Raw genomic sequence first — 115,343 nt, 5'->3', positions numbered from 1 at the left:
GGTCTGCCTGGCGCCGAGGATCCCGCCGGCCCGCCCACCCTGTGGCGCGCCTACTCGATGGTGTCGGCCCCGCATCAGCCCTGGCTGGAGTTCTATTCCATCGTGGTGCCCGAGGGCCTGTTCAGCCCGCGCATGGCGCGGCTGCAGCCGGGCGATGCGCTCTATGTCGAAAAAGCGCCCTACGGTTTCCTGACGCTGGAGCGCTTCGCGCCCGGCGGCGACCTCTGGCTGCTGGCCTCCGGCACCGGCCTGTCGGCCTACCTGTCGATCCTGCGCGACCCGGCCGTCTGGCGCGCCTATCGCCGCATCGTCCTGGTGCACGGCGTGCGCACCGCGGCGGAGCTGGCCTACCGCGAGGAAATCGAAGGCTGGCGCAATGATCCGTCCCTGAGCGACCTGTTCGAGGCCGAACCGGACAAGCTGATCTATTTGCCCATCGCCACTCGCGAGGCCCTGCCCGGCATGCCGCAGGCGCGCCTGACCACCCTGATCGCCGATGGCGGACTGGAACGCCTGGCCGGCCTGCCGCTGGCCCCGGAGCAAGCCAAGATCATGCTTTGCGGCAACCCGGAGATGCTGGCCGACGCCCGCAAGTTGCTGGGCGAACGCGGTTTCAAGCCGGGCCGCCGCGGCGTTCCCGGCAACCTCGCGGTGGAAAACTACTGGTGATTCCCCGCCCCTGTCGGATCGGCCCCTGGCCCGTCCGGCCTAGGGCGAAAATCCCCCTTTTTATCCCGCCGGCGCCCCTTGATTTCGCCCTAAACTGGTGCGCAAGGGATGACGGGTCGCATTTTCGCAACACAAAATCCGGTTTTCAGGCGCTTTCGTCAGACAAATTGGAAATACCGTTACTCCCCGGCGCAATAATCGGGGCACACGCACGACCCAGAAGGACTTCCCCCAAATGCTGTACCAATTGCACGAAATGCAGCGCGCCTTCCTGACTCCGTTCGCTGCATTCACGGATGCCGGTTCCCAGCTGTTCTCCAGCCCTTACAGCCCCCTCGCCTACACCCCGATCTCGCGCCAGATGGCCGCGGGATACGAGCTGATGACGCGCATCGGCAAGGAATACCAGAAGCCCGCCTGGAACCTGCCCGCCACGGAAATCAACGGCAAGTCGGTCCGGGTCACTGAATCGGTCGTGCTGGACAAGCCCTTCTGCCGCCTGGTGCACTTCCACCGCGACGTGCGGCAGGCGCCGCAGGGCGATCCCAAGGTGCTGCTGGTCGCGCCGCTGTCCGGCCACCACGCCACGCTGCTGCGCGACACCGTGCGCGCCCTGCTGCCTGGCCACGATGTCTACGTCACCGACTGGATCGACGCCCGCATGGTGCCGCTGTCGGCCGGCCCGTTCCACCTGAACGACTACGTGCGCTACGTGCAGGACTTCATCCGCCACCTGGGACCGGACGTGCACGTCATTTCGGTATGCCAGCCCACCGTGCCGGTGCTGGCCGCCGTGTCGCTGATGGCCTCGGCCAACGATCCCTGCCAGCCGCGCAGCATGGTCATGATGGGCGGCCCGATCGATCCGCGCCAGTCGCCCACGCAAGTGAACCGCCTGGCCACCACCAAGCCCTACTCGTGGTTCGAGAACCAGGTCATCCACCCTGTGCCGCCGCGCTATCCGGGTTCGGGCCGCAAGGTCTACCCGGGCTTCCTGCAGCATGCCGGCTTCATGGCGATGAATCCCGACCGGCACATGAAGTCGCACTACGACTTCTACCTGGACCTGCTGCGCGGCGACGACAGCGACGCCGAGGCGCATCGCCGCTTCTACGACGAATACAACGCCGTGCTCGACATGCCGGCCGAGTTCTACCTGGACACCATCCGCATGGTGTTCCAGGAATTCGCGCTGCCGAACGGCACCTGGGAAGTCGACGGCCAGTTGGTGCGCCCGGCCGACATCAAGAAAGTGGCGCTGTTCACCATCGAGGGCGAGCTGGACGACATCTCCGGCCAGGGGCAGACGCGCGCGGCCATCAAGCTGTGCAAGAACATTCCGGCCGACCGCAAGATGCACTACACCGCGCCCAACTGCGGCCACTACGGGATTTTCTCGGGCCGCCGCTGGCGCGAAATGATCTGTCCTAAAATCGCGGAATTCATCCGGCAATCGGCCTGAGGCCTTTCACCGTCCGTCCACGGGGGCCCTCGCGGGCCCTTTTGCTTTTTCCGTTGCCCGCCATGTCCTGTCGTTCACTCGCCGATCGCATCGACGCCCTGCTGCCTCAGACGCAATGCACCAAGTGCGGCTATGACGGCTGTCAGCCGTATGCCGAGGCCATCGCCGCGGGCGCCGCCCCGATCAACCGCTGCCCGCCGGGCGGCGACGAAGGCATCGCCGCGCTGGCGGCGCTGCTCGAAACCCCCGCCCTGCCGCTGGACCTGAGCCGCGGCGAACCCGGTCCGCTGCTGGTGGCGCGCATCGACGAGGCGCATTGCATCGGCTGTACGCTGTGCATCCAGGCCTGTCCGGTCGATGCCATCGTCGGCGCCAACAAGCACATGCATACCGTGCTGCCCGACTGGTGCACGGGTTGCGACCTGTGCGTGGCGCCGTGTCCGGTGGATTGCATCGAGATGGTGCCGGCCGGTCGCGCCTGGAGCGCCGCTGACGCGGCCGCCGGTCGCCAGCGCCACCGCCACCATCAGGCGCGCATGGCACGACTGGCCGCCGACAACGCCCGCCTGATGGCGCCCGAATCCACGGCGGCCGCCGCGCCCGCCGCCCCCGCCGCCGACGCGCAAACCGAAGACCGCAAGCGCGCCGCCATCGAATCCGCGCTGGCCCGTGCCCGTGCCCGCCGCAACGCCCCGCGCCCATGAACGCCGCCAAACGCCGAGAAATCTTTGCCCGCCTGCAAGCGGCCAACCCGGAGCCCACCACCGAACTCGAGTACGACACCCCCTTCCAACTGTTGATCGCGGTGCTGCTGTCGGCGCAGGCCACCGACAAGTCGGTGAACATCGCCACCCGCAAGTTCTTTCCGCAATACGGCACCCCCCAGGCCCTGGTGGCGCTGGGCGAGGAAGGCCTGTCCGATTACATCAAGACCATCGGCCTGTACCGCACCAAGGCCAAGAACGCCATCGCCACCTGCCGCATCCTGATCGAACAGCACGGCGGCGAAGTGCCGCAGACGCGCGAGGCGCTGGAGGCGCTGCCCGGCGTCGGCCGCAAGACCGCCAACGTGGTGCTGAACACGGCCTTCGGCCAGCCGACCATGGCGGTCGATACGCACATCTTCCGGGTCTCGAACCGCACCGGCCTGGCGCCAGGCAAGAACGTGCTGGAAGTCGAACTGAAGCTGGAGAAATTCGTGCCGCGCGAGTATCTGCAGGACGCGCATCACTGGCTGATCCTGCACGGCCGCTATGTATGCGTGGCACGCAAACCGAAATGCCCGCAATGCGGCATTTCCGATCTCTGCGAATACAAAGATAAAACCCCCGCTTGAGAGGCTCGCCGCCCCTTTCGCGAACCCGCCGGATATTCGTTCGCGCAGTTGCAAAACCGGGTTTTCCCCGAGGCGGCGTTCAATGACGGATTGATGACCATCAATACGGTTTTGCTGCAACGCATCGGGTCCCGGCATAGGGTTTCGCCCAGTGGCCATGCGAATTGTCCGCCATTTGACAATTCACCTTTCCGCACCGCAAAACCTATGACAAACCCTCATGGAATTTTGATTCGGAGGTGCGCATACTCGCCGGCAACTCTTATAGAAAACCGTGGTGTTTCCATGATTTTCAATACCCCGCGGGGGCTCAGCGCATGACGCCGGGCAGGGTCCATATAAATACAACGCCGGTGCAGCGGACATGGACGACACGATCCTGGAGACAAAAGGCCTCACCAAGGAATTCCGCGGTTTCGTCGCGGTCAATGGGGTCGATTTGCGTATCAAGCGAGGCGAGATTCATGCCTTGATCGGGCCGAACGGCGCGGGCAAGACGACATGCTTCAACCTGCTGACCAAGTTTCTCTCTCCCACTTCGGGAACCATCAAGTTCAACGGCATCGACATCACTGGTGAGCGTCCGGCGCAGATCGCGCGGCGCGGCGTGATCCGCTCGTTCCAGATTTCGGCGGTGTTTCCGCACCTGACCGTGCTGGAGAACGTGCGCATCGGCCTGCAGCGCAAGACCGGGCTGTCGTTCCACTTCTGGCAGAGCACCAAACGCCTGGCCGCCCTGGACGAACCGGCGCGCGCCCTGCTCGAACAGGTCGACCTGGGCGCCTTCGCCAACGAGACCACCGTGAACCTGCCATATGGCCGCAAGCGCGCGCTGGAGATCGCCACCACGCTGGCGATGGAACCCGAGCTGATGCTGCTGGACGAGCCCACGCAAGGCATGGGCCACGAGGACGTGGACCGCGTCACGCAACTGATCAAGCGCGTCAGCGCCGGCCGCACCATCCTGATGGTGGAGCACAACATGAACGTCGTGTCCTCGATTGCCAACACCATCACCGTGCTCGCGCGCGGCGCCGTGCTGGCCGAGGGCACCTACGCCGAAGTGTCCCGCCATCCCGCCGTGATGCAGGCCTACATGGGCACCACCGACGGCGAACTCCAAGGAGCGCACGCATGAGCACCCCGGCACTGGAAATCTCGGGCCTGCAGGCCTGGTACGGGGAATCGCATATCCTGCATGGCGTGGATATGCGCGTGGGGCAAGGCGAGGTCGTCACGCTGCTGGGCCGCAACGGCGCCGGCCGCACCACCACGCTGCGCGCCATCCTCGGCCTGACCGGCTCGCGCAAGGGCTCGGTGCGCATCCATGGTACCGAAGCCATCGACCTGCCGACCTACAAGATCGCCCACCTGGGCGTGGGCTACTGCCCCGAGGAACGCGGCATCTTCGCCAGCCTGTCGTGCGAAGAGAACCTGCTGCTGCCCCCCGTGGTCGGCTCGCTCGGCGGCGGCATGTCGCTGGCCGAAATCTACGACATGTTCCCCAACCTGCAGGAACGCCGGCATTCGCCCGGCACGCGACTGTCGGGCGGTGAACAACAGATGCTGGCGGTGGCGCGCATCCTGCGCACCGGCGCCAACCTGCTGCTGCTGGACGAGATCTCCGAAGGCCTGGCGCCCGTCATCGTGCAGGCGCTGGCCCGCATGATCACCGCGCTCAAGCAGCGCGGTTACACCATCGTCATGGTGGAACAGAATTTCCGCTTCGCCGCGCCGCTGGCCGATCGCTTCTACGTCATGGAGCATGGCCAGATCGTCGAGCATTTCGAAGCGTCCGAACTTTCAGAAAAACAGGACACGCTCAACGAATTGTTGGGCGTCTGAATAACCTGTCATCCGCCGGGTTCCCGGCATCCCATATACCAAAGGGAAGAGGAGTCATCCCATGAAGCTGCACACCATCACTGCTGCACTGGCCATGGCGGGCCTGGGATTCGCCGGGGCGACCGCCCAGGCACAAGGCATCTCCGACGATGTCATCCGCATCGGCTTCATCACCGACATGTCCGGCGTGTATTCCGACATCGACGGCAAGGCGGGCCTGGAAGCGGTCCGCATGGCGATCGAGGACTTCGGCGGCAACGTCAACGGCAAGAAGATCGAAGTGCTGTCGGCCGATCACCAGAACAAGGCCGACGTGGCGTCGGCCCGCGCGCGCGAATGGTTCGACCAGCAGAAGGTCGATGTCATCATCGCCGGCACCAACTCGGCCACCAGCCTGGCCATGGCGGCCGTGGCGGCTGAAAAGAAGAAGCCCTTCATCGCCATTGGCGCGGGCGCTTCCGACCTGACCAACGCCCAGTGCTCGCCGTACACCGTGCACTACGCCTACGACACCGTGGCGCTGGCGCGCGGCACCGGTTCGGCGGTGGTGAAGGATGGCGGCAAGAGCTGGTTCTTCCTGACCGCCGACTACGCCTTCGGCCACGCCCTCGAACGCGACACCATGGCCGTGGTCAAGGCCGCCGGCGGCGAGATCAAGGGCCAGGTGCGCGCTCCGCTGGGCGCCTCCGACTTCTCGTCGTTCCTGCTGCAGGCGCAGTCTTCCAAGGCACAGATCCTGGGCATGGCCAACGCCGGTGGCGACACCATCAACACCATCAAGGCCGCCAATGAATTCGGCGTCACCAAGACCATGAAGATGGCCGGCCTGCTGGTGTTCATCAACGACGTCCACTCGCTCGGCCTGGAAGCCACCAAGGGCATGTACCTGACCGACGGCTGGTACTGGGATCAATCCGACGCCTCGCGCGCCTGGTCCAAGAAATTCGAAGCCAAGGTGGGCCGCAAGCCGTCGATGCTGCAGGCTGGCGACTATTCGTCGGTCACGTTCTACCTGAACGGCGTGAAGGCCACCGGCACCGACGATGCCGACACGCTCATGAAGTGGATGAAGTCGAACAAGATCAACGACTTCTTCACCCAGGGCGGCTACGTGCGCGAAGACGGCCGCATGATCCACGACATGTACCTGATGCAGGTGAAGACGCCGGCCGAATCCAAGGGCCCGTGGGACTACTACAAGGTCGTGGCCACGCTGCCCGGCGACGAGGTCTACACCAAGCTGTCCGAGTCGACCTGCAAGCTGGTCAAGAAGTAATTCCCGTCGATGCGATCCCTTGATGCGACCCGGCCCGCGCGGCCGGGTCGCATCCTGAATTTGCCCGCTTCCCTTCGTACGCGCAGGATTTTCACAAGATGACTGATATTTTCGGCATCCCCATACAGGCCTTGTTCGGCCAGTTGCTGCTGGGACTGGTCAACGGTTCGTTCTACGCCATGCTGTCGCTCGGCCTGGCGGTTATCTTCGGACTGCTGAACGTCATCAACTTCGCGCACGGCGCGCTTTACATGCTGGGCGCCTTCCTGGCCTGGATGGGGCTGTCGTACCTGGGGTTGAATTACTGGGTCATGCTGATCCTGGCGCCGCTGGTGGTCGGGTTGTTCGGCATCATCATCGAAAAGCTGTTGCTCAGGCACCTCTACAAGCTTGACCACCTGTACGGCCTGCTGCTGACCTTCGGCTTGACGCTGCTCATCGAGGGCCTGTTCCGCAGCTTCTACGGGGTGTCGGGCCAGCCCTATCCGACGCCCGACGCCCTGCGCGGCGCCACCAACCTGGGCTTCATGGTGCTGCCGAACTACCGCGGCTGGGTGGTGGCGGCATCGGTGGTGGTGTGCCTGGCGACCTGGTTCGTGATCGAGCGCACCCGCCTCGGCGCCCTGCTGCGCGCCGGCACCGAGAACCCGCGACTGGTGGAAGCCTTCGGCGTCAACGTGCCGCGCATGATCACGCTGACCTACGGCTTCGGCGTGGCGCTGGCGGGCTTTGCCGGCGTGCTGGCGGCGCCGGTGCTGCAGATCTCGCCTCTGATGGGGTCCAACCTCATCATCGTGGTGTTCGCGGTGGTCGTGATCGGCGGCATGGGGTCCATCATGGGCGCCATCGTCACCGGCCTGGGCCTGGGCGTGATCGAGGGCCTGACCAAGGTGTTCTGGCCCGAAGCGTCCAGCACGGTCGTCTTCATCATCATGGCCATTGTCCTGTTGCTCCGCCCGGCCGGGCTGTTCGGAAAAGAGAAATGAATCGTCAATTCCTGGGCTATGCGGTCCTGGCCGTCGTGGTGGCCATTCTTCCCTTCGTCGGGGTGTATCCGATCTTCGCCATGAAGATCATGTGCTACGCCCTGTTCGCCTGCGCCTTCAACCTGCTGCTGGGCTTCACCGGCCTGCTGTCGTTCGGCCACGCCGCCTTCCTGGGCAGCGCCGCCTACGCCACCGGCCACGCGCTCAAGGTGTGGGGCGTGCCGACCGAGATCGGACTGCTGTTCGGCGTCGCGGTGGCCGCGCTGCTGGGCCTGGCGATGGGCGCGCTGGCGATCCGCCGCAGCGGCATCTACTTCGCCATGATCACGCTGGCGCTGGCGCAGATGGTGTTCTTCTTCTTCCTGCAGGCCAAGTTCACCGGCGGCGAAGACGGCCTGCAGAGCGTGCCGCGCGGCACGCTGCTGGGCATCATCGACCTGTCGAAAGACCTGAACCTGTACTACCTGGTGATGGGCGTGTTCATCATCGGCTACTTCATCATCTGGCGCACGGTGCATTCGCCGTTCGGCCAGGTGCTGCAGGCGCTGCGCGAGAACGAGCCGCGCGCGGTCTCGCTGGGCTACGACGTCGATCGCTTCAAGCTGCTGGCCTTCGTGCTGTCGGCCGCCATCGCCGGCCTGGCGGGCGCCACCAAGACGCTGGTGTTCGTGTCGGCCACGCTGTCCGACGCGACCTGGCAGATGTCGGGCCTGGTGATCCTGATGACGCTGATCGGCGGGCTCGGCACGCTGACCGGACCGATTCTCGGCGCGTTCATCGTGGTGCTGCTGGAGAACAAAGTGGGCGACTTCGGCCAGATGATGGCCAGCCTGACCGGCGTCGACTGGTTCCTGCGCCTGGGCGAGTCGGTCACCATCGTGATCGGCCTGATCTTCGTGATCTGCGTGCTGGCCTTCCGTCGCGGCATCGTCGGCGAGATCGGCGCGCTGATCGAGAAGCGGCGCGCCGCGCGCGCCTGATCCGCGCGGCCGCCAGCCGCATCGCCTGCCTGACCCTCGGGGCCGCTGAACGCGGCCCCGATTGCATGGGACCTTTACAATGACCGGCACGTAATCAGAAAGGTGCTCCATCATGCGCATGAAGCCTTTGCTCGCCGGCGCCCTGGCGCTGTCCGCCGCCCTGCTGGCGCCCGCCGCGGTCCACGCCGCCAAGCCGGTCTGCGAGGTCGACCGCCCGGTCCGTTTCAGCGGCCTGAACTGGGAATCCAACCTGGTGCTGGCCGGCATCGAGCGCTACGTGATGGAACACGGCTACGGCTGCAAGACCAGCGTCGAGATCGGCGAGACGCTGCCCATGCTGGCCGCCCTGCAGCGCGGCGACGTCGACGTCACGCCGGAGGTGTGGCCAGGGCAGATCGAGGTGGCCTGGAAGAAGGCGCTGGCCAGCGGCCGCGTGCAGGGCCTGGGGCATGTCTACGACGCCGGCGAAGGCTGGTACGTGCCGCGTTACACCGTGCAGCGCCATCCCGACTTGAAGTCGGCGGCGGACCTGGCGCGCTTCAAGCAGGTCTTCGCCGATCCGGAAGACCCGGGCCGCGGCCGCATCTACGGCTGCCCCGCCGGCTGGGCCTGCGGCACGCTGAACGACAACCTGTTGCGCGCGCTCGGCCTGGACCGCGACTACAGCCTTTTCGCGCCCGGTTCCGGCGCCGCGCAGAAGGCCGCCATCCTGTCGGCCTACAAGCGCAAGCGCGACATCGTCTTCTATTACTGGACGCCCACCGCGCTGGTCGGCGCGCTAGACTTGGTCAAGCTGGAACTGCCGGCCTTCGACCAGACCGCCTATACCTGCCTGACCGATCCCAAGTGCGCCAAGCCGGTGGCCACCGAGTTCAAGCCGAACCCCGTGGTGACGGGCGTGAACAGCGCTTTTGCCAAGGACGCGCCGCAGCTTGCCGCGTTCCTGGCCAAGCTCACCATTCCCAGCGACGCCATCGACGCCACGCTCGGTTGGCTCGAGAACGAAGGCAAGGAACCCGAGGAGGCCGCGCGCTACTTCCTCAAGCAGTACGGACCGGTCTGGCGGCAATGGATGCCGGCCGATGCGGCCGAACGGGTGCAGGCGGCGCTGGACAAGGAGTAAGCGGTCCGCGCCTCATGTATCCTGACGTTTCGGCGCCATTGTCGCGCCACCCGATACCCGCGAAGGAAACCCATCATGGATGCCTTGTTCTGGCACAACGGTCACTGGACCCCTGAAAACCCCAAACTGCTCGGCCCCGCCGACCACGCCTTCTGGATGGCCAGCATGGTCTTCGATGGCGCGCGCGCGTTCCGCGGCCTGACGCCCGACCTGGACCTGCATTGCCAGCGCGTGGTGCGCTCGGCCGAAAAGATGCTGATGAAGCCGCAGATCACCTGGCAGGAAATCCAGGCGCTGTGCCTGCAGGCGGTGGCCAAGTTCCCCGAGGGCAGCGAGCTCTACATCAAGCCGATGTTCTTCTGCGCCGACGGCTTCCTGCTGCCCGACGCCGACAAGACCCAGTTCGTGCTGCACGTGTTCAAGGTGCCGATGCCGGGCGACCAGGGCTTTGCCGCCTGCTTCTCCAGCTTCGCGCGTTCCTGGCCCAACATGGCGCCGACCGACGCCAAGGCCTCGTGCCTGTACCCCAACGGCCAGCGCGCCATCCGCGAGGCGATGGACAAGGGCTTCGACAACGCCATCATGCTGGACGGCGCCGGCAATGTCGCCGAGTTCGCCTCCAGCAACCTGTGGATCGCCAAGGACGGCGTGGTCTCGACCCCGGTGGACAACGGCACCTTCCTGAACGGCATCACGCGCCGCCGCGTGCTGGCGTTGCTCAAGGCCGACGGCGTCGAGGTGCAGGAACGCAGCCTGACGCGCGCCGACATCGAGGTCGCCGATGAAGTTTTCTCGTCCGGCAACTACGGCAAGGTGGTGCACGTGAACCGCGTCGAAGACCGCAAGCTGGAATACGGTCCGCTGGCGCGCCGCGCCCACAAGCTGTACATGGACTACGCCGAAAGCACCCGCAAGCAGTAAGCGCCCCGCGGCGCCATGGAATGCGCCGTCCCGACCGGGGCGGCGCCGCGTGACAAGGATACCCTGCAAGGACACCCAGCATGCAATCCCGACGCGAGTTCCTGCGCGGCGGCGCCGCGATCGCCGGCGCCGGCAGCGCCCTGGCGCTGCTGCCCGCCTCCATCCGCCGCGCATTGGCGATTCCCGCCAACCGCCGCAAGGGCACGATTGAAGACGTCGAACACATCGTCATCTTCATGCAGGAGAACCGGTCGTTCGACCACTACTTCGGTGGCCTCGCCGGGGTGCGCGGCTTCGGCGACCGCTTTCCGATCCCGGTGCCCGCCAGCCCCGACTTCGAACGCCGCACGGTCTGGGCGCAGTACAACGGCCGCCCCGACGAGGGCGCGCCGCGCAGCGTACTGCCATTCCGGCTCGACACCGGCGCGGACTACGAGGCCATGCGCGTGGCCAGCACCCCGCACACCTGGTCCAACGCCCAGGACGCCTGGGACGCCGGCCGCATGGGCCAGTGGCCGGCCGCCAAAAAGAACCATTCGATGGCGTACTACACCGAGGCGGACATGCCGTTCCAGTACGCCATGGCGCGCGCCTTCACCGTGTGCGACGCCTATCACTGTTCGTTCACCGGCGGCACCAACACCAACCGCCTGTTCGTCTGGACCGGCACCAACGACGGCCTGGGCCGCGGCCACGGCCCGGCGCTGGGCAACACCTACAACAAGCTGGGCGGCGGCGACCCCGCCGGCGCCTACACCTGGACCACCTATCCCGAGCGGCTGGAACGCGCCGGCATCCGCTGGCGCATCTACCAGGACATGGCGGACAACTACTCGCTCAATCCGACCGCGGGCTTCAAGGCCTACCGCGACGCCTACCACGGCGTGCCGGGCTCGCTGGCCGCGCTCAAGGACAAGGCGTTGACCACGCGCAGCCTGGACCAACTGCGCCAGGACGTGCGGGATGGCACGCTGCCGCAGGTGTCGTGGATCTGCGCCACCAAAGCCGGCTCCGAGCATCCCAGCCCTTCCAGCCCTGCGCAGGGCGCGGACTACACGGCAAGGGTGCTGGACGCGCTGACCGCCAATCCCGAGGTCTGGAGCAAGACCGTCCTGTTGCTGATGTTCGACGAGAACGACGGCTTTTTCGACCACATGCCGCCGCCGGCGCCTCCCTCGCGCGGCCCTGACGGCCGGCTGGCGGGCGCGTCCACCGTGGACACCGCCGGCGAATACCACGAGATCGTCACCGGCGCCGAAAAGGACGATACGGCCGCCCACCTGCACGGCGTCTACGGCCTGGGGCCGCGCGTGCCGATGTACGTGCTGTCGCCCTGGACCAAGGGTGGCTGGGTCAACTCGGAAGTGTTCGACCACACCTCGGTGCTGCGCTTCGTCGAGCGCCGCTTCGGGGTCGCCGAACCCAACATCTCGCCGTGGCGCCGCGCCGTCTGCGGCGACCTGACGTCGATCTTCGATTTCGCCACGCCCGACGAGGCCGACCTGACCCGTGGCCTGCCGGCCACCGCCACGCGCGCGGCCCAGGCCGCCGCGCTGTCGGGCACCGTCACCCCGCCCGCGCCCGCACGGCCCGCCCTGGCGCGGCAGGCGGCCGGCACCCGGCCGTCGCGCGCGCTGCCCTATGCGCTGTCGGTGCAGGCCAGCGCGGGCAAGGACAGCATCGCGCTGCGCATGGACAACAGCGGCGCCGCCGGCGCCGTGCTGCATGTGTACGACCGCCTGCGCCTGGAGGACGGCCCGCGCCGCTACACCCTCGAGGCCGGCAAGCATCTGGAAGCCAACTGGCCGGTGACGGGCAACGACGGCCGCTACGATCTTTGGCTGCTTGGCCCCAATGGCTTCCATCGTCATGTCGCGGGCCGGCTGCACGCGGACGCCGAGCCGCTGTCGGTCGAGGCCATCTGCGATGCCTCCGGGCCGACGCTGCGCCTGAAACTGCACAACCCGGGCGCATTGCCGCGCGGCTTCCAGGTCGAAGCCAACGCCTACGGCTACGCCGGCCACCACGAGCCGGCGCTGGCGCCCGGCGTCGGCGCCACCCTGGCCTGGAACCTGGCCGCCAGCGGCGGCTGGTACGACTTCAGCGTGCGCGCCGACGACGCGCCCGGCTTCCTGCGCCGCCTGGCAGGACGCATCGAAACCGGCGCTCCCTCCACCTCCGACCCCGCGATGGGCCAGGAATTGATTCTGCATTGGACGCTGCCGGCATGAAACCGCCCGCCCCTTACGAGAACGCCGTGACCTTCCAGTTCGGCGATTCGCCCGAGCTGGCCGATGAATTGCTGGCATTGGTGTTGTCGGGCGCCAAGACCGCGACCTGCGGCGCGCTGCGCGACTTCGGCGAGAAGGAACCGGTGCCCGAGCCGGGCCGGCGCGACGTGGTGCTGGATGGCCGCCGCCGTCCAGCCTGCGCCATCGAGACGATCAGCATCGTGATCCAGCGCTTCGACGAAGTGGACGAAGCCTTCGCCGTGGCCGAGGGTGAAGGCCCCTACGACGTCTGGCGCACCGGACACATCGCCTATTTCGACCGCAATGGCGGCTACGCGCCAGACATGCTGCTGGTGTGCGAGCGCTTCCGGGTGGTCGAGGTGTTCAAGCGCGAGGCGGACTGACACGTCCGCCTCGCGGCGGAGATCAGGCCTCGGCCTGCTCCGCGCCCTTGCCCAGGCCGAGATAGCTCTCGATCACCTTGGGATCGCCGGCCAGCTCGCGCGCCGGACCATGCAGGATGACTTCGCCGGTCTCGAGCACGTAGCCGTAGTCGGCCACCTGCAGCGCCGCGCGCGCGTTCTGTTCCACCAGCAGGATCGCCACGCCGGTCTCGCGCAGGCGCGCGATGATGTGGAAGATCTCGCGCACGATGCGCGGCGCCAGGCCCAGGCTGGGCTCGTCCAGCATCAGCAGCGCCGGCTTGGCCATCAGCGCGCGGCCGACCGCCAGCATCTGGCGCTCGCCGCCCGAGAGCGTGCCGGCCTGCTGGGCGCGGCGTTCGCGCAGGCGCGGGAACAGGTCGAAGACTTCGTTGAGCGTGTCGCGCCAGCCGCTTTCGCGGGCGCGGTAGCGGCGGAAACCGCCCAGCAGCAGGTTGTCTTCGACCGACATGCTGCCGAACAGCTCGCGCCGCTCGGGCACCAGCGACATGCCGGCGGCGACGCGGCGCTCGACCGGCCAGCTCGACACATCGGTGCCCGCGTATTGCACGGAGCCGGCCGCGTGGCCGGTCTGCGGCAGCGAGCCCATCATGGCGTTCAGCATGGTCGACTTGCCGGCGCCGTTGGCGCCGATCACGGTGACGATGCTGCCGGCCGGAACCGTCAGCGTGGCGCCGGCCAGCGCGCCGACCTTGCCGTAGCGGGCCGACAGGTTGCTGACTTCAAGAACGGGTTTGGACGTCGTCATTGCACGCCTCCCGCGGACACCGGCTTGGCTTGGTCGGCTTCGGGCAGGTCGTCGTCGATGCCGCCCAGGTAGGCTTCCAGCACCGCCGGGTTCTGTTGCACCTCGGCCGGCACGCCTTCGGCCAGCTTGGTGCCGAAATCCATCACCACCAGGTGGTTGGTCAGGCGCATCACAAAATCCATGTCGTGTTCCACCAGCAGAATGCTCATGCCCTCGGCGCGCAACTGTTCCAGCACGCGCGCCAGGTCCTGCTTTTCCTTGTAGCGCAGGCCGGCGGCCGGCTCGTCCAGCAACAGCAGCACCGGATCGCTGGCCAGGGCCCGCGCGATTTCCAGGATGCGTTGCTGGCCCAGCGCCAGGTTGCCCGCTTGTTCGTACAGGTATTCGCCCAGGCCGACGCGCTTGATCTGCTCGGCGGCCTCGTGCAGCAGTTGCGCCTCGCGTGCGCGGTCGGTGTGCAGGGCGCCCGCCCACACGCCCACGTCGGAACGCAGGTGCGCGCCCAGCGCGACGTTTTCCAGCACCGTCATGCCCGGCAGCAACTGCACGTGCTGGAAGGTGCGGCCCACGCCCAGCTTGGCGATCTCGCGCGCCGAACGGCTGTCGATGCGCTCGCCCATGAAGGTGACCTTGCCGCGCGTCACCGGCAGCACGCCGCTGATCAGGTTGAAGGTGGTGCTCTTGCCGGCGCCATTGGGGCCGATCAGGCCCATGATCTCGCCGGAGCGGACCTTGAAGCTGATGTCGTTGACGGCGACCAGGCCGCCGAATTCCTTGCGGATGGCATCCACTTCCAGCACCACCTGCCCGGCCTGCGGCCGCGCGCGCAGCGGCAGCGCCGGCGCCGGCTTGGGCGGCGCCAGGTTGCGGCGCGAGCCATCGGCGCCGGTGAGGCTGCCCCACCAGCCCGCCAGGATCGGCCAGAGGCCGTTGCGGGCGTATTGCAGCATCAGGATCAGCAGCACGCCGAAGACAATCATCTCGAAGTTGGCGTTGGTGTCCAGCAGCTTGGGCAGCAGGTTCTGCAACTGGTCCTTCAGCACCAGGATGACGCTGGAGCCGAGCAGCGCGCCCCAGACGTAGCCGGCGCCGCCGACCACGGCCATGAACAGGTACTCGATGCCGTAGTTGATGCCGAACGGGCTGGGGCTGACGGCGCGCTGCATGTGCGCGTAGAGCCAGCCCGAGACGCAGGCCAGCAGCGCGGCCCAGACGAAGATCACGACCTTGTAGGCGGCCGTGTTAACGCCCATCGACTCGGCCATGCCGGCGCCGCTCTTGAGCGCGCGGATGGCGCGGCCCGGACGCGAGTTCAACAGGTTGCGGGTCGCCCACAGCGCCAGCAGCACGAACACCCAGATCAGGTAGTAGATGTGGCGGCCGCTGGCCAGCGACATGCCGAAGATGCTGATGGGCTCGATGCCGGCGATGCCGTCATGCTTGCCCAGCCAGTCCAGGTTGCCGAACAGGAAGTACAGCGACAGGCCCCAGGCGATGGTGCCCAGCGGCAGATAGTGCCCCGACAGACGCAGCGTGATCGCGCCCAGCAGGTACGCCACCACGGCGGTCAGGATCAGGCCGGCGGGCAGCGCCAGCCAGGGCGACACGTCGTATTGCGTGGTCAGATAGGCGGTGGTGTACGCGCCCAGGCCGACGAACGCGGCCTGGCCGAACGAGGTCAGGCCGCCGACGCCGGTCAGCAGCACCAGCCCCAGCACCACCAGGCTGGCCAGCCCGATGTAGTTCAGTTGCGTCACCCAGAACTCGGGCGTGACCGGCAAGAGCGGCAGCCCCGCCAGGACGACGATGAAGACGACAAGCAGAATGCGGTTCATGGCGTTTACTCCTCTTCGTCCACGTGATGGGTGCTGAACGAACGCCAGACCAGAACCGGGATAATCAAGGTGAAGACGATCACTTCCTTGTAGGCGCTGGCCCAGAAGGACGAGAACGATTCCAGCACGCCCACCAGCAGCGAGCCGGCGGCCGCCACGGGGTAGCTGGCCAAACCGCCGATGATGGCGCCGACAAAGCCCTTCAGGCCGATCAGGAAGCCCGTGTCGTAGTAGACCGTGGTGATGGGCGCGATCAGCATGCCGGACATGGCGCCGATGGCGGTGGCCAGCGTGAAGGTCAGGCTGCCCGACATGGTGGTGCTGATGCCCACCAGGCGCGCGCCGCGGCGGTTGACGGCGGTGGCGCGCAGCGCGCGGCCGTACAGCGTCTTGCCGAAGAACAGCCACAGCGCGATGATCAGCAGCGCGCAGGTCGCGACCACGAACAGGCTCTGCGCCGACCAGGTGGTGAAGCCCAGGTCGACCTGGCCGCTCACGAACGCGGGCGTGCGCCAGCCTTCGGCGCCGAAGAACACCAGGGCCAGGCCGGTCAGCGCGAAGTGCACCGCCACCGACACGATCAGCAGCACCAGCACGGTGGCCTCGGCCAGCGGCTGGTAGACGATGCGATAGACCATCGGGCCCATCGGGATCACCAGCAGCAGCGTCAGCAGCATGTTGAGCCACAGCGAATTGCCTGCGGCGGTATAAGTGGTCGTCAGCCACAGCAACGCGAGCGGCACGACGAGACAGGTCAACACGGCCTTGGGCAGGCCAGCCGCGCTGCGGGTCCGCAGCGCGCGCAGCAGCTCGAGCGCCAGGCACACCACGCCCAGCAGCGGCAGGAGATAGGCGGTGCCGGGCACCTTGCCGTCCACCAGCATCGCGAGCGTCAGGGCGCCGAACGCCACGAACTCGCCCTGGGGAATGAAAATGACGCGCGTAACGGCGAACACCAGCACCAGCGCCATGCCCAGCAGGGCATAGATGGCGCCGTTGACGATACCGTCTTGCAGCAGAATCAGCGCAATTGAGGAATCCATCTAACAACCTTATTGATTCTTGGTGTTCCGACCCCGCCCGGAACACTGATACGACACACCGGCCGGAGAGGCCGGTGCGAAGCATGGGGCGCCCGCAAGGGGCGCCCTTGGATCGGGCAATCCAGGGAGATTACAGGCCGGGCTGGTAGACCCACTTGCCGCCTTCGACCTTGACGATGACGCGCGAACGCTCGTCGAAGCCGGCGTGGTCCGTCGGCGACATGTTGAACACGCCTTGCGAGGCGGCCAGGTCCTTGACGTTTTCCAGGGCGTCGCGCATGGCGGCGCGGAATTCCGGCGTGCCCGGCTTGGCGCCGGTCTTCAGGGCCGCGGGCAAGGCCGCCACCACCAATTGGCCGGCATCCCACATGTGGCCGCCAAAGGTGTTGGTCGAGCCGGCGCCGTTTGCCTTCTCGTAGGTCTCGACGTAGGCCAGCGCCGACTTCTTGACCGGGTTGCTGTCGGGCAGCTGGGCCGCGACCAGCAGCGGGCCGGCGGGCAGGTACATGCCGTCGCAGTCCTTGCCGCAGACGCGCAGCACGTCGTTGTTGGCGGCGCCGTGGGTCTGGTAGATGGTGCCGCCGTAGTTGCGGGCCTTCAGTTCCTTTTGCGGCAGCGCGGACGGGGTGCCGGCGCCGGCGATCAGGATGGCGTCGGGCTTGGCGCCGATCAGCTTGAGCACCTGGCCCGTGACGCTGGTGTCGGTGCGGCTGTATTTTTCGATGGAGACGATCTCGATGCCCTTGGCCTTGGCGGCCTTCTGCATCACGTCCAGCCAGCCGTCGCCGTAAGCGTCGGCAAAGCCGATGAAGCCCAGCGTCTTGACCTTGGACTTGGACATGGCGTCGGCCAGCGCGCCGGCCATCAGGGCGTCGTTCTGCGGGGTCTTGAAGACCCAGCGGCGCTTGTCGTCCACGGGTTCGACGATCTTGGCGCTGGCGGCCACGCTGATCATCGGCACCTTGGCTTCGGCGGCCACGTCCACCATGGCCAGCGAGCCCGGCGTGACCGACGTGCCGATCAGCACGTCGACCTTGTCGTCGGACGCCAGCTTGCGCGAGTTCTTGACGGCTTGGGTCGTGTCGGTGGCGTCGTCCAGGACGATCCACTCGATCTTCTGGCCCGCCACTTCCTTGGGCAGCAGCGCGACCGTGTTGCGCTCGGGGATGCCCAGCGATGCGGCGGGGCCGGTGCTGGACACCGTCACACCCACCTTGACCTGGGCGCTGGCCAGCAGCGGCAGGGTCAGGGCAACGGCGGCGGCGGCCGCGGACAAGCCGAAGTGCTTGCGCATGTTTTGTCTCCTGTGGTGGCTCTTTTTTTGCCCCGGACGAGGCGGAAGCGAGCCTAGTTAAAGTTATACAGAAAAAAATATTATAGGGTTAAAACAGTATCAGATGACTTCGCGCAACTACGGTAAATCCCTGACGTGCTACAGAAACCACAATTCAGCAAACGCATTCGTTAATGGCGAACTTGTACTTGAAAGGCTCGCGGGCGTCAGTTGGGGGATTCCCTTGGACATGGCCCGCCGGCGCGACGTTCAGCGGCCGCGCATCGGCCACACCCGTTCGACCCGCGTCGCCACCCACGCCGCCAGCGCGGCCTTGATCAGGTCGCCCGGCACGAATACCGCCACCGCCACCGCGGCCTTGGCCAGCCCCATCTTGGTGACCGTCGCCAGCCATGGCACGCCGAACGCATAGACCACCACGATGCCGCCGAGGACGCAGGCGATGGCGCAGCCGGCCAGTTGGCCGCCGAATCCCGCCGCCCTGCCCGTCAGGCGACGCGCAAGCCAGCCGGTCACGAACGCGCCCGCCACCAGCCCCACCAGGAAGCCGCCGGTCGGCCCGAAGAACGCGCCCAGGCCGCCGCGCCCGCCCGGCAGCACCGGCAGGCCGATGGCCGCCAACGCCAGATACAGCAGGCAGGCGAGCGCGCCGCGCCCGGGCCCCAGCATGGCGCCGGCCAGCATCGCGCCCAGTGTCTGCAGCGTGATCGGCACCGGAATGCCCGGCAGCGGGATCGGCGGAATCAGGCTCAGCACCACGATCAGCGCGGCGAACAGTGCCACCAGCACGGTGTTATTGGATTTCATGGCAATGCCCTTTCTATCTAGTGGGACAGGGAATCAGGGATGAGGTTGGACAGTCACACGCTGCGGGCGTCGATGGCCTCGGCCACTTCCTGCGCGCGCTTCAACGTCAGCACCACCAGCGGCACGATCAGCGCCACCGGGTTGGCACCCAGTCCGCGCGCCGCCTGGGCCTCGCGGATCTCGTGGAAATTGCGCCAGATCTCCGGCACGAAGCGCAACGCCAGCGCCAACGCCAGCGACACCTTGCCGGCGTCCAGCAGGCCGACGCGCTGCAACGGCATCAGCACCCGTTCACACACGGCGATCAGGTCCGAACTGCGGGTCGACAGCGTCACCGCCAGTGCCAGGCCGACCATCGCCGCGATGCGCAAGAGCACCGTCAACGCCTCGCGCCAGCCCTGGAACCAGGCCGTGAAGGCGCCGACGGCCAGCAACACCCAGACCAGGCCGCGCACCTGGCGCCAGACGCCGCCGGGCGTGGCGCCGGCGCACCACAGCAGCAGGCCGGCGACCGCGCAGGCGCCCGCCAGGAGGGCGGGATCGCGCACCAGGAACAATCCGGCGCCGGCCGCGGCCAGCGCCAGCAGCTTCAGGCCGGCGGGCAGCCGGTGCAGTGGCGAGTCGCCGGGAATATATAGGGGTTCGATCACGCGCAGTGATTCCGGTACCAGCGCAGCGCGGCGGCCGGCTCGTCGTCGGCGGCGATGGTGCCATCCTGGATCACCAGCACCCGCTCGAAATCTTCCAGCAGCGCCAGGTCGTGGCTGACCACGATCGCGTCCTGCGGCATGGCGGCGATGGCGTCGCGCACCCGATTGCGGTTGCGCAGGTCGAGCTGGGTGGTGGGTTCGTCGAACACCACCAGCCCGGGCCGCATCACCAGCACCGCCGCCAGCGCCACCAACTGGCGCTCGCCGCCGGACAGCGTGTGGCTGGTGCGATCCGCCAGGTGCGCCACGCCCAGGGCGCCCAGCGCGGCCTCGATGCGGGCCTCGCGTTGCGCGCGGTCGGGCTCAAGGTGCTTCAGGCCGAACGCCAGGTCCTCGCGCACGATCGGAAAAACGATCTGGTTCTCGGGGTTCTGGAACACGAAACCCACCTGGCGGCGCACCGCCTTCAGTTCATGCCGGGTGTCCAGGCCGCCGACGCGCACGCTGCCGGAGGTCGGCAGCACCAGCCCGTTGACCAGCCGCGCCAGCGTGCTCTTGCCGGCGCCGTTGGGGCCGACGATGCCGACCCGGCGTCCGCCCAGCGCCACGCTCACCCCGCGCAACACTTCCGCCTGGGGCGTCGATACAATCGCCTGGTCAAACTCGATTAACATGGGGCGGGATTATGCCCGAACCATTTCGGGCATCGGGACTCCAAGAGCTGATATGGACAAAGTACGCAAAACCGACGCCGAATGGCGGGCCCAGTTGTCCCCGGAAGAATACGTCGTCACCCGCCAAAAGGGTACCGAACGCGCGTTCACCGGGCGCTACTGGAATACCTTCACCCCGGGCATCTACCGCTGCGTGGGCTGTGGCACGGCGCTGTTCGCGTCGGACACCAAGTTCGACGCCGGCTGTGGCTGGCCCAGCTATTTCCAGGCGCTCGACCCGGAACTGGTGCGCGAGGAGCGCGACACCTCGCATGGCATGGTGCGCACCGAGGTGCTGTGCAACGTCTGCGATTCGCACCTGGGCCACGTCTTCCCCGACGGCCCCGAGCCCACCGGCCTGCGCTACTGCATCAATTCCCTGTCGATGACGTTCGAACCCATAGAAGAATGAAGAAGTTCCTGTTCGACCTCTTTCCGCTGTTTCTTTTCTTCCTGGCCTACCGCTTCACGGATATCTTCGTGGCGACCGGCGTGGCCATGGCGGCGGCGGTGCTGCAGATCGTCTGGCTCAAGGTCACCGGCCGGCCGACCGAAGCCATGCACTGGATCAACCTGACCGTGATCCTGGTGTTCGGCGGCGCCACCATCTGGCTGCACAGCGACGTCTTCATCAAATGGAAGCCGACGGTGCTGTACTGGCTGTTCGGTGGCGCGCTGGTGTTCGCCCGCCTGCTGTTCGGCCGCAACCTGATCCGCCGCCTCATGGAAAAACAGATCCAGCTTCCAGACGCTGCCTGGGACAAGCTCAATCTGATCTGGGCTGGTTTTTTCCTGTTCGCCGGCGCCATCAATCTCTACGTGGCGTTTTCGGGGCATTTCACCGAATCCCAGTGGGTCAGCTTCAAGGCCTTCGGCCTGATGGGCCTGATGATCGTCTTCGTCATCGGCCAGTCCCTCTGGCTGGGCAAGCATATCCAGGCTGACGACACCACCCCGCCCAAGGCCTGACGCCGCGGCGCCGAGGCATCTTTCCCCACACGGCGCGCCCCCGGCGCGCCGGAACTTTACGATCGACCCCATGTCAGAGACCACCGACCGCATCACCCTGATCCGGGAGCGCCTGGCCATCCTGGAACCGGTTTCCCTCGAGATCCAGGACGAATCGCATTTGCATGCCGGTCACGAAGGCAGTAAAAACGGCGCCGGCCATTATCGCGTGCACATCGTGGCGCCCTGTTTTGCAGGACTGAACCCCGTGGCGCGACATCGGCTGGTGTATCATCATTTGCAAGATTTGATCCCCTATCCGATTCATGCGCTTGCGCTAGACGCCCAGGCTCCCAAATAGAAAGTAAAAGGATATTCATGAAACGCATCGTCATGCTGGCCGCCGCCTGCGTCATCGCCGTGCCCGCTTTTGCCCAGAACGTCGCCACCGTCAACGGCAAGGCCATTCCGCAGAAGAGCCTGGATCAATTCGTCAAGCTGCTGGTCAGCCAGGGCGCCACCGATTCGCCCCAGTTGCGTGAACAGGTCAAGCAGGAAATGATCAACCGCCAGGTCTTCGTGCAAGCGGCCGAAGCCGGCGGCATCGCCAAGCAGGCCGACGTCCAGACCGAAATCGAACTGGCCCGCCAGGGCATCCTGGTCCGCGCCCTGATGGCCGACTACCTGGCCAAGCACCCGGTGTCGGACGCCAAGGTCACGGCTGAATACGAGAAGATCAAGAAAGAACAGGCCGGCAAGATGGAATACAAGGTCCGTCACATCCTGGTCGAAGACGAAAAAACCGCCAACGACCTGCTGGCCCAGTTGAAGAGCAACAAGGGCAAGTTCGACGACCTGGCCAAGAAGAACTCCAAGGATCCCGGCAGCGCCGAAAAGGGTGGCGACCTGGGTTGGGCCCCTCCCACCAACTACGTCCAGCCGTTCGCCCAGGCCGTGACCCAGCTCAAGAAGGGCCAACTGGTCGACAAGCCGGTGCAGACCCAGTTCGGCTGGCACATCATCATGGTCGACGACACCCGCCCGGTCGAATTCCCGCCGCTGGACCAGGTCCGTCCGCAACTGGAAGAAATGCTGCGCCAGCAAACCCTGGCCGACTACCAGAAGGAACTGCGCGAAAAGGCCAAGATCCAGTAAATCTGGCGTCTTCCGTCTTCCCCCGAAAGAACTGCCCGCCCTGCGCGGGCAGTTTTTTTTCCGGCAGATGTCGACATGGCATCGTGGCGACCGGGCCGGAAATGAAAACAGGCCGTGCGCCAAGGGCGGGCGGCCTGTTTGACAGAGCGGGGGAACGGGCCGGCGCGCGGCCCCGGCGCGATCAGGACACGCCCAGCAACGCCTTCAGCGCATCCTCATCCAACACCGTAACGCCCAATTCCTGGGCCTTGGTGAGCTTGCTGCCGGCGTCTTCGCCCGCCACCAGATAGGCGGTCTTCTTGGACACGGAGCCGCTGACCTTGCCGCCCGCGGCCTGGATGCGCATGGACGCTTCCTCGCGGGTCCAATTGGGCAGCGTGCCGGTCAGCACGAAGGTCTTGCCTGCCAGCGTGGTGTCCTGCGGCACGGCTTCGGCCACCGGATGCACTCCCTGCGCCTTGAGCTGGTCGATGACGTCACGGTTGTGCTGCTCGGCAAAAAAGCGGCGGATCGAACCCGCCACCACCGGCCCCACGTCAGGCACCGAGGACAGCGCATCCTCATCGGCATCCATGATGGCTTCGATGCTGCCAAAATGCCGCGCGACGTCGCGCGCCGTGGTCTCGCCAACGTGGCGGATGCCCAGCGCGAACAGCAGGCGTCCCAGCGCCGGCGCGCGGGCCTTGTCGATGGCCTCGACCAGATTGTCGGCCGACTTCTGGCCCATGCGGTCCAGCCCCACCAGCTCGAGCGGACGCAGGCTGAACAGGTCGGCCAGCGACTTGACGCGGCCGCTGTCCACCAGTTGTTCCACCAGTTTCTCGCCCAGGCCCTCGATGTCGAGCGCCTTGCGGCTGGCGGCATGCCACAGGGTCTGCTTGCGCTGCGCGGCGCAGAACAGGCCGCCGGTGCAGCGGGCGATGGTCTCATCCTCCAGGCGCTCGATCGCCGAGCCACAGACCGGGCAGGCCTTGGGCATGACGAACTCGCGCGCGTCGGCGGGACGTTTTTCGAGCACGGCCCCCACCACCTCCGGGATGACGTCGCCCGCGCGCCGCACGATGACGGTGTCACCGATGCGCACGTCCTTGCGGCGGATCTCGTCTTCGTTGTGCAGCGTGGCGTTGGTGACGGTCACGCCGCCGACGAACACCGGCTTGAGCCGCGCCACCGGCGTGATCGCGCCGGTGCGGCCGACCTGCACCTCGATGTCCAACAGCGTGGTGGTGGCCTCTTCGGCCGGAAATTTATGCGCCAGGGCGAAGCGCGGCGCCCGCGCCACGAAACCCAGCAACTTCTGCGCCGGCAGCGAATCCACCTTGTAGACCACACCGTCGATGTCGTAGGGCAGCTCGGGGCGCAAGGCGCCGACCTTGGCGTAGAAGGCCATCAGGCCCTCGGCGCCGGTGGCGCGATGGTTGTGCTTGACGTTGACGGGCAGGCCGAGCGCGGCCAACCAATCGAGCATGGCGCCGTGCGATTTCTCGGGCAAGGTGGCGGCGGCCTCCGCCGCGCCGGCCGGCGCCTCGTCGAACAGGCCGCTCTGGCTGCCCGGCAGGCCCTGCACCTCGCCCCAGCCGTAGGCGAAAAAGCGCAGCGGCCGCTTGGCGGTGATGCGCGGGTCGAGCTGGCGCAGGCTGCCAGCCGCCGCGTTGCGCGGGTTGACGAAGACTTTTTCGTCGCGCTTGGCCTGCGCCGCGTTGAGCTTCTCGAAATCGGCGCGGTTCATCAGCACTTCGCCGCGGACTTCCAGCACCTTGGGCGCCGGACCGCTCAACTGCAGCGGGATCGCCTTGATCGTGCGGATGTTGGAAGTGACGTCCTCGCCCGTCTGGCCGTCGCCCCGCGTGGCTGCCTGGACCAGCCGGCCGTCCTCGTAGCGCAGGCTGATCGCCAGGCCGTCGAGCTTCAATTCACAGAAATATTCCGCCTGCTGCGCCGGGCCCAGCAGGCCGGCGCCGCGCAGCGTGTCGGTAACGCGGCGGTCGAACGCCACCACGTCCTCTTCGTCGAAGGCATTGCCCAGCGACAGCATCGGCACCGCATGGCGCACGCTGCCGAAGGCCGAGACCGGCGCCGCGCCGACCCGCTGCGTGGGCGATTCGGGCGTGACCAGTTCCGGATGCGCGGCTTCCAGGTCCTGCAGCTCTCGCATCAGCCGGTCGTACTCGGCATCCGAGATCGACGGGTCGTCGTAGACGTAATAGCGGACGTTGTGCTGCTCGATTTCCGCGCGCAGGCGCGCCGCGGTTTCCGCCGCGGGGGTCCCTCCGGCCTTGCTCATTATGCAAACACCCGCTGCGCGCGCTCGCTGCCTGCGGGCAGGCCGGCCTGCTCCAACTGGCCGAACAGCACCTGCAGCCGTTCGTCGATGACGCTTTCCGAGCCATCGGCCAGGGGCTTGCCCTGGTCATCGACCAGATCGGCGCGCAGGCGGGCGGCGAGCTCGCGGCCCACGTCGACCATGCGGCCAAAGGCGCGGCTGTCGGCCGGGCTGCAAGGCACATCGAGCAACAGGTACAGGCGCTCGATACCGCCCATGCCGGCGTCGAAGGCGGCGCCGTCGGCGCGCGCCAGGGTGAAGCGGGCCACGCCATTCTCCGCCGGCCAGGCCAGACGGTTGCCATCGGCGACGAAGCCGGCGTCGCGGGCGACGCTCAGCACCTCGGCAGCAGGCTGGGCGGCGCCCAGCAGCAACGTCAGGCCAACCTGGGTATCCAGCGCGGCGCAGGTATCGTCCAGGCGCGCGGCCTGTTCCAGCACGGCTTGCTGGTCGGGGCCTTCGATGGTGGCGTCGAAGCGCTCGGCCATGTCCTGGGCGCGGGCCCATGCCTGCGACCATTCGATCGCGGTCAGGGGACCGCTGCGGTTGGCCAGCAGCACGGCAAGCTGCATCGAGGCATAAGACTCCCCGCTGTGCACGCGCGCGCGGTGACGGCGCTGGTCGGTCTCGGCGAACACGCGCATGGGCTTGCGGCCCACCTGGCGCAGGCTCTGCATGTAGGGCAGCAGGTCGGCGCCGCGCACCGGCTCGGCGAAGTTGATCTCGATGACCACCTCGCAGGCGGGATCGGGTTCCTCGGTGTCATCGGCATCGCTGCCCGGGTCGACCGGCCGCGGCTGCTCGGGGTGCGCCTTGGGGGCGTCGCCCATGCCCGGCTCGCGGCGCACCGGCGCGCCGCCCGCGGCGTTGGCCGCCCCCGCCCCCAGCAGCGGATCCTGCTCGGAGGTGGGGAAATGGCTTTGCATCTTGCGGCGGACGCGGCGGTCCTGCCACCAGTTGAAGCCCAGCACCAGCAGTATCAGCAAGACGCCCAGGGCAATCAGCCCGATCTGCAAATCACTCATGTGTAAATCCCGCGCCATGAAGCCGGCGCCATTCTGAATATTGGGTTTATGCCGCTTCGGAGGCCATCATCTGGACGGCCGAATCTATGTCTACCGCAACGATACGCGAAACCCCCTGCTCTTGCATGGTGACGCCGATCAGTTGCTTGGCCATCTGCATCGCGATCTTGTTGTGCGAGATGAACAGGAACTGGGTCTGCTCGCTCATGTTGGCGACCAGGTTGGCGTAGCGCTCGGTGTTGGCGTCGTCCAGCGGCGCGTCCACCTCATCCAGCAGGCAGAACGGCGCGGGGTTCAGCTTGAACAGCGCGAACACCAGCGCGGTGGCGGTCAACGCCTTTTCGCCGCCCGACAGCAGGTGGATGGTGCTGTTGCGCTTGCCCGGCGGCTGCGCCATGACCTGCACGCCGGCGTCGAGGATTTCCTCGCCGGTCATGGTCAGCTTGGCTTCGCCGCCCCCGAACAGCTTGGGGAACAGCTCGCCGAAGTGGCCGTTGACGACGTTGAAGGTCTCTTGCAGCAGGTCGCGCGTTTCGCGGTCGATCTTGCGGATCGCGTCTTCCAGGGTCTCGATGGCGGTCATGAGGTCCTGGTGTTGATCGTCCAGGAAGCCCTTGCGCTCGCGCGAGGTGTTCAGTTCGTCCAGCGCGGCCAGGTTGACCGAGCCCAGCGCTTCGATCTGGCGCGAGATGCGAGTGACTTCCGATTGCAGCCAGCTCGCGCGGCGCCATTCGTCGGGCTGGTTGGCCAGGTCCTGGGCCAGGGCTTCGCGGTCGACCTCGCGGGCGTTGAGCTGTTCGGTGAATTGCTCCTCGGCCAGGCGCGCCGCCTGCTCCTGCAACTGCAGCTCGGTGATACGGGCGCGGCGCGGTTCGAGCGTGCGCTCCTGCTGCATGCGGTCTTCGTCGGCGCCGCGCAGCAGGGCCGCCAGGTTTTCCATCTCCTGGCGGGCGCGCGACAGCGCCTCTTCGCGCTCGGCGCGCAATTCCAGGGCATCCTGCAGGCCGGCCTGGGAGGCCGAGGCATCCAGGTCGACCAGGTCGGCCAGCAATTGCTCGAGCTCGACCTCGCCACGCTGGCTCTGGTCGGCCGCCAGTTGCCGGTTGCGCTGCAGGTCGGTGATGCGGACCTGGATGCCGCGTTCGGCAAATTCGGCTTCCTGCGCGGCCCGTTCGAGCTCGCGCAGGCGGGCGCGGGCGGCTTCGGCCTGGGCCGCCAGGGTCTCGCCATCCATTTCGGCGTCGGCAAAGCGCGACTGGTGCTCGGCCAGCTCTTCATCGAGCGCCTCGAAGCGGGCTTCGGCCTCTTCGCGGGTGGCCCGCAGGTCTTCCTCGTGCGCAGAGATCTCTTCGAGGTCCTGGCGCAGGCGCGCGGCGTGCTGGCCGGACTGCTCGGCCTGCTGCTGCAGGCGCGAGTGTTCCAGTTGGATGTCGTGCACCCGGCGGGTGACTTCGGCGACCCGCTGGCGGGCCGGCGCGATAGCCTGGCTGACCTGCTGCCAGGCCACCTCGGCGCGGGCGACGGCGGCGCGGGCCTGGTCAGTGATGAGTTGCTGGGCCTTGATCTCGCGTTGCAGGTTTTCGATTTCCTGCTGGCGCGCCAGCAGGCCCGCCTGCTCGGAATCCGGGGCATAGAAGCGTACGCTGTGCGCATCCACCAGATGGCCCGACTTGACGACGCAGGCGGCGCCGGCCGGCAGCGTGGCGCGAGTGGCCAGCGCCTGGGCCAGGTCGGGGGCGGTGTAGATGCCGCCCAGCCAGTCATTGAGCAGCGTGCGCAGGTCGGGGTCGGTGATGCGCAGCAGGCTGGCCAGCGGCGTCAGCCCGGCGGGGGCCGCCGGCGCCGGGGCAGCGACCGGCAATTGGTAGAAGGCCAGGCGGGCGGGCGGCGCGTCCTCGGAAAAGGCGCGGGCCCAGTCCAGGCTGCGCACCTCGAGGGACGCCATGCGCTCGCGCAGGGCGGCTTCCAGGGCGGTTTCCCAGCCCGGTTCGATATGCAGCTTCTGCCACAGGCGCGGCAGGCCGGCCAGCTCGTGCTTGGCCAGCCAAGGCTCCAGCGCGCCCTGCTTCTGCACGTCTTCCTGCAGTTTCACCAGCGCCGACAGACGGGCTTCCAGGCGCGCCAGGTTCTGCGCTTCGGTCTGGGCGGCGGCCTGGGCGCGGCTGCGCTCGGCATCAGCGTCCGGGACCTGGGCTTCGAGGGTCGCCAGCGCTTCCTGCGCCTCCTCGAGCTGGTCTTCGCCGGCGAGGCGGTCGCCGGCCAGTTGTTCCAGGCGCGCCGGATCGGGGCTGTGCAATTCGCGCAGTTCCTGCTGCAGGCGCTCGCGGCGCTGCTCCAGGGCCTGCATCTGGCGGTCGGCGTCGCGCTGGGTCTGTGCCACCAGGGCCAGGTTCTGCTCCACCCGGGCCAGCGCGGCTCGCATTTCGTCGCGACCGGACGCAGCCTCGCGCACGCGCTGCTCGACCGCCGGCAACGCCGCCTGGGCATCCTCGGCGGCGGCGCGCGCCTCTTCGGTGCGGGCGGCGCCGGCGGCCAGGTCTTCCTCGGCCTGCGCGATCTGCTCGGTGCAGTGTTCGCGTTGGCTGGTCCATTCGGCGATCTGCTGCTGCAACTGATCGCGGCGGGCCTGCAGGCGGTTGCGGGAATCCACCACGTGGCGGATTTCAGCCTCCAGCCGGCTGACCTGGGCGTTGGCCTCGTACAGGGCGCCCTGGGCGGTGTGGACGGCGTCGCTGGCGGCGTAATGGGCCTGGCGCCGGGATTCGAGCGCGGCCTCGCCGGCCCGCAGGCCGGCGATGGCGGCTTCCAGCTCGTTCTGGGCCTGGGCCATTTCCTGGGCTTTCCTGGCGCGCTCTTCGCGCGCGCCAGTTTCCTTCAGGAACCACAGCGCGTGCTGCTTCTTTTCGCCATCGGCCTGCAGCTCGCGGTAGCGGGTGGCGACCTCGGCCTGCGCCTCCAGCTTTTCCAGTTGGCTGTTCAGTTCGCGCAGGATGTCCTCGACGCGGGTCAGGTTCTCGCGGGTGTCGGACAGGCGGTTTTCGGTCTCGCGGCGGCGCTCTTTATAGCGCGACACGCCGGCAGCCTCTTCCAGGAACACCCGCAGTTCCTCGGGGCGCGCCTCGATCAGGCGGTTGATCATGCCCTGGCCGATGATGGCATAGCCACGCGCGCCCAGGCCGGTGCCCAGGAAGATGTCGTGGATGTCCCGGCGGCGGACCTGCTGGTTATTGACGAAGTAGCTGCTGGTGCCGTCGCGGGTCAGCACGCGGCGCACCGCGATCTCGGCGTAGGTGCTCCATTGCCCGGCCGCGCGGCCTTCACTGTTGTCGAACACCATTTCGACCGACGCGCGGGCCGCCGGCTTGCGGTTGCCCGAGCCGTTGAAAATGACGTCCTGCATGGACTCGCCGCGCAGCTCCGAGGCCTTGGCCTCGCCGAGCACCCAACGCACCGCGTCGATGATGTTCGATTTGCCGCAGCCATTGGGGCCCACCACGCCCACCAACTGGCTGGGCACGGGAATCACGGTGGGATCGACGAAGGACTTGAAGCCGGCGAGTTTGAGCTGAGTAAGACGCACAGTACGATGACGACGGGGTGGGTTGAACGAAAGGCGTTAACGGACCTGCCGCACAGATTGCAAACCGGCCCGTGTAGGGCCGGCTTGCGTATGGGTCGTATGATACCGCAGGCAGTCTGTCCCCAAACGTGAGCAAAGGTCAAGCCGGGGACTGCCCGCCCCTTCGGCGGGCGCGCGACTGATCCGCCGCAACCCGCGGGCAAACGCTGAATAGCCCTCCCCCTGGCACGGGCTATACTCGCTGACACTTTTTCGCAAGACGCATAATTTTCACGCAGACCGACCGGGCTCAGGTCAAAGTACGGGGACATTCTTGAAACGAGGTTTCTATCTGGTCATGGCCGCGCAGGCCTTCTCGTCATTGGCGGACAACGCGCTATTCATCGCCGCGATCGCCCTGATACAGGAACTGCACGGCCCCGACTGGCTGGCCCCGATCATGAAATGGTCCTTCGCGCTGGCCTACGTGGTGCTGGCGGCCTTCGTCGGCGCCATCGCCGACTCGTACCCCAAGGGCCGCGTGATGTTCTCGACCAACGCCCTGAAGGTGGCCGGCTGCCTGCTGATGTTCTCTTACGCCAGCATCGGCGTGGCGCCTGAATACCAGACCTATCTGGTCTGCGCGGCCTACGCCGTGGTCGGCATCGGCGCCGCCGCCTACTCCCCCGCCAAGTACGGGATCGTCACCGAAATGCTGCCCCCCAGCATGCTGGTCAAGGGCAATAGCTGGATCGAGGGCCTGACCGTCTTCTCCATCATCCTGGGCACCGTGCTCGGCGGCCTGCTGATCTCGAACACCGTCTCCACGGCACTGCTGCAACATTCCTTCATCGGCAAGCTGGTGCACACCCCGGCCGAGGCGGCCATCCTGGTGATCGCCTTCGTCTACCTGCTGGCAGCGCTGTGCAACCTGCTGATCCCGCACACCCACGTGCGCTATCCGCCGCAGCAGAAGAACCCCATCAAGCTGATGGGCACCTTCTGGGGCTACGTCCGCGTCCTCTGGAAGGACAAGCTGGGCCAGATCTCGCTGGCCGTCACCACCCTGTTCTGGGGCGCCGGCGCCACGCTGCAGTTGATCGTCATCGAATGGGGCCGCAGCCACCTGGGCTACCAGCTCGACAAGGCCTCCATGCTGATGGGCGTGGCCGCCCTGGGCACCGTGGTGGGTTCGATCCTGGCCGGCCGCATTCCGCTGCGCCGCGCGCTATCGGTGCTGCCGGTGGGCGCGGCCATGGGCCTGGTGGTGCTGCTGATGCCGCTGGTCTATTCGCCCTGGAGCGTCTACCTGCTGCTGTTGCTGACCGGCGGGCTGGCGGGCTTTTTCGTGGTGCCGATGAACGCCCTGCTGCAGCATCGCGGCCACGTGCTGCTGTCGGCCGGCCACTCGATCGCCGTGCAGAACTTCAACGAGCAGCTCAACATCCTGCTGATGGTGGCCGTGTACACGCTGCTGCTATGGCTGCAACTGCCCATCAACATCATCATCGTGATCTTCGGCACCGTGGTGGCCGTGCTGATGGTGGTATTCATGCGCTGGAGCAAGCGCAACCTGGCGGCCAATCCCGAACTGCACGACCAGATCGGCCAGGAAGGCCACGGTCACGCGCTGGACTCGCACACCCGCTGAATCAGACGGCGGGCCGTCCGCGCGGCCCCGGCCCGGCGCCCCCCGGGTCTGCGCGACATCGCGGGCCTATGACTGCCGGGCCGCCAATTTCAGGTCCTGCCAGGCCCGCGCCTTCTCGGCCGGGCTGCGCAGCAGGTAGGCCGGGTGATAGCTCACCACCACCGGAATCTCGCGCCCCTCGTCCGTTTTCATCTGGTGCACGCGACCGCGCAGGCTGCCGATGGTGGCGTCCGTGCCCAGCAGCGTCTGGGCGGCAAAGCGGCCCAGCACCAGGATGCGTTCGGGCTTGAGCAGCGCGATCTGGCGCATCAGGTAGGGACTGCAGGCGGCGATTTCCTCGGGCTTGGGATTGCGGTTGCCCGGCGGACGGCACTTGATCACATTGGCGATGAAGACGTCGCGCTCGCGGCTCATGCCGACGGCGGACAGCATGGCATCCAGCAATTGTCCGGAGCGGCCAACGAAGGGCTGGCCCTGCCGATCTTCCTGCTCGCCCGGCGCCTCGCCCACCACCAGCCAACGCGTGGGCTGGCCGCCGTGGCCGAACACCGCGTGGCGCCGGCCGCCGCACAGGCCACAGGCGGTGCAGGCCAGCACCTGCTCGCGCAATTCATCCAGGTTGGCATTCTTAACCGCTTCGGCGACCGGAATGACCACCGGCGCGGCCTCTTCGACCGCCGCCTTGGGGACCGGCTTCGGCGGCGGACCATTGCGCAGGCCCGGTCCCGGGCCGGCTGGCCGGGCGGCGGGCGCCTGGGCCTGCGCCACTGCCGCCTGGGCCTGCGCCACTGCCGGCGGCGGCGCGGCAACGTCGCGCGCCGGCGCGGGCGCCGCAGCCCGGCCGGCCTGTTCGACCGCCGGGGAATCTTTTTTGGAAACAACGACCTGCGGCGCGGGCGCGGCCACCGGCTGCGGCGTCGGCCGCAACCACAGGCGCTCCATGCCCAGCTCGCGCAGCCACAGGCGCTGCAGCGGATTGACGCGGGGCGCGGACGAGGCCGGCACGGTATTGGGCGCCGTCACGCCGACGCTCCCGCGGACGCCGCGGAGACAGGCGCATCCACGCGCTTCTGCATCACCAGCGCATCCTCGCGTCCGCCCTTCTCGGCCGGGTAATAACCGCGTCGCAGACCGATCTGCAGGTAGCCGCGAGCCTTGTAGAACTCGACGGCCGACACATTGGAGGGACGCACTTCCAGCAGCACGCCTTCAAGGCCGCGCTCGCGCGCCTGCTGCTCGCACCAGTCGAGCAACACGCTGCCCAGCCCCTGCCGATGCAGGTCTCGGGCCACGGCGATCACCAGCAGATGGGCCACGTCGGGGGCGAACATCAGGATGCAGAAACCCGCCACCCGGCCCGCGCGCCGCAGCGTCCACGCGCCATAGCCGGCGGCCAGCGCGTCGGTGAAATTGCCGCGGGTCCAGGGGAAGGCCTGGACGTTGGCCTCCAGAGCCACGACCTCGTCCAGATCCGCGTCGGTCAGCGGTTGCGGGCAGGCCGGCGCCAGCGTCGACTGCGCCTTGGGATTGCCGCCCTCGCCGCGCAGGCGTTCGGCCGTGGTGAAGGCAACCTTGTCGCGCACGTACAGCGGCGCGGCCAGCTCCGGGGGCACGGTTTCACCGCGCTGCCAGGCCAGGCGCGCCAGGCGCGCCACGCTGGCGGCCTCGGGCCGCCGCGCCTCGGCGGCGCGGCGCCAGCCGGCGGGAATCGTCATTTCGCCAGCGTAAGCATCCCAGGCGTCGCCCGCCAGCAGCGCCCGCAGCGGCTGCCCGGCGGAGCGCGACCAGGCCGGCAGGTGATGCGCCGTCCAGGGGACCACCTCGGCGGCCGCGATCAGCAGCGGCGCCTGCAGGGTGTCCCAGGCGGGCTCGCCCGTCGGGCTGGCGCCCTGACGGTACACCGCCAGATAGACTTCATTCATGCGGGCGTCCAGCGCCACCACGATGGCGTCGTCCGGCCCGCCGCCTGCCTGCGCGGCCACGGCCTGGTGCGAGACCACCGGCAATACCGGGATGCCCAGGCCCATGGCCATGCCCTGGGCCACGCCGCAGGCCACGCGCAATCCCGTGAAGCCGCCGGGCCCCTGGCCGAACGCCACCGCCTGCAGCGCGGCGGGCGCCAGGCCAGCCTCGGCCAGTAGCTCGTTGGCCATCGGCAGGAGGCGTTCCGCATGCTCCTGGGAGCCCTCGTGTTCGCGGACGGCAACCTCCAGCCGCCCGTGGGAGACGCGCAAAAGGGCCACGCCGCAACGCGACGAAGAGGTTTCAAGAGCCAGCAGGTTTAGTTCCATAGATGCAGATTGTACGAAATACCGGGGCATTCACCCCGTATGTAAGGGGGATTTCAACCATGGTTCGCAATGTGTAATATCTTGTGAACGCCCACTAGCCGCTGGTTCTTGTCACTGTTACATTTCCGGCCATGAACACGCAAAACACCACCCCCACCCGAAAAATCCTCGTCGTTGACGATGATCCGCGCTTGCGCGATTTGCTGCGTCGGTATCTGTCCGAGCAGGGATTCAACGTTTTCGTTGCCGAAGACGCCAAAGAGATGGGCAAACTCTGGCAACGCGAGCACTTCGACCTGCTCGTGCTGGATCTGATGCTGCCCGGCGAAGATGGCCTGTCCATCTGCCGCCGGCTGCGCGGTGGCCACGACAATACCCCCATCATCATGCTGACGGCCAAGGCGGAAGAAATCGACCGCATCGTCGGCCTCGAGATGGGCGCGGATGATTACCTGTCCAAACCGTTCAACCCCCGGGAGCTGCTGGCCCGGATCAACGCGATCCTGCGCCGCCGCGGCACCGAGGAACATCCCGGCGCCCCCAGCCAGGAAAACGAATCCATCGCTTTCGGCCCCTACGTGCTGAACCTGTCGACCCGCACGCTCACGCGCAACGGCGAACAGGTGCCCATCACCACTGGCGAATTCTCGGTGCTCAAGGTGTTTGCCCGCCACCCGAAGATTCCGCTGTCGCGCGACAAGCTCATGGAACTGGCCCGCGGCCGCGAATACGAAGCCTTCGACCGCAGCCTCGACGTGCAGATCTCGCGCCTGCGCAAGCTGATCGAGCCGAATCCGTCCAAGCCCGTATTCATCCAGACCGTCTGGGGTCTCGGATACGTGTTTGTGCCGGACGGTGGTAGTTGATCGACACGCCCGCCCCGGGCAGGAGCGCAGCCTCGTGCCCCGCTTGCGCAGAACCTTCAGGAACCTGACTTCACGTTTGCGGCTTGGCTTGTTCGGCCGCACGTTCCTGCTGCTGGCCGCGCTCATGCTGGTCAGCCTGGGGGCGTGGCTACAAGTCTTCTTCAGCATGGAGCTGGGGCCGCGCGCCAATCAGATGGCGCAGCGGGTGATCACGGCCGTCAATATCACGCGCACCGCGCTGATCTATTCCCATAACGGCGAACGCAGCAAGCTCCTGCTAGACCTGGCCACCAACGAAGGCATCCAGGTCTATCCGCGCGAGGTCACCGACTTCGCCGAGGCCCTTCCCGACGACGATTACTGGCAGCGCGTGGCGCAGCACATCCGCACGCGCTTCGGCCCGGAAACCCAGATCGCCTGGGGCGTGAACCAGGTGCCGGGCTTCTGGGTCAGCTTCCAGATCGAAAAGGATCTCTACTGGCTGGTATTCGAGCGCGAGCAGATTGGCCTGACCGGCGGCATCGAGTGGCTGGGATGGGGCGCCACGGCGCTACTGCTATCCCTGGTGGGCGCGGCCGTCAGCGTCGGTTTCGTCAACCGGCCCCTGTCGCGACTGGCGCGCGCGGCCCAGGTGTTGTCGCGTGGCGAAACGCCGGCGCCCCTGCCCGAACAGGGCCCGCTCGAGATCCGCGACCTGAACGCCTCGTTCAACCGCATGGCCAAGGACTTGCGACAGGCCGAGGCCGACCGCGAACTGATGCTGGCCGGCATTTCCCATGACCTGCGAACGCCGCTGGCGCGCATGCGCCTGGAAATCGAACTGAGCGGGGTTTCGGAAGACGCGCGCCAGGCCATCGACGAAGACCTCGGCCAGATCGACCACAGCATCGGCCAACTGATGGAATATGCCCGCCCCGCCGGCACCCTGCCGCAACTGGCCACCGATATCTCGGCCGTGCTGGCCGAGCTGTACGAGCGTGAACGCAGTCATACTTCGTCACTGGGTGGCGAGCTCGAGGCCACGCTCGAACCCGGGCTGCGCGCCCGCATCACCGCGCTCGACCTCAAGCGCATCGTCAGCAACCTCATCGAGAACGCGCGCCGCTATGGCCGCTCGAGCGACGGGATGGCCCATCTGGTCATGACATTGCAAGCTGAGGGCGGCATGATCGTGATCGAGGTGTCCGACCGCGGCCCCGGGATCGCCCCCGAAGATGTCGATCGTCTGCTGCGTCCCTTTTCACGCGGCGAGGCCGCCCGCACCGGCGTCAGCGGCGCCGGCCTGGGCCTGGCCATCGTCGAACGCCTGCTCAAGCACGTCGGCGGCGCCCTGCGCATGCTGCCGCGCGAGGGTGGCGGCCTGACCGCCCGCATAGAGCTGCCCAAAGCGAAGTTTAGGAATTATCAATTAGACAACGATAATCCATAGCGTAGAATTTATGGTTTGAGGCACCGCCTTAATTCCACCAACAACTACTGGGAGTAAACATGAAAACTGTTGGCGACAAACTCGAGCCCTTCAAGGTTACCGGCGTCAAGCCCGGCTTCAACCAACACGAAGAAAACGGCGTCTCGGCTTTCGAAGACATCACCGAAAGCTCGTTCCCCGGCAAGTGGAAGGTGATCTACTTCTACCCGAAGGACTTCACGTTCGTGTGCCCGACCGAAATCGTCGGCTTCAACAAGCTGGCCAAGGATTTCGAAGACCGCGACGCCGTCCTGCTGGGTGGCTCGAGCGACAACGAATTCGTCAAGCTGGCCTGGCGCCGTGAGCACCCGGACCTGAACAAGCTGGGTCACTACCAGTTCGGCGACACCACCGGCGCCCTGATCGACCAGTTGGGCGTGCGTGAAAAGGGCGCTGGCGTTGCCCTGCGCGCCACCTTCATCGTCGACCCGGACAACACGATCCAGCACGTTTCGGTGAACAACCTGAACGTCGGCCGTAACCCGGAAGAAGTCCTGCGTCTGCTCGACGGCCTGCAAACCGACGAGCTGTGCCCGTGCAACCGTACGGTTGGCGGCGCCACGCTGTAATTTCCAGCCCGGCCGAGGGACCTGCCCGCAGGTCCTTCGCCGGGCTTTAACTGCGCTAGATTATAGGTAAAAACTATGGAATTTCTGACGACCATTAAGGAACAACTACCGGATTGGGCCAAGGACATCCGCCTGAATCTGGACGCCGTGATCGCCCGCTCGACCCTGGCCCCGGAAGACGCCGTCGGCGCCGCCCTGTCGGCCGCCTACGCTGCGCGCAGCCCGGTGCTGGTCGAAGCCTTCAAGAGCGGCCTGTCGGAAGCTGACGCCAATGCCGCGCTGACCGCGTCGGCGCTCATGGGCATGAACAACACCTGGTACCCGTACGTCGAGATGACCGGCGACGCGCAGCTCAAGAGCCTGCCGGCGCAACTGCGCATGAATGCCTACGCCACCCACGGCGGCGTCGAGAAGAAGCGCTTCGAGCTGTTCGCGCTGGTGGCCTCCATCATCGGGAAGTGCCACTTCTGCGTCGCTTCGCACTACGAGAACCTGAAGAAGGACGGCCTGTCGACGGAACAACTGCGCGACGCCGGCCGCATCGCCTCCGTGGTCAACGCCGCCGCCCTGGCGCTGGCCGCCCAGGGCAAGTAAGCCTGGCGCGCCTTCGCGCGAAACAATGAAAAAGCCCGCCTGTGCGAACAGGCGGGCTTTTTCATTTACCGGACGGCCGTTGCGCCGCCCCGCGAAGCGTCTTACTGCCCCTGCGACTTCACGGCGGTCGTCGGCAGGCCGTTGGCAACCCAGGCCTCCATGCCGCCTCGGTACCAGTAGACAGGCCAGCCCATCATGCCGGCGCGCAGCGCGGCGTTATAGGAAGAGCGATCATTCATGCCGGCGCCCATGATGATCAGGGGCACGTTGTGCTCTTTCTCGGTGCCGGTCTTCTTGTGCAGCCAGCCATCGAAGGCTTCCTGCATCTGGTCCGTAATGGCGCCATCCGAACCCGCGTCGCTCAGGGGGAACGCGCCGGGGATGGTCTCGCGCAGGCCGCTGGTATCGATCACCAGGAAGTTCTTGTTCTTTTCATCGGTCAGCAGGGCCACCACGTCCTTGGTGGTGATCACCTTGGCGCGCGGATGGGTGTTGGGCGTCGGGCCCTTGTAGGGCGCCGAGAACAGCAGCGTCGTCGGCGGCACGCCGCTGTCCTGCAGTTCGTCGAAGCCGCCGTTGCCGGGCGCGCGCTGCGGCTGGCCGGCGGGCGGCTGCTGGCGCGGCGGTTGCGGCGCCTGCTGCGGAGACCGCTGCGGCGCCGCCCCGCCCTGCTTGGGCTCGCCGCCGACCGTGCCCATCTCGATGTCGGAGATCATCACCGCGATGTTCTCGATCAGCTCGTAGCACATGGTGATCGAGCCTTCGCGCGGGCTGTACCAGGCGTTGAGCTTGCCGCAGTCCTTGAAGACCACGTTGACCGGCCGCGGCAGGACGTAGGTCTGGCCCAGCAGCTTGATGTCTTTAGAGATGGCTTCGGACAGGTTGTTGGCGAACAGGTTGCCGATGCGGCGCGACGACGGCTCGAAGGTCACGTTCACCGGCGCGCCGGGCGCGTTCGCCGGCTGCTGGCCGTCGGGCGACCAGGTGCCGACGCGGGTATGCGGCGCCAGGATGCGGCGCCAGGCGCGGTTCTGCTTGGTGAACTCGTCGGCGCAACGCGACTTGGTGCGGTCTTCGAAGCCAACCTGCTCGACCAGCGATTCGAACACGCCCGGGTTGCCGCCGTACATGATGCACAGCATGTTGCGGAAGCGCTTGAGGTCGCCGGTATGCTCGTCCTGCCAGGGAGAATTGCCGGCGCCCTGGGCCTCGGCCACCTTGCCGCTGTAGTACCACTGCAGCGCGGCGTACTTGGCCGCGCCCTGGGCCATGGCGTTGGTGTCCTTGTCGCTGGACGGGTACATGGTGGGTTCGACGATCTGCAGCGCCGAATAGATATCGACCGCGTCTTCCTCGGCGCCGGTCGAAGGCAGCTCCAGTTCACCGATCAAGGCGTGGCCGAACTCATGCATGAAAATACTGCGCATGATGCCGATGTACACCGCCACGATGCGCAGCGAGTCGCCGCCAAAGCGCGGATACGGACCCGAGCCCGGCAGGCCGCTGCTGGCGCCGGAATCCGGCGAGGCCTGGGGCGCGCGCGCCGGCTGCTGACGCGGTTGCGCGCCACCGCCCTGGCCGGTGTTGGCAGCGACGTTGGTGGCGATGGCGAAGTCCGCGATCCCGAAGGTGCCGACGTCATAGGCCATGATGCCGACTTCGGAGCCCAGCGCGGGCTCGTTCTCGATATCGCCGATCTTCTGGCCATTGACGATGAAGCGCGCCGCGCCCGGCACTTCGACGACCTTGATCCGGTCGGAGCCGTCCAGCTTGGCCACGTTGGGCACATTGGCGATATCGCGACGCTTGTCGCCGTTCAGACAGAACAGGATGGTCTGCTTGGCCGCCGTGAGCTCGAGCAGGCACAGGGCCTTGCGCGGGCGGTTGTTCAACACGACGCCGATCGAGGCTTTGGGGTTGGTCGAGTTCAGGACCACATTGACGTCGGTGACGCGGCCGCTTTCCGGCGCCTCGCCCACGTTGAGATAGAGCGTCTGTTCGCTGCCGGCCGCCGCCCGGTTGCGCAAGGTGAACCAGCCATCCTCGACACCCGCGGTCCAGCCCTGCAGCATCTGGGATCGGACAGCCCCGGAAAGCGGGCCGAGCTGCTGCTCGAATTCTGCATGTGCAGGCGAACCAAAGGCGACGAGGGCCAGAAACAAGGCAGCGCCACGTACATGCATTTCCAGTGTCCCTATTATTCAGACGTTGAGTAGCGGCAGCGTATTCCAGTTCAAATGCACCCGCAAGACGAAAGCACGGCCTGTTCCGGGCGCTGGCGGCCGAAACCAAGGGCAATCCTGGCCGAACCGCAGCAGGGGCGCGGCTCACGGCCTCTTTTGCGTTTTGTTAATTTATTATGGACATGTATCCGCGCGGCTATCCGTGCGAATAAAACAACGCATGCGCGCAAAAAAATGGCGCGGAGATATCCGCGCCATTCGTTCAAGCATCGGTCAGCCAGGCGCCTTTCAGGCCCGCGCCAGCAGCGCCACCACCGTCGCCGCGATGCCTTCCTTGCGGCCCAGGTAGCCCAGGCCTTCGTTGGTCTTGGCCTTGATGTTGACCTCGCTTTCGGCCAGGCCGGTGTCGGCCGCGATGTTCCTGGCCATGGCCGGCGCATGCGGGCCGATCTTCGGCGCCTGCGCGTGCAGGGTGGCGTCGATGTTCACCGGCGTCCAGCCGGCCTGCCGTACCCGCGCCATGGCCTCGCGCAGCAGCACGCGGCTGTCCGCGCCCTTGAAGGCCGGGTCGGTATCGGGAAAATGGCGGCCGATATCGCCAAGGCCCGCGGCGCCGAGCAAGGCGTCGGTGATCGCATGCAGCAGCACGTCGGCATCGGAATGGCCCAGCAGGCCGTGGCTGTGGGGAATGGTCACGCCGCCGATGATCAGCGGCCGGCCCTCGACCAGCGCATGCACGTCGAAACCCTGTCCGACGCGAAAAGGAATACTCATAGCCATTTTTCCATCAGTTCGAAATCGTCCGGCCAGGTCACCTTGAAATTGCGCATCGCGCCGGGCACCAGCAGCGGCGCGTAGCCCGCGGCCTCGATGGCCGAGGCCTCGTCGGTCACCGCCACGCCATTGACCGCGGCAGCCGTCAGCGCATCGCGCAGCGCGCCGGCGCGGAACATCTGCGGCGTCTGGGCCAGCCACAGGCCGTTGCGGTCGAGCGTGCGCTCGACGCGCTCGTGGCCGGCCTTGACGGTGTCGGCCACCGGCAGCGCCAGCAGGCCGCCGACCGGGTCCGCCAGGCAGGCGTCGATCAGGCGCGCCAGCGCCGCGGCCGGCAGGCCAGGGCGGGCCGCGTCGTGCACCAGCACCCAGGTCGCGTCGGAAACCCCGCTTTCAGCGAGCGCCCCCGCCACGGTATCGGCGCGAGTGGCGCCGCCGCAGGCACGCCAGACGGTGCGCGGCAGGCCGGCCAGGGCCTGGTCGACCCAGCCGTCGCCAGGCGTCACCGCCACCCGCACCTGCGACACGCGGTCGTCGGCGAGCAACGCGGCCACCGCGTGGCGCAGCATGGGCTGTCCGGCCAACGGACGGTATTGTTTCGGCACGCTCTCAGCGCCGGGGCGGCTGGCGCGGGCGCCGACGCCGGCGGCGGGAACGATTGCGATGATTGAGTCAGACATGGTTCGGTGATTTTATAATCTTCCGCTTGATGCCTGCTCCCAGCCTGATGCCCGCTCCCACCTCCTCCGCCACGGCAGCGCCGCCCGTTCCCGCGACCGCCCCCACTCTCGCCGCGCTCAAGCCCGGCACGCGTTATGCGCAACCGCGCCCGCCCGGCTCGGGCGACGCCTGGCTGCTGGCCGACCTGGCGCGGCAGGCCGCGGCGCCGCTGGTGGTGCTGACCGCCGAGCCGCTGGAAGCGCAGCGCCTGGCCGAGGAAATCGCGCTGTTCGCGCCCGGCCTGCGCGTGCGCCAGCTACCCGACTGGGAAACGCTGCCGTACGACGCATTTTCGCCGCACCAGGACCTGATCTCCGAGCGCCTGCACACCCTGCACTCGCTGATGATGAAGACGGTGGACGTGCTGACGGTGCCGGTCACCACCGCGCTGTACCGGCTGGCGCCGCCGTCGTTCCTGGCAGCCTACACCTTTTCCTTCAAGCAGAAGGACAGGCTCAACGAGGCGGCGCTGCGCGCGCAACTGACGCTGGCCAACTACAACCACGTCACCCAGGTCACCGCGCCCGGCGAGTTCTGTCTGCGTGGCGGCCTGATCGACCTGTTCCCGATGGGATCGGCGCTGCCCTACCGCCTGGACCTGTTCGACGACGAGATCGAGACCATCCGCAGCTTCGACGTCGACACCCAGCGCAGCCTGTATCCGGTGCGCGAGGTACAGCTACTGCCGGGCCGCGAATTCCCCATGGACGAGGATTCGCGCAACCGCTTCCGCGCGCGGTTCCGCGAAGTGTTCGAAGGCGACCCGTCGCGCGCCCTGCCCTACAAGGACATCGGCAACGGCATCCCCTTCGCCGGGGTCGAGTACTACCTGCCGCTGTTCTTCGACGAGACCGCGACGCTGTTCGACTACCTGGCCGACAACGCCATCACCGTCACCGTCGGCGACATCGACGACGCCATGATGCGCTTTCACCAGGACACCGGCAGCCGCTACGGCTTCCTGAAAAGCGACCGCGAGCGCCCGGTGCTGCCGCCGTCGGCGCTGTTCCTGGACGAGCAGACGCTGTACGCCCGCCTGAAGGATTTCCGCCGCCTGGCGCTGGCCGCCGGCCAGCCCCATCCCGACTTCCGCGCCGCGCCAGACGTGAGCGTGGCGCGCCGCGCCGAAGACCCGATCGCCAAGTTGCGCACGCACGTCGGCAAGCCGCAAGGCCGTGTGCTGCTGTGCGCCGACTCGGCCGGCCGCCGCGAAACGCTGGTGCAGATGCTCAACGAGTTCGGCGTCACCCCCGACGCGCAGCCCGACAGCATCGAAGCCTTCCTGGCTTCCGACGCCCATTTCGGCATCGTCGCCGCGCCGCTGGCCACCGGCTTCGAGCTGCCGCAGGCCAATCTGGCCTTCCTGACCGAGAACGACCTCTATCCGGGACTGGCCAGCACCGGCCGGCGCGGCAAACGCGACCAGGAACGCGCCAGCAACGTCGAAGCGATGGTGCGCGACCTGTCCGAACTGCGCGCCGGCGACCCCGTGGTGCACGCCCAGCACGGCATCGGCCGCTACCACGGCCTGGTCAACATGGACATGGGCGAAGGCGAGATGGAGTTCCTGCATCTCGAATACGCCAACGGCAGCACGCTGTATGTGCCGGTGTCGCAGTTGCACGTGATCGCCCGCTACAGCGGCGCCGATCCGGAAGCCGCGCCGCTGCACCAGCTCGGCTCGGGCCAGTGGGACAAGGCGCGCCGCAAGGCCGCCAAGCAGGTGCGCGACACCGCCGCCGAACTGCTGGCGCTGTATGCCCAGCGCGCCGCGCGCGAGGGCTTCGCCTTCAACCTGCCGCTCAATGACTACCAGGCCTTCGCCGAGGGCTTCGGTTTCGAGGAGACCGCCGACCAGGCCGCCGCCATCGAGGCCGTGATCGCCGACATGACCTCGGGCCGGCCGATGGACCGCCTGGTGTGCGGCGACGTCGGCTTCGGCAAGACCGAGGTGGCGCTGCGCGCCGCGTTCCTGGCCGTGGCCAACGGCAAGCAGGTCGCCCTGCTTTGCCCCACCACGCTGCTGGCCGAACAGCACGCGCAGACCTTCTCCGACCGCTTCGCCGACTGGCCGGTGCGCGTGGTGGAGCTGTCGCGTTTCCGCTCGGCCAAGGAAGTGTCGGCGGCCATCGAAGGCATCAACGACGGCCGCGTCGACATCGTCATCGGCACCCACAAGATCCTGTCCAAGGACGTGAAGTTCAAGCGCCTCGGGCTGGTCATCATCGACGAAGAACACCGCTTCGGCGTGCGCCAGAAGGAAGCGCTCAAGGCGCTGCGCGCCGAGGTCGACGTGCTGACCCTGACCGCCACGCCGATCCCGCGCACGCTCGGCATGTCGCTCGAGGGCATCCGCGACTTCTCGGTCATCGCCACCGCGCCGCAGAAGCGCCTGGCGATCAAGACCTTCGTGCGGCGCGAGGACGGCAGCACGCTGCGCGAGGCGCTGCTGCGCGAGCTCAAGCGCGGCGGCCAGTGCTACTTCCTGCACAACGAGGTCGAGACCATCCACAACCGCCGCGCCCGCCTCGAAGAGCTGGTACCCGAGGCCCGCATCGCGGTGGCCCATGGCCAGATGCCCGAACGCGACCTGGAACAGGTGATGAAGGGTTTCTACCAGCAGCGCTACAACGTGCTGCTGTGCACCACCATCATCGAGACCGGCATCGACGTGCCCAGCGCCAACACTATCGTGATCCACCGCGCCGACCGCTTCGGCCTGGCGCAGTTGCATCAGTTGCGCGGCCGCGTCGGCCGCTCGCACCACCAGGCCTACGCCTACCTGCTGACACCGGGCGAGGACGCCATCACCAGCAACGCCAAGAAGCGGCTGGAGGCGATCCAGGCCATGGAGGAACTGGGTTCGGGCTTCTACCTGGCCATGCACGACCTGGAGATCCGCGGCACCGGCGAAGTGCTGGGCGATTCGCAGTCGGGCAACATCCAGGAAGTGGGCTTCTCGATGTACAACGAAATGCTCAACGAAGCGGTGCGCGCCCTGCGCGCCGGCGAAGAGCCGGACCTGGACGCGCCCTTCAACCTGGCCTGCGAGGTCAACCTGCACGCGCCGGCGCTGCTGCCGTCCGACTACTGCGCCGACGTGCACGCGCGCCTGAGCGTCTACAAGCGCCTGGCCCACGCCGCCGACGAGGACGACCTGATCCAGATCCAGGAAGAACTGATCGACCGCTTCGGCAAGCTGCCCGAGGCGGCGCAGACGCTGCTGACCACGCACCGCCTGCGCCTGGCCGCGCAACCGCTGGGCATCGTCAAGATCGACGCCAGCGAAACCCAGGCGCTGCTGCAGTTCGGCCCCAAGACCAGCGTCGATCCGGCGAAAATCATCGAGCTGGTGCAGCGGCAACGCCACATCAAACTCGCCGGACAGGATAAATTGCGGGTTGAGATCAAGGCCGCGCAGATCCCGGCCCGCGCCGACGCCGTGCGCGCCGTGCTGCGCGCCTTGAAGTAACCCGCCCCGACCTTCGCATTTTTATGACTATCCATCACCTCGTCGTCCAATCCCCCGGCCTGACGGTCGAACACGCCGAACAGCTCGCCGCGCTGGCGCAGGCGCAAGGCGTGGCCCGCATCAGCGCCACGGCCGCTCGCCTGCTCGACGTGCAGCACGACGACGCCACCCGCGCCGACGTGGTGGCGTGGGCCGAGCGCCATGGCATCGACACCGCCTTCGTGCCGGCCGGCCTGAAGCTGTCGCACTGCAAGGTGCTGGCGATGGACATGGACTCGACGCTCATCAACATCGAGTGCATCGACGAGATCGCCGGCGTGGCCGGCGTCAAGGACAAGGTTTCGGAGATCACCGAGGCCGCGATGCGCGGTGAGATCAAGGACTTCGCCGAAAGCCTGCGGCGCCGCGTCGCGCTGCTCAAGAATGTGCCGGCCGAGGCCCTGGAACAGGTCTACACCGAGAAACTGCGCCTGAACCCGGGCGCCGAGCGGCTGATCACCACCGCCCAGGCGGCGGGCATCAAGGTGCTGCTGGTGTCGGGCGGCTTCACCTTCTTCACCGACCGCCTGCGCGAGCGCCTGCGGCTGGACAGCGCGCACGCCAACACGCTCGAGATCGACAACGGCGTGCTGACCGGCCGCGTGCTGGGTGACATCCTGGACGCCGACGCCAAGGCCGTCTACCTGCGCGAGTTCGCCCGCACCCACGGCGCCACCAAGGAGCAGATCATCGCCATGGGCGACGGCGCCAACGACCTGAAGATGCTGGGCGCCGCGGGCTTTCCGGTGGCGTACCACGCCAAGCCGCTGGTGCGGCAGCAGACGCGCTACGCGCTGAACGTCTCGGGCCTGGACGGCGTGCTGAACTGGTTCGAAAGCTGATCGCGGCGCGCCCAGCGGAAAGCCACCGAAGGATGGCTTTCCTGACTGGCGGCAGCGGTCAATAACGCAAACTTACCGACAGCAGCGCCGCCCGCCCCGTGCCGAGCGCGGCATGGTTGCTTGGGCGGGCGCGTGTGTAGAACGTCCGGTCAAACACGTTCAACACATTGAGTTGCGCCGATACATTGGGACTGAATTTGTACTTGGCCATCGCATCGAAACGCCAGTACGACGGCACCCAGCGCGCCTTGGGCGCTCCCGTCGCGTCGACGCTCGCATCCGCCTTGCCGTAGACCTTGTCGACATAGTAGGCGCCACCGCCCAGCGTCAATTCGGGCAGCACCTTGTAGGAGGTCCAAAGGCTGAATGCGTTGCGCGGCGTGTTCGGCAGGTCGCGGCCTTCCGCGCCGACGTCCTTGCGTCCGCCGCGGATCAGCTTGCTGTCCAGGAAGGTATAGCCGCCATAGACGTTCCACGCCGGCGTGATGGCGCCCGAGAAGCCCAGCTCGAATCCGCGCACGCGGGTCCGGCCCGCCTGCTCGTATTCGTTCGGCATCACCTCGATGTTGGTGTTCGTGCGCGTATCCTGGAACACCGCGCCCGACAGCGTCAGGCGCTCGTCCAGCACCTGCCATTTGACGCCCGCCTCGACCGTGCGGCTCTTTTCGGGCGCCGCCGCCTCGTCCGAGCTTTTCCTCAGGATGTCCGACGCGGTGGCTCCCGCCAACGAGGACGGCGTCGAAGACGTGCCGTACGAGGCATAGATCGTGCCCGCGGGCACCGGCTTGTACGCCAGGCCGAATTGATAGTTGAACAGGTTGTCGGCGCGGCGATAGCTCTGCTCTTTCCTGTCATGGCCGTGGGTACGGTAGTTGTCCCAGCGCAGCCCGATGCTGGCCTGCCAGTGTTCGTCGAGCTCGAGGGTATCGAAGCCGTAAAGCGCCAGCGTGTCGGTGGCGTAGGGCGCCGGCCAACTGCGAACCGTGCGGCAGGGATAGGCCACGTTCGGGTCGGGGTCGCGCAGAGAGGTCTGCGTCAGGTCGGCCGGGCACTTGGTGATCCCGTCCGACTTCAGAACCTGATCGTTGTTGTAGGCCATGGTCTGTCTGACGCTGGTGTATTCGAACCCCAGGTCGAAGCCATGCTTGATCGCGCCTGTCAGGAACTCGCCGCTCAGGTCTGTCTGGTTCGCGAATGCCTTGGTGGTGTAGTACCTGCCATAGGCAGGCCGGTTGACGATACCTGCCGGCAGGTTGGCGAGCGTGAGGTCGGGCTGGGTGGCGAGATAGTCGGCGGTTTCGCGGCCATAGCGCACCACGTTGCGCAGCTTGAGCTTGTCGGAGAAATCATGCTGGAAATCGACCGTGGCCATGCCATCGCGCGTCTTCATGAAATCGCGCTTGGCCAGGCCGTAGAAGTTCTTGCGTTTGATCCCCATGGTTTCCGTCACCGGCTGGCCCGTCCGCGGATCGTAGGGGATGGAGTAGTCCGGCATGCTGTCGTTCTGGTAATGGTAGTAGCTCAGCGTGATGCGGGTCGGCGTGCCCATCCCCAGCGTCAGCGACGGCGCCACCCCCCAGCGCGAGAAATTCACCGCCTTGTCGCGACCCGGCACGTCGCCCTTGGTGCCCATGAGGTTCAGGCGGAAGGCCGACTTTTCGCCCAGCCGCCAGTTGCTGTCCAGGGTGCCGCGGTAGTTGCTGTCGGTGCCGATCTGCCCGGTGACCTCGATAGCATCCTTGGCCTTGGGCGCCTTGCTGACCAGATTGATGCTGCCACCGGCGCCGCCACGACCGGCGTAGACCGAATCCGGTCCCTTGATGATCTCGACCTGTTCCAGGTTGAAGGTGTCGCGCGCCTGCATGCTGACGTCGCGCACGCCGTCCAGGAACAGGCTGCTGGCGGCATTCTGGCCACGGATGACGGGCAGGTCGCCGCCCGCGCGCCCGCCCTCGCCCGCGGCGAAGGTGATGCCTGGCGAGTTTTGCAGCACATCCTGCAGCGAGGTCGCGGACTGGTCGGAGATCACCTGCTTGGGCACCACCTGCACCGAGCGCGGCGTATCCAGCAGCGGCGCAGTCATCTTGGGCGACTGGACACTGTCCGGTTGATAAGGCGAGGCGTCCTCTCCCTCCACCTGCACCGGAGCCAGCAAGGGAGCGCTCGATTGCGCCATCGCATGGGGACTGACGAACAGCGCGGGCACCGCGATCGCGGCGGCCAGCGACCCGGCCAGTGAATTCAGCGCGTATGAGTCTTCGAGTTTCAAGATCAAGCTCTCCCGGAGGTGAATGACAACCATTCCTGTTTAAGACAGGTTGCGATTCTGGATGGGAAAGTTGATTGAGTTCGATCCTGCAGGGGAAATCGGACGCGCTAACGCGAGGATGCCGCGACTTGATGGCAATTCGCCACAGAATCGGCAATCAGCGGCAACACCGCATCCAAGCAAAACGCCCCTTGTGAACTGACCCCCGAAAGTTGGATATTGATCCGACCTTCGGGGGTTTTTACATGGCGAAGTATGAAGAGCAATTCAAGATCAAAGTGGTGCAGGCGTACCTGCAAGGCACGGACGGCTTCAAATCGGTGGCGCGCCGATACGAAGTGCCGCACTCAATGGTGCGGCGCTGGGTCGGGAGTTTTCGAGCGCATGGCGTTAACGGGTTGCGCAGGCAATCTGGCTCGTACAGCGCGGCCTTCAAACAATCGGTGCTGATCAAGATCCGGCGCGAAGGTCTGTCGGACACGCAGGCAGCGGTGTTGCTGGGGATTCGTCATACAGGGCACATTACGAAATGGCGCGCCCAGTATGATGCTGGGGGTATAGAGGCGCTGGCGCGCAAGCGCCGAGGAGCAAGCATGCCGCATAAGTACCCCCAGAGCCGGTGTCCAAGGACATGACCAAGGAAGAACTCGAGCAAGAGCTGGCCTATCTGCGCGCGGAGAACGATTACCTAAAAAAAATGAAGGCCTTGATCGAAGCGGAGAAGACCCGGGCGCTGGTTGGAAAGCGCAAGTGGTCCAAGGATTAAGGCCCAAGCATCCGCTGGCACTACTGCTACGCGTCGCCAAGCTGTCGCGCAGCACGTTTTATTACCACCTGAAGTCGTTCGGAGCCGTGGACCCGTACGCCGAGCTCAAGCAGCGCATCAGCGCGGTCTACGCCCGTCACAAGGGCCGCTACGGCTACCGCCGGATTACGGCGGTCTTGCGCCAGGCCGGTGAGCTAGTGAACCACAAGACCGTGCAGAAGCTGATGCAGGCGCTAGGCTTGAAGTCGCTGGTGCGCGCCAAGAAGTACCGGTCCTACCGAGGCCAATCACACCACGTGGCGGCCAACGTGTTGGCGCGCGACTTCGAGGCGGCGCGTCCGAACCAAAAGTGGGTCACCGATGTGACCGAGTTCAACGTACGAGGCGAGAAGCTGTACCTGTCGCCGGTGATGGACCTATACAACGGCGAGATCGTGGCCTACGAGACCAGCCGCCGGCCGGTGTTCAAGCTCGTGGGCAGCATGCTGAAGAAGGCGCTGGCGCGGCTGCTGCCGACGGAGCGTCCAGTGCTGCACTCCGATCAGGGCTGGCAGTACCAGCAGCAGAACTACAGGCGGATGCTGGCAGATAGATCGGTGACGCAAAGCATGTCACGCAAGGGAAACTGCCTGGACAATGCCGCTATGGAAAGCTTCTTCGGCACGCTCAAGGCTGAGTTCTTCCACTTGAATCGCTTCGAAAGCATCGAGCAGTTGCAAGCCGGCATTCGACAGTACATCCGTTACTACAATCACGATCGCATCAAGCTCAAGCTAAAAGGCCTGAGCCCGGTGCAATACCGAGCTCAGGCCTTCGGGCTTTAGCTGACTGTCCAACTTCTGGGGGTCAGTTCATTGCGGGGCGTTTTCGGATATTGCGTGGCGCGGCCGGTCAGGTCCGCAGGCGCGGATGCCGCTTGAACAGATAGCGGTACACGAACCCGGGATAGGCCAGCACCAGGTACAGGCTCAAGGTGATGGCGTAGAACTCCCAGGTCTGCGCGAAGCGGTTGCCCAGCGCGGACTCGAACGTGAAGCCCAGGGCGCCCACGATCAGGTAGAACACCAGCACTTCGACCAGGCGCATCCAGAACGGCTTGACGGCTTCGGCCCCGCCCTGCTTCCACGGCAGCACGGCGAACACGCGCTCCGTCAGGAAGGGCAGGTTCGCGCTGACCAGGGCCAGCGCGATCAGGAGCCATACCGCCAGGGTCTGGTTCATGGCCCGCTTCGCTTACAGGCTGAGCGAGCTGCGGATGGCCTGCACGCACAGGGCCATCAGGCCGCCCGGCAACAGGCCCAGCACCAGGATCAGCAGGCCATTGACCGACAGCACGCCGCGCTGGCCGCAGGTGGCCGCCATCGGGGCGGCATCGGCCGCCGGCTCGTCGAAGTACACGACCTTGACCACGCGCAGGTAGTAGAACGCGCCGATCAGCGAGAACACCACCGCGACCACCGCCAGCGTGACGTGGCCGGCGCTGACCAGCGCCTGCAGCACCGCCAGCTTGGCGTAGAAGCCCACCAGCGGCGGGATGCCGGCCAGCGAGAACATCAGCAGCAGCACGATAGCGGCATGCCACGGGCTGCGGCGGTTCAGACCCTTCAGGTCGTCGATGTGCTCGCACTCGAAACCCTGGCGCGACAGCAGCAGCACGATGCCGAAGCTGGCCAGCGTGGTCAGCACGTAGGTCAGCATGTAGAACAGCGACGCGCCGTAGGCGGACGAGGCCAGTTCCGGCTTGCCGACCACCGAGCCCGACATCAGGCCCAGCAGCACGAAGCCCATGTGCGAGATGGTCGAGTAGGCGAGCATGCGCTTGAAGTTGGTCTGCGCGATGGCGGTCAGGTTGCCGATGGCCAGCGACAGCACCGCCAGGATCATCAGCATCGGCTGCCAGTCGGCCGCCAGGCCGTGCAGACCGTCGACCAGCAGGCGCAGCGTGATGGCGAAGGCCGCCAGCTTGGGCGCGCCGCCCAGGATCAGCGTGACCGCGGTCGGCGAACCCTGGTAGACGTCCGGCACCCACATGTGGAACGGCACGGCGCCGAGCTTGAACGCCAGGCCCGAAACCAGGAACACGATGCCGAACACCAGGGCCAGCTTCTCGGCCTTGCCGGCGGCGATGACCTTGGAGACTTCGGCCAGGTCGAGGTGGCCGGTGGCGCCGTAGACCATCGACATGCCGTACAGCAGGAAGCCCGAGGCCAGCGCGCCCAGCACGAAGTACTTCATGGCGGCTTCGGTGGCGACGACGTTGTCGCGACGCAGCGCGATCAACGCGTACAGCGCCAGCGACATCAGTTCCAGGCCCAGGTAGATCGAGATCAGGTTGCCCGACGAGATCATCACCATCTGGCCCAGCAGGGCGAACAGCGTCAGCACGTACAGTTCGCCGCCGCGCATCATGTCGCGCAACTGGGCGTAGACGCGGCCGTAGACCAGCGTGACCGCCACCGCGATGTACGAGGCGATCTTGAGCAGGTGCGACAGCTCGTCGGTGACGTACAGGCCGTTGAAGGTCGAACCCGTGACGCCGTTCTTCCACTGCAGCGCCGACACCACGGTCAGCACGCCCAGCGCCAGCATGGTCAGCAGGAACGTCGGCTTGCGCTCGGGGTGATTGCTGACCGCGTCGACGAGCAGGATAGCCAGGCCGAAAACCAGCAGGAGGATTTCCGGTGTCGCCAGGGCGAAATCGATTTGGGATTGCATCATTGTCTTGTCTTACAGTTTCGAGACGGCAACGTGTTGCAGCAGGGCCTCGACCGACACGTGCATCACGTCGGTGAAGGGCTTGGGATAGATCCCCATGTACAGCACGGCGATCGCCATCACGCCAAGAATCACGAATTCGCGGCGGTTGATATCGGTCAGCTCGCGCACATGATCGTTGGCGACATCGCCCAGGACCACGCGCTTGACCATCCACAGCGAATACGAAGCGCCCAGGATCAGCGCGGTGGCCGCCAGCAGGCCGATCCAGAAGTTGTGCTCGACCGCGCCCATGATCACCATGAACTCGCCGACGAAACCGCTGGTGGCCGGCAGGCCGCTGTTGGCCATCGAGAACAGGATGAAGAACGTGGCGAAGCGCGGCATCACGTTGACCACGCCGCCGTAGTCGGCGATGCGGCGCGAGTGCATGCGGTCATAGAGCACGCCGATACACATGAACATGGCGCCCGAGACGAAGCCGTGGGAGATCATCTGCACGATGGCGCCTTCGACGCCGGCCGTGTTGAAGATGAAGAAACCCAGGGTGACGAAGCCCATGTGGGCGACCGACGAATAGGCCACCAGCTTCTTCATGTCGTCCTGCACGATCGCCACCAGGCCGATGTAGATCACGGCGATCAGCGACAGCGTGATCATCAGGCCGGCCAGGCTGTGCGAGGCGTCGGGCGCGATCGGCAGCGAGAAGCGCAGGAAACCGTAGGCGCCCAGCTTCAGCATGATCGCGGCCAGCACGATGGAGCCGCCCGTGGGCGCCTCGACGTGGGCGTCCGGCAGCCAGGTGTGCACCGGCCACATCGGCACCTTGACGGCGAAGGCCGCCAGCAGCGCCACGAAGATCAGGATCTGCGGGGTGTAGCCCAGCTTGGTCTGCTGCCAGGTCAGGATGTCGAACGAACCGCCCGAGGCGTTCCACAGGTAGACGAAGGCCACCAGCGTCAGCAGCGAGCCCATCAGGGTGTAGAGGAAGAACTTGAAGGCCGCGTACACCCGGTTCGGTCCGCCCCAGACGCCGATGATGATGTACATCGGGATCAGCGTGGCTTCGAAGAACACGTAGAACAGCATGCCGTCCAGCGCGCAGAACACGCCCACCATCAGACCCGACAGGATCAGGAAGGCGGCCATGTACTGCGACACGCGGCTGGTGATGACTTCCCAGCCGGCCAGCACCACGATGATGGTGATGAACGCGGTCAGGAGCACGAACCACAGCGAAATGCCGTCAACGCCCAGGTGGTAGTTGACGTTGAAGGCTTCGATCCAGGAGGTCTTCTCGACGAACTGCATGGCAGCCGTCTTGGAGTCGAACCCGGTGTACAGCGGGATCGTGACGAGGAAGCCGGCGATCGAGCCGATCAGCGACAGGCCGCGCGTCAGGCCGGGACGGTCGTCACGGCCCACCGCCAGCACCAGCAGGCCGAATACGATCGGGACAAAGATCGCAAGCGTAAGCCAGGGGAAAGTGTTGGATGCCATCTCGCTTGCCATCATTGGGGAATCAGCACAAAGAAAGTCACCAGCGCCATGATGCCGATGATCATCGCGAACGCGTAGTGATAGATGAAGCCGGACTGCAGGTGGCGGCTGATCGCCGACACCCAGCCCACCACGCGGGCGCTGCCGTTGATCAGCAGGCCGTCGATGATGCCGCGGTCGCCGGTCTGCCACAGGCCACGGCCCAGGCAGCGCAGGCCGCGGGCGATGATCTGCTCGTTGACCCAGTCGACGTAGTACTTGTTCTCAAGCACCTTGTTCACGCCCGACAGGCTCGACTTGATCGCGGCCGGGACCTTCGGGTTGATCAGGTAGCAGTACCAGGCGATGACCGCGCCGGCCACGACCAGCCAGAACGGCAGGGTCTGGAAGGCGTGCAGGCCGAAGGCGACCCAGCCGTGCCATTCTTCGTGCAGCTCGTGCATGGCCGGATGCTGCGGCAGCACCGTGATCACGCCGTTGAAGAACTTGCCGAACAGCATCGGATCCACCGCCCAGGCGCCGATCAGCACCGACGGGATCGCCAGCAGGATCAGCGGCAGGGTCACGACCCAGGGCGACTCGTGCGGCTTGCCGCCGTGGTGGCCGTGACCATGGTCGTCGTGACCGTGGTCGTCATGGCCGTGCGCGTCGTGGCCGTGGCCATGACCGTGGTCGCTGGTGTCGAAGCGTTCCTTGCCGTGGAAGACCAGGAAGTACACGCGGAACGAGTACAGCGAGGTCACGAACACGCCGATCAGCGTGGCGTAGTAGGCGAAGCTGGCGCCCCAGACGTGCGCGGCGCCGGCGGCCTCGATGATGTGTTCCTTCGAGTAGAAACCCGAGAAGAACGGCGTGCCGACCAGGGCCAGCGTGCCCAAGAGGAAGGTGATCCAGGTGATGGGCATGTACTTGCGCAGGCCGCCCATGTTGCGGATGTCCTGGTCGTGATGCATGCCGATGATGACCGAGCCTGCGCCGAGGAACAGCAGCGCCTTGAAGAACGCGTGCGTCATCAGGTGGAAGATCGCCACCGAGTAGGCCGAGGCGCCCAGCGCGACGGTCATGTAGCCCAACTGCGACAGCGTCGAATACGCCACCACGCGCTTGATGTCGTTCTGGATGATGCCCAGGATGCCCAGGAACAGCGCGCCGATGGCGCCGATCACGATGATGAACGACAGCGCGGTGTCCGACAGCTCGAACAGCGGCGAGAAGCGCGCGACCATGAAGATGCCGGCCGTCACCATGGTGGCGGCGTGGATCAGCGCGGAGATCGGGGTCGGGCCTTCCATCGAGTCGGGCAGCCAGGCGTGCAGGGGCACCTGCGCCGACTTGCCCATGGCGCCGATGAACAGGCAGATGCAGGCCACGGTCAGCAGCATCCAGTCCGAACCGGGCAGCGTCAGCTTGGACAGCTTGTCGGCCTGGGCGAACACTTCACCGTAGTGCATGGTGCCGGCGTAGGCGAACAGCAGGCCGATGCCCAGCACGAAACCGAAGTCGCCGACGCGGTTGATCAGGAACGCCTTCATGTTGGCGAAGATCGCGGTCGGGCGGGTGTACCAGAAACCGATCAGCAGGTACGAGACCAGGCCCACCGCTTCCCAGCCGAAGAACAGCTGCACCATGTTGTTCGACATCACCAGCATCAGCATGGAGAACGTGAACAGCGAGATGTACGAGAAGAAGCGCTGGTAGCCGGGATCGTCGGCCATGTAGCCGATGGTGTAGATGTGCACCATCAGCGACACCGAGGTCACCACGACCATCATCATGGCCGACAGCGGGTCGATCAGGAAGCCGATTTCCAGCTTGGTCTGGCCGATCAGGCTCCAGGTGTAGACCGCGCCGTCAAAGCGCAGGCCGTTGAGCACGTCGCCCAGCACCACCACCGAACCGATGGCGGAGATGAGCACGCCCAGGATGGTGATGACGTGCGAGGCGCGGCGGCCGATCGGACGGCCCAGGAACCCGGTGCCGAAAAGGCCCGCGAGGATTGCTCCGGCCAGCGGCGCCAGCGCGATGAGCAGGTAGAGATTGGGTGAGCTAGACATTTTCTTCCAATACCCCGTCAGCCCTTCAGGCGATCGAGTTCGTCAACGTTGATCGTGTTCAGGTTGCGGAACAGCAGCACCAGGATGGCCAGGCCGATCGCCGCTTCAGCGGCGGCCACGGTCAGGATGAAGAACACGAACACCTGGCCGGCGGTGTCGCCGAACCAGCTGGAGAACGCCACGAAGTTCATGTTGACGGCCAGGAGCACCAGCTCGATGGACATCAGCAGGATGATCAGGTTGCGGCGGTTCAGGAAGATGCCGAAGATCCCGATGGCGAACAGGATCGCCCCCAGGATCAGATAATGGGCCAGCGTCAGCGTCATTGTTTTTCTCCTTGGGGCGCGGCGGTGCCGTTCTGGGCCTGGGCGCGCTCGCTCTGGGCGGGCATGCTCACCATGCGGAAGCGGTCCTTGGCGCGCACGCGAACCGCGGCGACCGGGTCGTTGTACTTCACGTCGCGGCGGCGGCGCAGGGTCAGCGCGATGGCGGCGACCATGCCGACCAGCAGCAGCGCGGCGCCGACTTCGATGGCGTAGATGTAGTGCGTGTACATCGCTTCACCGAGGGCGCGGGCGTTGTTGTAGTCGCCGGCGACCGGGGCTTGCGGGCCCGAGCCGTACCAGGTCGAGCCCAGCACGAAGGCCATTTCCAGCACCATCACCAGGCCGATCACCAGGCCCAGCGGCAGGTAGGTCTTCATGCCCTGGCGCAGGGCATCCATGCGGATGTCCAGCATCATGACGACAAACAGGAACAGCACCATCACGGCGCCCACGTACACCAGCACCAGCAGCAGCGCGAGGAACTCGGCGCCCAGCAGCATCCACAGCATGGCCGCGTTGGCGAACGCCAGGATCAGGTGCAGGACGGCGGTGACCGGGCTGCGCGCGGTGATCACGCGGAACGCCGCGATCACCAGCACGGCGGCCAGTATGTAAAACAGGACAGTGGTAAAAGTCATGGATCAGGACCCTGGGCTCAACGGTAGGGAGCGTCTTCGGCCCGGCGGCGGGCGATTTCGGCTTCGTAGCGGTCGCCCACGGCGAGCAGCATGTCTTTGGTGAAATACAGGTCGCCGCGCTTTTCACCGTGGTATTCGTGGATGTGCGTTTCCACGATCGAGTCCACGGGGCAGCTTTCCTCACAGAAGCCGCAGAAAATGCACTTGGTCAGGTCGATGTCGTAGCGCGTGGTGCGGCGGGTGCCGTCGTCACGCTGGTCCGACTCGATGGTGATGGCCAGCGCGGGGCACACGGCTTCACACAGTTTGCACGCGATGCAGCGCTCTTCCCCATTGGGGTAGCGGCGCAGCGCGTGCAGGCCGCGGAATCGCGCCGAGGTCGGCGTCTTTTCCTGCGGGTAGCGCAAGGTGACCTTGCGCTTGAAGAAATACTTGCCCGTCAGGCGCATGCCCTTGAGCAGTTCGGCCAGCATCAAGCTGCCGAAGAAATCTTTGATCGCTTCCATATCCTGCCTCTGCCTGGCGGCTTAGCGCCAAATGTTCCAGGGCGTCTGCATCCAGATCGCCACAATGACCAGCCAAACGCCGGTCAGCGGGATGAAGATCTTCCAGCCCAAACGCATGATCTGGTCGTAGCGGTAACGCGGGAACGACGCACGGAACCACACGAACAACGAAACCACGACGAACGTCTTGAGACCGAGCCAGATCCAACCCGGGATCCAGGTCAGCGGCGCGATGTCGATCGGCGAAGCCCAGCCGCCCAGGAACATGATCGACGCCATGCACGACAGCAGGATCATGTTGGCGTATTCGCCCAGGAAGAACAGCGCGAACGCCATGCCCGAGTATTCGACCATGTGGCCGGCCACGATTTCCGATTCGCCTTCCACCACGTCGAACGGGTGACGGTTGGTTTCGGCAACGGCCGAGATCACGTAGATCACGAACAGCGGCAAGAGCGGCAGCCAGTTCCAGGACAGGAACGTCAGGCCCTTGTCGGCGAACCAGCCGCGGTTCTGCACATGCACGATCTCGGACATGTTCAGGCTGCCGGACACCAGCAGCACCGTCACCAGCACGAAGCCGATGGCCAGTTCATACGACAGCATCTGGGCCGAGGCGCGCAGCGCGCCCAGGAACGCGTACTTCGAGTTCGAGGCCCAGCCGGCGACGATCACGCCGTACACGCCGATCGACGTGATGGCCATGATGTACAGCAGGCCGGCGTTGACGTTGGCCAGGACCACGTCGGGGCCGAACGGCACCACCGCCCAGGCGGCCAGCGCCGGCATCAGCGTGACCACGGGAGCCACGACGAACAGCACCTTGTTGGCCTGGCTGGGGACCACGACTTCCTTGGTCAGCAGCTTGAACACGTCGGCGAACGGCTGCAGCAGCCCCTTGAAACCGACGCGGTTCGGGCCCATGCGCACGTGCATGGCGCCGATCATCTTGCGCTCCCAGTACGTCAGGTAGGCGACGCACAGGATGATGGGCACGGCGATGACCACGATCTTGATGATCGTCCAGAGAACCATCCAGACCGTCGGACCGAGCAATGCCGTTCCGTGGCTTTCAAGAACATTGAGCCATTCCATCAGGCACGCTCCACGCTGAGTTGACCAAATGCGCCACCCAGGGCTGCGGTATTTTCAAAGGCTGCGGCGATGCGCACGGCGCGATCGGCCACGGCGTCGTCCTGCACGGTTTCAAGCTCGACAGCGCCCTGCCCGCCCGTCACGCGCACCTTGACGCCGGCGGTCAGGCCCAGGCTGGTGAGCGTGTTGCCGTTCATGCGCGCGGCGGGCTGCTTCGAAGCCGGCGCGGCCTGCAGCGGTTCCGAGCGGCGCACCATGGCGTCGCTGCGGTAGATCGGCACGTCGGCGACGCGTTCCAGCCCGGTCAGGGGCTGGCCCAGGCCCAGCGGGGCCTTGATGTCGTTGGACAGGCGGCCTTCGACGCCACCGGCCAGCGCGGCATCGCGCACGGACTCGGAGGTTTCGTCATCGAAGCCGGCCAGGTGCAGGACGTTGCCCAGCACGCGCAGGACCTTCCAGGCCGGACGGGTCTGGCCGAACGGCGCGACCGTGCCCTTGAAGCTCTGGGCCAGGCCCTGGGCGTTGACGAAGGTGCCCGAGGTTTCGGTGAACGGCGCCACCGGCAGCATGACGTCGGCCCATTCGGCGGCGGCCGAACGGTAAGGCGTCAGGGCCACGGCGAACTGCGCGCCGCGCAGCGCGGCGATGGCTTGCTGGCCATTGTCGGCATCCAGCAGCGGCTCGGCGTGCAGCACCACGTAGGCCTTGAGCGGCTCGGCCAGCATGGCGGCGGCGTTCTTGCCGCCCTTGCCCGGGATGGCGCCGGCCAGGTAACCGCCGACGGTGTTGCCGCCGGAGGTCAGGAAGCCGAACTTGCCGCCGGCCAGGTCGGCCACGGCGCGGCCGTTGGCGGCCAGGGTCGAGGCCTGGGCGCTGGCCACGGCCAGGTTGCCCATCAGCACGGCGGTGTTGGCGCCCGACGCCAGGCTGGCGGCGATGATCTTGGCGTTCTCGCCCGGGGCGACCGAGGCGAACTCGGCCGGCACCGCGGCTTCCTTGGCTTGCGCCAGGGCCACGGCCACTTCGGCCAGGGCGCGCGGCAGCTCGGACGGGGCCACGGTGAGGCGGCCGGCGACCGGCATCAGGGGATCGTCGGCGGCGCTGTCGACCATCAGGATCTGCGTGCCGCGCTTGGCGGCCTGGCGCAGGCGCTGGGCCATCAGCGGGTGATCCTTGCGCAGGAACGAGCCGACCACCAGGACGCGGTCCAGGTTGTCGAGTTCGGCGATGGGCATGCCCAGCCACGGCGCGCCGGTCAGCGCGGCGTCGAAGGCCGGGTCGGTCTGGCGCAGGCGGAAGTCGATATTCTCGGAGCCCAGCGCGCGGACCAGGCGGCCCAGCAGCGCGTATTCCTCGGTGGTGGCGTATTCGGACGCCAGGGCGCCGATCTGGCCGGCGCCGAAGCTGTCACGCACGCGCGACAGGCCTTGGGCCACGGCGGCCAGGGCGTCGGCCCAGGAAGCTTCCTGCCACTTGCCGTCGGCGCCCTTGATCATCGGGGCGGACAGGCGGTCTTCGCTGTTCAGGCCTTCGTACGAGAAGCGGTCGCGGTCGCTGATCCAGCATTCGTTGATGGCTTCGTCTTCGAACGGCACCACGCGCATCACGCGGTCGCCCTTGACCTGGACCACCAGGTTGGCGCCCAGGCTGTCGTGCGGGCTGACCGAACGGCGACGGGCCAGTTCCCAGGTACGGGCACTGTAGCGGAAGGGCTTGGAGGTCAGCGCGCCCACCGGACAGATGTCGATCATGTTGCCCGACAGTTCGGACTCGATCGAGCGGCCGACGAACGAGGTGATCTCGGAGTGCTCGCCACGGCCCAGCATGCCCAGTTCCATGACGCCGGCGATTTCCTGGCCGAAGCGCACGCAGCGGGTGCAGTGGATGCAGCGGCTCATTTCCTCGGCGGAAACCAGCGGGCCCAGGTCCTTGTGGAACACCACGCGCTTTTCTTCCTGGTAACGCGAGGAAGAGCCGCCGTAGCCCACGGCCAGGTCCTGCAACTGGCATTCGCCGCCCTGATCGCAGATCGGGCAGTCGAGCGGGTGATTGATGAGCAAGAATTCCATCACCGACTTCTGAGCGGCGCGAGCCTTCTCGGAGCAGGTGTGCACGACCATGCCGTTCGTCACGGGGGTGGCGCAGGCGGGCAGCGCCTTGGGCGCCTTTTCCACTTCGACCAGGCACATGCGGCAGTTGGCCGCGATGGACAGTTTCTTGTGGTAGCAGAAATGCGGCACGTAAAGCCCGACTTTCTGGGCCGCATGCATCACCATGCTGCCCTCGGGCACTTCCACCGTATTGCCGTCGACGGTTAGTTCAACCATTGCTGTTCCTGAGACCTACAGATATTGCGGAACCACACACGACTTGTGCTCGATGTGGTGCGCGAATTCGTCGCGAAAATGCTTGAGGAAGCCACGCACGGGCATGGCGGCGGCGTCACCCAAGGCGCAGATGGTGCGGCCCATGATGTTGCCCGCCACGTTGTCCAGCATGTCCAGATCTTCCGGACGGCCGTGGCCGTTTTCGATGCGGTGCACCATGCGGTACAGCCAGCCGGTGCCTTCGCGGCACGGCGTGCACTGGCCGCAGCTTTCCTCGAAATAGAAATACGACAGGCGCAGCAGCGACTTGACCATGCAGCGCGTCTCGTCCATGACGATCACCGCGCCGGAACCCAGCATGGAACCCGCCTTGGCGATGGCGTCGTAGTCCATCGTGGTTTCCATCATGATGTCGGCCGGCAGCACCGGGGCGCTCGAGCCGCCGGGGATCACGGCCTTGAGCTTCTTGCCGCCGCGCATGCCGCCCGCCAGTTCCAGCAGGGTCGAGAACGGGGTGCCCAGCGGGATCTCGTAGTTGCCGGGACGCTCGACGTCGCCGGTGATCGAGAACAGCTTGGTGCCGCCGTTGTTGGGCTTGCCGACTTCGAGGTAGGCCTGGCCGCTGTTGCGGATGATCCAGGGCACCGCCGCGAAGGTTTCGGTGTTGTTGATGGTGGTGGGCTTGCCGTACAGGCCGAAGCTGGCCGGGAACGGCGGCTTGAAGCGCGGCTGGCCCTTCTTGCCTTCCAGCGATTCCAGCAGCGCGGTTTCCTCGCCACAGATGTAGGCGCCGTAGCCGTGGAACGCGTGCAACTGGAAGTTGAATTCCGAACCCAGGATCTTGTCGCCCAGGAAGCCGGCGGCGCGCGCCTCTTCCAGGGCCTCTTCGAAGCGCTCGTAGACTTCGAAGATTTCACCGTGGATGTAGTTGTAGCCGACGCTGATGCCCATCGCGTAGGCGGCGATCGCCATGCCTTCGATCACGATGTGCGGATTGAAGCGCAGGATGTCGCGATCCTTGAACGTGCCGGGTTCGCCTTCGTCCGAGTTGCAGACGAGGTACTTCTGGCCCGGGAAGGCGCGCGGCATGAAGCTCCACTTCAGGCCGGTCGGGAAGCCCGCGCCGCCGCGGCCGCGCAGGCCCGACGCCTTGACTTCGGCGATGACGTCTTCCGGCTTCATGCCGGTGGTGAGGATCTTGCGCAGGGCTTCGTAGCCGCCGCGCTTGACGTAGTCGGCCAGGCGCCAGTTGGCGCCGTCGACGTCGGCCATGATCTGCGGCTTGATGTGGCGGCCATGCAGGCACATCGAGTTGGACAGGTCGTTCAGCGGGTTGGGCTCCAGGCCCTGCGCGAACTGCTTGTAGATGTCGGGCGCGTTCATGCCGACTCTCCTTGCGCCTTGAGGGCCGCGACCAGCGCGTCCAGCTTCTCTTCGGTCATGCGCACGCACATATGCTTGTTGTTCACGATCAGCACGGGGGAATCGCCGCAGGCGCCCATGCACTCGCCTTCGACCAGGGTGAACTGGCCGTCAGCGGTGGTTTCGCGGTAGTCCACGCCCAGCTTGCGCTTGAGGTAGTCGCCGGCGCGTTCGCCGTCGCGCAAGGCACAGGGCAGGTTGGTGCAGACCGCGATCTTGGTCTTGCCGACGGGCTTGACGTCGAACATGTTGTAGAAGGTGGCGACTTCCTGGACCGCGATGGGCGGAACGCCGATGTAGTTGGCCACATCTTCGATGATGTCGGTAGCCAACCAGCCCTTCTCTTCCTGCGCGATGGCAAGAGAGGCCATGATGGCGGACTGCCGCTGGTCGGCCGGGAACTTGGCGAGTTCTCGGTCGATTTTCTGGTAGGCCTGTTCGGAAAGCAGCATAGTTTGAATCCGGGTTATGCGGGCGTGCTCGTGACTGTCTGGCGGATCAGCGATCGATCTCGCCGAAAACGATGTCCTGCGTACCAATGATGGTGACGGCGTCGGCGATCATGTGACCGCGCGACATTTCGTCCAGCGATTGCAGGTGGGCGAAGCCGGGGGCCCGAATCTTCAGGCGGTACGGCTTGTTGGCGCCGTCCGACACCAGGTAGATGCCGAACTCGCCCTTGGGGTGCTCCACCGAGGCGAACGCTTCACCCGGGGGCACGTGGAAACCTTCGGTGAAGAGCTTGAAGTGATGGATCAGCTCTTCCATGTTGGTCTTCATGGCGGTGCGCTTGGGCGGGGCGATCTTGTGGTTCTCGATCATGACCGGGCCCGGGTTGTTGCGCAGCCATTCCACGCACTGGCGGATGATGCGGTTGCTCTCGCGCATTTCGGCGATGCGGACCAGGTAGCGGTCGTAGCAGTCGCCGTTGACGCCGACGGGGATGTCGAAATCGAGCAGGTCGTAGACTTCGTAGGGCTGCATCTTGCGCAGGTCCCAGGCCACGCCCGAGCCTCGCAGCATCGGACCGGTGAAGCCCAGGGCCTTGGCGCGATCGGGATCGACCACGCCGATGCCGACCAGGCGCTGCTTCCAGATGCGGTTGTCGGTGAGCAGGGTTTCGTACTCGTCGACGCAGGCGGGGAAGCGGTTGGTGAAGTCTTCGATGAAGTCCAGCAGCGAGCCCGAACGCGCGTCGTTCATGACGCGCACTTCCTTCTCGCCACGGTATTTGCTGGTCTCGCCGTACTGCGGCATGGTGTCCGGCAGGTCGCGGTAGACGCCGCCCGGACGATAGTAGGCCGCGTGCATACGCGCGCCCGAGACCGCTTCGTAGCAGTCCATCAGGTCTTCGCGTTCACGGAAGGCGTACAGGAACACCGCCATGGCGCCCACGTCGAGCGCGTGCGAGCCCAGCGACATCAGGTGGTTCAAGAGACGCGTGATCTCGTCGAACATGACGCGGATGTACTGCGCGCGCAGCGGGGCTTCGACGCCCAGCAGCTTCTCGATGGCCATGACGTAGGCGTGCTCGTTGCACATCATGGACACGTAGTCCAGGCGGTCCATGTAGGGCAGCGCCTGGATGTAGGTCTTGTGCTCGGCCAGCTTTTCAGTGGCGCGGTGCAGCAGGCCGATGTGCGGGTCGGCGCGCTGGATGACTTCGCCGTCCAGCTCGAGCACCAGGCGCAGCACGCCGTGGGCGGCCGGGTGCTGCGGGCCGAAGTTGAGCGTGTAGTTCTTGATTTCTGCCATGATTCAACGTCCCAAGCCGTAGGTGTCTTCGCGCACCACGCGCGGCGTGATCTCGCGCGGGTCGATCGTGACGGGCTGGTAAATGACGCGCTTCTGTTCCGGGTCGTAGCGCATTTCGACGGTGCCGGAGAGCGGGAAGTCCTTGCGGAACGGGTGGCCGATGAAGCCGTAGTCGGTCAGGATGCGGCGCAGGTCCGGGTGGCCTTCGAAGACGATGCCGTACAGGTCGAACGCCTCGCGCTCGAACCAGCCCACTGCCGGCCAGCATTCCATCAGCGAGGCGACCATCGGGAACTCGTCGTCCGGCGCCCAGGTGCGCACGCGCAGGCGCCAGTTGTTCTCGACCGACAGCAGGTGCGCGACCACGGCGAAGCGCGCGCGGTGCACCTTGGCGTTGGTTTCCTCGGGCAGTTGGCGCGTGCCGTTGCCCCAGGTGAGGTAGTCGACGCCACAGAGGTCGATACAGATTTCGAAGCGCAGGCCGGCTTCGGTGCGCAGCTTGTTGCAGACGGAGAACCACTGCTCCGCGGGCACTTCGAGCGTCAGTTCGCCCAGCGCCTCGGTCAGCGCGATGTCCGCGCCGAGGGTGGTCTGCAAATTGTTTTTCAGGGTTTCGAGCCTGGTCATCATCTTGTACGCTTAGGTGAACCGATACGCTGTTTCGCGGGGTCCTGCGGCGGCGTTTGCGGCGGCCGCGGACCGGAGCGCAAACTCAGCGCGCAATCGTGTTGGTCAGGCGGATCTTGTTCTGCATCTGCAGCAAGCCGTAGACCAGCGCCTCGGCCGTGGGCGGGCAGCCCGGCACGTAGACGTCTACCGGTACGATGCGATCGCAGCCGCGCACCACGGAATACGAGTAGTGGTAGTAACCGCCACCATTGGCACAGGAGCCCATCGACACCACCCAACGCGGTTCGGGCATCTGGTCGTAGACCTTGCGCAGCGCCGGCGCCATCTTGTTGCACAGCGTGCCGGCGACGATCATCAGGTCGGACTGACGCGGGCTGGGGCGGAAGATGATGCCGAACTGGTCAAGGTCGTAGCGGGCCGCGCCCGCGTGCATCATCTCGACCGCGCAACAGGCCAGGCCGAAGGTCATGGGCCACATGGAGCCGGTTTTCGCCCAGTTAAGGAACTTATCGGCGCTGGTTGTGATGAACCCTTGCTTGAGAATGCCGTCTATAGCCATATTCGTCTCTGATAGCGTGCGGTGATGAAATAACCCGGCGGGTCATTCCCAGTCCAGCGCGCCCTTTTTCCATTCGTAGATGAAGCCGACGGTCAACACGGCGAGGAAAACCATGACCGTCCAGAAGCCGACGATTCCAACCGTGCCCTGGGCGATGGCCCACGGGAACAGGAACGCGATTTCCAGGTCGAAAAGAATGAACAGGATCGCCACCAGGTAGTAGCGCACGTCAAACTTCATGCGCGCGTCTTCGAACGCTTCGAAGCCGCACTCATAGGGGGATAGCTTCTCGGCGTAGGGACGCCGCGGGCCAAGGAGGGAGCCGGCCGTCAGAAGCGCGAACCCGATAAGGGTGGCCACTACGATAAACAGCAGGACGGGGAAATACTGTTGCAGGTTCATTCAGGCGTCCGTCAAATGCGCAAACCTTAGGATTGTAGCATTCGCGCGGTTACTTCCGGCTGAACTCTGTAGCGTGAACAGCGGGTGAAAGACTGCATTTCTCCAGTGGAACAATCGCAATCTTTGAGGGGAAGCAAACAGCTTACCGCAATCGCGCCACGCCCGCGCCACCAGCACGATAAAACGCCCGCACAGCGGTCGCGAATTACCGTAAAAAAACAGACTGATCGCAAACAAAAAACCACCCCGAAGGGTGGTTTCATATGAGCGGGCCGAAGCCCGCTCATGCACTAAGAATCTAGGCAGGACTTGCGCCCTGCTTTCGATTAGAAGCGGTGACGCAGGCCCACGCCAACAGCGGTCGCCTTGACGCCGTCGTTGAACGCGTAGTTCTTCGAGTACGAACCGTAGGCGTACAGGTTGGTACGCTTGGACAGGTCGTAGGTGTAGCCGGCCGAGAACACGTTCATCGTGGCATCGTCGCCAGTCAGCTTGTTGTTCGACGGGTCAACGCGCTGCCACGAACCGAACAGGCTCGAAGCGCCGCCGATCGGAGCCGACAGACCCAGCAGGTAGGAGTTGGCCTTGAAGCCATCAGCGAACTGGTTGGCACCGAAGCCCAGCTTGCGCGACGTACCGTCAACGGTAATCGAGCCCGAAGCGCCGGCCGGGTTGGACGTGGCGAACCAGCCGTCGGTGGTGCGAGCGTAGGCCAGGGCCAGCTTGACCACTTCGAAGTCATACGAACCGCCGATCATGTACGAACGGGGCGTCGCGTCGACTTCACCTTGAGCTTGGTTGTGCGAAGCGTTCAGCTGGTCGTACGACAGAGCGACGTTCAGGGGACCATTGACGTAGCGCAGGCCGGTCGTGATGGCACGGACGTTGTCGGCGGTCTTGAAGCCAACGCGAGCCGGGTCAGCCTTGGTCGAGCTGTCGGCATTGCCTTCGTCAGCGCTGAACGAGTAACCAACGCCGAACTGGAAGCCGCTGAACGACGGGGTTTGGTACATGACCATGTTGTCGTAGCGTTGCGTGTTGGCAGCGCTCATGCCGGTACCGATGTTGGCGACGTTGAAGCCGGCGCCGAACGGATCGATCGAGCCGAAGTACTTCGACGCGATGTTGGTTTGGCGACCGAAGTCCAGTTGACCCCAGCTGTCGCTGGCCAGACCGACGGTGGCTTGACGGCCGAACAGACGGCCGTTTTGAGCCGACTTGCCGTTACCCGAGTCGAAACCCGATTCCAGTTGGAAAACAGCGCGCAGGCCGTCACCCAGATCTTCCGAACCACGCAGACCCCAGCGCGAACCGTTCTGGACACCGTTGATCATGCCGATACGGCTGCCGTTCTTGGCATCGCCAGCACCGCTGATCTTGTTGTAGCCGATACCCGTGTCGATGATGCCGTACAGGGTGACAGACGTTTCTGCCTGGGCGACACCGGCGAAACCGGCGAGCAGGGCGGCAGCGAGCAGAGTCTTTTTCATTTAAGAAATCTCCGTTGATTTGAGTGACAAGAGCAGCAATCCAGCAAACCAGCCTGCCGCCCCCCTAACTCCGCGAAGGGAAGTTGACGCTATTGCATCAAAAATCGGGGGGGCTGGCTATGGTCGACACCAGAAAAGTGCAGGTTTGCGACAGCCCTGTTGGGATATTGCAACATCAGACCAACTCCCCATAGGGCTAACCCTGCGTTTTGCGAACGACCACGTATCCATGCGACTTTCAGCCCTGGCCCTAATAAATGAAGGGATCGCGTCGGGTTTCTTTCATATGTCTTTCCAGACCGAATAACCTCTTCGGCAAGACCGCTTCCCGGTCTGCCCGGGCGGCCTTCCCGACAGTGGCGCCGTCAGCCTGGATAACGTTGTTATTTAAATAAAGCGGCGATATTATTTCGCAACATAGTCACCCCTTCGCTTCCTTGGCCATGACCACCGTCACTCCTCGCAGCGACCGCAATGAACGCCTGAGCGCGCTGCGCCGGCAGATGATCCTGGACGCCGCCCAGCGGGTATTCGAGCGCGACGGGCTGGAAAAGACCACGCTGCGCGCCATCGCCAAGGAGGCCGGCTGCACCACCGGCGCGATCTACCCCTGGTTCGCGGGCAAGGAGGCGTTGTACGGCGCCCTGCTGGACGAATCGCTGCAACGCCTGCACACCCATCTGCTGGGCGCGACCTCCGGCGGCGCGCCCGCGTCCGCCGCGCGCCAGGCCATCCAGGCTTTCTTCGGCTACTACGCCGAGCGCCGCACCGATTTCTCGCTGGGGCTGTACCTGTTCCAGGGGCTGGGGCCGCGCGGGCTGGGGCGCGACATGGACGAACGGCTCAACGGCCGGCTGCGGCTGTGCGTCGACGTGCTTGGCCAGGCCCTGGCCCGCACCAAGTCCTGGACGGCCGAGGCAGTGCAGGTCGAGCAGATGAATGTCTTCACCTACCTGATCGGGCTGCTTCTGCTATTGCACACCCGCCGCCTGAAATCGCTGGGCCAGCAGGCCGACGTCCTGCTGGATCACTACTGCCACGCCCTGGAACAACGATGACCGCCACGACCCTGCCCTGCGCCGACACCGACGCGCCGCTGATCAGCCTGGCCGATTTCCGGCTGCTGCTGGCCGAGCAACATCCGTTTTCGCTACTGTTGGGGATCGAAGTGCAGCGCATCGGCCGCGGCACCGCGCTGGCCGTGCTGCCCGCGCGCGACAGCCACCAGCGGCTCGGCGGCATCGTCGCCGGCCCGATGCTGATGGGGCTGGCCGACCTGGCCATGTATGCGGCGGTGGTCGGCGCCACCGGCCAGGCCCACGCGGTCACGGCCAGCCTGACCATCAACTTCCTGCGCAAGAGCCCGGCCGGCGCGATCCACGCCGAGGCGCGGCTGCTCAAGGTGGGCCGCCTGTCCGCGGGCGAGGTTATCCTGACCGCCGCGGGTTCGGATGAGCCGCTGGCCCATATCGTCAGCACCTGGTCGGTGCCGAAGCCATGAGCCTGCGCATCAGCATCGTCGGCATGGGCCGCACCGGCACGCAGGCGGCGCGGCGCCTGCTTGCGGCCGAGCCGGACATCGCCCTGACCGTCTACGACATCGACCCGGACCGTTGCGAGGACTTCCGCGGCAGCGCCACCCTGGCGACCTCGGCGCGCGAAGCGCTGGCGGAGTCCGACACCATCGTACTGGCCCTGCCGCGCGAACGTGAAATCGATCGGACCCTTGAGCGCTTCAGCGACGGCGAGGTCACCGCGCCCGTGGCCGGCAAGCTGATCGTGGACCTGGAGCCGCCGCCGCCCGAGCGGGCGCGCCGGCTGGACCTGGCGATCGCCACCGCCGGCGGACGCTACGCCTGCGCGCCGCTGCGGCCAACGGCCGGCGGCGGGCCGGATGCGCGGCTATTGGAGGCCCTGATCGCGCCGCGCTGAGCCGCCCAGGCGTTCGGCCGCGGCCACGCACAACGCCAGCCAGGCGAAGCTGACGGCGAAGCCCGCCACCACGTCGCTGGCGAAATGCACCTGCAGCAGCACGCGGCTCAGGCCGATCGCCGTCACCAGCGCCGCCGCCAGGGCCGCTGCCGGCAACCGCCAGGAGGCGGGCGCCAGGCGCCAGGCCAGATAGCAGGCGGCCCCGTACACCGCCATGGCGGCCGAGGCATGGCCACTGGGAAAGCTCCAACCGAAGGCGGTGGCGAAACCATGATCATGCTCGGGCCGCACGCGTTCGAAACCCTGCTTGAGGAGGCGGTTGATGAGGCCGCCGCCGCCCGTGGCGGCCGCGCAGAAAGCCGCCAATTCCCACTGGCGGCGCGCCAGCAGCGCGAGGGTCATCAGGACTGCGAATACCGTCAGCACATTCCGGTCGCCCAGTGTGGTGAACCAGGACAGCAGCCACAGCAGGGAATCGCCCAGCGACATGCTGAGCGCTGCGGCGAGGGCGCTGTCGAATTCCACCACCGGCCCCTGCCGCGTGACGGCGAAGGCCAGCCCCAGGAACAGCGCGCCGGCCAACGCCACGGCGCCCGCGCCCGCCGCCAGGCGCGTGGCGGGCCGGGCCCGCATGCAGGCGCGCGCCAGCGCCACCGCCACGAGCGCCGCGCCCAAAGGCAAAAGCAGAAACAACGACAGCGCGTGGAACGAAATCCATGCCGCCCCGGCGTCGATCATGGCGCCCACTCCGTCCCGATTCCCGTTGCCACGCCCTACCCCGCCACCAGGGTCTTGTCGACCGGCGCGAAGGCATGGGCGCCAGCGGCGTAGTCCCAGCGCTCGACGTGGCAGACCCGGGTCTCGCCCTCGCCCTCGCGCGTGATCACATTGACTGAATTGGGGATGTTGCCGCGCACCCGGCGCGAGCACGCGGTGCCGGCCTGGACCGCCCAGCCGGCCATGACGCCCGGGTCGGCGCTGGCGGGCAGCACGTAGGGCAGATGGATGTGCCCGCCGAGGATCAGGTCGACCCCGGCCTGGGCCCAGGCCGCCAGCGCGCGCTCGCGGCCGATCAGCAGGTTGAAGCGATCGGACTCGACCTTGGCGCGCACCGGGTGATGCGCCACCACCACCCGCAACTGGCCGGGCCGGGCCTGGCGCAGCCGCTGCGCCACGCGCGCGATCTGGGCGTCGGAGATCTCGCCATCCTTGCGGCGGCGGGGCCGCGTGGTGTTGACGCCGATGGCCAGCAGGCCGGCGGTTTCATAGACCGGTTCGAGCACGGCGCCGAGCGCGCGCTTGTAGTTGCCGTAGGGGTTGAGCGCGCGCGCGAACACATTGAACAGCGGAATGTCATGGTTGCCAGGGACCGCCAGCACCGGCAGCGACAGGCGCTCGATGAACTTGCGGGCGGCGGCGAACTGGCCGCGGCGGGCGCGCTGGGTGATGTCGCCGCTGATCACCACCAGGTCCGGCGCGAGCGCGCGCGCCAGGTCCAGCGCGGCCTCGACAACCGGCTTGCGTTCGGTGCCGAAGTGGGTGTCCGACAATTGCAGGATGCGCGTCATGGGCGCTCCTCTTCGGCGTCGACCGGCACCACCAGCGGCAGCGGCGTATCGGACACCTTGAATTCCAGGGGCGTGTCCATCCAGGATATCTCGCCGTCCATGGCGACCTTGACGCGGCGGCGCCCGCGAATCGAGACCCTCAGGCGGTCGAAGGCGAAACTGACCACATGCTCGGCCTCGCCCAAGCGGCTGAACAGGCCGCGCAACAGCAGGCCATAGAGCGCCAGCGTGCCCACCGGCCGGGCGGCCATGGCCACCAGGCGGTTGCGATCGAGTTCGGAGGGGTCTATGCCGATGTGCTCCAGTTGCAGGCGGTTGTTGCCGACCACCAGCGTCGGCGAACGCAGATCGCGCGCCCGGCCTTCGTACTCGAGCCGCAGGCTGAGCTGGCGCGGCGCGCGCAGCAGCGTCACCAGCCCGGACCAGAGCGCCACCAGGCGGCTGCGGCCGAAACGCTGCTTGTAGGCCTCGCGATCTTCCAGCAGTTGCGGATAGAGCCCCAGGCTGGCGTTGACCAGGAACAGGCGGCCATTGAGCAGGCCGACCTGCACCGGCCGCAGCTCGCCGCCCAGCAGGCCGCGCAGCGCGGCTTCGGTGTCCTGCGAGATGCCATAGCGGCGGCCGAAGTAATTGAAGGTGCCTTGCGGCAGGATGCCGAACGGCACGCCCTGCCCCAGCACCTGGCCGGCGACGGCGTTGAGCGTGCCGTCGCCGCCGGCCGCGACCACGATGCCGCCAGCCTCGCGCGCCAGGGCCACGGCCTCGCGGGCGGTGTCGACCAGGCGCGATGGATCGTCGATTGGCATCAACTGGTAGCGCCGGCCGGCCTCGTCGAGCACGCGGCGGATGATGTCCTGCAGCACTTGCGCGTCGCCGCGCCCGGAGCCGGTGTTCAGGACGATGAAGAGAGGTTCGTGTCCCGCGAGGGGACGAGCCCCGTTCGCCGGGCTCTGCTGGATAGGCGTCATGGACAAAAGATAGCCCATGGCGGCAAATCGCCGCAACCGTGCCGGCGCGCGCCTGTCGGACGCGCCGGCACGCGGCTCAGCGGCCGACCGCGTAGGCCTGCATCAGGCGCGGCGTGGCGGCCGCGTGCAGCAGGCCGTCGGCGTCGCGCGAAGCGGCGGTCAGGCGACCAACCGACCACTGCGGGACTTCCTCGATGTGGTGCCCGCGGGCGCGCAGCGCGGCGATGGTCTCGGCGCCGAAGCCGCTTTCCACCGCCAGGTGCCCCGGCTTGCGATCGCGCGGGTAGAACGAGGTGGGGAAATGCATGGTGTGCGACATCGGCAGGTCGATGGCTTCCTGCAGGTTCAGGCCATGGTGCGCGTGGCGCAGGAAGAACAGCAGTTGCCATTGCTCCTGCTGGTCGCCGCCCGGCGTGCCGAAGGCGAGATAGGGCCGGCCCTCGCGCAGCGCCAGCGACGGCGTCAGCGTGGTGCGTGGACGCTTGCCCGGCGCCAGCGTGCCCGGCAGGCCCTCTTCCAGCCAGAACATCTGGGCGCGGGTGTTCAGGCCGAAACCCAGTTCCGGGATCACCGGCGAGGACTGGAACCAGCCGCCCGACGGCGTGGCCGAGATCATGTTGCCCCAGCGGTCGATGACGTCGACGTGGGTGGTGTCGCCGCGCTTGACCGAGGCGCGCATGTCGGCCAGCGTCGGTTCGTTGGTCGCGCTGCCGGGGGCCGACACCTTGGACAGGCGCTGCAGCGTGTCCATCACCCGCGCCACCTGCGCCTCGAAGCCGGAAATCACGCCGGGCCGCAGGTCCTGCGAGGCCTGCTCGCCGATGAGCGCGCGGCGCGCGTCGTTGTAGTCGTCCGACAGCAATTGGGCCAGCGGCACGTCGACGAAGGCGGGATCGCCGTAGTAGGCCTCGCGGTCGGCGAAAGCCAGCTTCATGGCCTCGGTGACGCGGTGCACGAACTCGGCGCTGGTCGGGCCGACGCCGGCCAGGTCCATGTCCTTGAGCAGCGCCAGGGTCTGCAGGAACACCGGCCCCTGGCTCCAGGCGCCTGCCTTGGCCACGGTGTAGCCGTGGTAGTCATAGGTGGCGGGCTGGTCGTAGCTGGCGGACCAGCCGGCCAGGTCGTCGGCGGTGATCACGCCCCGATGGCGCTGGCCGCTCTCGTCCATGACCTCGGTGCCACGCGCGAACTTGTCGATGGCCTCGGCGACGAAGCCGCGGTAGAAGGCGTCGCGGGCGGCCTCGATCTGGCGCTGGCGGTCGGCGCCGGCCTGTTCCGCTTCCCGCAGCACGCGGGTCCAGGTGGCGGCCAGCGCCGGGTTGCGGAACAGCTTGCGGGCCTCGGGCACGTTGCCGCCAGGCAGGTAGACCTGCGCGGTGGTGGGCCAGTGGGCCTGGAAAAAGTCCTTCAGGCCGGCGATGGTGTTGGAGATGCGCGGCATCAGCGCGTGGCCGTGCTCGGCGTAGTAAATGGCCGGTTCCAGCACGTCGCGCACGCGCATCGTGCCGTGGTCGCGCAGCAACTGCATCCAGGCGTCGAACGCGCCGGGGATCACGGTGGCCAGCAGACCGTTGCCGGGGATCAGACCGAGGCCTTCGGCGCGGTAGCGCTCGAGGGTGGCGGCGGCGGGCGTGGTGCCCTGGCCGCACAGCACGTCGACGCGGCCGGTGCGCGCGGAATAGAACACCGCCGGCACTTCGCCGGCCGGGCCGACCAGGTGGGGCTCGACCACCTGCAGCACGAAGGCCGAGGCGACACAGGCGTCGAAGGCGTTGCCGCCGCGCTCCAGCAGCGACATGCCGGCCGAGCTGGCCAGCCAATGGGTGGAGGTCACGACACCGAAGGTGCCGAGGATTTCCGGGCGAGTCGTAAACATCATGGTGCGATCCTGTTGCGGACGGCGCGAGGCCGGCGGCCGCGAGAGACAAGTAAAAACGGGACCCGCCACCGGGTCCCGCGTCTGGCTCGATGCCTACTTCCTGGCGAGGCTGACGCCCTTCAGGCGGATCAGGCCATCGGGATACGGCACGAAGCCTTCCAGTTTCTTCTGCGTGCCGAAGGTCCACGGCAGGTAGAACAGGTAGATGATGGGACGCTGCTCCTGCATCACCGACAGCACCTGGTCGTACAGGGCGCGGCGCTTGGCGGTATCCGGCTCGGCGCGAGCCTCGCCGAGCAACTTGTCGGCCTGCGCGTCGCAGAACTTGCCGTCATTCAGGTTGCCCTTGCAGCTCAGGTACTGGTGGATGTTGCCGCTGGGATCGACCCGGCCCGACCAGCCGCTCTGCCCGACTTCGAAATCGCCGCGGGCCAGCGACGATTGCAGCGAGGCGAATTCGACCGGACGCAGGGTGATGTCGAAACCGGCTTCGGCGCCCATGGCCTGCACCAGCTCGAACACCTGCTGCATAGTGGTGTTGTTGCCGAAGGTGATCTCGAACTTGACGCGGTCGAAACCCGCTTCCTTGAGCAGGGCCTGGGCCTTCTTGGGATCGCGGCCGGCGTGCTCGAACGACTTGTTGTAGGCGAAGCTGGCCGGCGGGAACGGCTGGTAGGCCGGCTGGTACTGGCCTTCGCCGATGACCTGGTTGAGCACGTCGCGGTCGATGGCCAGGTCGAGCGCCTGGCGCACGCGCTTGTCCTTGGCCAGCGGGTTGTTGGCGCGCGCGCCATTGCCCAGGTTGACCGAGATCGACTGGAAGCCCAGACCCGTGACGGGGGCCAGGCGCAGGTTGGCGTCGTCCTTGACCGCCTTGGCGTCGCTGGGCGCCACGCGCTCGATGATGTCGAGGTCGCCGGCGCGCAGGTTGTTCAGGCGCACGGTGTTGTCGGGGATCGGCGTGAAGACGACACGGTCGAAGTGATAGTTGGCGGCGTCCCAATACTTGGGAAATTTCTCCAGCACGATGCGGTCGTTCTGCACCCGTTCCTTGAACTGGTACGGGCCCGAGCACACCGGCTTGCCGCCAGGATCCTTGTCGAACGAGGCGGGCGAGATCATCATGCCGGCGCGGTCGGACAACTGCGACAACAGCGAGGCGTCGGGCTCGGACAGGTGCAGCACCACGGTGCTGGCGTCGGGCGCGTCGACGCTGGCCACGGTGGCCAGCTCGCTCTTGCGGTTGCTGTCGGGGAGCGTGCGGGCGCGATCCAGGTTGGCCTTGACCGCGGCGGCGTCGATCGGCGTGCCGTCATGGAACACGGCATCGGTGCGCAGCTTGAAGGTCAGCGTCTTGTTGTCCGGGCTGGTGCTCCAGGACTGCGCCAACTGCGGCACGAACTTCAGGTCCGGCGTGATGTCGACCAGCTTGTCGCACAGCGAGGCAAACACGATGCGGCCGACAAAGGTGCGGGCGCGGGTCGGATCGAGCACGTCCGGGTCGTCCTGCAGGCCGACCCGCAGAGTCGACTGGGCTTGGGCCAGCCCGCTGGCCAGCATTCCCGCCATGGCCATGGCGAGGCAGAGTTTACGCATGAATGATCTCCGTCGATTCAGGCGGCCTGCTTCCCCCCGCGCCGGACGGCGCGCCGCCTGGCGGTGAGGGAACAGACCCCGAGCCGTGCTGCATCGCCGGGCCCATCCCCCCGTTGCGCACGTTCTTGTTTGGATTCTGCGCCAGGCGCGCCACGATTGTATAGAGCGCGGGCAGTCAGCCGTCCAAACGCGCCCGCGGCGACCGCCTTGCGGACAGGTCGCCCGCGCGCCGCCGGCCCCGCGGTCTCAAGGCAGGCGGCAAGGCGCCGAGAAGTCGACCGCCGCCAGCACGGATTCCCGCAGTTTTCCCACCAGCGGCCGGGTGTCGTCGCGGCGGTACTGAAAGGAATACGGCAATGCCGCTGGCGCCGGATCGCAATCGAGCACCCGCAGGCTGCCCTCGTCCTGCAACGCCCGCGCCCAATGGCTGGGCAGCAGTCCCACCCCGGTGCCCTCGATCAGCAGGCCGGCGATGGCGCCCCAGTTGTTGCAGCAGAGCCGCTGGCCGGCCACGTCGCGTCCGGCCAGCCAATCGTCCACGATGCGGGTGGTGCCCGCGCCCGCCGGCAGGGTCACCAGCGGCAACCGGGCCAGCAGGCCGGGCGACATGCGGGTCGCGCCCGCCAGCGCGGCAGGCGCCGCGGCCCAGGCGAACACAGCCTCGCCGATCGGCGCGGATGCGATGTTGGGACGCGAGGAACGCCCGGCGATGACGGCGAAATCCAGTTCGCCGTCGGCCACCCGCTGCTCCAGCACCTGGCCGATATCCACATAGGGCTCCAGCACCAGGTCGGGATAGGCGGCGCGGACCACGCCGATCAGGCGCGGCAGCCAGGTCAGCGCGGTCAGTTCGCCCACGCCGAAACGGCAACGGCCGCGTAGTCCCGGGGCTTCGGCCAGCGAAGCGCGGATGCCGTCGGCCGCCGCCAGCAGTTCGCGCGCTTGCGGCAGCAGCCGCTGGCCGGCGTCGGTCAGGACCGCCTTGTGGCCGCTGCGGTCGAACAACGGCCGGCCCAGCGCGTCCTCGAGCTCGACGATGCGCTTGGACAGCGATGACACCGACAGGTGCAGCCGCTCGGCCGCCACGGCGAAACTGGCGCAGGTGGCGGCCCAATAGAAGGCTTCGAGTTGCTTGAGGGTCATGGCCGGATTGTAGGGGCACGGCCTGGCGTGGCGGCGGCCAGCGCGGCATCGGGACGCGGGCGAACGGGCCGGCCGCGTCCAGGGGGTCAAGCGGCCTGCGGCGTCCGCAGTTGCGGCGACAGCCGCAGGGTATCGATGGCGGCGCGGAGCATGCGCTCGACGCGCGGCCAGATATCGCCCTTGAGGCGATCGGACCAGCAGATAGTGCCGAACACGCCTTCGATCAGGGAATGCAGGTAGACATTGGACAGGCGCACGTCCAGGGCGGGCGGCAGGTCTTCGCGGCTGACGGCGGCGCGCAGCAGTTTCTCGGACGTGCGCAGGGCGTGGCGTTCCCACAGGTCGCGACGGCGCAGGAGGGGCGCGTTCTCGTCGCTGCGCTCGCATTTCAGGTAGAGGATTTCCAGCACGCGCTGAACCGAGCCTTCCTCGGCGTAGATCTGCACGTACTGGCGCATCGACGCGTAGAGCGCTTCCAGCGCCTCGCCGTCGGTCGACACGCGGGTCAGCGACACCGCTTCCCCCAGGGCCCGGTCGCACATGGCGATGCAGACATCGATCTTGTTCTTGTAATGGCCGTAGACGGCGCCCCGGGACACGCCCGCGAAATCGGCGATATCGCTCATGGTGGTGCTGGCCACGCCCTTGGACAGGAACACGTGTTCGGCGGCGTCCAGGATGCGGTCGCGGGTGCGTTGGGATTCTTCTTTCGTCTTGCGGGCCATACAGGGATCTCCTTGTGGAAAAAGGGTTGAAGGGGGGACATGAAAACGGCGGCCCGCCTTGCGGGGGCCGCCGTCTGCGCACTGTAAAGAAGTATGCAGCCGCCAGCATACTTTCGAACAAAACAATTAATCAAGCATGACGGATTAAATGATAGACTGCGGACCCCACAGGGAAAACCCGCGATTCTCCCGCTCTCGCCCGCAACGGGCGCCTCACAATAATTTTTAGAAATGACGCACCGAGTTCCCCTCAGAACGCTCGCATTCGCCTCCGTACTGGTTCTTGTTTCCGCATGCTCGAAGCAGGAAACGCCCGAAGCCGCCAAGGCCCCCGCCGAAGTCGGCGTCATCGTGGCCAGGGCCACGCCCACCGCCGTCGCCAGCGAGCTGCCCGGCCGGTTGGAGCCCTACCGCGAGGCCGAGGTCCGCGCCCGCGTGGCCGGCATCGTCACCCGCCGCCTGTATGAAGAAGGCCAGGAAGTGACGCGCGGCACGCCGCTCTTTCAGATCGATCCGGCGCCGCTGCAGGCCGCCTACGATTCCGAGGCGGCCTCGCTGGCGCGCGCCCAGGCCAACCTGTCCGCCGCCGCCGACAAGTTGCGCCGCTATGCCGACCTAGTGTCGGACCGCGCCATCAGCGAACGCGACCACGCCGAGAGCGTGGCCGAGGAGCGCCAGGCCCGCGCCGAGGTGGCCCTGGCCAAGGCCAACCTGCAAAGCGCCAGGCTGCGGCTGGAATACGCCCGGGTCACCTCCCCGATCGATGGCCGCGCGCGCCGCGCCCTGGTCACCGAGGGCGCGCTGGTGGGCGAAGGCCAGGCCACGCCGCTGACGGTGGTGCAGCAGCTCGACCCGATCTACGTCAATTTCTCGCAGCCCGCCGCCGAAGTCATGCAGTTGCAGAAGCAGATCCGCGCCGGCGCCCTGCAAGGCGTCGCGCCCGACAAGATGCGGGTGCGCCTGCTGCTGCCGGACGGCTCCGAGTACGGCCAGGGCGGCACGTTGTCGTTCGCCGACCTGGCGGTCGATCCCGGCACCGACAACGTGACCATGCGCGCGCTGTTCGACAACCCGGGGCGCGAACTGCTGCCGGGCATGTACGTGCGGGTGCGGCTGGAGCAGGCGGTCAACCGCGACACTTTCCTGGTGCCGCGCAACGCCCTGCTGCGCAACGCCGATGGCGCGCACCTGCTGGTGGCCGGCGACGACGGCGAGCTGCGCAGCGTGCCGGTGGCCGCGCACCGCCTGCTGGGCCCGAACTGGGTCGTCACAGAGGGGCTGAAAGGCGGCGAGCGCGTGGTGGTGGAAAACGCCGCGCAGTTGGCCCCCGGCCAGAAAATCAAACCGGTCGAGCGGGCCGCGCCGAGCGCGCCCGCGGCGACCGCGGGAAATAACGAAAAAAGGTAAACCGCCATGGCGCGTTTCTTTATCGATCGCCCCGTCTTCGCGTGGGTGATCTCGCTGCTGATCGCGCTGATCGGCCTGTTGTCGATCCGTGCGCTGCCGGTGGCGCAGTATCCGGACATCGCTCCGCCCGTCGTCAACATCGGCGCCAGCTATCCCGGCGCCTCGGCCAAGGTGGTCGAGGAAGCCGTCACCGCCATCATCGAACGCGAGATGAACGGCGCGCCGGGGCTGATGTACACCTCGTCCAGCAGCGACTCGACCGGCTGGGCCAGCATCAACCTGACCTTCAAGCAGGGCACCAACCCCGACATCGCGGCGGTGGAAGTGCAGAACCGCCTGAAGGCGGTCGAGCCGCGCCTGCCGGAATCCGTGCGGCGCGACGGCGTGCGGGTGGAAAAGGCGGCGGACAACATCCAACTGGTGGTGTCGTTGAAGTCCGACGGCAGCCTCGATGACATGCAACTGGGTGAACTGGCGGCCTCCAACGTGCTGCAGGCGCTGCGGCGGGTCGAGGGCGTGGGCAAGGTGCAGTCGTTCGGCGCGGAAGCGGCGATGCGCATCTGGCCGGATCCGGCCAAGCTCACCGCCCTGTCGCTGACGCCGGGCGATATCGTCTCGGCCCTGCGCAGCCACAATGCGCGCGTCACCATCGGCGAGCTCGGCAACCAGGCCGTGCCCAAGGATGCGCCGTTGAACGCCAGCATCGTGGCGGGCGAATCGCTGCACACGCCCGAGCAGTTCGCCAACATCCCGCTGCGGGCGCTGCCGGACGGCGCGACCCTGCGCCTGAAGGACGTGGCGCGGGTGGAACTGGGCGGCACCGACTACATGTACCTGTCGCGCGTCAACGGCATGACGGGCACCGGCCTGGGCATCAAGCTGGCGCCTGGCTCGAACGCGGTCGAGACCACCCGCCGCATCCGCGAGACCATGCGCGAGCTGGCGCAGTATTTCCCGCCGGGCGTGAGCTGGGACATTCCGTACGAGACTTCCACCTTCGTGGAGATATCGATCAAGAAGGTGCTGATAACGCTGCTGGAGGCGGTGGCGCTGGTGTTCTGCGTGATGTACCTGTTCATGCAGAACCTGCGCGCCACGCTGATCCCGACGCTGGTGGTACCGGTGGCGCTGCTGGGCACGCTGGGGGTGATGCTGGGGCTGGGCTATTCGATCAACGTGCTGACGATGTTCGGCATGGTGCTGGCCATCGGCATCCTGGTGGACGACGCCATCGTGGTGGTCGAGAACGTCGAGCGCATCATGGCCGAGGAAGGCCTGTCGCCGCATGACGCCACGGTCAAGGCCATGGGCCAGATCAGCGGCGCCATCGTCGGCATCACGGTGGTGCTGGTGTCGGTGTTCGTGCCGATGGCGTTCTTCGACGGCGCCGTGGGCAACATCTACCGCCAGTTCGCCGTGACGCTGGCGGTGTCGATCGCCTTCTCGGCCTTCCTGGCGCTGTCGCTGACGCCGGCGCTGTGCGCCAGCCTGTTGAAACCGATCCCGGCCGGCCACCACGAGAAGCGCGGCTTCTTCGGCTGGTTCAACCGCGCCTTCGCGCGCCTGACCACGCGCTATACGGCGCGCGTGGCCGGCGTGCTGGCACGGCCGGCGCGCTTCGGGCTGGCCTACGCGCTGGTGATCGGCGTGGCGGCGCTGCTGTTCGCGCGGCTGCCGTCGTCGTTCCTGCCCGACGAGGACCAGGGCAGCTTCATGGCCATGGTGATCCTGCCGCAAGGCTCGCCGCAGGCCGAGACCATGGCCGTGGTCAAGGACGTCGAGCGCTACATGATGGAGCACGAGCCGGTGCAGTACGTGTATTCGGTCAACGGTTTCAGCCAGTACGGCAGCGGCCCGAACTCGGCCATGTTCTTCGTCACGCTCAAGGACTGGAAGGAGCGGCGCGATGCCTCGCTGCACGTCGATGCGGTGGTCAAGCGCATCAACGAGGCCTTTGCCGACCGCAAGAACCTGATGGTGTTCGCGCTCAACTCGCCGCCGCTGCCGGACCTGGGCTCGACCTCGGGTTTCGACTTCCGGCTGCAGGACCGCGGCGGCCTGGGCTTTGAGGCCTTGACGCAGGCGCGGCAGAAACTGCTGGCGGCGGCGGCCGAGCATCCGGCGCTGACGGACGTGGTGTTCGCCGGCCAGGAAGAGGCGCCGCAACTGCAGTTGCGCGTCGACCGCGACAAGGCGCAGGCCATGGGCGTGCCGATCGACGAGATCAACACCGCGCTGGCGGTGATGTATGGCTCGGACTACATCGGCGACTTCATGCTCAACGGCCAGGTGCGGCGCGTGACCGTGCAGGCCGACGGCAAGCGTCGCGTGGATGTGGACGACATCTCGCGCCTGCACGTGCGCAACCTGCAGGGCCAGATGGTGCCGCTGTCGGCGTTCGCCACGCTGAAGTGGTCGATGGGGCCGCCGCAACTGAACCGCTACAACGGTTTCCCGTCGTTCACCATCAACGGCTCGGCGGCGCCGGGCCACAGCAGCGGCGAGGCCATGCGCGCCATGGAGGCGCTGGCGGCCGAGCTGCCGCGCGGCATCGGCTTCGACTGGTCGGGCCAGTCATACGAAGAGCGGCTGTCCGGCAACCAGGCGCCGGTGCTGTTCGCGCTGTCGGTGCTGATCGTGTTCCTGGCGCTGGCGGCCCTGTACGAAAGCTGGTCGATCCCGCTGGCGGTGATCCTGGTGGTGCCGCTGGGCGTGATCGGCGCGCTGCTGGGGGTGACCGTGCGCGGCATGCCCAACGACATCTACTTCAAGGTCGGCCTGATCGCCACCATCGGCCTGTCGGCCAAGAACGCGATCCTGATCGTGGAAGTGGCCAAGGACCTGGTGCGCGACGGCCAGGGCATCCTGTCCGCCACGCTGGAAGCGGCGCGGCTGCGGCTGCGGCCGATCGTGATGACCTCGCTGGCCTTCGGCGTGGGCGTGCTGCCGCTGGCGCTGGCCAGCGGCGCCGCCTCGGGCGCGCAGGCCGCCATCGGCACCGGCGTGCTGGGCGGGATCATCACCGCGACCGTGCTGGCGGTGTTCCTGGTGCCGCTGTTCTTTCTCATCGTGGGGCGCATGGTCGGCATGCGCGCCCGCCCCGCGCGCCCCGAGGGCCGCGAACCGCTGGAGACGACGCCATGAAACCCGTGGCAATGACCCTGCTGGCGCTGGCGCTGTCCGGCTGCTCGCTGGCGCCCACCCATGAGCGCCCCGCGGCGCCGGTGCCGGCGCGGTACGACACGCCGGCGCAGCCCGGCCAGGCCGCCGCGCCACAGGACTGGCGCGCCTATTTCAACGACCCGGCGCTACAGGCCTGGATCACGGCCGCGCTGGCCAACAACCGCGACCTGCGGGTGGCGGCATTGCGCATCGAGGAGGCGCGCGCGCTGTACGGCGTGCAGCAGTCCGAGCGCCTGCCGGCGATCGACGCCAGCGGCGAATTCAGCCGCGGCCGCTTTACCGAACCGGGCCAGTCCGGCACGGCGGTGTCCAGCCGCTATCGCGCCGCCGTCGGCATTACCGCCTTCGAACTGGATTTCTTCGGCCGGGTGCGGAGCCTGTCGGAGGCCGCGCTGGCGCGCTACCTGGCCAGCGAGGAGGCGCACCGCGCCGCGACGCTGGCGCTGGTGGCGGAAACGGCCACGGCCTACTTCAACCAGCGCTCGCTGGCCGAGCAACTGCGCCTGACCGACGACACGCTGGCGCTGCGCGAGACCTCGCTCAAGCTGACCCGGCGCCGCTACGACGCCGGGCTGGAGACCGCCATCGGCCTGCGCACCGCGCAGATGCTGGTGGAGAGCTCGCGCGCCACGCGCGCCGAGCTGACCCGCGAAGCCAGCCTGGCGCGGCACGCGCTGGGCCTGCTGGCGGGCGATTTCGCGCTGCCGCTCGGCGTCGATCCGGCGCCACTGGAGAGCCAGAGCCTGATGCCGCTGGCGGCCGGCCTGCCGTCCGAACTGCTGACGCGCCGCCCCGATCTGCGCCAGGCGGAGCAGGCGCTGCGCGCGGCCAACGCCGACATCGGCGCGGCGCGCGCGGCGTTCTTCCCCTCGGTGCAGCTGACCACCGACATCGGCACCACCGCCGACCGCTTTTCGGATCTGTTCAGCGGCGGCACCGGCGGCTGGACCTTCGCGCCGCGGCTGACGCTGCCAATCTTCAACGCTGGACGCAACCGCGCCAACCTGTCGCTGGCCGAGACCCGCAAGCACATCGCGGTGGCGCAGTACGAAGGCAGCATCCAGGCGGCTTTCCGCGACGTGGCCGACGCCCTGTCGGCGCGCGACGCGCTACGCGACCAGATCGAGGCCCAGCGCAAGGTGCGCGACGCCGACCGCGAGCGCCAGCGGCTGGCCGAGCGGCGCTATGCGCGCGGGGTGGCGAACTACCTGGAGATGCTGGAGGCCCAGCGCAGCCTGTTCGAGTCCGAGCAGGAGTACATCCGGCTGCAGCAGCGCCGGCTGGTCAATGCGGTGGATCTGTACAAGGCGCTGGGGGGATGGGACGACGGCGCATCGCCGGCGTCCTGACGCGGCCCGGCCTTGACGCCGCGGGGTGCGGCGGCCGCGGCGATCAGGCGCGCGCGCTGACGCGGTAGGCGCAGCGGCGCGCGCCCAGCAGGATGTGCTCTTCTCGCTCGACGCGCACCTCATCCCCCAGCACCTGCCGGAACAATTCCAGTTCGCTGCGGCAAAAGCCCATGCAGGCCTGGGCCGCCGCACAGATCGGACAGTGGTTTTCGATGAACAGGAAGTCGTCGCCGTCGCGGCGCATCTCGGCCATGTAGCCCTCGGCCGAGCGCACCCGCGCCAGGCATTCGAGCCGTTGCGGCAGGTCTTGCGCGCCCTCGAGCCCCTGCCGGTAGGTCGCCAGCATGGCGGCCTCGCGCACCGCGATCAGCTTGTCAACGCCTTCCTCGCCGAACACCTGGCGCACGGCGTTGATCATCTGCACCGTCATGTCGGCGTGCGTGTCGGGGAAGCGGCGCTGGCCGGCATCGGTCAGGAACCAGATCTGCGTGGGGCGGCCGCGCCCCGCGCTGCGGCTTTCGGAATCCACCAGCCCATCCGCGTGCAGCCGCGCCATCTGCTGGCGCACCGCCTCGGCCGTGACGTCGAGCGCCTTGGCGATGACCGCGACCGACTGCGGGCCGCGCGTCTTGAGCGTCATGAGCACGCGGTCCGCCGGCTGGTGCGGTTGCCAGGAAATGGGATGGGACAGAGTGTCGTCGGACATGGAAGATCGGATGGGCGCCAAGCCCTTATGGTGCCACGAACCGCGCCCGTCAGTCAGCCGGCCGGCGCGGGCGCGGGCGACTGCGCTCGCGGGGTCTCGGTTTCCGACGGCGCCTCCCAGCCGCCGCCCAGCGCCTTGTAGAGCGCGACCAGGCTGGTGTAGGAGGCCGTTTCGGCCTGCGCCACCGCGTCCTGCGCCCGCAGTTGCGTGCGCTGCGCGTCCAGCACCGTCAGGTACGGCGTGCCGCCTTCGCGGTAGCGCAGGCGCGCCAGTTCCGCCGCCCGGGCGCTGTGGGCGGCCGCCTGCGCCAGATTACCGAGCCGCTGCTGGGTCTGGCCATACTGCGTCAGCGCGCCCTCCAGTTCCTCGACCGCCTGCAGCACGGTCTGTTCGTAGCGCGCCACCTCGCCCACCGAACGCGCCTGCGCCGCGCGCTTGCGCGCCAGCGCGGTAGGCAGGTGGAAGGCCGGCCAGTTGACGCCGGACGCCACGCTGAAGGCGCGGCTGGAAGCGCTGCCGAAATCGGCGCCGCGCAGGGCCACGAAGCCCAGGAAGCCGCCCAGGTCGATGCGCGGATACAGCTCGGCGGTGGCCACGCCCACGTCGGCACTGGCCGCCGCCATGTTGCGCTCGGCCGCCCGGATGTCGGGACGGCGCGACAGCAAGGCGCCGACGTCGCCGATCGGCAGGCGCGCCGCCAGCGGCGGCTGCGGCGTGGCCGCGTCCAGTTCGCCCAGTTCCACCGGCCGCAGCCCGGCCAGCACCGCCAGGCGGTACAGCGCCAGGCGCCGCGCGGTTTCCTGCGGCGGCACGCTGGCCTGCACGGTTTCGAGTTCGGCGCGCGCGCTGGCCAGGTCGCCCTCGTCGCCGCGGCCGGCCGACACCATGGCCTGGATGATGCGCAGGCTGTCGCGCTGACTGTCCAGGTTGGCGCGCGCCACCGCCAGGCGTTGTTCGGCGCCGCGCAGCTCGAAGTAGTTGCGCGCCACCTCGGCCACCACCACGATGCGGGCCTGCGCCAGGTCGGCGGCCTGGGCCTCGCTGCGCGCCGCCGCGCCCTCGGCCGCGCGCCGCAGGCGGCCGAACAGGTCGATCTCCCAGGCGGCGTCAAAGCCGGCGCGGTAGCTCTTGGCGAGGTTGCGCTCGCCCGCGTTGCCGGGATTGGCCTGCGACAGGCTGCGCTCGAAGCGCCCGCCCAGCGTCACGGTGGGGAACTGGTCGAGTTCCTTCTCATCCAGCACCGCGCGCGACTCGGCCAGGCGGGCCTGGGCGATGCGGATGTCGTGGTTGCGTTGCAGCGCCAGGACCACCAGGCGGTCCAACTGCGGATCCTGCAACTGCTTCCACCAATCCTGCTGCACCCGGTCGGTGGAGAACAGCGCCTGCTCGGGACTGGCCAGCGCCACCGGCGCGGCCTGGGGTTTCTGATAGTCGGGACCGACGGCGCAGCCGGCGGTGGCCAGCGCGGCCAGCAGCGCCAGGGTGCCGCGACGCAGGCGTTTGGACAGGTCGGGATGTTTCATGATCGGTTCCTCAATGCGATTCGGCCGGGCGCGACGTTGCCACCGGCAGCGCGTCCTCGGCCTGCGCCCGGGCCAGTTCACGGGCGCGCGGCGTGTCGTTGGCGGCGCGGTGGTCGCGCGCCAGCACGGTGTAGACGGTGGGCAGCACGAACAGCGTGAAGAGCGTGCCGACCAGCATGCCGACCACGATCACCAACCCCAGGCTGTAGCGGCTGTGGGCGCCGGCGCCGCTGGCGAACAGCAGCGGAATCAGGCCCACCACCATGGCGGCGGTGGTCATCAGGATCGGCCGCAGGCGGATGCGGGCGGCGTGCTCCATGGCGCTGCGCCGGTCCAGGCCGTGGCTGACCTGCATCTCGTTGGCGAACTCCACCATCAGGATGCCGTGCTTGCTGATAAGTCCGATCAGCGTCACCAACCCGATCTGGGTGTAGATGTTGATGGTCGCCATGCCCAGCGCCAGCGGGATCAGCGCGCCGCAGATCGACAGCGGCACGCTCACCAGGATGATGAACGGGTCGCGCAGGCTTTCGTACTGCGCCGCCAGCACCAGGTAGATGACGATGATGGCGAAGATGAAGGTGATCATCAGCGCCGAGCCTTCCTGGCTGAACTGGCGCGCGTCCGACTGCCAGTCGTAGCTGAAGCCGGCCGGCAACTGCTGCGCCTGGCGCGTCAGGAACTGCACCGCATCGCCCATGGTCACGCCCGGCATCGGGATGGCCTGGAAGGTGGCGGCGTTGAGCTGGTTGAACTGGGTCAACTTGTTGGGCTCGACGCCCATCGACACCGACACGAAGTTCGACAGCGGCACCTGCGCGCCGCTGGCGCTCTTGACGTAGTACCGCGCCAGCGATTCGGGCGAGATGCGCTGCTGGCGCAGGCTCTGCGGGATCACGTCGTACGAGCGGCCGTCCATGCCGAAGCGGTTGACGTAGTTCTCGCCCACCAGCACCGCCAGCGTGTCGCCCACCGCCTTCATGGTGACGCCCAGGCTGTTGGCCTTGGCGCGGTCCACCTTCAGTTGCACCACCGGGTTGTTGTAGTCCAGGTCGCTGTCGACCACCATGAAGAGGCCGCTGGCGCGCGCCGCCTGCTTCAGGTTTTCCATGGCCTCGTACACCACCGGATAGTCGGCCGCGCTCATGATGACCATCTGCACCGGCAGGCCGCCGGTCGAGCCGGGCAGCGGCGGCAACTGGAAGGCGAAGATGTTGCTGCCCTCGATCTGGTTGACCATCGACTGCATGTCGGCCTGGATCTGGTCGGCCGAGCGCTTGCGCTCGTGCCAGTCGACGAAATCGACGCCGCCGATGCTGTTGGAGACGCCGTCCGAGCCGTTGATGAGCCAGCGGCCCTTCTGCTCGGGCAGCGTCGCCATCACGTCGTCCCACTTCTTGCCGAACTTCTCGACGTAGTCGATGTTGGCGTGCTGCGGCGACTTGATCGCGGTGAGCACGGTGGACTGGTCCTCGACCGGCGCCAATTCGCGCTGGGCGGCGTTGTACAGGAACGGCAGGCTGGCCATCACCGCCACCGCCAGCAGGCCGGTGACCCAGCGGTGATGCAGCGACACATCCAGCAGCCGGCCGTAGGCCTGGCCCAGGCGATTGAAGAAGCGCTCGGCGCGGCGCGCCATCCAGCCCTCGGACACGTGGCTGTTGAGCAGGAACGAACTCATCACCGGCGACAGCGTCAGCGCGATCACGCCCGACACCACCACCGCCCCCGCCAGCGTGAAGGCGAATTCCTTGAACAGCGAACCGGTGAGGCCGCCCATCAGGCCGATCGGCGCGTACACCGCCGCCAGCGTGATGGTCATGGCGATGACCGGGCCGGCCACTTCGCGCGCGCCGATCAGCGCCGCGCGCACCGGCGACTTGCCTTCCTCGATATGGCGGTGCACGTTCTCGACCACCACGATGGCGTCGTCCACCACCAGGCCGATGGCCAGCACCATGGCCAGCAGCGTCAGCAGGTTCACGCTGAAGCCGAACAGCGCCATGATGGCCGCGCCCCCCAGCATCGACAGCGGGATGGTGACCACCGGGATCAGCACCGCGCGCAGCGAGCCCAGGCACAGGAAGATCACCGCCACCACGATGACGATGGCTTCCATCAGCGTGTGCACCACGCCGTCGATCGAGGCGCTGATGAAGCGCGCCAGCTCGAACGGCACCTGCACGCTGGTGCCCGGCGGCAGGTTCTGCTTGATATTGGGCAGCAGCTCGTTCAGGCGCTTGACGATCACCAGCGGGTTGCCGACCGGCGTGGCGTTCAGGCCGAAGTACACGGCCGGCTCGCCATCCATCAGGCCGCTGGAGTCGGTCGAGGCCGCTCCCAGTTCAACCGTGGCCACGTCGCCCAGGCGCACGATGGCGTCGCCCTCGCGCTTGATGACCATGTCGCGGAACTCGGCCACGTTGACCAGGTCGGTGTTGACCTTGATGTTGGACACCACATACAGGCCCTTGGCCTGGCCGGGCGCGGCCTGCACGTTGTTCTGGCGCAGGGCCTCGGCCAGCTCGCCGGCCGAGATGCCGCGCGCGGCCAGCCGGTCGGGGTCGAGCCAGACGCGCATCGCCAGCTTCTGGCCGCCGTACAGTTCCACGCTGGCCACGCCGTCGATCGACGACAACTGCGGCTGCACCACGCGCGACAGGTAGTCGGTCAGCGCCGGCAGCGACATGGTCGAGCTGGAGAACCCCACGTAGGCCACAGCCGTCGCCTCGCCGGCGGACTTGACCAGCACCGGGTCGTAGGCGTCCTGCGGCAGGCGGTATTTGACTTCGTTGACCTTGGCCATGACCTCGGTCATGGCCTTGTTGGAATCGGCGTTGAGCTTCATGCGCACCGTGATCACGCTGCGGCCCTGGGTCGAGGACGACGACAGGTAGTCGATGCCTTCGACCGTGGCGACGGATTGCGCGATGGGTTGGGTGACGAAGCCCTGCATCAGGTCGGGCGAGGCGCCCGGGTACTGCGTGGTGATGGTGATGGTGGTGCTTTCGGTCAGCGGGTACTGGCGGATCGGCAGGCCGCTCAGGGCGCGCAGCCCCATCAATAGCAGCAGTGTGCTGACCACCAGCGCCAGCACCGGCCGGCGCACGAACAGATCGGTAAACTTCATGATCGGCTCCGCGGGTTCAGCGGGCTTGCGCCACGGAGTGCGGCGCGGCGTCCAGCGCCACGGTGTCCTGGGCGCTGATCTCGACCGGCGCGCCGTTATGCAGGCGCAACTGGCCCGAGGTCACCACGCGGTCGCCGGGCTTGAGGCCCTTGGTCACCACCACCCGGCCGCTGGCGCGCTCGGCGGTCTGCACGTAGGCCTGGGTCACGGTCGGCGGCGCCGATGCGTCGCCGGCCTTGGGCGGCGTCACCACATAGACCGAGTCGCCGTAGGCGCTGTAGCTGACAGCGGTTTCCGGCACGGTCAGCACGCCGGGCCGCGGCGGCAGCACCACCTGGCCGTGGGCGAACATGCCCGCCGCCAGCGCGCCGTCGGCATTGGCCAGCGTGGCCTGCACGCGCACGGTGCGCGAGCCCGGGTCGACCTGCGGCTCGATGGTGGTGACGGCGCCTTCGAAGACCCGTCCGGCGTGGGCGTCGACCGTCACGGTCACCGGCTGGCCGGCGCGCAGCGCGCCCAGCGCCTGTTCGGGCAGGGTGATGTTGGCGTAAACGCTGGTCGCGTCGGTCAGCGACACCAGCGGATCGCCGGCGCGGGCGAACTGGCCCAGATTGACGCGGCGCACGCCGAGCACGCCGTCGAACGGCGCCTTGACGCGCTTCTGTTCGATCAGCGCCTGGATGCGCTTGATTTCGCCGGCGGCCTGGTCGTAGTCGGCCTGGGCCTGGTCCAGTTGTTCGCGGGTCGCGGCCTGCAGCGGCACCAGGCGGCGGGTGCGCTCCAGCAACGCCCGGGCGTTCCTGGCCTGGGCCTGCAGGCGCGCCAGTTCGCCCTGCTCGGGCGCGTCGTTCAGTTGCACCAGCAGTTGCCCGGCGCGTACCCGCTCGCCGGGCGTGAACAGGATCTGCGCCACCCTGCCATCGACTTCGGCCGGCACCAGCACCTGCCGCGTCGCCTCGATCGAGCCGATGCCCGACAGCGCCGCCGGGAAGTCGGCCTGCAACACGGGCGCCACCGCCACCTTGGCCGGCGCCATGGCCCAGCCGCCCTTGTGCTGCGCGCCGCCGAATTTCCAGTACAGCCCGCCCCCCGCCACCACCGCCAGGGCCAGCACCCCGGCGACCCATGCACCCGATTTCGCCTTCATGATTCTCTCGCTATTTATCAAAGGAATGGCTTGGATAATCCTAGAAAAATCAGACGAAGTCAAAAAACCTAAAGTAATGTTGAGGATTGAGGAAACCTATCGGCGCAAACGGGCAAGAAAAAACCGCCGGCGAAAGCCGGCGGTTTGCGGGGAAACGTGTTGCGACGGGACGCGGGTAGCGCGCTTCCGGTGCCAGGGATCGGCGCCGCGCGACAGGCGGGCGCTAGCCTAAGTGCGCACCATATGCAGGTAGTGGCGGTGGCGCTCGTACTGGTCGAGGATGTCGCCGATGACGGCATCACGGCTCCAGCCCATGATGTCGTAGTCCTGCCCGCCCTCGCGCAGGTGGACCTCGGCGCGGAAGTACTTGCGCTCCTCTTCGTCGGCGGCCTCCTCGGGCGTCAGGCTGGGCCGCACGAAGGCCTGCGGCTGCACCGAATAGAAGAAGTCCAGGTGTTCGCCGTGGTTCACTTCCAGCACCACGCCGCCCTCGCTGTCGCCTTCCTTGACCGCCACCGCGTAGCCCTGCTTGCGCAGTTCATCGGCCACGTCTTCCAGGGCCGGGGTCACCACGTCCGCGATGAAGCGCAGCACATGGGCGCGGCGCGGCATCATGACCATGTTGCGCAGCCGCCGTTCCCACGACTGGCCGCCGCGCGCCGGGCGCGACAGGGTCAGCGACTGGTAGCGGATGCCGCGCTTGGTGGCGTCGAGCTTGAGCGCCTTGAACAACCCCCACAGCGACAGCAGCAGGATGACCGAGAACGGCAGCGCGCTGGCGATGGTGGCCGTCTGCAGCGCCGTCAGGCCGTCGGCCAGCAGCAGCGCGATGGCCACCGCGCCCATCGACAGCGACCAGAAGATGCGCTGCCACACCGGCGTGCGGTCGGCGCCGCCCGAGGCCAGCAGGTCCACCACCAGCGCGCCCGAATCCGCCGAAGTGACGAAGAACACCGCCACCATGGCGATGGCGAAGATCGATATCACACCGCTCCACGGCAACAGCTCGAAGAACGCGAACAGGGCCAGCGAGTTGTCATCCTTGACGGTGTCGGCGAACCCCTTGATGCCGTCGACCAGGATGAAGTGGATGGCGGTGTCGCCGAATACGGTCATCCAGAACAGCGTGAACCCGGCCGGCACCAGCAGCACGCCGCTGACGAATTCGCGGATGGTGCGGCCGCGCGAGATGCGGGCGATGAACAGGCCCACGAACGGCGACCAGGCGATCCACCAGCCCCAGTAGAACAGGGTCCAGCCGCCGATCCAGTCGGTCGGCTCATACGCATACAGGTTGAAGGTCTTGTTGACGATGTCCGACAGGTAGGCGCCGGTGTTCTGCACGAAGGTCTGCAGCAGGAACACGGTGGGGCCGGCCACCAGCACGAACAGCAGCAGGATCACCGCCAGCACCATGTTGGCTTCGGACAGGATGCGGATACCCTTGTCCAGGCCGCTGGCCACCGACAGCGTGGCCAGCCCGCAGGTGATGACGATCAGGATGATCTGCGGCATCACGCCCACGGGAATGCCGAACAGATGGTTCAGGCCGCTGTTCATCTGCGCCACGCCCAGCCCCAGCGAGGTGGCCACGCCCAACACCGTGCCGATGATGGCGAAGATGTCGACCGCGTGGCCGATGGGGCCGTGGATGCGGTTGCCGATCAGCGGATACAACGCCGACCGCAGCGTCAGCGGCAGGCCATGGCGGAAGCTGAAGAACGCCAGCGTCAGCGCCACCACGGCGTAGATGGCCCAGGCGTGCAGGCCCCAGTGGAAGAAGGTGATCTTCATGGATTCGCGCGCGGCGGCCGCGGTGGCGCCCTCGCCCACCGGCGGCGACATGAAGTGCATGACCGGCTCGGCCACGCCGAAGAACATCAGGCCGATGCCCATGCCCGCCGAGAACAGCATGGCGAACCAGGTGAAGTTGCGGTAGTCGGGCTCGCTGTGGTCGGGCCCCAGCTTGATGTCGCCATAGCGGCTGATGGCCAGGAACGCCACCGACAGCAGGATGATGGCGACCACCAGGATGTAGAACCAACTGGCGTTGCCGAGGATCCAGCCCTGGATCGATTCGAACAGGTTCTGCGCGGTCCTGGGCGTCGCGATGGCGAAGCCCACCAGCAGCAGCGTGAACAGCGCCGCCGTGTAGAAGACCGGGCGATTGATGGTGGATGGTCGGGTTTCTGAAGACATGCTGCCGCTCCTTTCGCCCGAGGGATGCGCAAGGCAACGGCGCTGGCCCCCTCAGTCCAGCCGGCGCGCCGCCGTTATTACTATCATGCCGCCGCTGGCGGTGACAATGCCCGCGGGGCCCTAGCCGGGGTCGCGTTCGCCGAACACCACGCGGCGGAAGAATCCCTCCAGCACCGACTCGGTGGTCTCGGCGCTGACGTTCTGCGGGTCGAAGGCGAAGCTGAACTGCATGCCGTCGGACAGCGCCAAGAGGCCGATGGCCAGCTCACGCGCCGGCAGCGGCAGTGGCGTGCCGACGCGCTCGGAAAACTGGCGGATGTATTCGGTGGTGGCGTCGCGCAGCTCGCCCATGCAGGCGATGAAGCCGACCCGGAACTCGGGGTCGCGGGCGGCCTGCAGCTTGGCTTCCATCCACAGCAGGAAGCACTCGTTGTCGCGGAAATGATTGCTGTAGTAGTGCAGCACGCTGTCTTCCATCTGCTGGCGGGTTTCGCCGGCCTCGAAGATGGCGCGCATGTCGCCCATGACGTTTTCGTGGTCGCGCTTGAGCAACTGCAGGAACAGTTCGGACTTGCTGGCGAAATTGGAATAGAAAGCGCCGCGGGTATAGCCGGCCAGCTCGGCGATGTCCTCGACGCTGGCCGCCACGAAACCCTTGGTCAGGAAGATCGATTGCGCGGCATCGAGCAGACGCTGGCGCGTCTGGTCACGGCTTTGCTCTCGGGTAAGGCGGACTTTTGACATGCGCCGATTCTATCATCTGGAACGATTTCAGATTCATACTTGTATTTGAATACATAGCCGCATTAGAATCCATCCCGTATCGGATTGCCAGGGTGTCCCGCCGGCCTGGAACGGCCTGCCGCCTCGCGTCCCGCCCCCCTCCTCCTGCCCGCGTCGCGAGGTGTTTCGTGAATTCTTCAGGTTCTTGCGCGCCCGTCGCCGCGCGCAATCCCGCCGCCGTCGCGGCGTCTTCCCGCCTTTCCCCGCGCCGCCGCTGGCCGGCGCTCGCCCTGGCGCTGACGCTGGCGCTGGCCGGCTGCGGCAGCAAGGAAGCCGAGGCGCCGCCGCCGCGTCCGGTGGTGGCCATGCCGGCCAAGGCCGACGCCGCGCTGCCAGCCTGGACCCTGCCGGGTGAGGTGCAGGCGCGCTACAGCACGCCGCTGTCATTCCGCGTGGGCGGCAAGATCATCGAACGCAAGGTGCGCCTGGGTGACACGGTCAAGCCCGGCCAGGTGGTCGCCCGGCTCGATCCCGCCGACGCCACCAAGAACGCCACCGCCGCCCGCGCCCAGTTGTCGGCCGCCCAGCACCAGTTGGACTACGCCAAGCAGCAACTGGACCGCGACCGCGCCCAGGCCCGCGAAAACCTGATCGCCGCCAACCAGCTCGAACAGACCCGCAACGCCTACGCCTCGGCGCTGGCGCAACGCGATCAGGCGGCGCAACAGGCCGCGCTGTCGGCCGACCAGCTCAACTACACCACTCTCGTGGCCGACCATGCCGGCGTCATCACCGCCGAACAGGCCGACACCGGCCAGAACGTGGCGGCCGGCCAGGCGGTCTACAACCTGGCCTGGTCGGGCGACGTCGACGCGCTCTGCGACGTGCCCGAAAGCGTGCTGGCGGGGCTGGCCATCGGCCAGCGCGCCACCGTCACCCTGGCGCCGCTGCCCGGCAAGACCTTCAGCGCCGTGCTGCGCGAGATCGCGCCGGCCGCCGATCCGCAGAGCCGCACCTATCGCGCCAAGCTGACGCTGGAGTCGCCCTCGCCCGAGGTGCGGCTGGGCATGACCGCCAACATCAGCTTCGACAACCGCCAGGCCAACGGCGCCACCACCTACACGGTGCCGGCGACGGCGCTGTTCCATGACGGCACCGAGCCCGCCGTCTGGATCGTCAAGCCGCAGGAAGACACGCTGGAGCTGCGCCGCGTGCAGGTGCTGCGCTATGACGCGCGCAGCGTCACCCTGTCGCAGGGCGTGCAGGCCGGCGAGCGCGTGGTGTGGCAAGGCGTGCACGCCGTGTCGGCCGGCGAAAAGGTCCGCGCGGTGCCGCCGCTGCACCCCGAGGACTTCGCATCATGAGCGCGCCGGTTCCCGAGAATCAGAACGCCGCGCACCGCCACGAGGAAGGCAAGTTCAACCTGTCGGCCTGGGCCCTGCGGCACCAGCCGCTGGTGATCTTCCTGATCACGCTGGTGACGCTGTTCGGTGTGCTGTCGTATTCGCGCCTGGCGCAGTCGGAAGACCCGCCCTTCACCTTCCGCGTGATGGTCATCAAGACCCTGTGGCCCGGCGCCACCTCGCAGCAGGTGCAGGAACAGGTCACCGACCGCATCGCCAAGAAGCTGCAGGAAACGCCGTCCACCGACTTCCTGCGCAGCTACTCGCGCCCGGGCGAATCGCTGATCTTCTTCACCATGAAGGACTCGGCCCCGGCCAGCGAGGTGGCCAACGAGTGGTACCAGGTGCGCAAGAAGGTCGGCGACATCGGCGCCACCCTGCCGCAAGGCGTGCAGGGGCCATTCTTCAATGACGAGTTCGGCGACGTCTACACCAACATCTACACCCTGGCCGGCGACGGTTTCTCGCCGGCGCAGTTGCGCGACTACGCCGACAATCTGCGCACGGTGCTGCTGCGCGTGCCGGGCGTGGCCAAGGTCGATTACTTCGGCGAGCAGCCCGAGCACGTCTACATCGAGATCAGCAACACGCAGCTCACGCGCCTGGGCGTGTCGCCGCAGCAGATCGCCGAGGCCATCAACAGCCAGAACGCGGTGTCCAGCGCCGGCACCCTGACCACCGCCGACGACCGTATCTTCGTGCGGCCCAGCGGCCAGTTCCAGGACACCCGGGCGCTGGCCGAGACGCTGATCCGCGTCAACGGCAAGTCGATCCGGCTGGGCGACATCGCCACCATCCATCGCGGCTACGACGATCCCCCGGCCGAGCAGATGCGCACGCGCGGCCAGCCGGTGCTGGGCATCGGCATCACCATGCAGCCGGGCCAGGACGTGGTGCACCTGGGCAAGGCCCTGGAGGCCAAGCTCGGCGAGCTCAAGGCGCGCCTGCCCGCCGGCCTGACGCTGACCGAGGTGTCGAGCATGCCCAAGGCGGTGTCGTTCTCGGTGGACGAATTCCTGCGCTCGGTGGCCGAGGCCGTGGCCATCGTGCTGATCGTCAGCCTGGTGTCGCTGGGGCTGCGCACCGGCATGGTGGTGGTGATCTCGATTCCGGTGGTGCTGGCGGTGACCGCGCTGTTCATGGACATGTTCGGCATCGGCCTGCACAAGGTCTCGCTGGGCACGCTGGTGCTGGCGCTGGGCCTGCTGGTGGACGACGCCATCATCGCGGTCGAGATGATGGCGGTGAAACTGGAACAGGGCTGGAGCCGCGCGCGCGCCGCCGCCTTCGCCTACACCAGCACCGCTTTCCCGATGCTGACCGGCACGCTGGTGACGGTGGCCGGCTTCCTGCCGATCGCGCTGGCCAAGTCCAGCACCGGCGAATACACCCGCTCGATCTTCCAGGTGTCGGCGATCGCGCTGATCACCTCTTGGTTCGCCGCGGTGGTGCTGATCCCGCTGCTGGGCTACCGCATGCTGCCCGAGCGCAAGCGCGAAGCGCACCTGCCCGATGACCACGAGCACGATATCTACAACACCCGCTTCTACCAGCGCCTGCGCGGCTGGGTGGCGTGGTGCGTGGACCGGCGCTGGCGCGTACTGCTGGCGACGGTGCTGGTGTTCATCCTGTCGATGGCCGGCTTCGGCCTGGTGCCGCAGCAATTCTTCCCCAGCTCGGACCGCACCGAGCTGCTGGTGGACGTGCGGCTGCAGGAAGGCGCCTCGTTCGCGGCCACGCTGCGCCAGGTCGAGCGGCTTGAAAAAGTGCTGAACGGCCGGCCCGAGATCGCCCATTCGGTGAGCTTCGTCGGCACCGGCGCGCCGCGCTTCTACCTGCCGCTGGACCAACAGTTGGCCACGCCCAACTTCGCCCAGATCGTCATCACCGCCAACTCGGTGGAAGACCGCGAGAAGCTGGCGCACTGGCTGGAGCCGGTGCTGCGTGAGCAGTTCCCGGCGATCCGCAGCCGCCTGTCGCGGCTGGAAAATGGCCCGCCGGTGGGCTTCCAGGTGCAGTTCCGCGTGAGCGGCGACAAGATCCCCGAGGTGCGCCAGGTGGCCGAGAAGGTGGCCGCCGAAGTGCGCGCCGACAGCCGCTCGGTCAACGTGCAGTTCGACTGGGACGAACCGTCCGAGCGCTCGGTGCGCTTTGACATCGACCAGCAGAAGGCGCGCGAGGTCGGCGTAAGCTCCAACGACATCTCCAGCTTCCTGGCGATGACGCTGTCGGGCTACACCGTGACGCAATACCGCGAACGCGACAAGCTGATCAACGTCAGCCTGCGCGCCCCCGACAGCGAGCGGGTCGATCCGGGCCGCCTGGCCACGCTGGCCATGCCCACGCCCAACGGCCCGGTGCCGCTGGGCAGCCTGGGCCAGGTGCGCTACGGCCTGGAATACGGCGTGATCTGGGAACGCGACCGCCAGCCCACCATCACCGTGCAGGCCGACGTCAAGGCCGGCGCGCAGGGCATCGACGTGACCCACGCCATCGACAAGAAGCTGGACGCGCTGCGCGCCGAACTGCCGGTGGGCTACCGCATCGAGGTCGGCGGCCCGGTCGAGGAAAGCGCCAAGGGCCAGTCGTCCATCAACGCGCAGATGCCCATCATGATCGTGGCGGTGCTGACGCTGCTGATGGTGCAGTTGCAGAGCTTCGCCCGCGTGCTGATGGTGGTGCTGACCGCGCCGCTCGGCCTGATCGGCGTGGTGGCCGCGCTGCTGCTGTTCGGCAAGCCGTTCGGCTTTGTCGCCATGCTGGGCGTGATCGCGATGTTCGGCATCATCATGCGCAACTCGGTAATCCTGGTCGACCAGATCGAGCAGGACATCAGCGCCGGGCACAAGCGCGTGGACGCCATCGTCGGCGCCACGGTGCGGCGCTTCCGCCCCATCACGCTGACGGCGGCGGCCGCGGTGCTGGCGCTGATCCCGCTGCTGCGCAGCAACTTCTTCGGCCCCATGGCCACGGCCTTGATGGGCGGCATCACCAGCGCCACGGTGCTGACGCTGTTCTTTTTGCCCGCGCTGTACGCGGCCTGGTTCCGCGTGCGCCACGACGAGCGCGAGGAGCCCGAAGGCGTGCCGCCCGGCGCCCACGCCGGCGACAACGTAGAACGAGGAGCCTGACGATGTCCCTCCGTCTCCCGACCCCGGCCTGGCGCCTGGCCACCCTGCCGCTGCTGCTGGCGCTGGGCGCCTGCGCCTTCGCCCCCGACAGCAAGCCGCCGGCGATGGCGCAGCCCGCGCAATACGGCGTCGAAGCGCTGCCCGCCGCCGGCGCGCCGGCGCAGGGCGTGGCCCAGCGCTATGCGCGCGACGGCCGTCCGGTGCCCGAGTGGTGGAAACGCTTTGGCTCGGACGCGCTCAACGCCATGGTGGAAGAAGGCCTGGCCAACAGCCCGGACCTGGCCGCGGCCGAGCGCAATCTGGCCGGCGCGCGCGAACAGTTGCGCGGACAGGTCAATTCGTCGCTGCTGCCATCGGTGGATGCCGGCGCCGACGTCTCTCGCAAGCGCGCGCTGACCATGCCGAACCTGCCGCAACCCACGGCGCTCTACAACGTCTTCACCGGCCAGGTCCAGGCCAAGTACGACCTCGACCTGTTCGGCGCGGCGCGCTTCGAGAACGTGTCGCGCGCGGCCCAGGTGGAACAGCAGGCCTATCAGCTCGAATCGGCGCGCCGTTCCCTGGCCGGCAACATCGTCACCGGCGCCATCACCTCGGCCTCGCTGGCCGAGCGGGTGGCATTGACCGAAAAGCAGGTGGTGCTGGCGCGCCAAGTGGCGCGCGACACCCAGCGCCGCTACGAACTGGGCTCGGCCTCGCAGAACGACGCGCTGCAGGCCGACCAGGACGCCGCCACGCTGGAAGCCTCGCTGCCGGGCCTGCGCGCGCAATGGCAGGCCACGCGCCACGCGCTGGCGGTGCTGATGGGCCGCAGTCCGGATCAGGCCCCGCCGGACCTGGCCTTCGCCATGATCGCCGTGCCCGAGGAGGTGCCGGTGCTGGTGCCGTCCGAACTGCTGGCGGCGCGGCCCGACATCCACGTCGCCGAGGCCGTGCTGCGCGCGGCGGCGGCCGACGTGGGCGTGGCCACGGCGCAGTTGTTCCCCAGCCTGTCGCTGTCGGCGTCGATGGGCAAAGGCGGCTTTAGCTGGCCGACGGCATTGTCGGGCGCGGGCTCGATCTGGGCGGTGGGCGCGTCGCTAACGCAGCCGATCTTCCACGGCGGCGCGCTGCTGGCCGAACGCAGCGCCGCCAAGGAGCGCTATGAGGCGGCGGTGCTGCAATACAAGCAGACCGTGCTGACCGCCTTCCGCGACGTGGCCGACACGTTGGCGCAACTGGAGGCGGACGGTCAGGCGCTGGCGTCGGCCGAGGCCTCGCGCCGGGCCGCGGAGCAGTCGCACCGCAACACCGCCAACCGCGTGCGCCTGGGCGCCCTGGCGCCCTACACCGCGTACGCCAGCGAACAGCATTACGTCGCGGCGCGGGTGCGGGAAGTGGAATACGCCAATGCCCGCCTGACTGAAACGGCGGCGCTGTTCCAGGCGATGGGTTCGCCGGTGCGCGCGCCGCAGGCGCCGGCGCAACGGGCCAACGAAGGTGCGGCGGCCAGTCCGCAAGCGGCTCAACCTCAACAGCAGCAGCAGCAGTAGTGACCGCTACGCCGCGCTGCCCGCGCGGCGCCCACAGGCCCCCGACGCCTACGGCGCGGGGGCCTGTTCCTTGATGCGGGACGCCAGCGCCAGGGACTCGATGCGCCGCGCCGCCGCCTGCAGCAGCGCCGTGGTCTTGTCCTGCGCGATGGTGTTGAGCCGGGTCGCCAGGAAGGTCACGGTCAGCGCGCCGAAGATGCGCCGGTCTTCCTGGAACACCGGCACCGCGATGCCGGCGCGTTCCGGCGAAATCTCGCCCACCCCCAGATACGCCCCCCGCACCCGGATCTCGTCCAGGTGGCGGATGAACTCGGCCTGCGTCGCGCCCAGGCCCGCGGCCTCGACGTCGGCGGCATGCCCTTCGTAGAGTTTGCGCTGGTCCTTGCGCGGCAGGAACGCGAGGATGGTCTTGGCGGTGGCGCCGCGAAACAGCGGGTGGGCGCGGCCGCGGCCGTGCGGGATGCCGAGCGCGTCGGGACCGCGCTCGTGGTGGATGTTGAGGATCCGCAGGCCGTGGATGACGCTGAGCAGCACGTCGCCGCCGACCTGGTCCACGACCTCTCGCATGATCGGACGGGCCACGCCCAGCACCGGATCGCCGTCGATGATGAGATGGTCCAGCTCGATGATGCGCGGCCCCAGCTTGTAGCCGCCGCCCGTCATGCGCAGCAGGTAGCCCAGGTCCGACAGGTCGCGGATGTAGCGATAGCCGGTCGGCGCCGAGTAGGACAGCTTGGAGATGATCTCTTCGGCCGTCAGCACCGGCGTGGCCAGGCTGAAGAGGTCGAGGATCGCGAGGGCGCGCTTCAGGGTGGACATGGAATCGGCGGACATCGGGCGAGGCGGAATCGGCGCAGCGTATCACAGCGATCCGGGAACCCCGCGGCGCCATAACCCACGGCTATCAGCCCAAGCGCGGCACTTCGACTCATACTATCAACTTCGTTATTTTTATCATTTATAGATAAAAACTAATTGGTGAAGATTGTTTTTTATCGAATAATGATACTTAAGCAGCAGACCAGCAGACAGCAAAAAGTCCGCGGCCCGCCTCGCCCGGCATGCACATCCAAGGGGAAATCGCATGAAGCAGTCCAGCAGCAGGCCCGGCGGCATCAGCCGCCGGCAATTCATGGCGGCGTCGGCCGCCTCGTTGGCGGGCGCCGCGCTCGCCCGTCCCGGCGCGGCCCGCGCGGCCGGCTACCCGTCGGAACACCCGATCCAGTTCATCGTGCCGTTCCCGGCGGGCGGCGGCACCGACCTGGTGGCGCGGCCTCTGGCCCAGGGCATCGGCGAAGCGCTCAAACAGAGCGTGGTGGTGATCAACAAGGGCGGCGCGGCCGGCATCATCGGCACCCAGCAGGCGGCGCGTTCGGCGCCCGACGGCTACACCGTCGCGCTCGGCTCCACCGGCACCCACACCGTGAACCAGAGCCTGTACGAGAACATCGCCTACGACCCCATCAAGGACTTCGAGCCGGTCTCGATGGTCTGCTACTACAACAACGTGCTGGTGGTGCACCCGTCGTTCCCGGCCAGGACCCTGCAGGAGTTCGTCGCCCTCATCAAGGCCAACCCCGGCAAGTACTTCTACGGCATCACGCAGAACGGCAGCTCGGCGCACCTGGCCATGGAACTGCTCAAGGCCACGGCCGGCCTCGACCTGCCCGGCGTACCCTACAAGGGCGCGGCGGCGGCGGTCAACGATTTCCTGGGCGGCCAGTTCCCGGTGCTGATGGACGTGGTGATCAACCAGCAGCAGTTCATCCAGGGCGGCAAATCGCGGCCGCTGGCGGTGACGTCCGCCGCTCGCTCGCCCGCCCTGCCCGACGTGCCGACGGTGGCCGAGTCCGGCTATCCGGGCTATCAGGCGATCGGCTGGAACGGCGTGTTCGTGCCCGCCGGCACGCCGCCGGCCATCGTCCAGACGCTCAACGGCGCGGTGCAGAGCGCGCTCAAGCAACCCGCCCTGGCCCAGCTTACGCAGAACGGGCTGGAACTGCACGGCGGCACGCCGGAAGCACTGCGCCGTTTCGTCGCCACCGAAAGCGAGAAATGGCGCACCCTGATCAAGAACGCCAATATCAAGGCCACCTGATGCAAGCCATTCCCTATGGCGTCCCGCTGGACGCCGACGCCAATCCCTGGCTGGCGCTCGACCATGAACTGCGCGCCGAGCGCCGGCGCGCGCCATCGGCCCCGCCGGTGCGGGCCGTGGTGTGCGTGACCGTGCACGTCGACGGCCCCGCCGTCGAGGTCGGCCGCAAGCAGTTCCCCAGCGGGGGCATCCATACCGCCGGCCGCTACGCCATCCGCCGCGGCGTGCCGCGCCACCTGGAGATCCTGGCGCGCCACGCCATGCCGGCGACCTTCTTCGCCTGCGGCTACGACGTCGAGCATTACCCGGACACCTTCCGCGCCATCCTGGCCGCCGGCCACGAGATCGCCGCCCACGGCTACCTGCACGAAGCCTGGGACCTGGGCGAGGACGAACCCGCGCTGTTGGAGAAGACCCACAGCCTGATCCAGCAGCGGCTGGGCGTGACGCCGGTGGGCTGGTGTTCGCCGTCGGGCCGCAAGAGCCACCGCACCCTGCCCACGCTGCGGCGGCTCGGCTACCGCTACGACGCCAGCGAAAAGGACCGCGACCGCCCTTACCTGCCGGCCGGCGGCAACGATGACTTCGTCATGCTGCCGAACAACACGGTGTCGCTGGATGACTATCCGTTCTATTTCACCGGCCACAGCCTGGCCGCCGAGGCCTGCGACAACTGGATCGAGGAATTCGAGGCGCTGCGCCAGGCCGAGGGCTACATCCACCTGACGGTGCACCCGAAGGCCGCCGGCGGCTCCGGCACGCCGGCCCGCGCCGCCGCCATGGACCGCTTCCTGGCCTACGTCGGCGCCCAGCCGGACGTGCACTGCATGACGCTGGATGCGCTGGCCCGCCACTGCCTGGCCCGCCCCGACGCCTGGAGAACCGCATGATGGCCACCAAGACCGTACTGGTCACCCTCAACGTGCAGGGGATCGGCCCCGAAGCCGCCGCCCGCCCGGAACACGAGCTGCACGGCCGCGACGGTCACGGCCGCTACACCTATGGCGGCGGCCTGGCGCGGGTGCTGGACATGCTGCGGCGCCAGCAGATCCGCGCCACCCTGTTCTGGCCGGCCTTCGAGGCCGAACGCTGCCGCGACCTGCTGGACCAGAGCCTGCGCGACGGCCATGAGGCCGCCTCGCAGGGCAACGCCTTCGAAGACCTGGCCACGCTGGGCGAGCGCGAGGCCGAGGTGCTGCAACGCGGCCGCGACCGCCTGGCGGCGCTGACCGGCCAGGCGCCGCAGGGCTTTCGCTGGACCGGCGGCGGCTTCAGCCCGCGCACCCTGCCACTGCTGCGCGAGCTGGGCTACCGCTATGACAGCAGCGCCATCGACGACGACGCGCCCTACGCGCTGGACGCCGACGGCGCGCCGGGCATGGTTGAACTGCCCTGGAGCGAAGGCCTGTGTGACGCCAGCCATTTCAGCCGCCGCGTCACCCAGGACCGCGCCTATGCGCACCTGGCCGAACAGGGCGAAGCCCTGCTGGCCGCCGAGGGCTACGCCTGCCTGACGCTGCACCCGCGCGCCGACAACGGCGTGGGACGCGCCGCGCGGCTGCAGATGGTCGAGCGGCTGCTCGACCATCTGCGCGCCGCCGGCGCCGGTTTTGCGCGCTGCGGCGATCTGGCGCGCGAACACGCGGCGCGCCCCTGACGATGCCGCGCGCCCCTGCCGACACGCCTGTCTGCCCGCCCGGCGGGCGGCACCCCGGCAATGGGGCGGCGGTCTGCGCTCACGTCGTGCCAGCGCTTCATCCTCGGGCAAACCCTCGGTAATATTGGCGCCAAAATAAGCTAATATTTTTGCAACATTCTCCCCTTCCCCGACCTCACGGCGCCGCGCGCCGCTATCCGTCCATGACCCAGATCACCCAATTCCCCTTCGTATCGGTCTCCGGTACCCCCGAGGCTCGCGGCCGCGCCTATGGCCAGCAGGCCGCCGACCGCGTGCGCAAGAGCGCCGCCATGTACGGCCAGACGCTGGTCGATCTGGGTTATGACGCCATGGCGCGCACCCGCCTCATCGAAAGCTTCGCCCGCGAGATCGAGAACTTCGCGCCGCACTACCTCGAGGAAATGCGCGGCATCGCCGCCGGCGCCAACGTGCCCTTCGAAGACATCGTGATGGTCAACGCCCGCACCGAAGTCATCGCCAAGGCCCGCGCCGAAAAGAAGAAAGCCGCCGAACTCGAACCGGGCGACGGCTGCACCGGCGCCCTGATCCTGCCGACCCGCTCGGCCAACGGCCGCCTGATCCATGGGCAGAACTGGGACTGGCGCGCCGAATGCGCCGAGACCGCCATCGTGCTGCGCGTGCGCAACGACAACGGCCCGGACATTCTGACCTTCGTCGAGGCCGGCGGACTGGCCCGCAGCGGCCTGAACAGCGCCGGCGTGTCGATCACCGCCAACTACCTGGAATCCGACCGCGACTTCCGCCAGTTGGGCGTGCCGCTGTCGCTGATCCGCCGCAAGGTGCTGGAGCAGGAGCACTTCGCGCTGGCCATCAAGGCCGTCAGCACCACCCAGAAGTCGTGCTCGAACAACATCATGATCGGCATGGCCGCCGGCTTCGGCGTGGACTACGAGTGCACCACCGATGAAGCCTTCCCGATCTACCCGGGCGCCGACGACCTGATCGTGCACGCCAACCACTGGGTCAGCGAAGTCGCCCTGGGCAAGCTGCGCGACACCGGCCGCGCCAGCACCCCGGAGAGCGCCTACCGCGACTGGCGCGTGCGCCGCCTGCTGAACGAAAAGGACAAGCTGACGCGCGAAGACCTCAAGCGCGCGCTGTTCGACGACTTCGGCACGCCCTACTCGGTCTGCCGCCCGCCGCGCCCCGGCAGCCACGACAATCTGTCGGCCACCGTCGCCATGGTCGTCATGGAGCCGGCCGCCGGCCTGATGGAAGTGGCGCCCCTGCCGGCGCTGAACCGCACGTTTACCCGCTACAGCCTGGACGCCGATCCCGAGCTGCTGGCCGCGGCCTGAAGCTTTCCCGGTCCACTGACCGCCGGCGGCGGCCGGATCCCCCCGGCCGCCCTCGCAACCCCTGGAAACGCATCGATGAAAACAAAACTCCTGAATACCGCGGTTGCCCTGGCGCTGGGCGCGCTGGCAGGCTCCGCGCTGGCCCAGGCGCCCGCGCCGCTGCGCATCTCGTTCACCGCCGACATCCGCTCGACCGAGCCCGGCGTGAACCGCGACAGCAACAGCGACGCGGTGGTGCTGCACATCGTCGAGGGTCTGGTGGCCTACGGCGAGGATGCCGAAGTGCGCCCCCTGCTGGCCGAATCCATCGACATCAGCCCCGACGGCAAGACCTACACCTTCAAGCTGCGCCAGGGCGTCAAGTTCCACAACGGCGCGCCGCTGACCTCGGCCGACGTGCTCTGGACCTGGCAGCACTACACCGCCGCCAACGCCGGCTGGCGCTGCGCCAGCGAATTCGATGGCCGCGGCACCGTCAAGGTCACCGGCGTCGAGGCGCCCGACGCCCAGACCGTGGTCTACCACCTGGAAAAACCCAGCAGCCTGTTCCTGGCCTCGCTGGCGCGCGCCGACTGCGGCGGCACCGGCATCCTGCAGAAAGCCTCGGTCAAGGCCGACGGCACCTGGGACAAGCCCATCGGCACCGGCCCCTTCGTCTTCGCCGAATGGAAGCGTGGGGAATATGTGCGCCTGACCCGGTTCGCCGACTACGCCAACCGCGACGGCAAGCGCGACGGCTACACCGGCTCCAAGCGCCCCCTGGTCGATGAAGTGCGCTTCGTCATCGTGCCCGACGACTCCACCGCCAAGGCCGCCCTGCAACGCGGCAACATCGACATCATCGAGGACGTCTCCAACAATGACGTGCCGGTGCTGCAAGGCACCCCCAACGTCAAGGTCGCCTACGCGCCGGTCATGAGCATGACCGCGCTGCTGCTGCAGACCAGGGACCCGCTGCTGTCCAATCCCAAGCTGCGCCAGGCCCTGGCCCACGCCATCGACTACGACCAGTTGGCCGCCGCCGTCACCGAAGGCCTGGCCAAGCCCAACAACTCCATCGTCCCGCTGGTCTCGCCTTACCACGACGCCACCCAGAAGGAAGGCTGGAAATACGACCCGGCGCTGGCCCAGAAGCTGCTCAAGGAAGCCGGCTACAAGGGCCAGGAGATCGAGCTCATCACCACCAAGCGCTACCCGCAGTCGTACAACTCCGCCGTCATCATCCAGGCCATGCTGCAGGCCGTCGGCATCAACGCCAAGCTGTCCGTGTCCGAATGGGCCACCCAGCTCGACCGCTACAACGCCGGCACCTACCAGATGATGACCTTCCCGTACTCCGCCCGCCTGGACGCGGCGCTGAACTACGAAATGGTCACCGGCGACAAGGCCAAGCAGCCGCGCAAGGTCTGGGACAATCCCGACGCCCAGAAGCTCCTGGACGCCGCCTCGGTCGACACCGACCACGCCAAGCGCCAGGCCTCCTTCGACCAGCTGCACAAGCTGTTCCTGGCCGACGTCCCCAGCATCCCGCTCTACAACGGCCTGGACATCGGCGCCTTCCGCAGCGACATCCAGGGCTACACCCCCTGGGCCGTCAAGAAGCCGCGCGCCTGGGAAGTGGAGCGCGTGGCGAAGTAACCCGCGCAACGCCAAGCAAAGAGGCCGCGAAAAGCGGCCTCTTTGCATTGCAGCACATGATAGAAAAAAACCGCCCCGGCAACCGTCAAGCTTCAACGGTGGAGTCCGGGGCGGCGTTGGCCTGGCGTGCGCGGGGCGTGTAGATGCGCCCGAGGGAATCTGAAGGAACAGCCGCAGGCTGTGACGAAGATGACGAAGGGGAAGTCCGGAGCGAACGCTCCGGACCGCAATCGTAGCCCCGCGCACGCCAGGCCAACGCCGCCCCGGACGGCCCCAAAAAGAGACCGCCCGAAAAAAGCGACTTACTTGCCAACGATCTTGGTCTCCCAGGCCCGCGGCTTCCCCTCCCAGACCGAAAACCCCTGCACCCGCTTGTTGGTCGCCCAAGCATCCGCCCCGTTATAAAGCACCAACAAAGGCGTCTGCTCCAGCATCAACGCATGCAGTTGGTCAAACAGCTTCTGCCGCTTCGCCGGATCCGACTCCAGGAAGCTCTCATCGATCAGCTTCTGCGCCTCGGAATCATCCCAGACCTTGCGCGGCTGCTTGCTCTTGTCGCCCGCGAACTGCTCGAAACTCAGCGCCGGATCGATCCGCGACGAGAACGTGAACGAACTGATCTGGTACTTGCCCGTGTTGTAGCGGTCCAACTGCGTGGCCCATTCCAGCACCTCGATCTTGGCATTGATGCCCACCGCCTGCATCATCGCCTGCGCAATCACCGCCACCTGGTAGCTTGGCACATGCGCGCGCTTGTTGGCGTAGATCACGATCGGCTCGCCCTTGTAGCCCGCTTCCTTGAGCAACTGCTGCGCGCGCGCCGGATCGTATTTGTAGGTGCGCTTCTCGGCTTCCTGGTAATAGGCCGAGCCGGCATACACCGCCGAATTGTTCAACTGCCCCAGCCCTTCGGAAGCCGCCGCCACCACCTGCGGAATATCCAGCGCCGCCGCGATCGCCTGGCGCAGCTTGACGTTCTTTAGCACCGGATCCTGCGTCTGGAACAGCAGCGTGTGCTTGGTGGCGTCGTGCGGGCTCATCACCGACACCGCCGCATTGTTCTTCAGCTCGGCCACGTCGGTAATGGTGATCTGGCTCGCGTCGATCGCGCCCGACACCAGGCCGGCCTTGGCGGTCGACGGGTCCGGCACCACCAGGAAGCGGACCTCGTCGGCCAGCGGACGCTTGGCGCCGACGTAACCGTCCGGCTTGTCGCCGGCGCCGGGCGACACGTAGTCCTTGAACGCGGTCAGCAGCACGTACTCGCCGCGCTTCCATTCCTTGAACTGGTACGGGCCGGTGCCGACCGGCTGCTTCCACGAGCCATCGGCGTTGACCGAATCCTTGCTCAGGATCGCCGTCATGCCGCAGTCGGTGCGCGCCAGCGAATCGAGAAACACCGCCGACTTGCGGTCGATCTTGATGACGACCGTTTGCGGGTCCGGCGCAGTCACGTCCGTGACCTTCAGGCCGTTGCGGCCGTCGAAGTCGCTGCGGCAGCGCCAGTCCGTCTTCGGATCCATGTAGCGCTGCCAGCTCCAGAGCACGTCGGCCGATGTCAGCGTGGCGCCGTTGTGGAACTTGACGCCGTCGCGCAGCTTGAAGGTATAGGTCAGGCCGTCTTCGGACAGGTCGACCGACTTGGCCAGCAGCGGCGCCACCGTGCCGTTCTCCCGGTAACCCACCAGGCCCTCAACCATGTTCAGCACCACGCCGTCGGTGGTGTTGTCGCGGTTGACGCCCGGATTGGTCGAGCGGATGTCGGCCGGCTGGGCGATGGTCAGGGTAGCGGCCTGGGCCGCGCCCGCGGCGGCCAGGGCCAGGCTGAGCGCGAGCGCTCGGGAAACAGGAAGGTGGTGCATTGTGGAAATCCCCCGGGGGCATGCGGCGCCGGATTCATAACTATATTGGCGCCAAAAATAGCTGCCCATTATGAAGACTTGCGGCTGGGGCGGTATCCGGGGTATCCCTGAAGACGGCCCCGAAATGACCGCGGCGGCCTCCTTTTCAGGAAGGCCGCCGCGAAAACCGGGCCATCGCGCCCACGGGGGGTCAGGAAATGTCCTGCCCGACGTGCTGGGCGATGATCTTCTGCAGGCGCTTGACGTCGCGCGCTTCCAGCGCCTCGACCATGTCGAAGTGCTCCCGCGCCGAGATCTCGATGCGCGAACGCGTCACCCATTCCTTGGCGGGGGCCGCCGGGCCGCGCGCCCGGGTTTCCTGGATCAGCGCCGCCAATTCGCGGTTGGAGCACATGTCGTACATCCCGGCGTGAAACGCCAGGTTGACCTCGTACTGCTCCAGCAGGGTGCCGTCCTGCAACAGCTTGGAAAACCGCTCGGCCAGCGCGCGCAGGGCGCGCACCTTGGCCGCCGTGACGTTGGGCATCAGGTCGGCCGCCGCGCCGGTTTCCAGCAGCACGCGGATGTCGCGGATCTGCAGGTGCTGATCGGGGTCCATCGTATAAACGTGATAGCCCCGGTTCGGGATGTGGGCGATCAGCCGCTTGGCGGTCAATTGATCGAGCGCCCGCCGCACGTCCAGGCGCTTGGCGCCGTAGCGTTCCTGCAGATCGATCTGTTTCAGCCACGCGCCAGGGCCGTATACCCCCGACTGAATATCCAGGGCAATACGGTCAACCAGGCCCGGCTGTGTCGCCGCCGCTTTCGGCATGGACCACTCCCGTGAATCAAATCCAAACCGCGTATTTTATGCATAAGTCCGCGCCGCAACGGAACTTCCGCCCGGCGCGGACCCGTCCCCTCAGGCCGTAACTCGCGACGGCTCCGGCTGGTCCAGCCGCCAGCGCAGGCGCACGCCGCCGGTTTCGGTCGATTCCAGGGCCGGAATCGCCGACAGCAGGCTGCGGGTGTATTCCTCGCGCGGCTGATCGAACACCGTGTCGCGCGTGCCCTGCTCCACGATGCCGCCGTCGCGCATCACCACCACCCGGTCGGCCACCTGTTCCACCACGCCCAGGTCGTGGCTGATGAAGAGGCACGAGAATCCGTGGCGCTCCTGCAGGTCGGCGAACAGGTCCAGCACCTGTGCCCGCACCGTCACGTCCAGCGCCGACACCGGCTCGTCGGCAATGACGAAGGACGGCCGCCGCACCACCGCCCGGGCGATGGCCACGCGCTGGCGCTGGCCGCCGGACAGTTCGTGCGGAAAGCGCTTGGCGTATTCCGAGCCCAGGCCGACTTCGGCCAGCACTTCGTCGACGCGGCGGCGCTTGTCGGCGGCCGGCATGTCGACCAGCATGCGCAGGCCCTCGCCCACCAGCTCGCCGATGGTCATGCGCGGGTCGAGCGACGAATACGGGTCCTGGAACACCATCTGGCAGTTCAGGCGGTAGTCGCGCCAGGCCGGGGAACGGCGGCTGACCGGCTGGTCGCGGAACAGGATCTGGCCTGATGTCGGCGCCAGCAGGCCGGCGATGGCGCGGCCCAGCGTGGTCTTGCCCGACCCCGAGCCGCCCACCACCGCCACCACTTCGCGCGGCTTGACGTGCAGGTCGATGCCATTGAGCGCGCGCTTGGCGCCGGTGCGCGAGAACAGGCGCTGGTGGCCGGCGTAATCGACCACCAGGTTCCTGACCTCGACGATCGGCGCTTCCTGGATCGGCGGCCGCGCCGGCAGGCGGCGCGGCATGGCGTCCAGCAGCTTGCGGGTGTAGGGATGCTGCGGGCGCTCGAGGATGCCGGCGGTGGTGCCGGTTTCCAGCACCTTGCCATGCTGCATCACCACCATGCGTTCGGTGTAGCGCGCCACCATCGGCAGGTCGTGGCTGATCATCAGCACAGCGGTGTTGTGCTCGCGCGTCAGCTCGACCATCAGTTCCAGCACGTCGCGCTGCACCACCGCGTCAAGCGCGGTGGTGGGCTCGTCGGCGATCAGCAGCGCCGGCTCCAGCAGCATCACCGAGGCCAGCATCATGCGCTGGCGCATGCCGCCCGAGAACTCGTGCGGCCACGCCTCGACGGCGGCCTTCGGATCGCGGATGCCGACGCGGCGCAGCATCTCCAGGATGCGTTCGCGGCGCTGCGCCGTCGACAGGTCGCGGCGGTGCAGCTTGAGGCCCTCGTCCAACTGGCGTCCGATGGGCATGGACGGATTGAGCGAGGTCATGGGTTCCTGGAACACCATGCCGATGCGCGCGCCGCGCAGCTTGCGCAGCTCGGCCGGGCGGGCCTGGGTGACTTCCACGCCCTCGAAGCGGATCGAGCCGCCGGCCACCACCAGCGGCGGCGGCGTCAAGCCCATGATGGCGCGCGCCGCCTGGGTCTTGCCGCTGCCAGACTCGCCGACGATGCCGACCATTTCGCCCGGCGCCACCTCGAAGGACACGCCGCTGACGATCTCGCGACCGCCGCGGCCGACGGTCAGGGACAGATTCGATACGGTAACCAGTGCGCTCATTGCACGCCCCTCATGCGGGGATCGAGACGGTCACGCACCGCGTCGCCCAGCAGGTTGATCCCGAGCAGCGCGAGCGCGATGGCCAGGCCCGGAAGAATGGAAAGATAGGAGGCCTGTGCCATGAACGGCCGGGCGGCGGCCAGCATGTTGCCCCAGGTGGGCGCGGGCGGCGGCACGCCCAGGCCCAGGAACGACAGCGCGCTTTCCGCCAGGATCACCCAGCCGAACATCGAGGTCGCCAGCACCGTCAACGGCGCGACGCAGTTGGGCAGCACGTGGCGCACCATGGTGTAGAGCTCGGAGTTGCCCAGCACGCGCGAGGATTCGATGAACTCCTTCTCGCGCAGCGACAGCACCGTGCCGCGCACGATGCGCGTCACCGACGGCGTATAGGCCAGGCCCAGCGCCAGGATGATGCCGTACTTGTTGGCGCCGACCACGGCCAGCAGGCCCAGCGCCAGCAGCAGGCCGGGAAAGGCCAGCAGGGCGTTGTTGAAGGCCATGATGATGCGGTCGGTCCAGCCGCGCACGAAGCCGGTCAGGGTGCCGACAATGGTGCCGGCGATGATGGCGAAGCCCACCGTCAGCAGGCTGATCCAGACGCTGCTGGACGCGCCGGCGAGCAGGCGCGACAGTTCATCGCGGCCGAACTCGTCGGTGCCCAGCAGGAAATCGCCGCCGGGCGGCTTGAGCCGCGCCACGAAGTTGATCTTGAGCGGGTCGTGCGGCGTCCAGAAGGCGCCCATGATGGCCGCGACGAGCATCGCCGCCACGATCACGCCGCCTATCAGCGCGTTAGCTGCAATTCGCTTTTTCATTCGGCGGTCACTCTCGGGTCGAAGATGGGATAGCAGAGGTCGATCAGCAGGTTGACGATCACGTAGATCACGCCGACGAACAGCAGGCAGCCCTGGATCACGGGATAGTCGCGGGCGAAGATCGAATCCACCAGCAGCCGGCCCAGGCCGGGAATGGTGAACACGGTTTCGACCACGGCGATGCCGCCGAGCAGGTTGCCCAGCACCAGGCCGATCAGGGTCCAGGTGGGACCGAAGGCGTTGCGGAAGGCGTGGCGCATCAGCACCGCGGATTCCGACAGGCCCTTGGCGCGGGCGTGGGTGATGTAGTCCAGGCGCAGCACTTCCAGCGTGCTGGCGCGCGCCATGCGCATCAGCACGCCGATCTCGTGCAGGAACAGCGTCAGGATCGGCATGGCCAGGTACAGCAGGCCGGCCTTCCAGTCTTCGCCGATCGACACGTAGCCCACCACCGGCAGCCATTGCAGCTTCAGGCCGAAGAAGATCAGCAGCAGCAGGCCGAGCCAGAAGGTGGGAATGGACACCAGCAGCGTGGCGGTGCCGACCAGGATCAGGTCGGGCGCCTTGTTCTGCTTCCACGCGGCGATCATGCCGGCGGGCACGGCCACCAGGGCGGCGAACAGCACGGCCACCAGCACCACGCGGCCGCTGATCAGGAAACGGTCCCACACCAGCGGCAGCACGGGCTGGCCGGTGTTGATGGACGAACCCAGGTCGCCGTGCAGCATGTTGCCGAACCAGATGCCGAACTGGGTCGGCCAGGTCTGGTCCAGGCCCAGCCGCGCGCGCAGGTCGGCCAGGGCCGCCGGCGTGGCCAGGTCGCCCAGCAGCAATTGCGCGGGGTCGCCCGGGATCAGGCGGATCATGACGAACACCGCCACCGCCACGATCAGCAGTGTGGGAATGGCCATGACGATACGGGATAGCGCGAAACGCAGCATGGCCCTCTCCTATCGCGGCAGGCAGGCGCTCGCGCGCCCGCCGATCGGGTTGTCGACGTTATTCATTGCGCAGCTTGCGCAGTTCGGCGGCCAGGAAGTCCTGCACCTGGCCGACGCACTTCAGGCCGTCGTGGGGCACGTTGTCGACCACGTCCAGCACGGCCTTGACGCCAGCCGCCTCGAACGAGCGGCGCAGCGATTCCAGGCGCTCGGGACGCGTGGCGCCGGCGGAGTTGGCCCCGGGCATGAAGAACTTGCCGCCTTCGCGGTGGGTGATTTCCCAGGTCTCCAGGTCCGCCTTGCCGACGATCATGTGCACCGCGACCTGGCGCAGGGCCTCGATGTCGACGGCCTTGCCGAAGCGGGCCTCGGCGCCGCGCACGCCGACCCACCAGTCCTGGGTGGGGTCGAGCAGTGTGACCGAGCCGGGCGCGCCGATCGAGGTGGCCCACAGGGTTTCGGGGTGCAGCAGGGTGTAGCGGTTGACGAACTGGCCGCCGCCGGAATAGCCGAACAGGGCGAAGCGGCTGAAGTCACGGCCGAATTTCTCGCCGACTTCGGCGACCATGCCTTGCAGGATGTGGTCGTAGCGGATGTCGCCTTCGATCAGTTGCTTGAAGCCGTCGCGGTTGCCGTCGCCGAGCGGGCTGACGGGGAACAGCGGGCACAGCACGATGCAGTCGTTCCAGCGGGCGAATTCGGCGAAGGCGTCGCGGTATTCGACGAAGGCGCGGCCGGTGCCGTGCATGATGACGACCAGCTCCATGGGGTGTTTGGCCTGGTCGATGTGCGGGGGGACGTACATGCAGTACGAGAAGCGCGGGTCGATGCGCGAGGCGAAGACGGTGCTGTGGCCGAGGTCGTAGATGGCGCGGGCGCGGGCGGCGTCGGGGGCCAGGGCGGGTGCTGCGGTGGACTGCATGGTTTCCTCGATTCCCGGGCGGGGTGTGCCGGGGGGGGTGTTGCGGGCGGGTATGGTTGACTAAATTGGCGCCAATTTTAGGAACCAGGTGTGGGTGGGGGCAAGCGGGGGGAATCCCTAACGGGTGGTTCTTGACCTTGCCCCGGGGGGATGGGTCGGGCGGCTAGGGCTGTGGTTCTTTTGACGCGGGGTGGCCGGGCCGGGCGGAGGGCGGGGCTACGATTGCGGTCCGGAGCGTTCGCTCCGGACTGCCCCGGGCTCAACCTCGTCCGCCTTCGGCTCCCTTGTATCTTGATCCCTGGGATGGTTAGCTACCATTCCATGAGAGGCAGGTGAGTTTCTTTGGCTCCCGAGGGACTTAACCCTGTTCCGTAGACCAAACCCCTGTCTCTCACCTCTGACGCCATCGCGGACACTGGACGGTAGCCTAGGGCTGATTGACCCTGCATGCACAAGGTAAGTGGGCGCAGTTGGCATACTTTCTTGTATGAGGGGGTATGAACGATGATCTATCTGGGTATTGATGTCTCCAAGCTGAAGCTGGACTGCACGTTGTTGCTGGATCCAGAGAACGACAAGCGCAAGAGCAAGGTTGTGCCTAATAGTCGGGACGGAGTGCACGAACTGGTTCGATGGTGCGCCAAGCACGGGGTGGGAGCCGACCAGGCCCATGCCGTGCTGGAAGCCACGGGCCCGTATCACGAGCAGGCCGCCACGACGCTGCATGACGGCGGCATCGCGGTGTCGATCGCCAACCCGGCCAGCGTGCACGACTTCAGTCGGGCAATGGCGATGCGCTCCAAGACAGATGCACTCGATAGCCTGGTGTTGGCTCGTTATGGCGTGGCGATGAGGCCTGGTGCTTGGCAGCCCCGCCGGCACATGTGCGCGAGCTACGCGCCTTGATTACCCAGCTGGACGCGCTGTCCAAGGATCGGCTGCGCACGATGAACCGCCAAGAGAAGATCAAGGCCAGTTCGGCCTCGGAGCTGGTGGAGCGTTCGATCAGTGACACCCTGAGCTTCTATGACAAGGAGATCGCTCGCCTGGAGAAGGCCATCGATGACCACATCGACCGGCACCCTGACCTGAAGGACGACACCAAGCTGTTGTCCTCCATCCCCGGGGTCGGCCCGAAGGTGGCCAGAACCATGCTGCGAGTGATGCGCATGCACCAGTTCAAGTGCGCCGAGGATCTGGCGGCATATCTAGGCCTGGTGCCGGTGCGGAGACAGTCGGGCACGTCGCTACGCGGGCGCAGCCGCATGTCCAAGGCAGGTCCCGCTGATGTACGGGCCAAGGTGTATATGGCCGGCGTTGTTGCTTCCAAACACAACCCCCATGTGCGGGCGTTATATCAACGGCTGCTGGCGGCGGGCAAGACCAAGATGTCGGCGCTGGGTGCTTGCATGCGCAAGGTGGTACATCTGTGCTTCGGTGTGCTCAAGACGCGGCAGCCTTACAGACCTGACTACGCTTTTTCTACTTGACGGCCAAGACGGTATCTACGGATTCCCTCGGGCGCATCTACACGCCCCGCCATCCGCCCGGCCCGGCCACCCCGCTGCGTCAGCGCGTTTCGAGACGCCGCCGGGATGTGGCACGTGCTTGGGCTTCGTGGCGATGTTGTGTGGAGTAGGAAGATCTTGCGGGGTCGCCCAAGGCGGCCGCGCGGGCGGCCTTTTTGGGCGTTCAGCGGTGCGGCGTCGACGTCCGGGTTTGCGGAGATGACGTAGGCGTCGTCAACAGGAAGGGCAGAGACAAGAGCGGCGATTTTGCGCTCTGGGAGGGACGGTCGCAAAGATGGGCGGCGAGGCTCAATCGAGCTTGTAGCTTTTCAGGTGGATGCTGGTTTCCGTGGCGGAGATGGCCTTGATGAGGCGGACGCGATCCAGGACGCGGGACATTTCCTCGATGTTGGCGACGCGCAGTTCGGCCAGCAGGTCCCAGCGGCCGTTGGTGTCGTGCAGGGCGACGACGGCGGGGTCGCCCAGGAGGATGCTGACGACGCGGCGGGTTTCGTTGCCGTCGACGGCGATGTTCATCCAGGCGCCGATCTGGTCGGGTTGGGATTCGGGGCGCAGCCGGACGGTGTAGCCGACGATGATGCCCTCGTCTTCCATGCGGGCGATGCGGTTGTTGATGGTGCCCCTTGATACGTCGAGCTTCTTGGCCAGGGTCGCGACGGTTGCGCGAGCGTCGGCGCGCAACAGACCCAGCAATTGCTGATCGAGTGTGTCCATGATTGTTCCCGCTAAAAATTGGCGCCAATTTCACATCTTATACGGATTCGACGCGATGCCGGCGCGCGCCATCGGGCGCACGGGCCTGGCGGGCGATGGCGTGTTTTTGCCACGACCCCAATTTACCGCGTTTGGATTGGCGCCAATTTTTGCTATATTTCGGGCCGGTCGGGCAAGGTCCGACTCGGCTCGTGAGCGCCCCTGGTAGTGGTCCGCGCCGAACCAGTAAAGATTCTCAATGTGATTGACGCTCGTATTAATGACGCGCGCCCTCCCCCGCTTCCTGGACTTCCGATGCCGATTCCTTTTCCCCCGCGACGCCTGGCGCTCGCGCTGGCCATGCTGACGCTGGCCGCCCACAGCCAGGCGCAGACCGCGGCAGACGCCGCGCCCGCCGACAACACCCTGGGCGCGATCAGCGTCGTGGGCGACTGGCTGGAAAACCCGAATGAAGAGAAGGTGCTTGAACATGGCGGCGCGCGCACGATCATCGAGCGTTCGTCGTTCCAGGACACCGGCGCGACCAACGTGCGCGATGTGTTGCGCCGCGTGCCGGGCGTGCAGGTGCAGGAAAGCAATGGCACGGGCGGCAGCGATGTGTCGCTGAACGTGGGCGTGCGCGGGCTGACCTCGCGCCTGTCGCCGCGCTCGACCATTCTGATGGACGGCATTCCGCTGGCGGTGGCGCCCTACGGCCAGCCGCAGTTGTCGATGGCGCCGGTGTCGCTGGGCAACCTGTCGGCGGTGGACGTGGTGCGCGGCGCGGGCTCGGTGCGCTATGGCCCGCAGAACGTGGGCGGCATCATCAACTTCGTGACGCGCGCGATTCCGCGGGACTTCACCGCCGACGCCACGGTCGAGACCGACATGTACAGCCACGGCGGCGTGAAGACCTCGCCCAGCGCATTCATCGGCGGCACCAACGAACGCGGCCTGGGCGGCGCACTGCTTTATTCCGGCACGCACGGCAACGGCTTTCGCGAGAGCAACGACCGCGTGGACATCGATGACGTGATGCTCAAGGGCACCTATCGCATCGGCGCCGACGACAGCGTGTCGGCCGCGCTGCATCACTATGAAGGCCGCGCCGGCATGCCGGGCGGGCTGACCGCCCGGCAGTATTCCGAGGACCCGTTCCAGTCCACCCGGCCTTACGACAACTTCACCGGCCGCCGCACCGACGCCTCGTTCCGCTACAACCACGATGACGGCATCAACAAGTTCGAGCTGCTCACCTACTACACCGACAGCTTCCGCGGCAGCAGTATCGAGACGGAGGGCACCGGCGCCAACGCCGGCAAGCGCCGCCTGACCTTCAACCCGCGCAACTATCACACCTTCGCGATCGAGCCGCGCTATTCGCGCCTGTTTCGCGGCGCCGACGTGACGCAGGAGATCAGCGTGGGCTACCGCTACCTGAAGGAAGCCAGCGACGAGCGCGCCTCGCGCACCGCGTTCTACGTGCCGGACAGCGGCTTCGACGCGCCCAACGCGCCCAATCCGCAGTACCAGTACCGCACCGGCGGCACCACGGCGCATGCGGTCTACATCGATGACACCATCAACGTGGGCAACTGGACCATCACGCCGGGCCTGCGCTATGAATTCATCGACTCGTTCCTGAACGACAAGTCCAATCCCGCGGCCAGGACCCATACCAGCATCAAGTCCGAAGAACCCCTGCCCTCGCTGTCGGTGGTCTACCACGTCAGCGAACAATGGAGCGTGTTCGCCAACGCCGGCCAGTCATTCGGCCCGCTGCAGTACTTCCAGATCGCCTCGACCACCAACGGCCTGCATCCGGAAAAGGCCACCACCTATGAAGTGGGCACGCATTTCAATAGCGGCGGCTGGAAGGGCGAGCTGACGCTGTTCAACATCGACTTCGACGACGAACTGCAATTGCGCGGCGGCACCAACGGCGGTTCGGACGCCTGGACCAACCTGGGCGCCACCCGCCACCGCGGGCTGGAGACCGGGCTGTCGTACGACCTGGGCGAACTGTCGGCGGCGCTGTCGGGCCTGTCGTTGTACGGCACCTATACCTACACCCAGGCCACCTACAAGGCCGGCGTGTTCGAGGGCCGCGACCTGCCCTTCTATTCGCGCAACGTGGCCTCGCTGGGCGCGCGCTACACGCGCAATCAGTGGACCTTCAACGTCGACACCTTCCTGCAGTCCAAGCAGCGGTCGCCCGGCGCGCCCGACCCCGGCGCCCGCTACCAGACCGAGGAAAGCGCCAACGGCGCCTACGGCGACATTCCGGGCTACGGCACGGTGCACGTTCGCGCCGCCTACGACTTCGGCAAGCAGATGCACAACCTGAACCTCGCGCTGGGGGTGAAGAACCTGTTCGACAAGCGCTACTTCACGCGCTCCACCGACAACAACGCGGGCAAGTACGTGGGCATGCCGCGCACGGTGTACCTGCAGGCGTCGCTGGCGTATTGATCGGGCGCCGGCGCATGCGGCGCCGCTTCGGCGCATGCGCCGGCGGCACGGCGGGCCGCCCCCGCGTGTTCATCGCGGGATCGCGGCGCCGCTATTTGCCCAACAGGCGCTTGACGCCAGCGACCACGCCCAGCGTCACCGCCCCGGCAACGATGCCGAACAGGGCGCTGAGCAGGGTCGACACCAAGGGCGGCAGCAGGCCGCCGCCGCTAGCCGCCGCGACGTGTTCGATGGCCGCGCCCAGCGGCGCGATGCCGTGCGTCAGGATGCCGCCGCC

The 115,343-nt window shown here is 67.2% G+C and carries 95 protein-coding genes and 1 pseudogene (2 of these 96 running past the window's edge); 42 read left to right on the top strand and 54 right to left on the bottom strand.

Going from position 1 to position 115,343, the window contains the following annotated elements; all coding sequences use genetic code 11:
- The 13 genes from AAID08_RS06455 to AAID08_RS06395 all read left to right on the top strand — a co-directional run.
- Positions 1-669: the 3' portion of a ferredoxin--NADP reductase gene (locus AAID08_RS06455; protein ID WP_054501573.1), read on the top strand. Its footprint begins 132 nt before the window's first position; only the last 669 of its 801 coding nucleotides appear in the window; its start codon lies off the left edge, out of view; its stop codon occupies positions 667-669.
- Between the two features lie 235 nt (positions 670-904).
- The gene (locus tag AAID08_RS06450) at positions 905-2,131 is read left to right on the top strand and encodes a polyhydroxyalkanoate depolymerase (protein WP_054501574.1); all 1,227 of its coding nucleotides are present in this window, start codon (positions 905-907) and stop codon (positions 2,129-2,131) included.
- A gap of 62 nt (positions 2,132-2,193) precedes the next feature.
- Complete coding sequence (gene rsxB, locus AAID08_RS06445) at positions 2,194-2,835, top strand: electron transport complex subunit RsxB (protein ID WP_116792050.1); 642 nt, start codon at positions 2,194-2,196, stop codon at positions 2,833-2,835.
- Positions 2,832-3,467, top strand: coding sequence for an endonuclease III (nth, locus tag AAID08_RS06440; RefSeq protein WP_395757471.1), 636 nt, complete (start codon positions 2,832-2,834; stop codon positions 3,465-3,467). The genes rsxB and nth overlap by 4 nt, the downstream gene beginning before the upstream one ends.
- 364 nt (positions 3,468-3,831) lie before the next feature.
- Positions 3,832-4,605 carry an ABC transporter ATP-binding protein gene (locus AAID08_RS06435; RefSeq protein WP_054501576.1) on the top strand — a complete coding sequence of 258 codons (774 nt, stop codon included), beginning with the start codon at positions 3,832-3,834 and terminating at the stop codon, positions 4,603-4,605.
- Complete coding sequence (locus tag AAID08_RS06430) at positions 4,602-5,312, top strand: ABC transporter ATP-binding protein (RefSeq protein ID WP_054501577.1); 711 nt, start codon at positions 4,602-4,604, stop codon at positions 5,310-5,312. The genes AAID08_RS06435 and AAID08_RS06430 overlap by 4 nt, the downstream gene beginning before the upstream one ends.
- Positions 5,313-5,373: 61 nt before the next feature.
- Positions 5,374-6,588 carry an ABC transporter substrate-binding protein gene (locus AAID08_RS06425; RefSeq protein WP_006389257.1) on the top strand — a complete coding sequence of 405 codons (1,215 nt, stop codon included), beginning with the start codon at positions 5,374-5,376 and terminating at the stop codon, positions 6,586-6,588.
- Positions 6,589-6,686: 98 nt separating this feature from the next.
- Positions 6,687-7,574, top strand: coding sequence for a branched-chain amino acid ABC transporter permease (locus AAID08_RS06420; RefSeq protein WP_049072112.1), 888 nt, complete (start codon positions 6,687-6,689; stop codon positions 7,572-7,574).
- Positions 7,571-8,554, top strand: coding sequence for a branched-chain amino acid ABC transporter permease (locus AAID08_RS06415; RefSeq protein WP_049072110.1), 984 nt, complete (start codon positions 7,571-7,573; stop codon positions 8,552-8,554). The genes AAID08_RS06420 and AAID08_RS06415 overlap by 4 nt, the downstream gene beginning before the upstream one ends.
- A 112-nt stretch (positions 8,555-8,666) precedes the next feature.
- The gene (locus tag AAID08_RS06410; protein ID WP_064526719.1) at positions 8,667-9,677 is read left to right on the top strand and encodes an ABC transporter substrate-binding protein; all 1,011 of its coding nucleotides are present in this window, start codon (positions 8,667-8,669) and stop codon (positions 9,675-9,677) included.
- Positions 9,678-9,752: 75 nt separating this feature from the next.
- Complete coding sequence (locus AAID08_RS06405) at positions 9,753-10,598, top strand: branched-chain amino acid aminotransferase (protein WP_175167577.1); 846 nt, start codon at positions 9,753-9,755, stop codon at positions 10,596-10,598.
- Between the two features lie 80 nt (positions 10,599-10,678).
- Positions 10,679-12,829, top strand: coding sequence for a phosphocholine-specific phospholipase C (locus tag AAID08_RS06400; protein WP_372413885.1), 2,151 nt, complete (start codon positions 10,679-10,681; stop codon positions 12,827-12,829).
- A complete protein-coding gene (locus AAID08_RS06395) occupies positions 12,826-13,233 on the top strand; it encodes an ASCH domain-containing protein (protein WP_064526733.1) in 408 nt (135 codons plus the stop codon). Before AAID08_RS06400 ends, AAID08_RS06395 begins: the two co-directional genes overlap by 4 nt.
- A 22-nt stretch (positions 13,234-13,255) precedes the next feature.
- Here the strand turns inward: AAID08_RS06395 and AAID08_RS06390 are convergent, their stop codons facing one another.
- The 7 genes from AAID08_RS06390 to AAID08_RS06360 form a co-directional block, all read right to left on the bottom strand.
- A complete protein-coding gene (locus tag AAID08_RS06390) occupies positions 13,256-14,020 on the bottom strand; it encodes an ABC transporter ATP-binding protein (RefSeq protein ID WP_006389249.1) in 765 nt (254 codons plus the stop codon).
- Positions 14,017-15,855, bottom strand: coding sequence for an ATP-binding cassette domain-containing protein (locus AAID08_RS06385; protein ID WP_020924721.1), 1,839 nt, complete (start codon positions 15,853-15,855; stop codon positions 14,017-14,019). Before AAID08_RS06385 ends, AAID08_RS06390 begins: the two co-directional genes overlap by 4 nt.
- 5 nt (positions 15,856-15,860) lie before the next feature.
- Complete coding sequence (locus AAID08_RS06380; RefSeq protein ID WP_026382592.1) at positions 15,861-16,898, bottom strand: branched-chain amino acid ABC transporter permease; 1,038 nt, start codon at positions 16,896-16,898, stop codon at positions 15,861-15,863.
- A 130-nt stretch (positions 16,899-17,028) separates the two neighbouring features.
- Positions 17,029-18,192, bottom strand: a complete 1,164-nt coding sequence (locus tag AAID08_RS06375; protein WP_006389246.1) for an ABC transporter substrate-binding protein — start codon at positions 18,190-18,192, stop codon at positions 17,029-17,031.
- A 249-nt stretch (positions 18,193-18,441) separates the two neighbouring features.
- Positions 18,442-18,999 (bottom strand): biotin transporter BioY, encoded by a 558-nt coding sequence (locus AAID08_RS06370; protein WP_054501582.1) that lies wholly within the window; start codon positions 18,997-18,999, stop codon positions 18,442-18,444.
- Between the two features lie 53 nt (positions 19,000-19,052).
- Entirely contained in the window at positions 19,053-19,649 is a 597-nt protein-coding gene (locus AAID08_RS06365) for an energy-coupling factor transporter transmembrane protein EcfT (protein WP_054501583.1), read from the bottom strand.
- Positions 19,646-20,323, bottom strand: a complete 678-nt coding sequence (locus AAID08_RS06360; protein ID WP_054501584.1) for an energy-coupling factor ABC transporter ATP-binding protein — start codon at positions 20,321-20,323, stop codon at positions 19,646-19,648. Before AAID08_RS06360 ends, AAID08_RS06365 begins: the two co-directional genes overlap by 4 nt.
- A gap of 52 nt (positions 20,324-20,375) precedes the next feature.
- Between AAID08_RS06360 and msrB the strand changes: the two genes are divergently transcribed.
- The 4 genes from msrB to AAID08_RS06340 all read left to right on the top strand — a co-directional run bounded on the left by msrB (position 20,376) and on the right by AAID08_RS06340 (position 22,465).
- A complete protein-coding gene (msrB, locus tag AAID08_RS06355; RefSeq protein WP_054501585.1) occupies positions 20,376-20,774 on the top strand; it encodes a peptide-methionine (R)-S-oxide reductase MsrB in 399 nt (132 codons plus the stop codon).
- Positions 20,771-21,331 carry a septation protein A gene (locus tag AAID08_RS06350; RefSeq protein WP_144654953.1) on the top strand — a complete coding sequence of 187 codons (561 nt, stop codon included), beginning with the start codon at positions 20,771-20,773 and terminating at the stop codon, positions 21,329-21,331. The genes msrB and AAID08_RS06350 overlap by 4 nt, the downstream gene beginning before the upstream one ends.
- A 70-nt stretch (positions 21,332-21,401) precedes the next feature.
- Positions 21,402-21,671, top strand: a complete 270-nt coding sequence (locus AAID08_RS06345) for a BolA family transcriptional regulator (RefSeq protein ID WP_081273555.1) — start codon at positions 21,402-21,404, stop codon at positions 21,669-21,671.
- A gap of 17 nt (positions 21,672-21,688) precedes the next feature.
- Positions 21,689-22,465 (top strand): peptidylprolyl isomerase, encoded by a 777-nt coding sequence (locus AAID08_RS06340; protein ID WP_054501588.1) that lies wholly within the window; start codon positions 21,689-21,691, stop codon positions 22,463-22,465.
- A gap of 181 nt (positions 22,466-22,646) precedes the next feature.
- On the opposite strand, the gene ligA is transcribed toward AAID08_RS06340, so the two are convergent.
- Genes ligA through smc form a run of 3 tightly spaced genes read right to left on the bottom strand, consistent with a single transcriptional unit; the run spans position 22,647 to position 29,393 of the window.
- Positions 22,647-24,749, bottom strand: a complete 2,103-nt coding sequence (gene ligA / locus AAID08_RS06335) for an NAD-dependent DNA ligase LigA (protein ID WP_395757470.1) — start codon at positions 24,747-24,749, stop codon at positions 22,647-22,649.
- The gene (locus AAID08_RS06330; RefSeq protein ID WP_144654952.1) at positions 24,749-25,813 is read right to left on the bottom strand and encodes a cell division protein ZipA C-terminal FtsZ-binding domain-containing protein; all 1,065 of its coding nucleotides are present in this window, start codon (positions 25,811-25,813) and stop codon (positions 24,749-24,751) included. Before AAID08_RS06330 ends, ligA begins: the two co-directional genes overlap by 1 nt.
- A 46-nt stretch (positions 25,814-25,859) precedes the next feature.
- Entirely contained in the window at positions 25,860-29,393 is a 3,534-nt protein-coding gene (gene smc / locus AAID08_RS06325; RefSeq protein WP_395757469.1) for a chromosome segregation protein SMC, read from the bottom strand.
- A 313-nt stretch (positions 29,394-29,706) separates the two neighbouring features.
- Between smc and lplT the strand changes: the two genes are divergently transcribed.
- Positions 29,707-31,023 carry a lysophospholipid transporter LplT gene (gene lplT / locus AAID08_RS06320; protein WP_054501592.1) on the top strand — a complete coding sequence of 439 codons (1,317 nt, stop codon included), beginning with the start codon at positions 29,707-29,709 and terminating at the stop codon, positions 31,021-31,023.
- Between the two features lie 66 nt (positions 31,024-31,089).
- Here lplT and AAID08_RS06315 read toward each other — a convergent pair whose 3' ends face one another.
- Both AAID08_RS06315 and tsaB read right to left on the bottom strand, forming a co-directional pair.
- Positions 31,090-32,046: a uracil-DNA glycosylase gene (locus AAID08_RS06315; RefSeq protein ID WP_395757468.1), complete on the bottom strand. Its 957-nt coding sequence runs from the start codon at positions 32,044-32,046 to the stop codon at positions 31,090-31,092.
- Positions 32,043-33,314, bottom strand: coding sequence for a tRNA (adenosine(37)-N6)-threonylcarbamoyltransferase complex dimerization subunit type 1 TsaB (tsaB, locus tag AAID08_RS06310; protein ID WP_175167572.1), 1,272 nt, complete (start codon positions 33,312-33,314; stop codon positions 32,043-32,045). The genes AAID08_RS06315 and tsaB overlap by 4 nt, the downstream gene beginning before the upstream one ends.
- Before the next feature lie 131 nt (positions 33,315-33,445).
- On the opposite strand from tsaB, the gene ompR reads away from it, so the two are divergent.
- The 4 genes from ompR (at position 33,446) to AAID08_RS06290 (ending at position 36,811) form a co-directional block, all read left to right on the top strand.
- Complete coding sequence (gene ompR / locus AAID08_RS06305; RefSeq protein ID WP_003813882.1) at positions 33,446-34,180, top strand: two-component system response regulator OmpR; 735 nt, start codon at positions 33,446-33,448, stop codon at positions 34,178-34,180.
- 34 nt (positions 34,181-34,214) lie between these two features.
- Positions 34,215-35,609, top strand: coding sequence for an ATP-binding protein (locus tag AAID08_RS06300; protein WP_054501594.1), 1,395 nt, complete (start codon positions 34,215-34,217; stop codon positions 35,607-35,609).
- 59 nt (positions 35,610-35,668) lie between these two features.
- A complete protein-coding gene (locus AAID08_RS06295) occupies positions 35,669-36,217 on the top strand; it encodes a peroxiredoxin (protein ID WP_006389231.1) in 549 nt (182 codons plus the stop codon).
- A 75-nt stretch (positions 36,218-36,292) separates the two neighbouring features.
- The gene (locus tag AAID08_RS06290) at positions 36,293-36,811 is read left to right on the top strand and encodes a carboxymuconolactone decarboxylase family protein (RefSeq protein ID WP_054501595.1); all 519 of its coding nucleotides are present in this window, start codon (positions 36,293-36,295) and stop codon (positions 36,809-36,811) included.
- A gap of 101 nt (positions 36,812-36,912) precedes the next feature.
- On the opposite strand, the gene AAID08_RS06285 is transcribed toward AAID08_RS06290, so the two are convergent.
- From AAID08_RS06285 to ispD, 3 genes are all read right to left on the bottom strand, one after another.
- A complete protein-coding gene (locus AAID08_RS06285; RefSeq protein ID WP_240806391.1) occupies positions 36,913-38,883 on the bottom strand; it encodes a DUF4344 domain-containing metallopeptidase in 1,971 nt (656 codons plus the stop codon).
- 399 nt (positions 38,884-39,282) lie between these two features.
- Positions 39,283-39,768 (bottom strand): 2-C-methyl-D-erythritol 2,4-cyclodiphosphate synthase, encoded by a 486-nt coding sequence (gene ispF, locus AAID08_RS06280; protein ID WP_064525979.1) that lies wholly within the window; start codon positions 39,766-39,768, stop codon positions 39,283-39,285.
- The gene (gene ispD / locus AAID08_RS06275) at positions 39,765-40,448 is read right to left on the bottom strand and encodes a 2-C-methyl-D-erythritol 4-phosphate cytidylyltransferase (RefSeq protein ID WP_144654948.1); all 684 of its coding nucleotides are present in this window, start codon (positions 40,446-40,448) and stop codon (positions 39,765-39,767) included. Before ispD ends, ispF begins: the two co-directional genes overlap by 4 nt.
- A gap of 29 nt (positions 40,449-40,477) precedes the next feature.
- Here ispD and mfd point away from each other — a divergent pair, with 29 nt between their 5' ends.
- Both mfd and serB read left to right on the top strand, forming a co-directional pair.
- Positions 40,478-43,960, top strand: a complete 3,483-nt coding sequence (mfd, locus tag AAID08_RS06270; protein WP_167517608.1) for a transcription-repair coupling factor — start codon at positions 40,478-40,480, stop codon at positions 43,958-43,960.
- A 23-nt stretch (positions 43,961-43,983) separates the two neighbouring features.
- A complete protein-coding gene (gene serB, locus AAID08_RS06265) occupies positions 43,984-44,841 on the top strand; it encodes a phosphoserine phosphatase SerB (RefSeq protein WP_395757467.1) in 858 nt (285 codons plus the stop codon).
- 58 nt (positions 44,842-44,899) lie between these two features.
- Here the strand turns inward: serB and AAID08_RS06260 are convergent, their stop codons facing one another.
- Positions 44,900-47,143 (bottom strand): TonB-dependent siderophore receptor, encoded by a 2,244-nt coding sequence (locus tag AAID08_RS06260; RefSeq protein WP_144654946.1) that lies wholly within the window; start codon positions 47,141-47,143, stop codon positions 44,900-44,902.
- A gap of 179 nt (positions 47,144-47,322) precedes the next feature.
- Between AAID08_RS06260 and AAID08_RS06255 the strand changes: the two genes are divergently transcribed.
- Positions 47,323-47,745: a helix-turn-helix domain-containing protein gene (locus AAID08_RS06255; RefSeq protein WP_395757418.1), complete on the top strand. Its 423-nt coding sequence runs from the start codon at positions 47,323-47,325 to the stop codon at positions 47,743-47,745.
- Entirely contained in the window at positions 47,711-48,700 is a 990-nt protein-coding gene (locus tag AAID08_RS06250; protein WP_395757799.1) for an IS3 family transposase, read from the top strand. Before AAID08_RS06255 ends, AAID08_RS06250 begins: the two co-directional genes overlap by 35 nt.
- A gap of 67 nt (positions 48,701-48,767) precedes the next feature.
- Here the strand turns inward: AAID08_RS06250 and AAID08_RS06245 are convergent, their stop codons facing one another.
- From AAID08_RS06245 to AAID08_RS06170, 16 genes are all read right to left on the bottom strand, one after another.
- Positions 48,768-49,097 (bottom strand): DUF2818 family protein, encoded by a 330-nt coding sequence (locus tag AAID08_RS06245; protein ID WP_049072056.1) that lies wholly within the window; start codon positions 49,095-49,097, stop codon positions 48,768-48,770.
- 12 nt (positions 49,098-49,109) lie between these two features.
- On the bottom strand, positions 49,110-50,594 hold the full coding sequence (nuoN, locus tag AAID08_RS06240; protein WP_049072054.1) for an NADH-quinone oxidoreductase subunit NuoN: 1,485 nt from the start codon (positions 50,592-50,594) through the stop codon (positions 49,110-49,112).
- A gap of 9 nt (positions 50,595-50,603) precedes the next feature.
- Complete coding sequence (locus AAID08_RS06235; protein WP_020924741.1) at positions 50,604-52,106, bottom strand: NADH-quinone oxidoreductase subunit M; 1,503 nt, start codon at positions 52,104-52,106, stop codon at positions 50,604-50,606.
- Positions 52,103-54,145, bottom strand: a complete 2,043-nt coding sequence (gene nuoL, locus AAID08_RS06230) for an NADH-quinone oxidoreductase subunit L (RefSeq protein WP_049072048.1) — start codon at positions 54,143-54,145, stop codon at positions 52,103-52,105. Before nuoL ends, AAID08_RS06235 begins: the two co-directional genes overlap by 4 nt.
- Positions 54,146-54,162: 17 nt before the next feature.
- Positions 54,163-54,471, bottom strand: a complete 309-nt coding sequence (gene nuoK, locus AAID08_RS06225; RefSeq protein ID WP_006217969.1) for an NADH-quinone oxidoreductase subunit NuoK — start codon at positions 54,469-54,471, stop codon at positions 54,163-54,165.
- Positions 54,468-55,109, bottom strand: a complete 642-nt coding sequence (locus AAID08_RS06220) for an NADH-quinone oxidoreductase subunit J (protein WP_049072046.1) — start codon at positions 55,107-55,109, stop codon at positions 54,468-54,470. Before AAID08_RS06220 ends, nuoK begins: the two co-directional genes overlap by 4 nt.
- Positions 55,110-55,126: 17 nt before the next feature.
- Positions 55,127-55,615 carry an NADH-quinone oxidoreductase subunit NuoI gene (gene nuoI / locus AAID08_RS06215; protein ID WP_006389216.1) on the bottom strand — a complete coding sequence of 163 codons (489 nt, stop codon included), beginning with the start codon at positions 55,613-55,615 and terminating at the stop codon, positions 55,127-55,129.
- 21 nt (positions 55,616-55,636) lie between these two features.
- A complete protein-coding gene (gene nuoH, locus AAID08_RS06210) occupies positions 55,637-56,710 on the bottom strand; it encodes an NADH-quinone oxidoreductase subunit NuoH (RefSeq protein WP_006389215.1) in 1,074 nt (357 codons plus the stop codon).
- Positions 56,710-59,037, bottom strand: a complete 2,328-nt coding sequence (nuoG, locus tag AAID08_RS06205) for an NADH-quinone oxidoreductase subunit NuoG (protein WP_054501603.1) — start codon at positions 59,035-59,037, stop codon at positions 56,710-56,712. The genes nuoH and nuoG overlap by 1 nt, the downstream gene beginning before the upstream one ends.
- Positions 59,038-59,052: 15 nt before the next feature.
- Positions 59,053-60,420, bottom strand: a complete 1,368-nt coding sequence (gene nuoF, locus AAID08_RS06200) for an NADH-quinone oxidoreductase subunit NuoF (RefSeq protein ID WP_006393405.1) — start codon at positions 60,418-60,420, stop codon at positions 59,053-59,055.
- Entirely contained in the window at positions 60,417-60,911 is a 495-nt protein-coding gene (gene nuoE, locus AAID08_RS06195) for an NADH-quinone oxidoreductase subunit NuoE (protein WP_006389212.1), read from the bottom strand. Before nuoE ends, nuoF begins: the two co-directional genes overlap by 4 nt.
- 46 nt (positions 60,912-60,957) lie before the next feature.
- A complete protein-coding gene (locus tag AAID08_RS06190; RefSeq protein WP_006389211.1) occupies positions 60,958-62,214 on the bottom strand; it encodes an NADH-quinone oxidoreductase subunit D in 1,257 nt (418 codons plus the stop codon).
- A 3-nt stretch (positions 62,215-62,217) separates the two neighbouring features.
- On the bottom strand, positions 62,218-62,844 hold the full coding sequence (locus AAID08_RS06185) for an NADH-quinone oxidoreductase subunit C (RefSeq protein WP_049072038.1): 627 nt from the start codon (positions 62,842-62,844) through the stop codon (positions 62,218-62,220).
- An 82-nt stretch (positions 62,845-62,926) separates the two neighbouring features.
- Positions 62,927-63,403 (bottom strand): NADH-quinone oxidoreductase subunit B family protein, encoded by a 477-nt coding sequence (locus AAID08_RS06180; protein WP_006217960.1) that lies wholly within the window; start codon positions 63,401-63,403, stop codon positions 62,927-62,929.
- 42 nt (positions 63,404-63,445) lie between these two features.
- Positions 63,446-63,805 (bottom strand): NADH-quinone oxidoreductase subunit A, encoded by a 360-nt coding sequence (locus tag AAID08_RS06175; RefSeq protein ID WP_020924744.1) that lies wholly within the window; start codon positions 63,803-63,805, stop codon positions 63,446-63,448.
- 326 nt (positions 63,806-64,131) lie between these two features.
- Positions 64,132-65,295, bottom strand: coding sequence for a porin (locus AAID08_RS06170; protein WP_054501605.1), 1,164 nt, complete (start codon positions 65,293-65,295; stop codon positions 64,132-64,134).
- 443 nt (positions 65,296-65,738) lie between these two features.
- Between AAID08_RS06170 and AAID08_RS06165 the strand changes: the two genes are divergently transcribed.
- The 3 genes from AAID08_RS06165 to AAID08_RS06155 are packed head-to-tail and all read left to right on the top strand — an operon-like array spanning position 65,739 to position 67,227.
- The gene (locus AAID08_RS06165; RefSeq protein ID WP_054501606.1) at positions 65,739-66,353 is read left to right on the top strand and encodes a TetR/AcrR family transcriptional regulator; all 615 of its coding nucleotides are present in this window, start codon (positions 65,739-65,741) and stop codon (positions 66,351-66,353) included.
- On the top strand, positions 66,350-66,796 hold the full coding sequence (locus AAID08_RS06160) for a PaaI family thioesterase (protein ID WP_054501607.1): 447 nt from the start codon (positions 66,350-66,352) through the stop codon (positions 66,794-66,796). The genes AAID08_RS06165 and AAID08_RS06160 overlap by 4 nt, the downstream gene beginning before the upstream one ends.
- The gene (locus tag AAID08_RS06155; protein ID WP_064525988.1) at positions 66,793-67,227 is read left to right on the top strand and encodes an NAD(P)-binding domain-containing protein; all 435 of its coding nucleotides are present in this window, start codon (positions 66,793-66,795) and stop codon (positions 67,225-67,227) included. Before AAID08_RS06160 ends, AAID08_RS06155 begins: the two co-directional genes overlap by 4 nt.
- On the opposite strand, the gene AAID08_RS06150 is transcribed toward AAID08_RS06155, so the two are convergent.
- The 7 genes from AAID08_RS06150 to axyZ all read right to left on the bottom strand — a co-directional run bounded on the left by AAID08_RS06150 (position 67,198) and on the right by axyZ (position 75,106).
- On the bottom strand, positions 67,198-67,965 hold the full coding sequence (locus AAID08_RS06150) for a phosphatase PAP2 family protein (RefSeq protein WP_269875700.1): 768 nt from the start codon (positions 67,963-67,965) through the stop codon (positions 67,198-67,200). The genes AAID08_RS06155 and AAID08_RS06150 overlap by 30 nt on opposite strands.
- A 35-nt stretch (positions 67,966-68,000) precedes the next feature.
- Positions 68,001-68,795 carry a metallophosphoesterase gene (locus AAID08_RS06145; RefSeq protein WP_054501609.1) on the bottom strand — a complete coding sequence of 265 codons (795 nt, stop codon included), beginning with the start codon at positions 68,793-68,795 and terminating at the stop codon, positions 68,001-68,003.
- Complete coding sequence (locus AAID08_RS06140) at positions 68,792-69,763, bottom strand: diacylglycerol kinase family protein (protein ID WP_064526014.1); 972 nt, start codon at positions 69,761-69,763, stop codon at positions 68,792-68,794. The genes AAID08_RS06145 and AAID08_RS06140 overlap by 4 nt, the downstream gene beginning before the upstream one ends.
- A gap of 76 nt (positions 69,764-69,839) precedes the next feature.
- Positions 69,840-71,639: a gamma-glutamyltransferase family protein gene (locus tag AAID08_RS06135; protein WP_395757802.1), complete on the bottom strand. Its 1,800-nt coding sequence runs from the start codon at positions 71,637-71,639 to the stop codon at positions 69,840-69,842.
- A 96-nt stretch (positions 71,640-71,735) separates the two neighbouring features.
- Positions 71,736-73,238 carry an ABC transporter substrate-binding protein gene (locus tag AAID08_RS06130; RefSeq protein ID WP_054419735.1) on the bottom strand — a complete coding sequence of 501 codons (1,503 nt, stop codon included), beginning with the start codon at positions 73,236-73,238 and terminating at the stop codon, positions 71,736-71,738.
- 246 nt (positions 73,239-73,484) lie between these two features.
- Complete coding sequence (locus AAID08_RS06125; protein WP_395757466.1) at positions 73,485-74,381, bottom strand: LysR family transcriptional regulator; 897 nt, start codon at positions 74,379-74,381, stop codon at positions 73,485-73,487.
- A gap of 86 nt (positions 74,382-74,467) precedes the next feature.
- On the bottom strand, positions 74,468-75,106 hold the full coding sequence (gene axyZ, locus AAID08_RS06120; protein ID WP_395757465.1) for a multidrug efflux transcriptional repressor AxyZ: 639 nt from the start codon (positions 75,104-75,106) through the stop codon (positions 74,468-74,470).
- 231 nt (positions 75,107-75,337) lie between these two features.
- Here axyZ and axyX point away from each other — a divergent pair, with 231 nt between their 5' ends.
- Genes axyX through oprZ form a run of 3 tightly spaced genes read left to right on the top strand, consistent with a single transcriptional unit; the run spans position 75,338 to position 81,045 of the window.
- Positions 75,338-76,513 carry a multidrug efflux RND transporter periplasmic adaptor subunit AxyX gene (gene axyX, locus AAID08_RS06115; protein WP_054501613.1) on the top strand — a complete coding sequence of 392 codons (1,176 nt, stop codon included), beginning with the start codon at positions 75,338-75,340 and terminating at the stop codon, positions 76,511-76,513.
- 6 nt (positions 76,514-76,519) lie between these two features.
- Complete coding sequence (axyY, locus tag AAID08_RS06110) at positions 76,520-79,657, top strand: multidrug efflux RND transporter permease subunit AxyY (protein WP_144654938.1); 3,138 nt, start codon at positions 76,520-76,522, stop codon at positions 79,655-79,657.
- Complete coding sequence (gene oprZ, locus AAID08_RS06105; RefSeq protein WP_175142146.1) at positions 79,654-81,045, top strand: multidrug efflux RND transporter outer membrane subunit OprZ; 1,392 nt, start codon at positions 79,654-79,656, stop codon at positions 81,043-81,045. The genes axyY and oprZ overlap by 4 nt, the downstream gene beginning before the upstream one ends.
- Before the next feature lie 43 nt (positions 81,046-81,088).
- On the opposite strand, the gene AAID08_RS06100 is transcribed toward oprZ, so the two are convergent.
- From AAID08_RS06100 to AAID08_RS06075, 6 genes are all read right to left on the bottom strand, one after another.
- Positions 81,089-81,751, bottom strand: a complete 663-nt coding sequence (locus tag AAID08_RS06100) for a metalloregulator ArsR/SmtB family transcription factor (protein ID WP_144654936.1) — start codon at positions 81,749-81,751, stop codon at positions 81,089-81,091.
- A 53-nt stretch (positions 81,752-81,804) separates the two neighbouring features.
- Positions 81,805-83,274: an efflux transporter outer membrane subunit gene (locus AAID08_RS06095; protein WP_175167720.1), complete on the bottom strand. Its 1,470-nt coding sequence runs from the start codon at positions 83,272-83,274 to the stop codon at positions 81,805-81,807.
- A gap of 10 nt (positions 83,275-83,284) precedes the next feature.
- Positions 83,285-86,404 carry a MexW/MexI family multidrug efflux RND transporter permease subunit gene (locus AAID08_RS06090; protein WP_395757464.1) on the bottom strand — a complete coding sequence of 1,040 codons (3,120 nt, stop codon included), beginning with the start codon at positions 86,402-86,404 and terminating at the stop codon, positions 83,285-83,287.
- Positions 86,405-86,420: 16 nt separating this feature from the next.
- Entirely contained in the window at positions 86,421-87,551 is a 1,131-nt protein-coding gene (locus AAID08_RS06085; RefSeq protein ID WP_116792037.1) for an efflux RND transporter periplasmic adaptor subunit, read from the bottom strand.
- A 228-nt stretch (positions 87,552-87,779) separates the two neighbouring features.
- On the bottom strand, positions 87,780-89,750 hold the full coding sequence (locus AAID08_RS06080) for a choline BCCT transporter BetT (RefSeq protein ID WP_116792038.1): 1,971 nt from the start codon (positions 89,748-89,750) through the stop codon (positions 87,780-87,782).
- A gap of 120 nt (positions 89,751-89,870) precedes the next feature.
- Positions 89,871-90,494, bottom strand: a complete 624-nt coding sequence (locus AAID08_RS06075; protein WP_054501620.1) for a TetR/AcrR family transcriptional regulator — start codon at positions 90,492-90,494, stop codon at positions 89,871-89,873.
- A gap of 167 nt (positions 90,495-90,661) precedes the next feature.
- On the opposite strand from AAID08_RS06075, the gene AAID08_RS06070 reads away from it, so the two are divergent.
- The 3 genes from AAID08_RS06070 to AAID08_RS06060 are packed head-to-tail and all read left to right on the top strand — an operon-like array spanning position 90,662 to position 96,539.
- Positions 90,662-91,837, top strand: a complete 1,176-nt coding sequence (locus AAID08_RS06070; protein ID WP_395757463.1) for an efflux RND transporter periplasmic adaptor subunit — start codon at positions 90,662-90,664, stop codon at positions 91,835-91,837.
- The gene (locus AAID08_RS06065; protein WP_395757462.1) at positions 91,834-95,007 is read left to right on the top strand and encodes an efflux RND transporter permease subunit; all 3,174 of its coding nucleotides are present in this window, start codon (positions 91,834-91,836) and stop codon (positions 95,005-95,007) included. Before AAID08_RS06070 ends, AAID08_RS06065 begins: the two co-directional genes overlap by 4 nt.
- Before the next feature lie 2 nt (positions 95,008-95,009).
- The gene (locus AAID08_RS06060) at positions 95,010-96,539 is read left to right on the top strand and encodes an efflux transporter outer membrane subunit (RefSeq protein ID WP_395757461.1); all 1,530 of its coding nucleotides are present in this window, start codon (positions 95,010-95,012) and stop codon (positions 96,537-96,539) included.
- A gap of 48 nt (positions 96,540-96,587) precedes the next feature.
- On the opposite strand, the gene AAID08_RS06055 is transcribed toward AAID08_RS06060, so the two are convergent.
- Positions 96,588-97,358, bottom strand: a complete 771-nt coding sequence (locus AAID08_RS06055) for an IclR family transcriptional regulator (RefSeq protein WP_175188616.1) — start codon at positions 97,356-97,358, stop codon at positions 96,588-96,590.
- 265 nt (positions 97,359-97,623) lie between these two features.
- Between AAID08_RS06055 and AAID08_RS06050 the strand changes: the two genes are divergently transcribed.
- From AAID08_RS06050 to AAID08_RS06030, 5 genes are all read left to right on the top strand, one after another.
- Positions 97,624-98,637 (top strand): tripartite tricarboxylate transporter substrate binding protein, encoded by a 1,014-nt coding sequence (locus AAID08_RS06050; protein WP_054501623.1) that lies wholly within the window; start codon positions 97,624-97,626, stop codon positions 98,635-98,637.
- Positions 98,637-99,527, top strand: a complete 891-nt coding sequence (locus AAID08_RS06045; RefSeq protein WP_395757460.1) for a polysaccharide deacetylase family protein — start codon at positions 98,637-98,639, stop codon at positions 99,525-99,527. The genes AAID08_RS06050 and AAID08_RS06045 overlap by 1 nt, the downstream gene beginning before the upstream one ends.
- Positions 99,524-100,294 carry a polysaccharide deacetylase family protein gene (locus tag AAID08_RS06040; protein WP_175142139.1) on the top strand — a complete coding sequence of 257 codons (771 nt, stop codon included), beginning with the start codon at positions 99,524-99,526 and terminating at the stop codon, positions 100,292-100,294. The genes AAID08_RS06045 and AAID08_RS06040 overlap by 4 nt, the downstream gene beginning before the upstream one ends.
- Positions 100,295-100,497: 203 nt before the next feature.
- Positions 100,498-101,634: a C45 family peptidase gene (locus AAID08_RS06035; RefSeq protein ID WP_054501626.1), complete on the top strand. Its 1,137-nt coding sequence runs from the start codon at positions 100,498-100,500 to the stop codon at positions 101,632-101,634.
- Positions 101,635-101,709: 75 nt separating this feature from the next.
- Positions 101,710-103,272 carry an ABC transporter substrate-binding protein gene (locus AAID08_RS06030; RefSeq protein ID WP_144654927.1) on the top strand — a complete coding sequence of 521 codons (1,563 nt, stop codon included), beginning with the start codon at positions 101,710-101,712 and terminating at the stop codon, positions 103,270-103,272.
- Positions 103,273-103,574: 302 nt separating this feature from the next.
- Here AAID08_RS06030 and AAID08_RS06025 read toward each other — a convergent pair whose 3' ends face one another.
- The 6 genes from AAID08_RS06025 to AAID08_RS06000 all read right to left on the bottom strand — a co-directional run bounded on the left by AAID08_RS06025 (position 103,575) and on the right by AAID08_RS06000 (position 110,372).
- The gene (locus AAID08_RS06025; protein ID WP_395757459.1) at positions 103,575-105,134 is read right to left on the bottom strand and encodes an ABC transporter substrate-binding protein; all 1,560 of its coding nucleotides are present in this window, start codon (positions 105,132-105,134) and stop codon (positions 103,575-103,577) included.
- A gap of 190 nt (positions 105,135-105,324) precedes the next feature.
- Positions 105,325-105,945 carry a GntR family transcriptional regulator gene (locus tag AAID08_RS06020; RefSeq protein ID WP_049071990.1) on the bottom strand — a complete coding sequence of 207 codons (621 nt, stop codon included), beginning with the start codon at positions 105,943-105,945 and terminating at the stop codon, positions 105,325-105,327.
- A 90-nt stretch (positions 105,946-106,035) separates the two neighbouring features.
- A complete protein-coding gene (locus tag AAID08_RS06015; protein ID WP_064522936.1) occupies positions 106,036-107,691 on the bottom strand; it encodes an ABC transporter ATP-binding protein in 1,656 nt (551 codons plus the stop codon).
- Positions 107,688-108,509 (bottom strand): ABC transporter permease, encoded by an 822-nt coding sequence (locus AAID08_RS06010; protein ID WP_049071983.1) that lies wholly within the window; start codon positions 108,507-108,509, stop codon positions 107,688-107,690. The genes AAID08_RS06015 and AAID08_RS06010 overlap by 4 nt, the downstream gene beginning before the upstream one ends.
- Positions 108,506-109,450: an ABC transporter permease gene (locus AAID08_RS06005; RefSeq protein ID WP_006393367.1), complete on the bottom strand. Its 945-nt coding sequence runs from the start codon at positions 109,448-109,450 to the stop codon at positions 108,506-108,508. Before AAID08_RS06005 ends, AAID08_RS06010 begins: the two co-directional genes overlap by 4 nt.
- Before the next feature lie 58 nt (positions 109,451-109,508).
- The gene (locus tag AAID08_RS06000; protein WP_054501630.1) at positions 109,509-110,372 is read right to left on the bottom strand and encodes a hydrolase; all 864 of its coding nucleotides are present in this window, start codon (positions 110,370-110,372) and stop codon (positions 109,509-109,511) included.
- Positions 110,373-110,876: 504 nt separating this feature from the next.
- Here AAID08_RS06000 and AAID08_RS05995 point away from each other — a divergent pair.
- Positions 110,877-111,862: pseudogene (locus AAID08_RS05995) on the top strand (IS110 family transposase).
- Positions 111,863-112,189: 327 nt separating this feature from the next.
- Here the strand turns inward: AAID08_RS05995 and AAID08_RS05990 are convergent.
- Positions 112,190-112,615 carry an Lrp/AsnC family transcriptional regulator gene (locus AAID08_RS05990; RefSeq protein ID WP_047992161.1) on the bottom strand — a complete coding sequence of 142 codons (426 nt, stop codon included), beginning with the start codon at positions 112,613-112,615 and terminating at the stop codon, positions 112,190-112,192.
- 294 nt (positions 112,616-112,909) lie between these two features.
- Here AAID08_RS05990 and AAID08_RS05985 point away from each other — a divergent pair, with 294 nt between their 5' ends.
- Entirely contained in the window at positions 112,910-115,066 is a 2,157-nt protein-coding gene (locus AAID08_RS05985; protein ID WP_395757458.1) for a TonB-dependent receptor family protein, read from the top strand.
- Positions 115,067-115,157: 91 nt separating this feature from the next.
- Here the strand turns inward: AAID08_RS05985 and AAID08_RS05980 are convergent, their stop codons facing one another.
- Positions 115,158-115,343 carry the final stretch of a DUF808 domain-containing protein gene (locus AAID08_RS05980; RefSeq protein ID WP_269873259.1) on the bottom strand. Its footprint extends 726 nt past the window's final position, so only the last 186 of its 912 coding nucleotides appear in the window; its start codon lies beyond the right edge, outside the window; it ends in the stop codon at positions 115,158-115,160.

This window comes from Achromobacter sp. EB05, assembly GCF_044232075.1.
Lineage (GTDB): Bacteria > Pseudomonadota > Gammaproteobacteria > Burkholderiales > Burkholderiaceae_B > Achromobacter > Achromobacter dolens.
The sequence above is the reverse complement of the archived record's forward strand: the minus strand, read 5'-3'. Positions and strand labels throughout refer to the sequence as shown.

Excerpts from the sequence above, each read along its gene's own strand:
- AAID08_RS06450 (WP_054501574.1), top strand. The coding sequence starts at position 905 with ATGCTGTACCAATTGCACGAAATGCAGCGCGCCTTCCTGACTCCGTTC.
- rsxB (WP_116792050.1), top strand. The coding sequence starts at position 2,194 with ATGTCCTGTCGTTCACTCGCCGATCGCATCGACGCCCTGCTGCCTCAG.
- nth (WP_395757471.1), top strand. The coding sequence starts at position 2,832 with ATGAACGCCGCCAAACGCCGAGAAATCTTTGCCCGCCTGCAAGCGGCC.
- AAID08_RS06435 (WP_054501576.1), top strand. The coding sequence starts at position 3,832 with ATGGACGACACGATCCTGGAGACAAAAGGCCTCACCAAGGAATTCCGC.
- AAID08_RS06430 (WP_054501577.1), top strand. The coding sequence starts at position 4,602 with ATGAGCACCCCGGCACTGGAAATCTCGGGCCTGCAGGCCTGGTACGGG.
- AAID08_RS06425 (WP_006389257.1), top strand. The coding sequence starts at position 5,374 with ATGAAGCTGCACACCATCACTGCTGCACTGGCCATGGCGGGCCTGGGA.
- AAID08_RS06420 (WP_049072112.1), top strand. The coding sequence starts at position 6,687 with ATGACTGATATTTTCGGCATCCCCATACAGGCCTTGTTCGGCCAGTTG.
- AAID08_RS06415 (WP_049072110.1), top strand. The coding sequence starts at position 7,571 with ATGAATCGTCAATTCCTGGGCTATGCGGTCCTGGCCGTCGTGGTGGCC.
- AAID08_RS06410 (WP_064526719.1), top strand. The coding sequence starts at position 8,667 with ATGCGCATGAAGCCTTTGCTCGCCGGCGCCCTGGCGCTGTCCGCCGCC.
- AAID08_RS06405 (WP_175167577.1), top strand. The coding sequence starts at position 9,753 with ATGGATGCCTTGTTCTGGCACAACGGTCACTGGACCCCTGAAAACCCC.
- AAID08_RS06400 (WP_372413885.1), top strand. The coding sequence starts at position 10,679 with ATGCAATCCCGACGCGAGTTCCTGCGCGGCGGCGCCGCGATCGCCGGC.
- AAID08_RS06395 (WP_064526733.1), top strand. The coding sequence starts at position 12,826 with ATGAAACCGCCCGCCCCTTACGAGAACGCCGTGACCTTCCAGTTCGGC.
- AAID08_RS06390 (WP_006389249.1), bottom strand. The coding sequence starts at position 14,020 with ATGACGACGTCCAAACCCGTTCTTGAAGTCAGCAACCTGTCGGCCCGC.
- AAID08_RS06385 (WP_020924721.1), bottom strand. The coding sequence starts at position 15,855 with ATGAACCGCATTCTGCTTGTCGTCTTCATCGTCGTCCTGGCGGGGCTG.
- AAID08_RS06380 (WP_026382592.1), bottom strand. The coding sequence starts at position 16,898 with ATGGATTCCTCAATTGCGCTGATTCTGCTGCAAGACGGTATCGTCAAC.
- AAID08_RS06375 (WP_006389246.1), bottom strand. The coding sequence starts at position 18,192 with ATGCGCAAGCACTTCGGCTTGTCCGCGGCCGCCGCCGCCGTTGCCCTG.
- AAID08_RS06370 (WP_054501582.1), bottom strand. The coding sequence starts at position 18,999 with ATGAAATCCAATAACACCGTGCTGGTGGCACTGTTCGCCGCGCTGATC.
- AAID08_RS06360 (WP_054501584.1), bottom strand. The coding sequence starts at position 20,323 with ATGTTAATCGAGTTTGACCAGGCGATTGTATCGACGCCCCAGGCGGAA.
- msrB (WP_054501585.1), top strand. The coding sequence starts at position 20,376 with ATGGACAAAGTACGCAAAACCGACGCCGAATGGCGGGCCCAGTTGTCC.
- AAID08_RS06350 (WP_144654953.1), top strand. The coding sequence starts at position 20,771 with ATGAAGAAGTTCCTGTTCGACCTCTTTCCGCTGTTTCTTTTCTTCCTG.
- AAID08_RS06345 (WP_081273555.1), top strand. The coding sequence starts at position 21,402 with ATGTCAGAGACCACCGACCGCATCACCCTGATCCGGGAGCGCCTGGCC.
- AAID08_RS06340 (WP_054501588.1), top strand. The coding sequence starts at position 21,689 with ATGAAACGCATCGTCATGCTGGCCGCCGCCTGCGTCATCGCCGTGCCC.
- ligA (WP_395757470.1), bottom strand. The coding sequence starts at position 24,749 with ATGAGCAAGGCCGGAGGGACCCCCGCGGCGGAAACCGCGGCGCGCCTG.
- AAID08_RS06330 (WP_144654952.1), bottom strand. The coding sequence starts at position 25,813 with ATGAGTGATTTGCAGATCGGGCTGATTGCCCTGGGCGTCTTGCTGATA.
- tsaB (WP_175167572.1), bottom strand. The coding sequence starts at position 33,314 with ATGGAACTAAACCTGCTGGCTCTTGAAACCTCTTCGTCGCGTTGCGGC.
- ompR (WP_003813882.1), top strand. The coding sequence starts at position 33,446 with ATGAACACGCAAAACACCACCCCCACCCGAAAAATCCTCGTCGTTGAC.
- AAID08_RS06295 (WP_006389231.1), top strand. The coding sequence starts at position 35,669 with ATGAAAACTGTTGGCGACAAACTCGAGCCCTTCAAGGTTACCGGCGTC.
- AAID08_RS06290 (WP_054501595.1), top strand. The coding sequence starts at position 36,293 with ATGGAATTTCTGACGACCATTAAGGAACAACTACCGGATTGGGCCAAG.
- AAID08_RS06285 (WP_240806391.1), bottom strand. The coding sequence starts at position 38,883 with ATGCTGCAGGGCTGGACCGCGGGTGTCGAGGATGGCTGGTTCACCTTG.
- ispF (WP_064525979.1), bottom strand. The coding sequence starts at position 39,768 with ATGAGTATTCCTTTTCGCGTCGGACAGGGTTTCGACGTGCATGCGCTG.
- ispD (WP_144654948.1), bottom strand. The coding sequence starts at position 40,448 with ATGTCTGACTCAATCATCGCAATCGTTCCCGCCGCCGGCGTCGGCGCC.
- mfd (WP_167517608.1), top strand. The coding sequence starts at position 40,478 with ATGCCTGCTCCCAGCCTGATGCCCGCTCCCACCTCCTCCGCCACGGCA.
- serB (WP_395757467.1), top strand. The coding sequence starts at position 43,984 with ATGACTATCCATCACCTCGTCGTCCAATCCCCCGGCCTGACGGTCGAA.
- AAID08_RS06260 (WP_144654946.1), bottom strand. The coding sequence starts at position 47,143 with ATGGTTGTCATTCACCTCCGGGAGAGCTTGATCTTGAAACTCGAAGAC.
- AAID08_RS06245 (WP_049072056.1), bottom strand. The coding sequence starts at position 49,097 with ATGAACCAGACCCTGGCGGTATGGCTCCTGATCGCGCTGGCCCTGGTC.
- nuoN (WP_049072054.1), bottom strand. The coding sequence starts at position 50,594 with ATGATGCAATCCCAAATCGATTTCGCCCTGGCGACACCGGAAATCCTC.
- AAID08_RS06235 (WP_020924741.1), bottom strand. The coding sequence starts at position 52,106 with ATGATGGCAAGCGAGATGGCATCCAACACTTTCCCCTGGCTTACGCTT.
- nuoL (WP_049072048.1), bottom strand. The coding sequence starts at position 54,145 with ATGTCTAGCTCACCCAATCTCTACCTGCTCATCGCGCTGGCGCCGCTG.
- nuoK (WP_006217969.1), bottom strand. The coding sequence starts at position 54,471 with ATGACGCTGACGCTGGCCCATTATCTGATCCTGGGGGCGATCCTGTTC.
- AAID08_RS06220 (WP_049072046.1), bottom strand. The coding sequence starts at position 55,109 with ATGACTTTTACCACTGTCCTGTTTTACATACTGGCCGCCGTGCTGGTG.
- nuoI (WP_006389216.1), bottom strand. The coding sequence starts at position 55,615 with ATGGAAGCGATCAAAGATTTCTTCGGCAGCTTGATGCTGGCCGAACTG.
- nuoH (WP_006389215.1), bottom strand. The coding sequence starts at position 56,710 with ATGGAATGGCTCAATGTTCTTGAAAGCCACGGAACGGCATTGCTCGGT.
- nuoG (WP_054501603.1), bottom strand. The coding sequence starts at position 59,037 with ATGGTTGAACTAACCGTCGACGGCAATACGGTGGAAGTGCCCGAGGGC.
- nuoF (WP_006393405.1), bottom strand. The coding sequence starts at position 60,420 with ATGAACGCGCCCGACATCTACAAGCAGTTCGCGCAGGGCCTGGAGCCC.
- nuoE (WP_006389212.1), bottom strand. The coding sequence starts at position 60,911 with ATGCTGCTTTCCGAACAGGCCTACCAGAAAATCGACCGAGAACTCGCC.
- AAID08_RS06190 (WP_006389211.1), bottom strand. The coding sequence starts at position 62,214 with ATGGCAGAAATCAAGAACTACACGCTCAACTTCGGCCCGCAGCACCCG.
- AAID08_RS06185 (WP_049072038.1), bottom strand. The coding sequence starts at position 62,844 with ATGATGACCAGGCTCGAAACCCTGAAAAACAATTTGCAGACCACCCTC.
- AAID08_RS06180 (WP_006217960.1), bottom strand. The coding sequence starts at position 63,403 with ATGGCTATAGACGGCATTCTCAAGCAAGGGTTCATCACAACCAGCGCC.
- AAID08_RS06175 (WP_020924744.1), bottom strand. The coding sequence starts at position 63,805 with ATGAACCTGCAACAGTATTTCCCCGTCCTGCTGTTTATCGTAGTGGCC.
- AAID08_RS06170 (WP_054501605.1), bottom strand. The coding sequence starts at position 65,295 with ATGAAAAAGACTCTGCTCGCTGCCGCCCTGCTCGCCGGTTTCGCCGGT.
- AAID08_RS06165 (WP_054501606.1), top strand. The coding sequence starts at position 65,739 with ATGACCACCGTCACTCCTCGCAGCGACCGCAATGAACGCCTGAGCGCG.
- AAID08_RS06160 (WP_054501607.1), top strand. The coding sequence starts at position 66,350 with ATGACCGCCACGACCCTGCCCTGCGCCGACACCGACGCGCCGCTGATC.
- AAID08_RS06155 (WP_064525988.1), top strand. The coding sequence starts at position 66,793 with ATGAGCCTGCGCATCAGCATCGTCGGCATGGGCCGCACCGGCACGCAG.
- AAID08_RS06150 (WP_269875700.1), bottom strand. The coding sequence starts at position 67,965 with ATGATCGACGCCGGGGCGGCATGGATTTCGTTCCACGCGCTGTCGTTG.
- AAID08_RS06145 (WP_054501609.1), bottom strand. The coding sequence starts at position 68,795 with ATGACGCGCATCCTGCAATTGTCGGACACCCACTTCGGCACCGAACGC.
- AAID08_RS06140 (WP_064526014.1), bottom strand. The coding sequence starts at position 69,763 with ATGACGCCTATCCAGCAGAGCCCGGCGAACGGGGCTCGTCCCCTCGCG.
- AAID08_RS06135 (WP_395757802.1), bottom strand. The coding sequence starts at position 71,639 with ATGTTTACGACTCGCCCGGAAATCCTCGGCACCTTCGGTGTCGTGACC.
- AAID08_RS06130 (WP_054419735.1), bottom strand. The coding sequence starts at position 73,238 with ATGCGTAAACTCTGCCTCGCCATGGCCATGGCGGGAATGCTGGCCAGC.
- AAID08_RS06125 (WP_395757466.1), bottom strand. The coding sequence starts at position 74,381 with ATGACCCTCAAGCAACTCGAAGCCTTCTATTGGGCCGCCACCTGCGCC.
- axyZ (WP_395757465.1), bottom strand. The coding sequence starts at position 75,106 with ATGGCCCGCAAGACGAAAGAAGAATCCCAACGCACCCGCGACCGCATC.
- axyX (WP_054501613.1), top strand. The coding sequence starts at position 75,338 with ATGACGCACCGAGTTCCCCTCAGAACGCTCGCATTCGCCTCCGTACTG.
- axyY (WP_144654938.1), top strand. The coding sequence starts at position 76,520 with ATGGCGCGTTTCTTTATCGATCGCCCCGTCTTCGCGTGGGTGATCTCG.
- oprZ (WP_175142146.1), top strand. The coding sequence starts at position 79,654 with ATGAAACCCGTGGCAATGACCCTGCTGGCGCTGGCGCTGTCCGGCTGC.
- AAID08_RS06100 (WP_144654936.1), bottom strand. The coding sequence starts at position 81,751 with ATGTCCGACGACACTCTGTCCCATCCCATTTCCTGGCAACCGCACCAG.
- AAID08_RS06095 (WP_175167720.1), bottom strand. The coding sequence starts at position 83,274 with ATGAAACATCCCGACCTGTCCAAACGCCTGCGTCGCGGCACCCTGGCG.
- AAID08_RS06090 (WP_395757464.1), bottom strand. The coding sequence starts at position 86,404 with ATGAAGTTTACCGATCTGTTCGTGCGCCGGCCGGTGCTGGCGCTGGTG.
- AAID08_RS06085 (WP_116792037.1), bottom strand. The coding sequence starts at position 87,551 with ATGAAGGCGAAATCGGGTGCATGGGTCGCCGGGGTGCTGGCCCTGGCG.
- AAID08_RS06080 (WP_116792038.1), bottom strand. The coding sequence starts at position 89,750 with ATGTCTTCAGAAACCCGACCATCCACCATCAATCGCCCGGTCTTCTAC.
- AAID08_RS06075 (WP_054501620.1), bottom strand. The coding sequence starts at position 90,494 with ATGTCAAAAGTCCGCCTTACCCGAGAGCAAAGCCGTGACCAGACGCGC.
- AAID08_RS06065 (WP_395757462.1), top strand. The coding sequence starts at position 91,834 with ATGAGCGCGCCGGTTCCCGAGAATCAGAACGCCGCGCACCGCCACGAG.
- AAID08_RS06060 (WP_395757461.1), top strand. The coding sequence starts at position 95,010 with ATGTCCCTCCGTCTCCCGACCCCGGCCTGGCGCCTGGCCACCCTGCCG.
- AAID08_RS06055 (WP_175188616.1), bottom strand. The coding sequence starts at position 97,358 with ATGTCCACCCTGAAGCGCGCCCTCGCGATCCTCGACCTCTTCAGCCTG.
- AAID08_RS06050 (WP_054501623.1), top strand. The coding sequence starts at position 97,624 with ATGAAGCAGTCCAGCAGCAGGCCCGGCGGCATCAGCCGCCGGCAATTC.
- AAID08_RS06045 (WP_395757460.1), top strand. The coding sequence starts at position 98,637 with ATGCAAGCCATTCCCTATGGCGTCCCGCTGGACGCCGACGCCAATCCC.
- AAID08_RS06040 (WP_175142139.1), top strand. The coding sequence starts at position 99,524 with ATGATGGCCACCAAGACCGTACTGGTCACCCTCAACGTGCAGGGGATC.
- AAID08_RS06035 (WP_054501626.1), top strand. The coding sequence starts at position 100,498 with ATGACCCAGATCACCCAATTCCCCTTCGTATCGGTCTCCGGTACCCCC.
- AAID08_RS06030 (WP_144654927.1), top strand. The coding sequence starts at position 101,710 with ATGAAAACAAAACTCCTGAATACCGCGGTTGCCCTGGCGCTGGGCGCG.
- AAID08_RS06025 (WP_395757459.1), bottom strand. The coding sequence starts at position 105,134 with ATGCACCACCTTCCTGTTTCCCGAGCGCTCGCGCTCAGCCTGGCCCTG.
- AAID08_RS06020 (WP_049071990.1), bottom strand. The coding sequence starts at position 105,945 with ATGCCGAAAGCGGCGGCGACACAGCCGGGCCTGGTTGACCGTATTGCC.
- AAID08_RS06015 (WP_064522936.1), bottom strand. The coding sequence starts at position 107,691 with ATGAGCGCACTGGTTACCGTATCGAATCTGTCCCTGACCGTCGGCCGC.
- AAID08_RS06010 (WP_049071983.1), bottom strand. The coding sequence starts at position 108,509 with ATGAAAAAGCGAATTGCAGCTAACGCGCTGATAGGCGGCGTGATCGTG.
- AAID08_RS06005 (WP_006393367.1), bottom strand. The coding sequence starts at position 109,450 with ATGCTGCGTTTCGCGCTATCCCGTATCGTCATGGCCATTCCCACACTG.
- AAID08_RS06000 (WP_054501630.1), bottom strand. The coding sequence starts at position 110,372 with ATGCAGTCCACCGCAGCACCCGCCCTGGCCCCCGACGCCGCCCGCGCC.
- AAID08_RS05990 (WP_047992161.1), bottom strand. The coding sequence starts at position 112,615 with ATGGACACACTCGATCAGCAATTGCTGGGTCTGTTGCGCGCCGACGCT.
- AAID08_RS05985 (WP_395757458.1), top strand. The coding sequence starts at position 112,910 with ATGCCGATTCCTTTTCCCCCGCGACGCCTGGCGCTCGCGCTGGCCATG.